Source organism: Flavobacterium sp. LAR06, from assembly GCF_041946075.1.
Classification (GTDB): Bacteria; Bacteroidota; Bacteroidia; order Flavobacteriales; family Flavobacteriaceae; genus Flavobacterium.
In genome coordinates, this window is sequence record NZ_JAUTYT010000002.1 from 288,358 (window position 1) to 403,700 (window position 115,343).

General features: G+C 33.3%; 105 protein-coding genes and 1 tRNA gene (2 of these 106 only partly in view). 51 read left to right on the top strand and 55 right to left on the bottom strand.

Features of this window, described 5'->3' with window-relative positions:
- The 14 genes from Q7C23_RS04375 to Q7C23_RS04440 all read right to left on the bottom strand — a co-directional run.
- A protein-coding gene (locus Q7C23_RS04375) for a hypothetical protein (RefSeq protein WP_375031357.1) crosses the window boundary here: on the bottom strand, nucleotides 1–116 show its 5' end (the start). The gene continues 559 nt to the left of window position 1, outside the view; 116 of the gene's 675 nt are visible here — the first part of the coding sequence; it begins with the start codon at nucleotides 114–116; its stop codon lies off the left edge, out of view.
- A 40-nt stretch (nucleotides 117–156) separates the two neighbouring features.
- Complete coding sequence (locus tag Q7C23_RS04380; RefSeq protein WP_375031358.1) at nucleotides 157–408, bottom strand: hypothetical protein; 252 nt, start codon at nucleotides 406–408, stop codon at nucleotides 157–159.
- 117 nt (nucleotides 409–525) lie between these two features.
- Nucleotides 526–882, bottom strand: a complete 357-nt coding sequence (locus Q7C23_RS04385; RefSeq protein ID WP_375031359.1) for a type II toxin-antitoxin system HigA family antitoxin — start codon at nucleotides 880–882, stop codon at nucleotides 526–528.
- Between the two features lie 5 nt (nucleotides 883–887).
- The gene (locus Q7C23_RS04390; protein WP_375031360.1) at nucleotides 888–1,181 is read right to left on the bottom strand and encodes a type II toxin-antitoxin system HigB family toxin; all 294 of its coding nucleotides are present in this window, start codon (nucleotides 1,179–1,181) and stop codon (nucleotides 888–890) included.
- Between the two features lie 600 nt (nucleotides 1,182–1,781).
- Nucleotides 1,782–2,102: a hypothetical protein gene (locus Q7C23_RS04395; protein WP_375031361.1), complete on the bottom strand. Its 321-nt coding sequence runs from the start codon at nucleotides 2,100–2,102 to the stop codon at nucleotides 1,782–1,784.
- Between the two features lie 324 nt (nucleotides 2,103–2,426).
- Nucleotides 2,427–2,711 (bottom strand): hypothetical protein, encoded by a 285-nt coding sequence (locus Q7C23_RS04400; RefSeq protein ID WP_375031363.1) that lies wholly within the window; start codon nucleotides 2,709–2,711, stop codon nucleotides 2,427–2,429.
- Nucleotides 2,712–3,077: 366 nt separating this feature from the next.
- Nucleotides 3,078–3,713 (bottom strand): hypothetical protein, encoded by a 636-nt coding sequence (locus Q7C23_RS04405; protein WP_375031364.1) that lies wholly within the window; start codon nucleotides 3,711–3,713, stop codon nucleotides 3,078–3,080.
- A 582-nt stretch (nucleotides 3,714–4,295) separates the two neighbouring features.
- Nucleotides 4,296–4,676, bottom strand: a complete 381-nt coding sequence (locus Q7C23_RS04410; protein ID WP_375031365.1) for a hypothetical protein — start codon at nucleotides 4,674–4,676, stop codon at nucleotides 4,296–4,298.
- 426 nt (nucleotides 4,677–5,102) lie between these two features.
- Nucleotides 5,103–7,541, bottom strand: a complete 2,439-nt coding sequence (locus Q7C23_RS04415) for a DUF4982 domain-containing protein (protein ID WP_375031366.1) — start codon at nucleotides 7,539–7,541, stop codon at nucleotides 5,103–5,105.
- Nucleotides 7,542–7,626: 85 nt separating this feature from the next.
- Entirely contained in the window at nucleotides 7,627–8,658 is a 1,032-nt protein-coding gene (locus Q7C23_RS04420; RefSeq protein WP_375031367.1) for an arabinogalactan endo-beta-1,4-galactanase, read from the bottom strand.
- 3 nt (nucleotides 8,659–8,661) lie between these two features.
- Nucleotides 8,662–9,759, bottom strand: coding sequence for an arabinogalactan endo-beta-1,4-galactanase (locus Q7C23_RS04425; protein WP_375031368.1), 1,098 nt, complete (start codon nucleotides 9,757–9,759; stop codon nucleotides 8,662–8,664).
- A gap of 109 nt (nucleotides 9,760–9,868) precedes the next feature.
- The gene (locus Q7C23_RS04430) at nucleotides 9,869–10,936 is read right to left on the bottom strand and encodes a SusE domain-containing protein (RefSeq protein WP_375031369.1); all 1,068 of its coding nucleotides are present in this window, start codon (nucleotides 10,934–10,936) and stop codon (nucleotides 9,869–9,871) included.
- A gap of 31 nt (nucleotides 10,937–10,967) precedes the next feature.
- Nucleotides 10,968–12,575 (bottom strand): RagB/SusD family nutrient uptake outer membrane protein, encoded by a 1,608-nt coding sequence (locus Q7C23_RS04435; RefSeq protein WP_375031370.1) that lies wholly within the window; start codon nucleotides 12,573–12,575, stop codon nucleotides 10,968–10,970.
- 10 nt (nucleotides 12,576–12,585) lie between these two features.
- The gene (locus Q7C23_RS04440) at nucleotides 12,586–15,528 is read right to left on the bottom strand and encodes a SusC/RagA family TonB-linked outer membrane protein (protein ID WP_375031371.1); all 2,943 of its coding nucleotides are present in this window, start codon (nucleotides 15,526–15,528) and stop codon (nucleotides 12,586–12,588) included.
- 705 nt (nucleotides 15,529–16,233) lie between these two features.
- Between Q7C23_RS04440 and Q7C23_RS04445 the strand changes: the two genes are divergently transcribed.
- The 3 genes from Q7C23_RS04445 to Q7C23_RS04455 all read left to right on the top strand — a co-directional run bounded on the left by Q7C23_RS04445 (nucleotide 16,234) and on the right by Q7C23_RS04455 (nucleotide 23,695).
- Nucleotides 16,234–20,304: a two-component regulator propeller domain-containing protein gene (locus Q7C23_RS04445; RefSeq protein ID WP_375031372.1), complete on the top strand. Its 4,071-nt coding sequence runs from the start codon at nucleotides 16,234–16,236 to the stop codon at nucleotides 20,302–20,304.
- A gap of 276 nt (nucleotides 20,305–20,580) precedes the next feature.
- On the top strand, nucleotides 20,581–21,933 hold the full coding sequence (locus Q7C23_RS04450) for a TlpA family protein disulfide reductase (protein ID WP_375031373.1): 1,353 nt from the start codon (nucleotides 20,581–20,583) through the stop codon (nucleotides 21,931–21,933).
- Nucleotides 21,934–22,600: 667 nt separating this feature from the next.
- The gene (locus tag Q7C23_RS04455) at nucleotides 22,601–23,695 is read left to right on the top strand and encodes an exopolyphosphatase (RefSeq protein WP_375031374.1); all 1,095 of its coding nucleotides are present in this window, start codon (nucleotides 22,601–22,603) and stop codon (nucleotides 23,693–23,695) included.
- Between the two features lie 141 nt (nucleotides 23,696–23,836).
- Here Q7C23_RS04455 and Q7C23_RS04460 read toward each other — a convergent pair whose 3' ends face one another.
- The 5 genes from Q7C23_RS04460 to Q7C23_RS04480 all read right to left on the bottom strand — a co-directional run bounded on the left by Q7C23_RS04460 (nucleotide 23,837) and on the right by Q7C23_RS04480 (nucleotide 27,686).
- On the bottom strand, nucleotides 23,837–24,862 hold the full coding sequence (locus tag Q7C23_RS04460) for a saccharopine dehydrogenase family protein (RefSeq protein WP_375031375.1): 1,026 nt from the start codon (nucleotides 24,860–24,862) through the stop codon (nucleotides 23,837–23,839).
- Nucleotides 24,863–25,077: 215 nt separating this feature from the next.
- Nucleotides 25,078–25,383, bottom strand: a complete 306-nt coding sequence (locus Q7C23_RS04465; RefSeq protein ID WP_375031376.1) for a hypothetical protein — start codon at nucleotides 25,381–25,383, stop codon at nucleotides 25,078–25,080.
- 187 nt (nucleotides 25,384–25,570) lie between these two features.
- Nucleotides 25,571–26,101: a hypothetical protein gene (locus Q7C23_RS04470; RefSeq protein ID WP_375031377.1), complete on the bottom strand. Its 531-nt coding sequence runs from the start codon at nucleotides 26,099–26,101 to the stop codon at nucleotides 25,571–25,573.
- Between the two features lies 1 nt (nucleotide 26,102).
- Nucleotides 26,103–26,720, bottom strand: coding sequence for a cysteine hydrolase family protein (locus Q7C23_RS04475; RefSeq protein WP_375031378.1), 618 nt, complete (start codon nucleotides 26,718–26,720; stop codon nucleotides 26,103–26,105).
- 252 nt (nucleotides 26,721–26,972) lie between these two features.
- Nucleotides 26,973–27,686, bottom strand: a complete 714-nt coding sequence (locus tag Q7C23_RS04480; protein WP_375031379.1) for a Two component regulator three Y domain protein — start codon at nucleotides 27,684–27,686, stop codon at nucleotides 26,973–26,975.
- 180 nt (nucleotides 27,687–27,866) lie between these two features.
- Between Q7C23_RS04480 and Q7C23_RS04485 the strand changes: the two genes are divergently transcribed.
- Both Q7C23_RS04485 and Q7C23_RS04490 read left to right on the top strand, forming a co-directional pair.
- Nucleotides 27,867–28,355, top strand: coding sequence for a DUF1761 domain-containing protein (locus Q7C23_RS04485; protein ID WP_375031380.1), 489 nt, complete (start codon nucleotides 27,867–27,869; stop codon nucleotides 28,353–28,355).
- A 116-nt stretch (nucleotides 28,356–28,471) separates the two neighbouring features.
- The gene (locus Q7C23_RS04490) at nucleotides 28,472–29,617 is read left to right on the top strand and encodes a peptidogalycan biosysnthesis protein (RefSeq protein ID WP_375031381.1); all 1,146 of its coding nucleotides are present in this window, start codon (nucleotides 28,472–28,474) and stop codon (nucleotides 29,615–29,617) included.
- A 14-nt stretch (nucleotides 29,618–29,631) separates the two neighbouring features.
- Here Q7C23_RS04490 and Q7C23_RS04495 read toward each other — a convergent pair whose 3' ends face one another.
- The gene (locus tag Q7C23_RS04495; protein WP_375031382.1) at nucleotides 29,632–30,501 is read right to left on the bottom strand and encodes a diacylglycerol/lipid kinase family protein; all 870 of its coding nucleotides are present in this window, start codon (nucleotides 30,499–30,501) and stop codon (nucleotides 29,632–29,634) included.
- 62 nt (nucleotides 30,502–30,563) lie between these two features.
- Between Q7C23_RS04495 and Q7C23_RS04500 the strand changes: the two genes are divergently transcribed.
- Nucleotides 30,564–31,526 (top strand): App1 family protein, encoded by a 963-nt coding sequence (locus tag Q7C23_RS04500; protein ID WP_375031383.1) that lies wholly within the window; start codon nucleotides 30,564–30,566, stop codon nucleotides 31,524–31,526.
- Between the two features lie 73 nt (nucleotides 31,527–31,599).
- On the opposite strand, the gene Q7C23_RS04505 is transcribed toward Q7C23_RS04500, so the two are convergent.
- The gene (locus tag Q7C23_RS04505) at nucleotides 31,600–33,513 is read right to left on the bottom strand and encodes an ABC-F family ATP-binding cassette domain-containing protein (protein WP_375031384.1); all 1,914 of its coding nucleotides are present in this window, start codon (nucleotides 33,511–33,513) and stop codon (nucleotides 31,600–31,602) included.
- A gap of 66 nt (nucleotides 33,514–33,579) precedes the next feature.
- On the opposite strand from Q7C23_RS04505, the gene Q7C23_RS04510 reads away from it, so the two are divergent.
- The gene (locus Q7C23_RS04510) at nucleotides 33,580–33,963 is read left to right on the top strand and encodes a DUF983 domain-containing protein (RefSeq protein WP_375031385.1); all 384 of its coding nucleotides are present in this window, start codon (nucleotides 33,580–33,582) and stop codon (nucleotides 33,961–33,963) included.
- 2 nt (nucleotides 33,964–33,965) lie between these two features.
- On the opposite strand, the gene Q7C23_RS04515 is transcribed toward Q7C23_RS04510, so the two are convergent.
- From Q7C23_RS04515 to topA, 8 genes are all read right to left on the bottom strand, one after another.
- On the bottom strand, nucleotides 33,966–35,015 hold the full coding sequence (locus Q7C23_RS04515) for an NAD(P)/FAD-dependent oxidoreductase (protein ID WP_375031386.1): 1,050 nt from the start codon (nucleotides 35,013–35,015) through the stop codon (nucleotides 33,966–33,968).
- A gap of 76 nt (nucleotides 35,016–35,091) precedes the next feature.
- Complete coding sequence (gene gldN / locus Q7C23_RS04520) at nucleotides 35,092–36,075, bottom strand: gliding motility protein GldN (protein WP_375031474.1); 984 nt, start codon at nucleotides 36,073–36,075, stop codon at nucleotides 35,092–35,094.
- 259 nt (nucleotides 36,076–36,334) lie between these two features.
- The gene (gldN, locus tag Q7C23_RS04525; protein ID WP_072975221.1) at nucleotides 36,335–37,324 is read right to left on the bottom strand and encodes a gliding motility protein GldN; all 990 of its coding nucleotides are present in this window, start codon (nucleotides 37,322–37,324) and stop codon (nucleotides 36,335–36,337) included.
- 44 nt (nucleotides 37,325–37,368) lie between these two features.
- Nucleotides 37,369–38,907 carry a gliding motility protein GldM gene (gene gldM, locus Q7C23_RS04530; protein WP_375031387.1) on the bottom strand — a complete coding sequence of 513 codons (1,539 nt, stop codon included), beginning with the start codon at nucleotides 38,905–38,907 and terminating at the stop codon, nucleotides 37,369–37,371.
- 52 nt (nucleotides 38,908–38,959) lie between these two features.
- Nucleotides 38,960–39,607, bottom strand: coding sequence for a gliding motility protein GldL (gene gldL, locus Q7C23_RS04535; RefSeq protein ID WP_072975224.1), 648 nt, complete (start codon nucleotides 39,605–39,607; stop codon nucleotides 38,960–38,962).
- A 61-nt stretch (nucleotides 39,608–39,668) separates the two neighbouring features.
- Nucleotides 39,669–41,066 (bottom strand): gliding motility lipoprotein GldK, encoded by a 1,398-nt coding sequence (gene gldK, locus Q7C23_RS04540; protein ID WP_072975225.1) that lies wholly within the window; start codon nucleotides 41,064–41,066, stop codon nucleotides 39,669–39,671.
- 263 nt (nucleotides 41,067–41,329) lie between these two features.
- Nucleotides 41,330–42,481, bottom strand: a complete 1,152-nt coding sequence (locus tag Q7C23_RS04545) for a formimidoylglutamase (protein WP_375031388.1) — start codon at nucleotides 42,479–42,481, stop codon at nucleotides 41,330–41,332.
- 3 nt (nucleotides 42,482–42,484) lie between these two features.
- A complete protein-coding gene (gene topA / locus Q7C23_RS04550; protein WP_375031389.1) occupies nucleotides 42,485–45,001 on the bottom strand; it encodes a type I DNA topoisomerase in 2,517 nt (838 codons plus the stop codon).
- A 535-nt stretch (nucleotides 45,002–45,536) separates the two neighbouring features.
- On the opposite strand from topA, the gene miaB reads away from it, so the two are divergent.
- The 9 genes from miaB to Q7C23_RS04595 all read left to right on the top strand — a co-directional run bounded on the left by miaB (nucleotide 45,537) and on the right by Q7C23_RS04595 (nucleotide 55,674).
- A complete protein-coding gene (miaB, locus tag Q7C23_RS04555) occupies nucleotides 45,537–46,982 on the top strand; it encodes a tRNA (N6-isopentenyl adenosine(37)-C2)-methylthiotransferase MiaB (RefSeq protein ID WP_375031390.1) in 1,446 nt (481 codons plus the stop codon).
- A 104-nt stretch (nucleotides 46,983–47,086) separates the two neighbouring features.
- Nucleotides 47,087–48,040 carry a hypothetical protein gene (locus tag Q7C23_RS04560; protein WP_375031391.1) on the top strand — a complete coding sequence of 318 codons (954 nt, stop codon included), beginning with the start codon at nucleotides 47,087–47,089 and terminating at the stop codon, nucleotides 48,038–48,040.
- Between the two features lie 28 nt (nucleotides 48,041–48,068).
- A complete protein-coding gene (locus tag Q7C23_RS04565) occupies nucleotides 48,069–49,328 on the top strand; it encodes a sigma-54 interaction domain-containing protein (RefSeq protein ID WP_375031392.1) in 1,260 nt (419 codons plus the stop codon).
- Nucleotides 49,329–49,430: 102 nt separating this feature from the next.
- Nucleotides 49,431–49,934: an LptE family protein gene (locus Q7C23_RS04570; RefSeq protein ID WP_375031393.1), complete on the top strand. Its 504-nt coding sequence runs from the start codon at nucleotides 49,431–49,433 to the stop codon at nucleotides 49,932–49,934.
- Between the two features lie 94 nt (nucleotides 49,935–50,028).
- On the top strand, nucleotides 50,029–51,780 hold the full coding sequence (locus tag Q7C23_RS04575) for a hypothetical protein (protein WP_375031394.1): 1,752 nt from the start codon (nucleotides 50,029–50,031) through the stop codon (nucleotides 51,778–51,780).
- 3 nt (nucleotides 51,781–51,783) lie between these two features.
- Nucleotides 51,784–52,122, top strand: a complete 339-nt coding sequence (gene secG / locus Q7C23_RS04580; protein WP_026985706.1) for a preprotein translocase subunit SecG — start codon at nucleotides 51,784–51,786, stop codon at nucleotides 52,120–52,122.
- Between the two features lie 142 nt (nucleotides 52,123–52,264).
- Nucleotides 52,265–52,540 (top strand): co-chaperone GroES, encoded by a 276-nt coding sequence (gene groES, locus Q7C23_RS04585; protein ID WP_012023920.1) that lies wholly within the window; start codon nucleotides 52,265–52,267, stop codon nucleotides 52,538–52,540.
- 69 nt (nucleotides 52,541–52,609) lie between these two features.
- The gene (groL, locus tag Q7C23_RS04590; protein WP_375031395.1) at nucleotides 52,610–54,238 is read left to right on the top strand and encodes a chaperonin GroEL; all 1,629 of its coding nucleotides are present in this window, start codon (nucleotides 52,610–52,612) and stop codon (nucleotides 54,236–54,238) included.
- Between the two features lie 233 nt (nucleotides 54,239–54,471).
- Complete coding sequence (locus Q7C23_RS04595; protein ID WP_375031396.1) at nucleotides 54,472–55,674, top strand: ectonucleotide pyrophosphatase/phosphodiesterase; 1,203 nt, start codon at nucleotides 54,472–54,474, stop codon at nucleotides 55,672–55,674.
- Nucleotides 55,675–55,761: 87 nt separating this feature from the next.
- Here Q7C23_RS04595 and Q7C23_RS04600 read toward each other — a convergent pair whose 3' ends face one another.
- The 3 genes from Q7C23_RS04600 to Q7C23_RS04610 all read right to left on the bottom strand — a co-directional run bounded on the left by Q7C23_RS04600 (nucleotide 55,762) and on the right by Q7C23_RS04610 (nucleotide 59,338).
- Nucleotides 55,762–56,601: an SDR family NAD(P)-dependent oxidoreductase gene (locus Q7C23_RS04600; RefSeq protein WP_375031397.1), complete on the bottom strand. Its 840-nt coding sequence runs from the start codon at nucleotides 56,599–56,601 to the stop codon at nucleotides 55,762–55,764.
- Between the two features lie 90 nt (nucleotides 56,602–56,691).
- Entirely contained in the window at nucleotides 56,692–57,600 is a 909-nt protein-coding gene (locus tag Q7C23_RS04605) for a helix-turn-helix domain-containing protein (protein ID WP_375031398.1), read from the bottom strand.
- A 208-nt stretch (nucleotides 57,601–57,808) separates the two neighbouring features.
- Complete coding sequence (locus tag Q7C23_RS04610; RefSeq protein ID WP_375031399.1) at nucleotides 57,809–59,338, bottom strand: SulP family inorganic anion transporter; 1,530 nt, start codon at nucleotides 59,336–59,338, stop codon at nucleotides 57,809–57,811.
- A 277-nt stretch (nucleotides 59,339–59,615) separates the two neighbouring features.
- Here Q7C23_RS04610 and Q7C23_RS04615 point away from each other — a divergent pair, with 277 nt between their 5' ends.
- From Q7C23_RS04615 to Q7C23_RS04625, 3 genes are all read left to right on the top strand, one after another.
- Complete coding sequence (locus tag Q7C23_RS04615) at nucleotides 59,616–61,430, top strand: hypothetical protein (RefSeq protein WP_375031400.1); 1,815 nt, start codon at nucleotides 59,616–59,618, stop codon at nucleotides 61,428–61,430.
- 311 nt (nucleotides 61,431–61,741) lie between these two features.
- On the top strand, nucleotides 61,742–62,305 hold the full coding sequence (locus Q7C23_RS04620) for a HEPN domain-containing protein (RefSeq protein ID WP_375031475.1): 564 nt from the start codon (nucleotides 61,742–61,744) through the stop codon (nucleotides 62,303–62,305).
- 154 nt (nucleotides 62,306–62,459) lie between these two features.
- Nucleotides 62,460–62,816, top strand: coding sequence for a hypothetical protein (locus tag Q7C23_RS04625; RefSeq protein ID WP_375031401.1), 357 nt, complete (start codon nucleotides 62,460–62,462; stop codon nucleotides 62,814–62,816).
- A 4-nt stretch (nucleotides 62,817–62,820) separates the two neighbouring features.
- Here Q7C23_RS04625 and Q7C23_RS04630 read toward each other — a convergent pair whose 3' ends face one another.
- The 3 genes from Q7C23_RS04630 to Q7C23_RS04640 all read right to left on the bottom strand — a co-directional run bounded on the left by Q7C23_RS04630 (nucleotide 62,821) and on the right by Q7C23_RS04640 (nucleotide 64,612).
- On the bottom strand, nucleotides 62,821–63,339 hold the full coding sequence (locus tag Q7C23_RS04630) for a hypothetical protein (protein ID WP_375031402.1): 519 nt from the start codon (nucleotides 63,337–63,339) through the stop codon (nucleotides 62,821–62,823).
- Nucleotides 63,340–63,369: 30 nt separating this feature from the next.
- Nucleotides 63,370–63,978, bottom strand: a complete 609-nt coding sequence (locus tag Q7C23_RS04635) for a YkgJ family cysteine cluster protein (protein ID WP_375031403.1) — start codon at nucleotides 63,976–63,978, stop codon at nucleotides 63,370–63,372.
- 448 nt (nucleotides 63,979–64,426) lie between these two features.
- Nucleotides 64,427–64,612 carry a hypothetical protein gene (locus tag Q7C23_RS04640; RefSeq protein ID WP_375031404.1) on the bottom strand — a complete coding sequence of 62 codons (186 nt, stop codon included), beginning with the start codon at nucleotides 64,610–64,612 and terminating at the stop codon, nucleotides 64,427–64,429.
- A gap of 164 nt (nucleotides 64,613–64,776) precedes the next feature.
- Here Q7C23_RS04640 and Q7C23_RS04645 point away from each other — a divergent pair, with 164 nt between their 5' ends.
- From Q7C23_RS04645 to Q7C23_RS04655, 3 genes are all read left to right on the top strand, one after another.
- Nucleotides 64,777–65,121 (top strand): hypothetical protein, encoded by a 345-nt coding sequence (locus Q7C23_RS04645; protein ID WP_375031406.1) that lies wholly within the window; start codon nucleotides 64,777–64,779, stop codon nucleotides 65,119–65,121.
- A 278-nt stretch (nucleotides 65,122–65,399) separates the two neighbouring features.
- On the top strand, nucleotides 65,400–65,777 hold the full coding sequence (locus Q7C23_RS04650) for a nuclear transport factor 2 family protein (RefSeq protein ID WP_375031407.1): 378 nt from the start codon (nucleotides 65,400–65,402) through the stop codon (nucleotides 65,775–65,777).
- A gap of 168 nt (nucleotides 65,778–65,945) precedes the next feature.
- The gene (locus Q7C23_RS04655; protein WP_375031408.1) at nucleotides 65,946–67,178 is read left to right on the top strand and encodes a TMEM143 family protein; all 1,233 of its coding nucleotides are present in this window, start codon (nucleotides 65,946–65,948) and stop codon (nucleotides 67,176–67,178) included.
- A 106-nt stretch (nucleotides 67,179–67,284) separates the two neighbouring features.
- Here the strand turns inward: Q7C23_RS04655 and Q7C23_RS04660 are convergent, their stop codons facing one another.
- Nucleotides 67,285–67,839 (bottom strand): DUF4494 domain-containing protein, encoded by a 555-nt coding sequence (locus Q7C23_RS04660; RefSeq protein ID WP_375031409.1) that lies wholly within the window; start codon nucleotides 67,837–67,839, stop codon nucleotides 67,285–67,287.
- Nucleotides 67,840–68,150: 311 nt separating this feature from the next.
- Here Q7C23_RS04660 and Q7C23_RS04665 point away from each other — a divergent pair, with 311 nt between their 5' ends.
- From Q7C23_RS04665 to Q7C23_RS04730, 14 genes are all read left to right on the top strand, one after another.
- Nucleotides 68,151–68,852 carry a hypothetical protein gene (locus tag Q7C23_RS04665; protein WP_375031410.1) on the top strand — a complete coding sequence of 234 codons (702 nt, stop codon included), beginning with the start codon at nucleotides 68,151–68,153 and terminating at the stop codon, nucleotides 68,850–68,852.
- 137 nt (nucleotides 68,853–68,989) lie between these two features.
- A complete protein-coding gene (locus Q7C23_RS04670; protein WP_375031411.1) occupies nucleotides 68,990–69,532 on the top strand; it encodes a DUF2199 domain-containing protein in 543 nt (180 codons plus the stop codon).
- Nucleotides 69,533–69,577: 45 nt separating this feature from the next.
- Nucleotides 69,578–70,042 carry a DUF962 domain-containing protein gene (locus Q7C23_RS04675; protein ID WP_375031412.1) on the top strand — a complete coding sequence of 155 codons (465 nt, stop codon included), beginning with the start codon at nucleotides 69,578–69,580 and terminating at the stop codon, nucleotides 70,040–70,042.
- Nucleotides 70,043–70,166: 124 nt separating this feature from the next.
- Nucleotides 70,167–71,048, top strand: a complete 882-nt coding sequence (locus Q7C23_RS04680) for a hypothetical protein (protein WP_375031413.1) — start codon at nucleotides 70,167–70,169, stop codon at nucleotides 71,046–71,048.
- Nucleotides 71,049–71,190: 142 nt separating this feature from the next.
- The gene (locus Q7C23_RS04685; protein ID WP_375031414.1) at nucleotides 71,191–71,937 is read left to right on the top strand and encodes a hypothetical protein; all 747 of its coding nucleotides are present in this window, start codon (nucleotides 71,191–71,193) and stop codon (nucleotides 71,935–71,937) included.
- 112 nt (nucleotides 71,938–72,049) lie between these two features.
- Complete coding sequence (locus Q7C23_RS04690; RefSeq protein WP_375031415.1) at nucleotides 72,050–72,730, top strand: metal-dependent hydrolase; 681 nt, start codon at nucleotides 72,050–72,052, stop codon at nucleotides 72,728–72,730.
- Between the two features lie 159 nt (nucleotides 72,731–72,889).
- Complete coding sequence (locus Q7C23_RS04695; protein ID WP_375031416.1) at nucleotides 72,890–73,798, top strand: alpha/beta fold hydrolase; 909 nt, start codon at nucleotides 72,890–72,892, stop codon at nucleotides 73,796–73,798.
- A 271-nt stretch (nucleotides 73,799–74,069) separates the two neighbouring features.
- Nucleotides 74,070–77,315 carry a VIT domain-containing protein gene (locus Q7C23_RS04700; protein WP_375031417.1) on the top strand — a complete coding sequence of 1,082 codons (3,246 nt, stop codon included), beginning with the start codon at nucleotides 74,070–74,072 and terminating at the stop codon, nucleotides 77,313–77,315.
- 340 nt (nucleotides 77,316–77,655) lie between these two features.
- Entirely contained in the window at nucleotides 77,656–77,847 is a 192-nt protein-coding gene (locus Q7C23_RS04705; protein WP_026985683.1) for a hypothetical protein, read from the top strand.
- A gap of 86 nt (nucleotides 77,848–77,933) precedes the next feature.
- Nucleotides 77,934–78,533 (top strand): hypothetical protein, encoded by a 600-nt coding sequence (locus Q7C23_RS04710; RefSeq protein ID WP_375031418.1) that lies wholly within the window; start codon nucleotides 77,934–77,936, stop codon nucleotides 78,531–78,533.
- Nucleotides 78,534–78,628: 95 nt separating this feature from the next.
- Nucleotides 78,629–79,087, top strand: coding sequence for an SRPBCC domain-containing protein (locus tag Q7C23_RS04715; protein WP_375031419.1), 459 nt, complete (start codon nucleotides 78,629–78,631; stop codon nucleotides 79,085–79,087).
- Nucleotides 79,088–79,236: 149 nt separating this feature from the next.
- On the top strand, nucleotides 79,237–80,379 hold the full coding sequence (locus Q7C23_RS04720; RefSeq protein WP_375031420.1) for an IPT/TIG domain-containing protein: 1,143 nt from the start codon (nucleotides 79,237–79,239) through the stop codon (nucleotides 80,377–80,379).
- Nucleotides 80,380–80,736: 357 nt separating this feature from the next.
- A complete protein-coding gene (locus Q7C23_RS04725; RefSeq protein ID WP_375031421.1) occupies nucleotides 80,737–81,477 on the top strand; it encodes a hypothetical protein in 741 nt (246 codons plus the stop codon).
- 306 nt (nucleotides 81,478–81,783) lie between these two features.
- Nucleotides 81,784–82,524: a hypothetical protein gene (locus Q7C23_RS04730; RefSeq protein ID WP_375031421.1), complete on the top strand. Its 741-nt coding sequence runs from the start codon at nucleotides 81,784–81,786 to the stop codon at nucleotides 82,522–82,524.
- A 490-nt stretch (nucleotides 82,525–83,014) separates the two neighbouring features.
- Here the strand turns inward: Q7C23_RS04730 and Q7C23_RS04735 are convergent, their stop codons facing one another.
- Nucleotides 83,015–83,722 (bottom strand): hypothetical protein, encoded by a 708-nt coding sequence (locus Q7C23_RS04735; protein WP_375031422.1) that lies wholly within the window; start codon nucleotides 83,720–83,722, stop codon nucleotides 83,015–83,017.
- Between the two features lie 413 nt (nucleotides 83,723–84,135).
- Between Q7C23_RS04735 and Q7C23_RS04740 the strand changes: the two genes are divergently transcribed.
- The 4 genes from Q7C23_RS04740 (at nucleotide 84,136) to Q7C23_RS04755 (ending at nucleotide 87,803) form a co-directional block, all read left to right on the top strand.
- Nucleotides 84,136–84,861 carry a hypothetical protein gene (locus Q7C23_RS04740; protein WP_375031423.1) on the top strand — a complete coding sequence of 242 codons (726 nt, stop codon included), beginning with the start codon at nucleotides 84,136–84,138 and terminating at the stop codon, nucleotides 84,859–84,861.
- 358 nt (nucleotides 84,862–85,219) lie between these two features.
- Nucleotides 85,220–86,086, top strand: a complete 867-nt coding sequence (locus Q7C23_RS04745; RefSeq protein ID WP_375031424.1) for a type II restriction endonuclease — start codon at nucleotides 85,220–85,222, stop codon at nucleotides 86,084–86,086.
- Between the two features lie 10 nt (nucleotides 86,087–86,096).
- A complete protein-coding gene (locus Q7C23_RS04750; RefSeq protein WP_375031425.1) occupies nucleotides 86,097–87,152 on the top strand; it encodes a DNA adenine methylase in 1,056 nt (351 codons plus the stop codon).
- Nucleotides 87,153–87,362: 210 nt separating this feature from the next.
- The gene (locus tag Q7C23_RS04755) at nucleotides 87,363–87,803 is read left to right on the top strand and encodes a hypothetical protein (RefSeq protein ID WP_375031426.1); all 441 of its coding nucleotides are present in this window, start codon (nucleotides 87,363–87,365) and stop codon (nucleotides 87,801–87,803) included.
- Between the two features lie 374 nt (nucleotides 87,804–88,177).
- On the opposite strand, the gene Q7C23_RS04760 is transcribed toward Q7C23_RS04755, so the two are convergent.
- The gene (locus tag Q7C23_RS04760; protein ID WP_375031427.1) at nucleotides 88,178–89,422 is read right to left on the bottom strand and encodes a relaxase/mobilization nuclease domain-containing protein; all 1,245 of its coding nucleotides are present in this window, start codon (nucleotides 89,420–89,422) and stop codon (nucleotides 88,178–88,180) included.
- The gene (mobC, locus tag Q7C23_RS04765; RefSeq protein ID WP_375031428.1) at nucleotides 89,407–89,802 is read right to left on the bottom strand and encodes a plasmid mobilization relaxosome protein MobC; all 396 of its coding nucleotides are present in this window, start codon (nucleotides 89,800–89,802) and stop codon (nucleotides 89,407–89,409) included. Before mobC ends, Q7C23_RS04760 begins: the two co-directional genes overlap by 16 nt.
- A gap of 447 nt (nucleotides 89,803–90,249) precedes the next feature.
- Here mobC and Q7C23_RS04770 point away from each other — a divergent pair, with 447 nt between their 5' ends.
- Genes Q7C23_RS04770 through Q7C23_RS04780 form a run of 3 tightly spaced genes read left to right on the top strand, consistent with a single transcriptional unit; the run spans nucleotide 90,250 to nucleotide 91,789 of the window.
- On the top strand, nucleotides 90,250–90,711 hold the full coding sequence (locus Q7C23_RS04770; protein WP_375031429.1) for a hypothetical protein: 462 nt from the start codon (nucleotides 90,250–90,252) through the stop codon (nucleotides 90,709–90,711).
- 41 nt (nucleotides 90,712–90,752) lie between these two features.
- On the top strand, nucleotides 90,753–91,010 hold the full coding sequence (locus Q7C23_RS04775) for a hypothetical protein (protein ID WP_375031430.1): 258 nt from the start codon (nucleotides 90,753–90,755) through the stop codon (nucleotides 91,008–91,010).
- Between the two features lie 53 nt (nucleotides 91,011–91,063).
- The gene (locus Q7C23_RS04780) at nucleotides 91,064–91,789 is read left to right on the top strand and encodes a hypothetical protein (protein WP_375031431.1); all 726 of its coding nucleotides are present in this window, start codon (nucleotides 91,064–91,066) and stop codon (nucleotides 91,787–91,789) included.
- Nucleotides 91,790–91,989: 200 nt separating this feature from the next.
- Here the strand turns inward: Q7C23_RS04780 and Q7C23_RS04785 are convergent, their stop codons facing one another.
- A complete protein-coding gene (locus Q7C23_RS04785) occupies nucleotides 91,990–92,400 on the bottom strand; it encodes a helix-turn-helix domain-containing protein (protein WP_375031432.1) in 411 nt (136 codons plus the stop codon).
- A 173-nt stretch (nucleotides 92,401–92,573) separates the two neighbouring features.
- Here Q7C23_RS04785 and Q7C23_RS04790 point away from each other — a divergent pair, with 173 nt between their 5' ends.
- The 5 genes from Q7C23_RS04790 (at nucleotide 92,574) to Q7C23_RS04810 (ending at nucleotide 96,143) form a co-directional block, all read left to right on the top strand.
- Nucleotides 92,574–93,428 (top strand): hypothetical protein, encoded by an 855-nt coding sequence (locus Q7C23_RS04790; RefSeq protein ID WP_375031433.1) that lies wholly within the window; start codon nucleotides 92,574–92,576, stop codon nucleotides 93,426–93,428.
- Nucleotides 93,429–93,440: 12 nt separating this feature from the next.
- On the top strand, nucleotides 93,441–93,779 hold the full coding sequence (locus Q7C23_RS04795; RefSeq protein WP_375031434.1) for a hypothetical protein: 339 nt from the start codon (nucleotides 93,441–93,443) through the stop codon (nucleotides 93,777–93,779).
- Between the two features lie 27 nt (nucleotides 93,780–93,806).
- A complete protein-coding gene (locus tag Q7C23_RS04800) occupies nucleotides 93,807–94,121 on the top strand; it encodes a hypothetical protein (RefSeq protein WP_375031435.1) in 315 nt (104 codons plus the stop codon).
- Nucleotides 94,122–94,411: 290 nt separating this feature from the next.
- The gene (locus Q7C23_RS04805; RefSeq protein ID WP_375031436.1) at nucleotides 94,412–94,684 is read left to right on the top strand and encodes a hypothetical protein; all 273 of its coding nucleotides are present in this window, start codon (nucleotides 94,412–94,414) and stop codon (nucleotides 94,682–94,684) included.
- On the top strand, nucleotides 94,581–96,143 hold the full coding sequence (locus Q7C23_RS04810) for a recombinase family protein (RefSeq protein WP_375031476.1): 1,563 nt from the start codon (nucleotides 94,581–94,583) through the stop codon (nucleotides 96,141–96,143). Before Q7C23_RS04805 ends, Q7C23_RS04810 begins: the two co-directional genes overlap by 104 nt.
- Here the strand turns inward: Q7C23_RS04810 and Q7C23_RS04815 are convergent.
- The 15 genes from Q7C23_RS04815 to mraZ form a co-directional block, all read right to left on the bottom strand.
- A tRNA-Arg gene (locus Q7C23_RS04815) sits at nucleotides 96,097–96,170 on the bottom strand. The two genes, Q7C23_RS04810 and Q7C23_RS04815, sit on opposite strands and share 47 nt — an antisense overlap.
- A 24-nt stretch (nucleotides 96,171–96,194) precedes the next feature.
- Nucleotides 96,195–96,644, bottom strand: a complete 450-nt coding sequence (locus tag Q7C23_RS04820) for a GatB/YqeY domain-containing protein (protein WP_074659845.1) — start codon at nucleotides 96,642–96,644, stop codon at nucleotides 96,195–96,197.
- 203 nt (nucleotides 96,645–96,847) lie between these two features.
- Nucleotides 96,848–98,845 carry a cell division protein FtsZ gene (gene ftsZ, locus Q7C23_RS04825; protein WP_375031437.1) on the bottom strand — a complete coding sequence of 666 codons (1,998 nt, stop codon included), beginning with the start codon at nucleotides 98,843–98,845 and terminating at the stop codon, nucleotides 96,848–96,850.
- Between the two features lie 84 nt (nucleotides 98,846–98,929).
- A complete protein-coding gene (gene ftsA / locus Q7C23_RS04830) occupies nucleotides 98,930–100,354 on the bottom strand; it encodes a cell division protein FtsA (protein ID WP_375031438.1) in 1,425 nt (474 codons plus the stop codon).
- A 6-nt stretch (nucleotides 100,355–100,360) separates the two neighbouring features.
- Nucleotides 100,361–101,083: a cell division protein FtsQ/DivIB gene (locus tag Q7C23_RS04835; protein WP_375031439.1), complete on the bottom strand. Its 723-nt coding sequence runs from the start codon at nucleotides 101,081–101,083 to the stop codon at nucleotides 100,361–100,363.
- Nucleotides 101,070–102,419: a UDP-N-acetylmuramate--L-alanine ligase gene (gene murC, locus Q7C23_RS04840; RefSeq protein ID WP_375031440.1), complete on the bottom strand. Its 1,350-nt coding sequence runs from the start codon at nucleotides 102,417–102,419 to the stop codon at nucleotides 101,070–101,072. Before murC ends, Q7C23_RS04835 begins: the two co-directional genes overlap by 14 nt.
- A 221-nt stretch (nucleotides 102,420–102,640) precedes the next feature.
- Entirely contained in the window at nucleotides 102,641–103,726 is a 1,086-nt protein-coding gene (gene murG, locus Q7C23_RS04845; protein WP_375031441.1) for an undecaprenyldiphospho-muramoylpentapeptide beta-N-acetylglucosaminyltransferase, read from the bottom strand.
- Nucleotides 103,727–103,768: 42 nt separating this feature from the next.
- Nucleotides 103,769–105,082 carry an FtsW/RodA/SpoVE family cell cycle protein gene (locus Q7C23_RS04850; protein ID WP_375031442.1) on the bottom strand — a complete coding sequence of 438 codons (1,314 nt, stop codon included), beginning with the start codon at nucleotides 105,080–105,082 and terminating at the stop codon, nucleotides 103,769–103,771.
- Nucleotides 105,083–105,162: 80 nt separating this feature from the next.
- On the bottom strand, nucleotides 105,163–106,494 hold the full coding sequence (gene murD / locus Q7C23_RS04855) for a UDP-N-acetylmuramoyl-L-alanine--D-glutamate ligase (RefSeq protein ID WP_375031443.1): 1,332 nt from the start codon (nucleotides 106,492–106,494) through the stop codon (nucleotides 105,163–105,165).
- Nucleotides 106,495–107,727: a phospho-N-acetylmuramoyl-pentapeptide-transferase gene (mraY, locus tag Q7C23_RS04860; protein WP_375031444.1), complete on the bottom strand. Its 1,233-nt coding sequence runs from the start codon at nucleotides 107,725–107,727 to the stop codon at nucleotides 106,495–106,497.
- A gap of 100 nt (nucleotides 107,728–107,827) precedes the next feature.
- Nucleotides 107,828–109,291: a UDP-N-acetylmuramoyl-L-alanyl-D-glutamate--2,6-diaminopimelate ligase gene (locus Q7C23_RS04865; RefSeq protein WP_375031445.1), complete on the bottom strand. Its 1,464-nt coding sequence runs from the start codon at nucleotides 109,289–109,291 to the stop codon at nucleotides 107,828–107,830.
- Complete coding sequence (locus tag Q7C23_RS04870; RefSeq protein ID WP_375031446.1) at nucleotides 109,288–111,294, bottom strand: penicillin-binding protein; 2,007 nt, start codon at nucleotides 111,292–111,294, stop codon at nucleotides 109,288–109,290. Before Q7C23_RS04870 ends, Q7C23_RS04865 begins: the two co-directional genes overlap by 4 nt.
- Complete coding sequence (locus Q7C23_RS04875) at nucleotides 111,285–111,632, bottom strand: FtsL-like putative cell division protein (protein WP_375031447.1); 348 nt, start codon at nucleotides 111,630–111,632, stop codon at nucleotides 111,285–111,287. Before Q7C23_RS04875 ends, Q7C23_RS04870 begins: the two co-directional genes overlap by 10 nt.
- A 15-nt stretch (nucleotides 111,633–111,647) precedes the next feature.
- The gene (gene rsmH / locus Q7C23_RS04880) at nucleotides 111,648–112,556 is read right to left on the bottom strand and encodes a 16S rRNA (cytosine(1402)-N(4))-methyltransferase RsmH (RefSeq protein WP_194658082.1); all 909 of its coding nucleotides are present in this window, start codon (nucleotides 112,554–112,556) and stop codon (nucleotides 111,648–111,650) included.
- The gene (gene mraZ, locus Q7C23_RS04885) at nucleotides 112,531–113,004 is read right to left on the bottom strand and encodes a division/cell wall cluster transcriptional repressor MraZ (RefSeq protein ID WP_375031448.1); all 474 of its coding nucleotides are present in this window, start codon (nucleotides 113,002–113,004) and stop codon (nucleotides 112,531–112,533) included. Before mraZ ends, rsmH begins: the two co-directional genes overlap by 26 nt.
- 378 nt (nucleotides 113,005–113,382) lie before the next feature.
- On the opposite strand from mraZ, the gene Q7C23_RS04890 reads away from it, so the two are divergent.
- The 3 genes from Q7C23_RS04890 to Q7C23_RS04900 form a co-directional block, all read left to right on the top strand.
- Complete coding sequence (locus Q7C23_RS04890) at nucleotides 113,383–114,147, top strand: alpha/beta fold hydrolase (protein ID WP_026985665.1); 765 nt, start codon at nucleotides 113,383–113,385, stop codon at nucleotides 114,145–114,147.
- Nucleotides 114,148–114,189: 42 nt separating this feature from the next.
- Nucleotides 114,190–114,810 carry a ribosome biogenesis GTP-binding protein YihA/YsxC gene (gene yihA, locus Q7C23_RS04895; RefSeq protein WP_026985664.1) on the top strand — a complete coding sequence of 207 codons (621 nt, stop codon included), beginning with the start codon at nucleotides 114,190–114,192 and terminating at the stop codon, nucleotides 114,808–114,810.
- Between the two features lie 124 nt (nucleotides 114,811–114,934).
- Nucleotides 114,935–115,343, top strand: the 5' portion of a protein-coding gene (locus Q7C23_RS04900; protein WP_375031449.1) for a hypothetical protein. 182 nt of this gene lie beyond the right edge of the window; only the first 409 of its 591 coding nucleotides appear in the window; the start codon lies at nucleotides 114,935–114,937; its stop codon lies off the right edge, out of view.

Here is a 115,343-nt window from a genome sequence, read left to right on the forward strand (position 1 = left end):
ATGCTTTTACTTGGAACAAAATTCATTTCGTTCATTAAATTCATTTCTTTTTCAATTAGATTTTTTTTGCAACCTAAAAAAATAAGAAGCAATAATATGACACAGATAATTTTCATATAAAATTTATTTAAAACGAAGTTATTTAATTTCATGTAATTAAAATGCATAAGTATAAATAATTACTGCTGCTTCTTCTACTGTTGTTTCTTCAGCTAATAAAGGCAGTGTTTGTGGTTGTAATAATCCCAGCATAAATTTACCTATGAGCAAAGCAGTATGACCGCCTGGCCTAAAAGCAGCATCAAATCCAGCACTTTTTCCCTTTTGCCCTCTAACGTTATAGTGATAACCTATACCGTCCATACCGAAACTGGTACCTTGTGAAGTATATTTGTCAGATGGCCACATAAATCTTAATCTATTATCTTTAGGTCTAAAATTTAAATTATTTTTTTTAAAGATAAAAATGTTCGAAATTTAAAATCTCATATCACGAACTCTGAAACACTACTGCAATCGTTACTACTAGTATGTTTGAATTAGAACATCAGTTGGAATATTTAGAACTTCGTGTAATTTTCTAATCATTTCAAGAGATAGTTTTCTTTTACGATTTAGGATTTCGCTTGCGCGACTTTTTAGACCTATAATGTTTGCCAAATCATTTTGATTATAGCCCATCTGTTCCATTCTGAATTTTATTGCTTCTATTGGATCTGGCAAGCCAATAGGAAAGAATTCATTTTCATATTGGTCGATTAGAATACCAAGCACTTCAAGTTCATCGCCTTCAGGTGTTCCATTTTTAGCATCAAAAATTATTTCAAGTCTTTCAAGAGCTTGATTATAATCTGTTTCTGTTTTTATAGGTTTAATTTCCATAGCTCTTAAATTTCGTTAGCGTTAATTTTATCATATTCCGAATGCGTTCCAATAAAACGAATCCAAACCATTTGATAATCATAATTTATTTTCACAATCAATCTGTAATTGTTCCCTTTTATATTGAAAACAACACGATTGTCATTCAAAATACTCGCACTTGGGTATTCTTGCTTTATTTCGTTTGGGTTTTTCCATTCAGCTTTACTTGCTTCCTGAAACCAAGACTTCAATTGTTGTTCACAATCGGCATGTAACTCCCAAAAATCTCTCAATATCTTTTTTGCAATTACTCTCAAGTCTCTAAGTTTTGGACAAAGATAACAAAAAAGTTCCCAATATGGGAATTATTTCTGCCATTTTATCTGAACAAAATTTGTCCCAATGATTACTAACTTAGTTAGATGTGTAATAAAACCACACAAAATCATGCAAATTTGGGTAGATATGTGTGATAAATTTCACACATTATTTTAAATTTTTTTTTCACTACAAATTTTCAAAAGGGCTTTTAATTTGATTGATGATTTTTGGCATTTATATAAATGGCTATGCACACAAAGAGCAGAGAAAAAATTAAGATGCGCATGCTAAAATATTGTAATAATCCAAGATAATCTGGTTAGATATTTAAATGCTTCCCGCTACTAAGACACAAAGCTTCAGAGAAATCTGGAGCTTTTTTGTTTTAAGTTAAATCTTAAAAAGTCGGGAGACTTTTATTAGGTTTACAATTTCTAAGAAGAACAAAAAATGCTCAAAGAGTCAGAGAACAAGTTGCATCCTTGTTTGTTTATTAAATGGTTACTTTTACAAAGATATGATTCAGAGACATTTGCGAAGCGCGAGTTAGGAAACACTTTGCGTAGCGGGGGATTACCCAATTGAAAGATTACCCATTAATTTTCTAATTCACTTATTCTCTGTCTTGCTAGATCTCTTAATGAAATTTCGACATATGGCATTTCAAAGATAAAATTAGAGTATTTACTTTTAATAACATTCGAATCTGCAACTATAGAATATTTAGAATCAGATTCCATTGCTTTCAGAGCACTTAAATTAATAACTCTATTAATTATAAAACGTCTAGTAGAAATAGCTTTTCCATATGTAACATAAGCTTTGTTATAATCATAATCTAAATATAAATTATCAAAAGCTCTTGATATTTTATAATCTTTAGAATTTAGGGAATCTATAATTCCTGCTATAGCCATTCCTTGAATAGTATTAGGCAAATCAAACTTTTCAAAAGAATTATTCTTTTTTGTATAAAAAATATTTTCTTCAATTCTTTTTGTCTTACAAGAAATACATATTATAACAATGCTAAAAAAAAAATATTTTTTTCATAATCTAGTTAATTTAAAGTTTTATTGGTTTTTCCTCTGCTCTCCCAAGTCTTCTTTATTCACGCTGCGAATTCTAATGATAAAAAACACTTTATAAAGTAGCTACTGAAGAAGTCTCTTTTTTTAATCTAGCTTTAAAAAATATTTTATATTCTCAATTACAAGCTAAAAAATAAATACTCAATAACCTTAGAGCATTTCTTCTTTATGAATCTCTTCTATTAAAATTTGACTCAAATTTTCGAAATCGGCTGTACCTACAAAAAAAGTTTTTGTCTTATCTTTTGATTTTAAAAGTATGGCATCTCCAAAATTCACATTGTACAACCATCCATGGTTTGTAATTCTAATTCCTAAACCTGTTAACCAATTAACTTTAATCTTTTGAATACTTGCAATATCAATATCTCTGATAGGCATTTCTTTTTTAAAAAAACCAAATCCAAAATATGCTGAAATTTTACTTTCATTCAATGTGATGGTCAGTTTGTGAAAAATGATAAAAATGATAATCAAAAATAAAGCAGGAAAGTACAGATTCGTTTTATCAGTAAGAGGATAAATTACTAGTGAAAAAGTAATTACAAAGATTATTAAAATAGAATACGAGAATTGAACATTTTTGTATTTAAGACCTGGCATGAATAAATTTCTTAAAGAAGTTACTATTTATCTCTTTTATGTAAAGTAGTGGTATTTTGATTTTCATCATCAGCGCTAGCATTTGAAAACGAAAAAGGTAAAATTTTTAATGTATCTAAAATCATTAGATTCAAAAATTTCATTTAGTTACATCTAATATAACAATTAAACATTTTAAGAATAAGATTTTTCGTGTTTTTAATTGGGCTTCTCATCTCTTTGCTCTCCCGATTTAATTTGTATAAAGTCCTCATATTTGGTAAAATACTCCAGTCCTAAAACTAAGAGCAGCGAGCTTGCATTATATACTTTCTGCATTATGATTGCTAAACCTAAATAACCAAAACCAAATAGCGCGAAGAAACAGTAAAAAGTCAATAAGCAGATGATACAGCAGAATTTAAGAAAATGAAGTTTTGACTTTATGATAAATATGGTAATAGTAAATAAACCAAACAATGTTAAAATGATCGATATTGTTCCCAGGTCATGAAAGGGAGTTGCAATTAAGAAAATAAATAATAGGTTGACAGCCCCTATAAATTTTAAAACTTTAGCCCATTGTCTTAAAGGTATTTTTTTTGACATATTGATGAAAAAAATGCCATAACCAATCGAGTGGAATGCCATTCCAATAATTGCCCAAATCCTGCCCGGGTTTTGTGAACCGTTTATCGCTTTTGCTGCGAATAAATTGCTTACAAAATTTTTTGACCAGTCAAAGCCCACAGAATTTTTGTCAAGCAATGAGCCGCCTGGATAAAGTAAGGCTGCGATTACTAGCAAAATCACGGAAATGACCAAACATATCAAAACTGAGTATTTCTTAACCATTTGCTTAATTGTTAAACTTTCCATTTGTCGACTAAATGATGTGTTTTTTGTATCAAGTTATTTTGCAATTACCGCTAACTTATTTATATATGTGATAAAACCTGCTCCCCTGCTCCCTGAAATGTTCCTCGATAACGCTTCGCAATCCTGAAAGCCTTATGAACTAACTTTACGCCATTTCAAACAAATATAAATAAAAATAGAAACCTTATAAAGTCTCTGGCTTTTAAACTAAATTTCTTAGATCCAGTTCCTACAATAAAAAAAAACAAATTAATGATAAGAACTACTCGTAAAAAATCGTGAGCCATTTATCAAATTTGGAATTTCTTAGAAACAAAAAATACGGAAAAGTTCGTATTAGTCATGAGAAATACTTCGTAGAGTGAGAATTTTACCTTTCAACATACAAGCCACATGAAAGGATTTCTACAGTAGTGAGATACTTTTCAAAATGCTAGAAATGAATAGAGGCAAGCTGTCGCTCACCTCTATTTTATTCAATTTCTTTTAATAAACATTCCTTTCAAGCAGTTAAATTTTAATTACATAAAAAAACTCACTTAAACTATCATCTTATTTTTAATTACTACAAGAAACAAAGTTAACTACTCCTGATGAATTTACCGAAACAGTGCTTGCCGATGTTCCACTAACTAATCGATAATAAGTTGACGTAGCCCCCGTCCATTTTGATGAACTACTTTCTGTAGAATCAATATACAATTGTGTCCCTTCTTCAATAATAGAAGAATCCGCATATAAGGTCCTTCCCATGTTTATACCTCCAAAACAAGCATCATTGCCTCCTTTGTCATACAATGCAAAAGCATAGGTTACAACATACTGACTGTCCTTCGAAAAGGAAAATAACGATATTTTTGGCAAAGGTTCACAGTTAGGTGTTTTACCAAAAGAAAATCCAAAAGCGAATAAAGCGATAATTAAAGCTGTTTTTTTCATTTGTTATTTTTTTAAATTAGGCATTCTAAATATAAGAAAATTTATACATAAAAACACATGTATTATATTTTTATCAATTAAAACTGTAAAAACAAGATAAAAACAAAACAAAAATTGATTTTTACAGAGATATACTCAAGAATTATTTGAGATAAAAACTCTTACTAAATCAATTTAGTACTACAAAAAAGCCTCATTAAATTCTCTCAAAAACTTCAATAAAAACTTAATAATTAAGGCTGTGATTTTTAAAACTAATTTTCTTAGAATTTTGTTTCCAAAATATAAAAAGACAATATATGAAGTAACATAAAAGTCAGAAGACTTTTATCAGATTTACAATTTTTAAAAAATAAAGAAATGCCCAAAAGTCTTTTAAACATTTGAGCATTTCTTCATAAAATACTGTTTCAATCAATCCAATTATTACAACTCCGACTTCAAATCTATTTTACCTTTCTGAAGTCCTTTACCCGTTACTTCCAATTGGATGGAGCCTGCAGTTTTGACTGCTTTAACCAGAACCACCAATTTACCGCTGAAAAGCTTCATTTTGTTTTCATGAAATATTTCCAGCGAAGTTGCATCGCCGTTACAAGCGGCTCTGTACGTTGCTGCTCCGGTTACCTTAAATTGTAATTCATTCACTGCTGTTGGACATGGAATTCCATTTTTATCTACAACTGAAACCGTTACGAAAGAGATATCCTCGCCATCGGCCTTGATAATTTTTCTATCAGCTTCAAGAACAATTTTATAGGGATTTCCCGCAGTTTTAACTTCACTTTCGGCAGCTATTTTCCCGTTTGAATCAAATGCTACTACTTTTACCGTTCCTGGCTCATATTTCACATCCATCCACATTAAGCGATAACGGTTTTGTGGAGTAGAATTGTTTTTTTTCTGAATGCCCATACTTTTTCCGTTTATGAAAAGTTCTGCACTGGCATAATTGGTGTAAACAAAAACGGGCGTAATCTCTCCTTCTCTTCCTTTCCAGTTCCAATGTGGTAATATATGAAGTGTTTTATCCTCCTTATTCCATCTGCTTCTATAAAGATAAAAACGGTCTTTTGGAAGTCCTGCTAAATCTGAAATTCCAAAATAGGAACTTCTTGACGGCCATTTTTCATCATAAGGTGTCGGCTCTCCTAAATAATCAAAACCAGTCCATACAAATTCGCCAATAACCCACGGTTTGTCATCCTGAAGCACAAAATCTTCATCAGGGACATTTGACCAGCTGCAAGCTTCAAGATCATAAGATGAACTTTGAAAATCATCGTATTGTTTTTCTTTTTGCTGTACAACAGGAAATTTATAAATTCCTCTTGAACTTACTGTTGACGCTGTTTCTGAACCTAATATAAATCCTTGCGGAAATGATTTATAAGCTTCTTCATAAAGATGCACTCTGTAATTCAGCCCAGGTACATCTAATAAAGATCCAAAACCTGAGGCCATGGTCTGTTTTACCTGATCCATTCCTACTGTTACCGGACGCGTAGGATCTTCTCTATGAAAAACATCCTGTAAAAATTTAGCTCTGGTCAAACCTTCAGCTCCATATTGATCCGGAACTTCGTTTCCTGAACTCCACATAACAATACAAGGATGATTTCGTGTGGCTCTCACTAAATTTACAATGTCTTTTTCTGCATATTCTTCAAAAAAGCGATGGTAACCATTTTGTACTTTTGGCTTTGCCCATTCATCAAAACTTTCAGCAAGAAACATAAATCCCATTTCATCAGCCAATTCAAGCTGTTCAAAAGAAGGCATATTATGAGAACTTCTGATTGCATTACATCCCATATCTTTTAGAATGGTGAGTTGCCTTCTAAGCGCTGCTTTGTTTATTGCAGCACCAAGCGGTCCAAGGTCATGATGAAGACAAACGCCTTTAAATTTTGTCACTTTTCCGTTAAGGCTAAAACCAACATGAGGTTCATACTTAATTGATCTGATACCAAATTTTATGTTTTGTTCGTCTTTTAGGGTTCCGTCAGCTGCGTATAATTTGGTTACTGCTGTATACAAATAGGGCGTTTCAGGACTCCATAAATGAGGTTTCGCAACAGCAATAGTTTGATGAAATTTTCCATCTTTTATTTCTGTATTTTTCTGTGTTGCTACAATAGTATTATCTGCATCTTTTATTTCGGTTATCATTGATACATTACTACTGTTAACCTCAGCTTTAAGATCAACAACAGCGGTATTTTCTTTGATTTCCGGAGTTGTAATAAACGTTCCCCATTGTACAAAGTTTTCTTCTTCTTTTACTACAATACTCACTTTTCTGTATAAACCAGCTCCGGGATACCATCTTGATGAAAACGGCATATTAGTCAATTTTACAGCCAATACATTTTCTGAACCAGCAAGGAGATCATTGGTAATATCGATATAAAAATAGCTGTATCCATAACCCCATTCTCCAACTTTTTTTCCGTTTAAATAAACCTGAGGTTCGCTCATTGCACCCTCAAAAATAAGAATTGCCTTCTTTCCCTTTTTAAACTCGGGAATAGAAAATGTGTTACGATACCAGCCTATACCAATATGCGGAAGCGCACCGGTACGACCTGTTTTTTCGGTAGGAACTTTTTCTCCGTTTTGTTCAATTGCCGCCACTTGTTTATCCCATTCTTTATCAAACGGTCCGTAAATAGCCCAATCGTGCGGTACACTCACTTTTTCCCATTTGGAAGCATCGAAATTTACTGAAGATGCTTCTTCTTTCACTTCTTTAGAAAAACGCCAGTTATCTTTTAAAGTAACAGTAGTGGATTGTGACCTCATTTTTCCAGATGAAAAAACTAGTAGAAATAAGAATACTATTGATTTAAAAATTAATTTCATTTTCGTTTTGTTCTCTTACCATTAAGAAATTAAGCTCTAAAGTTTAAATGACTTAATTTCTTAATGGTAAAATTTAATTGTTTATTTAATTTTTGAAAGCATCCAATGCCGGTGACGGTTTTCCATCAGGAAGCCAAGCATTTAACTGATAATGGCTCCAACTTTTTTCGCCTTGTGGTTCCCAATAAATGACACCTAAACCTTTGTTATCAGGTACACTTTTTACGGCTTTTATAGTGGCTTCAAGCATTTCTTTGGTGTTTTGTTCTAATGTATAATCACCACCAACTTCGACTACCATCACTTCTTTGTTATAGCGGGTGGCCATGTCTTTCAGATTATTTTCTAAATCTAAAATGGTGCTTTGATAATCGGTTTTGATCCAGTACGGATAATACGACAAACCAATTACATCATATTTCACTTTATTTTCAGTGGCTTTATCAAAAAACCATCTGAATTTTTCGCTTTTATTTCCTTCGTCTAAATGAACAATTACTTTAATTTTGGGGTCGATGGCTTTTGTTGCTTCGTATCCTTTATCAAGTAATTTTGCCAACTGCCTAAAATTGTCAGTATGTCCTTCCGGCCAAAGCATGCCGCTTGGAATTTCATTTCCAACCTGAACCCATTCGGGCGTTACTCCTGCTTTTTTCAATAGTTGTAAAACATCATAAGTATGTTGGTAAACATCGGTTAACAATTCCGGAAAAGAATGTTTTGCCCATGCTGCAGGTTTGTTTTGTTTCCCGGGATCTGCCCAGGAATCACTGTAATGAAAATCGATCATGATTCGCATTCCCATTTTTTGCGCGCGAACCGCCATGACAACTGTTTCTTGGGGACTGCAGTGTCCGCTGGCTTTATCATCATTGGGATTTACCCAAACGCGCAAACGAATGGTGTTTATTCCGCGGTCTTTTAATAATTGCAGACAATCTTTTTCAGAACCGTCTGCATCATAAAATTTATAGCCTGTTGCTTCCATTTGTAGCAGCCAGCCTACATCTGCTCCTTTTGAAAAAGAATATTTTTCGCTTGCCATTTTTGATTTACAGGAAGTAAATAAAGCAGCAGTCATCATCAAAAAAGATATAATTTTAAGTGATTTTTTCATGTCTTAGTCTTTACTGAAGGCTTGCATTACCGATAAGGCATTGTTATCAAAACTATATAAAGCCTGATTTTCGAAGGTAGAACCACTTGCAGATTGTGGTCCTTTAAAAGCAACCCATTCTCCGCCCCAATACGCAAATCCTTGTCCAAATTCTGATGTTTTTACGATGTTTTTAAGATCCATAACAAAAGTTCTTTGTCCTGTTGGCGTTGCCGGATATCCAGGCACCAATTGATCATTTGTTCCTACAATATTATTCGTCTGATCATTGTACAATAGGGTAAAAGGATAAGCGGTTTCTGCTATCAGCACTTTTTTACTGAATTTCTTTCCTAAAGCATCAATGGTATTTTTTACTACTGTTAAATCTTTACCGTGCCAGACAGGATAGTATGATAGTCCAATATAATCATAATCAATGCTTTTCATTTTGGTAAAAAACCAATCAGTTGCACCGCCGTCTACACCTGCATAATGAATCATTATTTTCGTGCTTGGTGCTTTACTGCGAACTGTTGCGCTTGCAGCACTTAATAAAGCGATACATTGTTGTTCGTTACTGATTAAATTTCCTTGTGGCCATAATAAACCGCTATTGATTTCATTACCAATCTGAATAATATCAGGCTTGATTTCTGTAATTATTGTAGCGGTATAATCAGCAACTGTTGTTTTTAAATCAGCAAAAGACAATTTTTTCCATTCTTCGGGAATCGTCTGTGTTCCCGGATCGGCCCAATTATCCGAATAGTGAACGGTAAGCCACACTCTTAAACCGGCTTGTCTTGCTTTTTGAGCCAATTGTTTTACTTCACTTAAACCAGAACGCCCATTTACTGGATTTTTCCATAAACGAATTCGCACTGTATTACAACCTGCATTTTTTAGTGTTGTAAGCATTGGTTCGGCTTTGCCATTGCTGTAAAATTTAGTTCCCAAAGATTCTATTTGAGGAAGAAAAGAAACATCTGATGCCCTGATAAAAGTATCAGTTGCATCTGGCGGATTCACCGTTTCTGTGTCTGCAGCATCATTACTGGAGCACGAAAATTGAACCGCAGTGATCGCAAGTAACCCAAGAATTTTTATATATTTTCTCATGGTATGAGTTATAATTAGTAGAGTTTTGACTTTAAAAGTAAGTTCATTTTAATGTAAAGAAGAAGCCTCAAAATAAGCTTATGAGGCTTCTCTTCTTTTTTAATTCAACTTATGGAGTTGCTATAAACATGTAACGTCCATCTATATCATTGAACCAGATTTCATATTTTCCAGCCTCAACGATAATATCTCCGCCATTATCTCCCCAGCTTACATCCCAGGCATTATTAGCTCTAAATTTCATTTTTCCGGCTTTTAAAGTTTGAGTAACTTTCCAGATGTGAGCATCAAAATCAGATTTCACTAAAGGAACATCCATACTCCAACCTGCGTCATCTCCTGTCAATACAGAACCAGTCATGGTAATTGTTGCATAGGTTGTCATTGGTCCTGTATAAGGCTCTATTTTGTAGCTTAGTTCTTCAAGATTAATTTCAAAACTATAATAACCTGAAGCTGTCGTTGGGAAAACACCCGGATCAGGATCGCTTTCTGTTGCTCTGTATTGTACTTTGGCACCATTTGTTCCGTAAGCAGGAGCCCAGAAACCAATTTGCTCAATTAATTTAAAACCATCTTTATTAAAATATCCGGTATAATAAAACTTAGCGTTTTCCTTTGTATCTCTGTAAATTGGCATGTTATTGCTTGTTACGCTCCATCCTGCAGCAGTTCCAGGTCCTACTAAGAACAAATCAATTTTAGGGAATACACCTCTGTAAGGAGTTAATGCAATCGTAATTGGCGTAGAAAGTTTTGGCTCTGAAAGTGTTGTTCCAACTGTTGATTTAATTCTAACATCGATTGTTCCTTCAACATCAGGTGTAAGACCAAGCTCAAGTGCTTTTGCATTAAGCTCTGCCACTGTAATAGATGCATGTGTACTTGTAGAAGTTGTAATATCTATCGGCGCTGCAAATTCAGTATTACTTGCTGCAAACTGTACGGTATAGGTAACAATTGTAGGTGTTCCGTAACTCACTTTTTCCCAAGTAAAAGTCAGGGCAGTATTGTTTGGTGTGTCTTTATTTAAAATAGTCGATGAACCATTATCAGGTGTAATGATTGCAAAAGCCGCTTCCTGAGGCTCTAAGATCATCAAATCTGTTTCGTTTTCACAAGACCAAAGTCCTGTAACTAAAGCAATAGCTATAAAAATTTTATATATGTGTTTCATTTTTTGTATCGTTTATGTTTAAAAAAAAGTTTTAGTAACCCGTGTTTTGAGTCAAATTTCTATTGGCTCCCAATGATCCTTCCGGAATAGGGAAAACGCTCATATAAGAAGGAATAGAGATTCCTTTTGAAGAGTTTCCTTTCCACGCCCAATTGTAAGATCCTCCGGTATATTTTCCAAAACGAATTAAATCTTGTCTTCGGTGTGCTTCCCAGTGTAATTCGCGTGCTCTTTCATCAATTAAAAAATCAAGCGTTAATTCGCTTAAAGCAATGTTTCCAACAGTCGAATTACTATTCGCTCTTTGTCTTAAAGCATTTACATAATTTAATGCCTGAGTAGTTGTTCCGTTCCCGCCTCTTAAAGTCGCTTCTGCATACATTAAGTACACATCGGCTAATCTGAATAATGGAAAATCAGTATCAGCATATGTAGAACTTATTCCGTTAACTCCTGTAGAAGTTTTATTAGAAAATTTAGATAGAATATAGCCTTGGGTTTTTACTCCAATATCCTCAATATCAATAGATCTTTGTTTTGCAGGATCGCCCTGAACGCCTTTTCCTATCGTATTTCTGGTATCCTGACTGAATTTTGTTCCGTCAAATTTTTGAGCAAATTCTTTTCTGATTCTAAGTGCTCCTGTCCAGCCGCCAATTCCAAAATCGGCACCGTTGTTTTCCCAGGCACCAATTTGTCCGTTTGTTAAAACAGTTGTTGCTCCCCAGTTTTGAGAAACTGCTCCATCTGACTGGATTCCGAAAATGATTTCTTCAGAAGTATTGTTATCTGCTTTAAAGTTGTCCAGGTATTTTGGTTTTAAAGTATAACCGCCTGCAATGACTTCATTACACATCGTAATACAATCATCAAAACGATCCGCCTGAATGTATACCTGAGCATTCAAATACATTTTTGCCAAAATCATACGTGCCATAGATTGATCTAAACGTCCGTATTCATTTGTTCTCGCTGCTTTTAAATCTGGTAAAACAGCTTTAAGTTCCGCTTCGACAAAATCAAATAATTGTTTTCTGTTAAATTCAGGTCCATTAAAGTTTATAGGATCATTTTCAGTATACATTGGTGCTTTTCCAAATAAATCCATCATGTTATAATAAGCATATGCTCTTAAAACGCGAACTTCCTGGCGGTAAAGTGCTATATCAGCCAAAGTTGCAGTATTCGTAATGCCTCTTGAACTTAGTTTTTCCGGTGTACTCTGACGTAAAAACTCGTTTGCATAAGAAACAGAAACCATCGTTCTGCTAAACATTCCTAAAATAACAGGGTTTGCGGCTGTCCAGATATTACGTTGCAATTCTGCCGTTCCTCCGTCATTTTCATAACTCCAAACCAATTCGTCCGTAGTTAATTCCTGCAAGTACAATAAACATCTTGTAAACTGGCTTGTTCCTGCATCTACACCTTCAAGCGATGAATTATCAGGACCCAATACTCCCGTTAAAGTTAGATTTCCGTATACTCCTGCAAATGCTTTTTTGTATCCGTCAGGTGTAGAAAATAATACATCAGAAGAGAGAACGTCGTCATCTTCAGAGACTACGTTTAAGTCATCAGTACAAGAATGAAAAACGGTAGTCAATGCTAAAATTGTTATTAAAATATATTTTTTCATCTTTTCGCTATTAAAATTTAAGATTAAGACCAAATAAGATTGATCGTTGTCTTGGATAAATCGTTTTGTCTACACCGTTATTTGTAATTTCAGGGTCTAAACCACTGTATTTTGTAATTACAAAAACGTTCTGAACTCCAGTTGATACTCTTAATGACGCTTTGCTGTTTACCCAGTTATTCAAAGTGTATCCTAATGTAATATTGTCCATTTTTAAGAAAGAGGCATTCTCTATATAAAGATCTGACAAGACAACATTTGAGGTAGTCTGAAAATTAGTTTCTGTTACCTGAGATGGAATATTACTTAAAACTCCTCCGTTTTCCATAGCATCATATTGCGCCCTGCTGGCGTCTACGGCATTAAAAATTCGGTTACCAACACTTGCTCTTAAATTGAACGAAAAATCGAATTTCTTATAATTCATGTTAGATGCAAATCCTAAAGTAAAATCCGGATCAGGATTATTATAAATGTATTTATCTGAATCGTTTTTGATGTTATCGCCATTTAAATCTGCAAAAGCGCCTTCAATTGGTTTTCCTTCGTTATTGTATAATTGTTTGTATACATAATAAGAATAAGGAGTGTAACCCTCTCTGAAAATTTGTCCCGGAGTTCCTGTTCCTGCAATATTGTCTCCTAAAAAGATATCGGTTCCGTTAACCAGATTTTTAATTCTTCTTTCGAATTTGGCCATATTAAAATTCATGTTCCAGTTAAAATTTTCTGTTTTAACTGCATTCGCATTAATCGTAAACTCGACACCTTTTGTGGTAAAGCTACCTACGTTTTGATACACACGATTAGAGAAATTACTACCATCAGATATTGCTGCGTTTACTAATAAATCTTTAGATTCTTTATAATAAACATCAAGTCCGGCAGATAAGCGATTGTCTAAAAAGCCAAAATCAAGACCTGCGTTATAGGATGTTGTTTCTTCCCATTTCAAATTGTTTGTTCTTTTTGAAGGAAGTGCAACCGGAACCGGGCTTTCGCCGAAGTAGTATTCAGAATTTCCTCCGCCAACCTGGTATTTTTGCAGGTATCCGTTTGGCTCAGGAATGTCCTGTTGTCCTGTTATACCCCAGCTTAATCTTAATTTTAAGTCAGATAATGTACTGCTGTCTTTAAAGAAATCTTCTTTGATTTTCCATGCAAAGGCTGCTGATGGAAAATTCCCCCAACGATTGGCTTCTTCAAATCTTGATGAACCATCTCGTCTGTAAGACATCGTTAATAAGTACTTATCTCTAAAATTTAGATTTGTTCTGGCAAAGAATCCTATTAAAACAACATCTGTATCCAGAGTGGTTTCAGGAAAAGTTGATGGCAAATCCGGGTTTAAGACATTACCTGTTTCAAATCTTGAACTTTGAAATTTTTGATACGAATAACCACCAGTAGCTTCAAAATTCAATGCATTAAAAGTCTTGTTATAAACTAAATAAGTATCTAATAATTTATTTTTTCTGGTTGCTTCTGTATATTCATTTGTCCCGTAAGGAACGTTGTTGTTTGATGGAGCAGAACCGGCATCAGCACCAACCAATCTTGTTCTTTCTCCATTCGATTCATCATAACCAACATTTACAACAGCTCTTAAAGCAGGTAAAAAATGAAATTTATAATCTATTTCAAAATTCCCAAAAATTCTGTCATTCGTTCCTCTATCATTGGTATTCAATAATTGCGAAACAGGATTTCTTGCTGCAGTTGATACTAATGGATAATTTCCGTTGGCATCAATTCCGGTAGTATATTCAAAATAACCTCCATAAGGTGCGCCTTCCACTTTTATTGGCTGAGTTGGATCAAAACCAATAGCAGCTCCTTCAACAGCATCTGTAAATCTGTTTTTTTCGTCTGTATAATTGGCCGAAAGCCTTAATTTTAAATGATTGTCAAGAAACGCCGGATTCATTACTAAACCAACCGTGTTTCTTTTGAAAGTGTTTGTCAAACGCAATCCTTGCTGATCTGTATTTCCTAGTGTTAAGCTCGTTGGAATGAGATCGAATAAACTTCCTCTAACAGCTAAACTTTGATCTACCGTTCCGGTGTTTCTGTAAATTGCTTTTTGCCAATCCGTATTTGCAGTTCCCAGTTTACTTAGATCATCGCTTCTTCTGTCTGCAATAACACTTCTAAATTCATCTGCACTAAAAACGTCAACTGTTTTAGTTAATGTACCAGCTGCATATTGAACATTATAATCTACAGATAATCTTTTGCTTCCTTTTTTAGTCGTTATAATAATAACACCATTTGAAGCTCGCGAACCATAAATCGCAGAAGCCGATGCATCTTTTAAAACCGTAATAGATTCTACAGTTGCAGGATTTAATGAGGCTAAAAAGGAAGAAGATCCTGTATTGGTAGTATTATCAAGCGGTAATCCGTCGATAACAATAAGAGGATCATTACTTGCAAAAAGCGAACTTCCTCCTCGAATTCTAATTTGAGAACTAGAACCCGGAGCACCAGTTGAATTTACTGTTAAACCCGCTACTCTACCATTCAGTAGATTTTCTGTTGTAATATTATTTCCTTTGTTAAAGTCTTTGGTCGTAAGTGCAGTAACAGATCCTGTTGCATCTTTCTTTTTAACACTTCCGTAACCGACCTGAACCACTACTTCTTTTAGTAGATTGGTATCTTCTTCAAGATAAACTGTTATGTTTTTTTGTGTACTAACGGGAATCGTTTGAGTGGAATAACCGGTATAAGAAAACGTAATTTGACTATTTGCTTTTACTCCGGATAATTGAAATTTTCCATCGAAGTCAGTAGAAGCACTAATGTTTGCCCCTACTACTTTTATGTTTACTCCTGGTATGGGCTGTCCGGACGCTTTTTCCAGGACAACTCCCCCAATTGTGTTCTGGGCAAAAACACAAAAAGGAAGTAAGAGTAATAAAAGTAAAAATTTGGTTTTAATTATTTTCATACTTTTTAAATTGGGTTGGTTTAAGTTAGTGTTTATTACTATAAGTGTTGGTTACAAAATGATCGAAAGAATATTAGTCTGCTCTTTCTTTTACAATGAGAAAAGGTTTCCCCTATGTCAATTTTAATTGAAATGTTGGTCATGTTTAAATTGTTTTTGGTTAAGATAATTGGTTAGTTTGTTTTCATTGACTTACGCTGAACAAAAAAATAATACACTATTACTCAAACGTTATCGCTTATCAATGCACTCTGCAAATTAAGTACAGAGCGACTTATTAAGACAGGGAAAAAATCATTTATAAAAGGGGACAATTTCGTAAAAGTGTACACACGACACTTTATAAAAGCATATTCCTTAATTTTTTAGATTAAAAAAAATCAAAACATGAATTATTTACCTTTAAAATAATCGATTTAATAATCAGGCAGCCTGTCGTTTTTAATCGGTTTATTCCCAAAAAAAACAATCTTACAAAGTCTCAAATCTTAATTTTTAAACAAGAAAATTCAAAAAATAACGAAATCAGAAACAGTCGTTAATCTAAAAAAAACAGTAGTGTTTTTGAACATTAGATGATAATTGTGTTAATTTCGCAAAGTATCAGATTTCAAATATATTCACTTAAAAATTGATTCAGCTTTTAGATCGCATCCCTTTTATTTTTCGTATATCAGAGAACAGTATGCTTTTAAAAAAAATTCTATGAATAAGTTAATGTTCTTTCTTGTTATTAGTCTTTTGCACATAAATGCATCAGGACAGAATTACCCGATAAGACATCTTGATATTTCATCAGGACTTTCGAACAATTCTGTTGCCTCTATCTATCAGGATCAAAACGGTTATATGTGGTTTGGAACTTTTGATGGACTGAACAGATATGATGGAAATGATTTTAAGATTTACCGCCATATTCATACTGATCCCAATTCTATTCAGGGAAATGCCATTAGTTGTATCGAAGGTGACTTTGAAAATAATTTGTGGGTAGGAACAACCGCGGGACCAGTGGTTTTTAATGCCGAACGCTCTTCTTTTAGTCCGTTGCAATATTATGATACAAACAAAAAAATCAGACCCTTAAACGTTACTGCCTACGAAATAATTGCGGTACATTCTCTACACATCATTCTCGTTGCTACAAAAGAGGCGATCGTAGTTTATAAAGAAGGTGAGAAAATTGGAACAGCAATACCTTTCAACGGAAAATTAAATTACATCGCAAGATCAATAGCTTATAATGCGAAAAAACAAATCTTCTATGTTTTTATAACCGGAACGGGTCTTTGCCAATATGATATTACGTCAAAAAAACTAACACTTCTCAACAATACCATTACAGGTGCCAATTGCATTAAGTTGACAAATGATGGACTCTGGATTGGATCGGACGAAGGCGCCTACTTATACAATCACAATCTAAATACTTATTCTAAAAATTACTTTTCGGAAAAAACGGTTGTACGTGATTTTTTTCAGCAAGAAAACAGACTCTGGATTGCCACTGATGGAGCTGGTCTTTACACCATTACAAAAAATCAGAATGTTCCTGTTCTTTATCGTGCTAACGGCCCTGTTTCATTGCTTAACAGTAAATCTTTGTATGATATCTTCCAAAGCAAAAACGGCGAAATGTGGTTCGGAACCCTGCGTGGCGGCGTAAGCATGATGGGGAAAAACCCGCTCTATTTTAATCATTTTAAAAGCAAAGATCCGCTGACTAATAAAGAAGATGAAGATCCTGCCGCCAACTTCATGCTTTCTTTCTGCGAAGATGAAAAGAAAAACATCTGGATTGGCACTGATGGCGCCGGAATGAGGTACTGGAACAGAAAACAAAATACCTACGACGTATACTCCACAACATCCTCTGCTGGCAGAAAAATTCAGAGCAATTTTGTTACAAACATCGTCAGGGATTCTGATAATGCCATCTGGGTAGCGATGTGGAAAGGCGGAGTCTGCCGTATTGATCCTAACTCAAAAGCAATTCAGAATTTCTCCATTTACAATCAAATCACTAAAAAAGCAGAACAGGAATCCTGGCTGCTATTTATAGATTCAAAGAAAACATTGTGGCTTGCCGTTACTAACGGTGGAGCATTATATCAATTTGATAGAAAGCAAAATAAATTCATCTCCTACAGTAATACTTTACGAGATGTTACTTGTCTTTACGAAACCAAAGACGGCAAAATCTGGGGCGGAACATTCAATTCTTTTTTTGAAATAGAACCCAAAACAAAAAAAGTAAAAAACTATCATTCCGATTATACGATCAGATGCATAACGGAAGATCAAAATAAAAATCTTTGGATTGGTACTGTTGAGGGTGGTCTGCTTTTATTCAACCCAAAAACTGGTACTTTCAAAAAATATACTACACAAAATGGTCTTTCGAGCAATACCATACTTCGGCTTTTAGAAGACAAAAAAGGGGATTTATGGATGAGTACCTATCATGGAATTTCAAGATTGAATCCTAAGAATAATACTTTTAGAAATTTCGGTGTTTCTGATGGACTTCAGGGCAATCAATTTAGCTGGAATGCAGGTACCAAACTTTCTACTGGAGAATTTATTTTTGGCGGTATAAACGGATTCAATGTTTTTGATCCTGACAATATAAAAGACAAAAAAAATACGGGCAAATTTTTATTAAATGATTTGCTGGTAAACAATCAACCCTTAAAACTGGACAGTCCATATATCACAGAAAAAAAACTTGAGATGATAAGCGCTGCCGAACTTCCTTATGAAAAATCGGCATTGAGTTTTGATTTTGTTTATCTTGATTATGTCAATTCCGAAAAAATTAATACCGCGTATTTTCTGGAAGGATGGGACAAAGACTGGAACTATACCTCAAAAAATAACAGGGCAAATTATTCCAGGCTGACTGAAGGAACCTATGTTTTTAAAGTAAAAACAACCGATATTTTTGGAAATTGGACCAATGAGGTAACGCTGTCAACGGTAAAAATTCTTCCACCCTGGTACAGAACATGGTGGGCCTATACTTTTTATCTCATCGCTGCTGCCGCTGCCATTTATGCCTATGTAGGATATCATAAAAACAAGGAAAGGCTTCGCTACGAAATAAAATTGGCCCGTATGGAGCATAAAAAAGACAAGGAACATGCTGAAAAACAGTTTTCTATGTTTACTTATATGGCTCATGAATTGCGCACTCCCCTTTCTTTGATTATAAATCCGCTAAAAAGTGCTATTGAGAGAAAAAACCGTTCTGAAGATGATCTTGACCTGAATCTTGCCTATAAAAATGCCAAGAGATTGTTGAGCCTCACCGATCAGTTACTGTTGTTTAGAAAAGCAGAAACGGATCTTGATGAACTCAAAATTTCTAAGATTAATTTAAACAGTTTATGCCGTGAAATCTATGACAGCTTTACACAAATGGCAGCGGTTAAAAGTTTAAACTATCAGTTTATTGAAGAACAAACTCCAGCTGAAATATATGGCGATTATGAAAAAATAGAGATTACGCTGTTTAACTTAATCTCCAATGCGTTCAAATTCACTCCTAATAGAGGATCTATAATTATTCAGCTAGTCGAGAATACTGCTGATGTTTCTATTATTATATCGGATACCGGCAGCGGAATTCATGAGAATGATATTGCTACTATTTTTGAAGAATTCAAGCAAGGTCAGTCTAAAGCCAGCAATGGTTTTGGAATTGGTCTTTATGTTGCCAAATATTTTGTAACTAAACATCATGGCGAAATATCATGCAAAAGCGAATTAGGAAAAGGTACTTCGTTCACTATTGTACTCCCTAAAGGAAAAAGTCATTTTGCAGAAATGAGCATCAATGAAAATTATCCGGAAATGTCGCCTCTTGTAGGTGAACTTTTGGAAGGAATGCCTGCTGATAATCAAAACACATCTACGAGCAGAAATCAAGCATCAGCTCCTGAAAATATTCCCGTAGAATTAATCAGTACAAAAAAAGTATTGCTGATTGTGGAAGATAATCCCGAAATGAATCATTATCTGGTTCAGCTTTTCTCCAAAAACTATATTGTTTATTCGGCAGCAAACGGACTTGAAGGTCTGAAACTTGTCGAAAAACATATGCCTGATATTGTCCTAAGCGATATCTCTATGGAAGGTATGAACGGTATGGATTTATGCAAAAAAATCAAACAAAGTGATGATTTAAGCCATATTCCGGTAATACTTCTTACGGCTACAACGAGCAATGATATTCATTTAAAAAGCATTACTGAAGGTGCAGACGATTATGTTACCAAACCTTTTGACAGTGATATACTTCTGGCACGTGTAGATGCTGTTCTTCGAAACAGAGGGCAATTGCGCAAGTATTTCCTAGACAGTATTACACTTCGTGAAAATGTAAATAAGGTTCCTACTGAATATAAAGAGTTCCTGGATAAATGTATTGAAATTGTCGAGGCAAATCTCGAAAATAGCGAGTTTAACCTTAAGAGTTTCTCTGCTGCAATGGGTATGAGTCATTCCAGTCTTTATAAAAAGATTAAAGCAATTTCCGGACAAACCGTAAATGTTTTTATCAGATCGATCAGAATCCGCAGAGCCGCCGTAATTATGCTTACTGAAAATATTAATATCGCGCAGGTCGGCCCTCAGGTTGGTATAGAAGATCAACGCTATTTCCGTCAACAGTTCGTAAAATTGTTTGGAATGAAACCTTCAGAATACATTAAAAAGTATAGAAATTCTTTTAATAAGGAATTGAATATTATTCAGAAGAAAGATATTACGTAATTAGAGCTTTTCCCGATAGTAAGACAAAGCTTCTGAGAAATCTGAAGCTTTTTTTGTTTGTTCCATTTTTTTTATAGCTACTGTCTCCTACATTCAGGAGCGGGACGATTGTGACAACAAGTACTTTATTCAATATCACTGGTTATTCAGCAACCCAAATATTTAATAATTAAACTATTAGTCCCAATAAATGCGATATTATAAATTCATTCTTTAAAAATTATCATTATTTTTAAAGAATATTTGGTTTACCTCCAATTCTTTAAACACTAAAAAATGAAAAAAATCTTTTTTTTATTCGTAATTGTAGTTTTGTATTCTTTCACAACTTCTGAAGAGATAACAACTGTTTCAGGTAAAATCATAAATACCGAAAATAGAACAATTAGAATTAAAGGGGAATTACTTGATAAAGAAATCAAGTTAAAACCAGACGGCAGTTTTTCAGAAAATCTAGTATTAGAATGTGATTGCATTTATAGAATTGAAACCTCTAAAAATAGTATCCCCTTATATTTAGCTAAAGATTCCAAAGTAATGCTATATGCTGATGATACAAACCTAACTTCAACTTTAAAATTTACTGGCAAAGGAAGTACTGAAAATCAATACCTTGCTAAAAAACAACTGATAACTTCAGTAATTACGAACGAAGACCTTTATAAACTTAACGAAAATGAGTTTCTGAAAAAACTCCAGGAAATAAAAAGTTCCGTTAATACTCTGTACCTCAAAACAAAATTTACTGATACTAATTTCAAAATAAATGAAGCCAAAAGTATTCATTATCTGGAGCACAAACATTTACTTTTTTATAAAAAATACCATTATTTTTATGCAAGGTTAAGTGACTTTAAAGTTTCTGAAACATACCCACAGGTCGATGAAACAATCGATCTGGATAATAATTCGGATTTTTTATTTTCAAATGATTATCAAGAAATTGTGTTAAGTAAATTCTATGAAAATATTGAAGGAGATGGTGATGCTATGTTCATTACGGCTAAAAATGCAATTCCAAAGATTAAAGCTCTAAAAAGTCAAAGCATAAAAAATCGTTTAATCGAAAACTCAGCAAATGATATTAATATTGAAAATCTGAGTTATGATAAAACATATCAGGAATTTTTATCAATTACAAACAATCCGGTTATTAAACAAACACTTACCATCAATTATAATGCAACAAATGCATTACAACCTGGGAATCCGTCTCCAAAATTTGATTATGAAAATCAAAAAGGAGGAAAAACTACTTTAGAAAATCTGAAAGGAAAATATATTTACATTGATCTTTGGGCCACATGGTGTGGCCCTTGTCGTCAGGAAATTCCGTTTCTTCAGAAAGTCGAGGAACAATATAAAGGCAAAAATATTGAGTTTGTCAGTATTTCGATAGATGCCACAAAAGATCAGGCTAAATGGAACAAATTTGTTCTAGAAAAACAATTAGGCGGGATTCAATTATTAGCAGATAATGAATGGGAATCAAAATTCGTAAAAGATTATGGTGTTCAGGGCGTTCCAACATTTATCCTTATTGATCCTAACGGCAAAATCATTAATGCACGCGCACCAAAACCCTCTGACTCTAAACTTATTGAGCTATTAAACAGTTTAAAAATATAGCCCTAATTAAGATATTTAATAACTTTATTAAAATCATCCATAAAACTGGTTAGGTATTCAATATTTCCCATTACTAACAAAAACGCCAATTGAAAAAGCCTATGAATTCGTTGAAATACGAAATTTAAAACAAAACCCGCTTCAATAGATAAAGTACTAAAAAACTTCTTTTTTTCTTTATCTCAATTTCTATTACATAAAAAAACATCTGTTTTTTACACATCCTAAAAAGAAAGAATCTTTCATCAAATACTCCACTTTTACAAGTCAAAAATCATTCACAAAATCTAAAAAGTAAAGCGTTTTTTCGGCAGATTTTTAATTTAATCCAAATAACAAAACATACGAAATCAACAATATTTTACTATTTTTCGAAGTGAACTTTAAAAAATAACAAGCAATACCCATCTATAACTAATAAAACATCTAACGTTTACCATTCTCTATCAGTAGATTAGAAGTGTAAAATCCTTATGTTCTATTTTAAAAAAAATCCATATTAATTTAATGCTATGTTTTCTTCAGAACTAGTCTGTTTTACTAAATGATTTTATAAATTTGCGATCTTATTTTTAATACTTATTTCACAGTATTTAGACCTGATAATCAAACTATTCTTTCAGACTTTACTCAAAAATAAATAATAACATAACTACAATTAAATCCAATGCTTAAAAAAAACAAATCCCAAATTCTATTTTTTATTCTTTTCAATTTATTTTTTTCAATTACTTCATTTGCTCAAAAAAATCTTTATGCCGGAATTGAAATTGGACGAAGAGCTATAAAAGTTTCAGTTCTTGATGTTAACAATATCAGAAAAGCTGATTATGATATTTTGTATTTTTCGAATGACAGATTTAGTTTTGCTGACCATATTACTGCGAACGGCGAACTTACTCAGGATGATATTACCCAAGCTGGTGTTACAGTTATTAGCCAATTGAGTAAAATAAGAAAAGAGTTTAAGCTTCTTGAAGAAAACATTTTTATAGTTGCTGCTCCGGTTTTTGCATCTGCCCGTAACATTGATGTTTTAAAAAATAAAATCACTTCTTTAACTAATAAAAAGCTTGACATACTTAATGTTAATGAAGAACCTAAAACGTTGGTTAAAGGTGCTATTCCACCTGTAGATTATGCTAATGCTTTCCTTCTTGATATTGGTGCGCAAACTACCAAAGGAGGATACATCGATGAACTTGAAGATGACAAATTAGAATTTATACCTCTTGAACTGGATTTTGGTACAATGACACTTACTGATGCTGTGCAAAAAACAGTTTCCAATCAAAATCAAGTGAATGATATGTCAGTATATCAGGAAAAATCTTTTGACTTTAACTCAATTCTGCGTAAGAAGATCAAAGACCTACTTGATAAAAATCCTCTTTTATTAAAAAAAGAAAAAATCTATTTATCAGGTGGAGCTGTATGGGCCTTTGCAACATTGTATTATAATGAAAACATTAAAGAGCATTATGTTGCTTTAAGTATGGAAGACGTTCTTAATTATGATGCAATCCTGAAAAATAATTTCATCAAGTTTACTACCCTTTCTAAAACCAATAAGGAAGCCGCCAGAGTTTTAAGTACTTATGACCAAAAATACCTTATTTCTGCAAATAACATATTGGTGAGCCTCCTTGAAAGCATTCCAAATTTAGAGACAAAAAAAATATACTTTGTAAAAGACGGACAAACAATCTGGCTTATCTCACACATTGCAGATCGTTCTAAAAAAGTAAATACTAATTTTTAAAGTGCTTAGAATAGTTCTCCAGAACTTCTTACTAAAAAAAAATACCACTTGAAGTGGTATTTTTTTTATTTACAATCCTTTTCTTTTAAGAAAATACACGGTTAAAATCCTGATTTCTTATTAATAAGGAGCAATCTTATTTTAATTAATGTGTGTTTCTTTGATGTCCGAAATTACGATATCATCAGTATCCAAAGCGCGTAAAAAGGCTGCTGCGTCAAAAGCTTCCCCTAATGTTGTAACTCCTTGCTTTTTTATTTTCCCTTTTAAAATTCTTTTTATAGCCTCGACAAGTAAAGGAGCTGTAACGGCATAAATATCTATTCCTTCAGCTGTAATTGATCTTTTCTTGTTTCCTTTTGTTGCTACTACTTCCATACAAAAACGTTGAGACGATCTGTTTTTTTTATCTACAGGTTTAGGCTCTGGCGTTTCATCACTTCGTATATCAGCCAAAGAATTTTGACTCAAGTAAGTGTTGATTGTATTCACCTTGATATGTCGCGAAATCGTAATTATTTCTGAAAGCGGTACAGTCACAACTTCTTGTGTTAATATTGGATCCGGGAATTCCCAAATTTTTGATTTAACCTCCAGAACAGGCTGTAAACGATTTTCGGCAAACATAAATCTTTGATAATGATTTCGCTCTCCTGTCAATCGTGTTCCTTTTGTTGGGTGCCAGGAATCTAAACCTATATAAAGTGAAATCTCATCTGCCTTATCCCAAACTTGCGTAACCGTTGTACTTAATAAATCGCCCAACCCTCCATAAAATGCAGCGGCAGGAATTATGGTTATGTTAGCCGATTTTGCCTTTTCAGAGAATTTTTCAAATATGTCCAATACCGCTTTCTGCTCCGCACTAACATCAAGATAATGTTTTCCCAATCTTAATGCAGATTGAATGATTGGTTCTGCAGTATCTAAAAAAGGACCTGCACAGTTTACGATGATTTCTGCATCGGCGAAAGCCTCATCCAGAGTTTCAGGCTGATTAATATCTGCTACTTTAGTTATTAAATCCGGATAATCATTACTTAAAACATTCAATTTATCGGCATCTCTCCCACTAAGAATAGGCTTGTAACCTTGTTGATAGAGCTGAGCAATTAAAAATTTTCCTGTGTGACCGTAAGCGCCATATACTGCAATTTTATTTTCCATAAAATGATTTTAATATTTAAAGATCGTTATTTTGATATTACTTTTAGCTAAATAATTAAATAGTTACAGCTTTCAGTTTCTTCAAGAAATTTAGTACTAAAATAGATGCATTTTTCGGATTAGTCAAATATCCTGTTTTCCATACATTTAGATCATAACAAAAAAGACCGTTCTTGAGAACGGTCTTTTTACTATTTTCAGCATTTATAAAAAGCTTAAACTCTAAACAAAGCGTATTTATTGTAGTTGAACAATACCTGATCATAAGGCACAAAAAGCGATTTTATTTTCTCTGAAGAAGCATTAAATGTGATTCCGTTATGTTTTCTGAACAAATAGATTTCTTTCAAACAGTTCGACAAACTTTGGTGTATTTCTGATGTAAAAGTCGGTAATTGTTTATCTCCTACCAATAAATCTATTTGATAATTAGAACTACTTTTAGACAAGTTATTTCCAATAATTCTTATTGTAAAAGTGGTCGCTTTTCCGTGTTGTTCACCTTGATACTGTACTACCATAATTTTAGTATTAAAAGTTTTAAAATTAATTTTCTCATCACTTCAACCTACTTTCAGTTGAATCGAATATTAAAGTTATGAAAAAATATAAGTTGTTTTACAAACTGATCTTAAATTATCAATTTGGGACAAAGTTATATAAAATTCTATTTTCAGAAATTCTTTATTCTCCTGTTTTAACAGAAATTTAATCCCACTTTCCAGCTAACACTTTATTATGGATATCTGCCGCAAATAAAGGCGTTTCTTCATTATTATGTGCTTCTACATTTTGCAGCATCTGGCTCTTTACCATTTCCAGATTTTCAATATTAGCCGCTTTTAATACTGCTAAAAATTCAGGTGTTGAAGTGACTAAAACCTTATTTACAAACTCGCAGCTATTTGCTGTTACGGGAATAATTTTAATTTCCCAGGTTATTCCTAATTTAGTTATTCCCATATCAGAAATCGAATCTGAAACCGAATTAACTTTGCAATGATTCCTATCTCCAACTTCTTCTATATAATGTTGTACAAGAAGATTGCCGGCAATACGCTCGACATTTATCGACATCCTTTTTCCATCTTGCGAAACCGAAATTCCTCCCGCAATATGACTAACCGAACAAGATTGATATTCCTGATCTTTTAATGTAAAAAGCCAATCGGTAATATCTATTTTTTCTGCCGCACAATGAATTATTGCCTTTGCAGTACATTCAGCCAATATTTCCATCTTATGATTCTAAAGTTTTAATAAATTCGTCTGCCGATAAAAGAGAATGTCCGTAATTCGGAAAATTTGTTTCTACGGTCGCTCTAATTTCTTCCTGATTAAAAGCACCGATTCCATCCTTAATTAAAGTTACATGATAACCAAGTTCTACTCCATATCTGGCGGTCGAGTCAACACAGGTATTGGCACGCATTCCGGCAATTATAATATGATCAATATCGTGCATTTTTAAAAGAAAATCGAGATCCGTATTGGCAAAACCACTAGCCGTCCAGTGATTTTGAGCTATCAAATCACCTTCTACAGCCAAGAGTTCCGGATGAAACTCAGCTCCCCAGGTCCCTTTTTCAAAAACCGTAAAATTTTTAGTTCCGTTATGCGAGGGTGAAAAGAATTTCCAATTTAAATAATCTCCTTTTTGAGTATGCCTGTGAGGCGCATAAACCACCTGAATTTTATGTTTTCTGGCAGCAGTCAAAACCTTTTTTATGTTTGCTACTACATTTCCGCTTTCCACGGTTTCTTTTACAAAAGGCCATAGTTTTCCGTTTTCCGAAAGAAAATCATTAAACGGATCAATCAATATCAAGGCTGTTCTTTTATTTTGATAAGTACTCATGATTTGAAATTTAGAAGTTACTTCATTTCTTCCTCAAAATTCAAACCTTAAACTAATAATCTGATTCACAGATAAATAACTAAAATAAAACTATTGATATACCGCTAATAACCTGATACCCTTCGAAATATCAAAAAAAACACTAAAATTTCAGGGCACAAAAAAAACCGTAATGTCTTACGGTTTTCAGCAATTAACTAAATATATTTAATCAACTTGTTTAACGAGAGTAATTTTCATTCATAAGCACGATTAATTTTGGGTAACAATGGTAGTTTCTTTTTCAGTATTAATTTCTAATAAATGTGGGGTCCCATCCTCATCAAACATAGTCATGTTAAGCGGATCTAATAAGGCCAGGTTTTTTGAAACAGTTCCTTTAAATTTATTATAAGAAAGATTCATTTCAGATAAATTATGTAATTTTTCAAGTCCTTTCGGAATTTCGCCTTCAAAGCTATTATCAAACAAACTTAAATTTTGTAAAGCATGAAAATTTATTATTTCGCTGCTCAAGGTTCCGGATAACTTATTACTATTTAAAAGTAAAACTTTCAAAGTCGAAATTTGATAGATCGAACCGGGTAAATCACCCTGGATTTCATTATTAAATAACGAAAGTACTTCAAGTTGCTTTAATTTGCCAATCTCTGTGGGCAATTTTCCCTGCAAATTATTTTTATGCAAATCGATAGTTACTAAATTTATCAGATCAAAGAACTCAGCAGGTAACTCTCCTGTCAAATTATTATCATCTAAATAAAGTCCAATTACTTTTCCATTTTCAGCCTGCACACCGTACCACGTTGACACAGAAAGCGATAAATCCCATTTAATTTTCCAATTTGCTCCATTTGTCGCATGGTAAAATTTAATTAAGGCATCTTTTTCTTTATCTGAGACAGTATCTGCATAAATATTCAATGAAAAAATAAAAGCTATAAAAAATAAGGTTAAGCTTTTCATAACAAAATTTGGGATTTGTTTACGGTTTAAAATTATGCAATTTCTAGATATAAAGCAGTAAATGTCGATAAAGTGTTAATAAGTATATATTTAACACTAATTATACTACTAGATAAAAATCAACGAAGTGAATTGTTTTTTTGATTAAATTTGACCAACTAATTCTAAAAACCTCATATTATGGAAATTAACTTTATTGCATTGTTACTTGCTGGAATTGTCACACTTCTTACTGGTTTTATTTGGTACAATCCAAAAGTCTTTGGAACCATCTGGATGAAAGAAAATAATCTAACTGAAGAAGATCTTAAGACCGGAAATATGCTTAAAATCTTCGGATTTACGTATATTTTCTCTTTAATGATCACCGTAATTTTGATGGGATTAACCATTCATCAATCGGGAGCAGTGGGTATGGTAGGCGGACCACCTTTGCTAGAAAGTGCAAAACCTTCATTTGCCGCTTTTATGGCAGATTACGGAACAGCATATCGCACTTTTAAACATGGAGCACTTCATGGTTTCATGTCAGGATTGTTTTTTGCTTTACCGATAATTGGTATTAATGGTTTGTTTGAAAGAAAATCATGGAAATATATTTTTGTTCATGCCGGATATTGGATGTTGACTCTGACTTTGATGGGAGGAATTATCTGTGCTTTTGCATAAAATCTACATACAAAACCCGTTTGCTATTCAATTTCAAACGGGTTTTCTTAATAATAACTTAAACCAGATCAGTTATTATAAATATTATCTAATTTTGAAAAAATTAGCTTCCACTTTTGACTACAACTTATTCTTTCGAAATATACAATAGCGCATCATTACTGCCTCAGGAATGGAATTCGCTGACATCTGATAACATTTTTTTGACGCGGGAATATCTTACGGTTCTTGAAAATTCCTGTCCGGTAAATATGATTTGCCATTTCATAGGAATTTTTGAAGAAAAGAAACTTGTTGGAATTGCCATAACCCAATTTTTGTTTGCAGAAAAACTAGAGTCTTTTGGGGATCGCGATCAATGTTTAAAAACTTCAATTCGTAATTTTGCATTTAAGAACTTCGCTTCACATGTTTTATTTGTTGGTAATAATATGCTAACAGGTCAGAATGCTTTTGCTTTTGATAAAAACATAAAGCTAGCAAAAGCAATTACAACACTTCATAAAGCAATTAATCAGCTTAAAAAAGAGTTGAAAGCGAAAGGTAAAAAAGTGCATATTACCAGTATAAAAGATTTTACTGAAACAGAGATTAAACCGCTGCAAGCCGAATTCAAAAACAATTATACGTTTTCGACACAGCCTAATATGATTTTCGAAATCAATGAAAACTGGAAAACGGAACAACATTATATTGATGCTTTATCCAAAAAATACCGCGATCAATACAAGCGCGCCCGCAAAAAAGCAGATGGAATTGTAAAACAGAAAATGTCCTTAAATGATATTTTAAAATACGAAGACATCATTTATGATCTGTATTTTCATGTTGCAAAAAATGCTCCTTTTAATACCTTCTTTTTAGCGAGAAATCATTTCAGTTTTTTTAAGGAAATCATGAAAGATGATTTTTTACTGTATGGTTATTTTCTAGATGGAAAACTAATTGGCTTCAACACCTTAATAAAAAACGGAGCTATAATGGATACGTATTTCCTGGGTTATGACGAAAGTATTCAGCGGGACAAGATGTTGTATTTAAACATGCTTTATGACATGATTGCTTATTCTATTAATAAGGGTTTTGAAGCAATTGTTTTTGCCAGGACTGCTCTTGAAATTAAAAGTTCTGTTGGTGCAAAACCACAAAAAATGTATGGTTTAATTACGCACAGCAATACTTTAATCAATCATAATATTGCCCGGTTTTTTAATTATCTGGAACCTAAAACTGACTGGCAGGAACGTAATCCGTTTAAATAGTAAACTTTCGAAGTTTACGGAATGGCAATTTTCATCTGCTTGTGCAGAATATGAATTTCTAAGTCCGTTTGCGCTCCGCAATATTCGCCATCAATCTGAAAACTTACCGGATAATCTGTCTTTATAGTGGCTTTCTCTGTTGAGATAATTACAACATCATCTGAGTCAATTGGCATGTTACCGGTTATAATTTTTCCAATTAAAAGCAAATCAAGATTTTTTAAAATTATCAATTCAAATTTTCCATCATTCATCGCACCATTCGGATTGATAACCACACCCGTTCCGTACTTCTGAGAATTAGCAATTACAATCATTCTTGCCGTATGCTCAACAATTTCATTATTTGCGGAAATCGTGGCCAAAAAAGGTTCGTTAGAATCTTTTAGCGTTGTAAATGCCTGCAGCGCATAGCCCCATATTCCGCGTAAATCGCCCTCTTCATAATTCTTTACTAAATCAGCATTAAGACCAATATCGCTTAAATGAATACTTTTTTTACCGTTGATACAAATCATATCCATTTCGATATAACGATTCAAGAAAGCAATTTTGAGATTCTCTTCAATAGTTACAGGTAAATTTAAATCGACAGATAAACCGTTTGCAGAACCGGCCGGCAGAATTCCGATAATTACATCAAATTCTTCCATAGCCTCGGCAACCATTTTTATGGTTCCGTCTCCTCCTGCAACCACAATTCTTTCTGGCTGATATTGATTATAAAGTGCTTGTATGTTTTTCTGATCACTTTTACCCGTAGTTTCATACACTTCAAGATCAAAATGATTTGTCGTTGCAAACTCCTGAACAGCATCTATTAAATTCGACTTATCAAGGTCACCGGATATAGGGTTTACAACAAATATGATATTCTTTTTCAAAGTTTTATTTTTAAAGTCAATTAAAATAATTAATTTACAACATATATAAATATACGTAATTAATGAAACCTATACTACAATTATATCGCGGTTATGCCAATGAAGAAGAATTGATTGTGATGGGGCATGTTTTCAAAAGAACGTACAATTATGATTTCCAGAAGAAAAACTTCAAAAACGCCACTTCGATAATTAATCAGTTTAGAATAAAAACAATCAAAAATTTTGATGTTTATCTTAAACTCGGTGATCAGGAAATCCACTCCAAAACGCTGGACGACGGTTATTTTAAGTTTTGTATTCCGCTTGAAAAGGAATTTAATTTTGGATGGATAGAATACGAAGTCAGCATAAAATACAAATCGGAAATAATAACGACAGTAGGCAGTTTTATAAGACCTCACACTGGAAATCTGGGAATTATTTCTGATATTGATGACACCTTTTTGATTTCACACACTAGAAATGTGTTCAAAAAAATGTACATTCTTTTATTTAAAAATGTAAACGACCGAAAAGTTTTTAAAGATGTTGTGCCACATTATCAGGCCTTAAGTTCAGCTGGGAGAAATAACAAAGAAGAGGAAAATGCTTTTTTCTACATCTCTAGCAGCGAATGGAATTTGTACCGGTTTATTGTCAAGTTTACCAAAATACATCAGTTGCCAAGAGCTGTTATATTATTAAAAGATATTAAACGCGGCATTACTGATTTCTTCATGAGTGGAAGAGGTAATCACAATCATAAATTTGATAAAATAAAACATGTTTTGGAATTTTATCCAAATCTAAAATATGTTTTATTGGGAGATGATTCACAGCATGATCCTTTTTTATACGAACAAATCTGCAAAATATTTCCTGTTACCGTAAAAGCGGTTTACATAAGGCAAACAGGTAAATTTCAAAAAAAAACTACGAAAGCTATTCTGAAAAACTTAGAAAATTTGGAGGTTTCGGTTTGCTATTTTAAGGATAGCAGTCAGGCGATTATGCACTCGAAATCGATTGGAATTATAAAATAGTTTGTTTCAGGTTTCAAGTTACGATAGGAACCTGAAACTTGAAACCTGAAACAAAAAAAAAAAAAACTAAAAATTAAGCATTAAAATTATCAATCTCTTCCTGAACGATTTCCCAGTCTAAAAGTAATTGATCCAAGTCTGCTTTCTTTTTATTGTATGCGGTAAAAAATGAAGCGTCTTCGATATGTTTATCATAATTAGAAGCTAACATTTTATCGTCGTGCTGAATGTCTTTTTCCAGTTGTTTGATTTGACTTTCAACTTTGCTTAAACGGTTTTGAAGCGCTTTTCCTTTTTTCTGATCTTCATACGATGCTTTGTTTGTCTCTTTTGGAGCAGCAGCTTTGGCAACATCTTTTTTCTCAACTTCACGCATGTTTTCAAGATTACGCTGTTCTAAGAAATAGTTGATATCACCTAAATATTCTTTGATTTTTTGATCTTTGAATTCGTAGACGATATTCGACATTCCCTGAAGGAAATCCCTGTCGTGAGAAACCAATAATAAAGTACCTCCAAATTTTTGAAGTGCCGCTTTCAACACATTCTTAGATTTAATGTCTAAGTGATTCGTAGGCTCATCCATCAGCAAAACGTTGATTGGCTGTAGTAATAATTTACAAAGTGCCAAACGGTTACGTTCACCTCCAGAAAGTACTTTTACCTTTTTCTCGACATCGTCACCACGGAACAAAAATGACCCTAACATGTCACGAACTTTAGATCGGTTCGTGTCCATTGCAGCATCTTCCATGGTTTGAAGCAAAGTAATTTCACCATCAAGATATTCAGCCTGATTTTGAGCAAAATATCCTAATTGAACATTGTGGCCCAATTTGATGTTACCCTGATATTCAAATTCATTTACGATGGCTTTAATAAAAGTTGATTTTCCCTGACCATTCTGACCCACAAAAGCAATTTTACTTCCGCGTTCTACCAATAAATCAATATCTTTTAAAATAACTTTATCACCGTAAGCCTTCGTTACATGTTCAGCCTCTACTACTACTCTTCCTGGTTCTTTTGAAACTGGAAAAGAAATATTCATTACCGAATTGTCGTCTTCGTCAACTTCAATTCGTTCTACTTTATCTAATTTTTTAATCAACGATTGCGCCATAGAAGCTTTAGAAGCTTTTGCACGGAATTTCTCGATTAATTTTTCTGTTTCTTCAATTTTCTTGGCCTGATTCTTTTGAGTCGCCAATTGCTTTTCACGAATTTCGTGACGCAATTCTAAATATTGAGAATACGGCTTATTGAAATCGTATGCTTTTCCTAACGAAATTTCAATGGTACGATTCGTAACATTATCAAGGAACATTTTATCGTGCGATACAATTACCACAACACCAGGATAATTACGAAGGAAACTTTCTAACCAAATGATACTTTCGATATCTAAGTGGTTGGTCGGCTCATCCAGAAGCAATACATCATTGGATTGCAATAATAGTTTAGCTAATTCGATACGCATTCTCCAACCTCCTGAAAATGTTTCGGTTTGGTTATTGAAAACTTCTCTCTTGAAACCAAGTCCTAAAAGAATTTTCTCTGTATCTCCAACATAATTATAACCTCCAAGAAGGTCAAAACGATGTGTATAATCAGATAAATCTTCAATGATCTGACTATATTCTTCACTTTCATAATCGGTTCTGGTAACCAATTGATGATTGATTTCTTCTAATTTTTTTTCTACAATCTTGATTTCAGTAAAAGCTTCATAAGCTTCTTCTAATACAGTTCTTCCTTGTTCAAAATCGATATCCTGACGTAAAAATCCCATTCGGATATCTTTCTCCTGAGAGATAACTCCAGAGTCAGGAGCAAAATCTCCCGCTAACATTTTAAGCATTGTAGACTTACCTGCTCCGTTTTTACCAACAAGTCCAACGCGGTCACCGGCGCCTAAACGAAAAGTAACTTCTTCAAATAAATATGTTCCACCAAAAGAAACTGAAAGATTGTGTATATTAAGCATAATTTGTGACTATTGTTACAAGCAGTAAAGGTTTAAAAAATGTACCTTTGTTTAAATTTTTTGCAAATGTTAAAAAAAGGATCCAAACTAAATAGTATTTTAACAGGAAGTTGTCCAAAATGTCAAAATGAGAGCATGTATTCGGACAAAAATCCCCTTCATTTGACTAAAGTTCTCAAAATGAACGAAAATTGCAGTCATTGCGGTTTAAAATATCAAATCGAGCCTTCGTTTTTTTATGGTGCCATGTATGTAAGTTACGGACTAAATGTTGCCGTTGGAATTGCAGCCTTTATTGTTTCATTTGTTTTCTTTGGAGCTTCAATTGAGCAATCTTTTTTAGCGATCGTTATATCCTTGATTGTACTATTCCCTTTTGTCTTACGCCTTTCAAGAAATTTGTATATCAACATGTTTGTTTCGTACGATCCAAAAGCCGGAAAAAAATAATCCTACTTTCTTTTTATATAAAATCGCTGAATGTCTATTGTGGGATCTAATGGCTTGCTGTTTTCAATATAATCAAATAAGTCTTTTGCCATTGCCGGCCCAAGCATTACACCACGGGTACCTAAACCATTTAATAAATGCAACGGGCTATATTTATCGTGTGTCCCAATTATAGGCCTCCTATCACGAACTGTTGGCCTTACTCCCCCAAAATGAGAAACAATTTCGAAATCGCAATTGATAATTTCCTGAATACGTTCAACTAATTCCGCTTTTCCTTCTTCTGTCGGTAAATCCGTTTTGTCTTTCCAATTGTATGTTGCGCCCACTTTAAACAAATGATTCCCTAAGGGCAAAATAAAGACGCTGGTGTTCACAATTACATCTAAATCTAGTTCTGGTGCTTTTATAATAAAGAGTTCCCCTTTGGTGCCGTCTAAAGGCAAATCCTGAAAAAATGGATTTGAATGCAAACCAAAACCTTCGGCAAAAATTATATGTTTAGCTTTGATGTCTTTGTATTCGACAAAATCATCATTAACAACCAAAGTATCGTATTGAAATGATTCTTGTAATAATAAATTATCTTCTATTAAATAGGCCTGATACTTATCCAGTAAAAGTGAAGTATCGACATAACCCGTATGTAAAACTTCACCATAATCAAACGGAGAATCTATTCCAAAATACTTTTTGAATATTAATTTAGTCGAAAGAAACGGAGCTAACAATGGTTTATCTGAAGCCGCAAACCAGTTATTCTGCTCTTCAATAGAGAAAAACTTTCTAAGAATAGGAAGTTTAAAATTTACTTTAGTTTGTAGTTTAGCTTCAATAGTATTGTAGAAATCTTCCATTAAAACCAATTGTTCTTCAGCTTTCCAGACTTCACTAAAGCGTTTTAAGATAACTGGATTATATAATCCGCCAGCGACTCTTGATGATATTTGAGATTTATCATCAATCACTACAATAGATTTGTTGTTTTTAAGGGCAATTTCAGCAAAAGAAATCCCGGCTAATCCAGATCCGACAATTAAATAATCTAACATGTAGTAATAAGTAAAAAATAAAAAAACTCTTACTACAAAGGTACTAAGAGTTTTTGTTATAATGTAATTTAGTCACTTAGTAGTTCCACATATCCTGTTCGAAATTACGAATCTTCTCTTTTACTCTCTCAGATTCTAATAACTGACTTTGTGCATCATCTTTAATATAATCTTTTATCTCCCGATCTCCATATACATTTTCCTCTCTATAAATAATTGAATTAAAACGTCTGGAATTTAGGATCTGATCAAATGAAATATTGGCTGCCGAATTTTCAATAAACGCTTTTGCCTCATGTAAAACATCCCTGGCATTAGGAAAGAAAACCCAAAATAACTCGATATAATCTTTCTCATCACTATTCATTGTATAAACGTCGGGAGTAACAGGACAAATACCAATTAAACGATACTTCAATTCACTTTGACGTTTGTCAAAATACCAGTATCCTTTAATTTTGTATTGTGTAACATCCTGAGCTGTTAAGTCCTGCTTCAGTATATACTCAGAAGGAACTGTTCTTGTAGCTCCAACTGTCTCATCAACATAAGTTACCACTTTTTTTTTACCAGTACCCGTAACTATTTTTTTCTTCACAACGTGCGTTTTGTAGTCATCAGGGTATTGGTTAATTAATTCTCTACCGGCATCTGTGGTATCAATACGCGATAATGATCCTTGTATGTCTTTTATAGATTTTTTAGTATTGAAATAACTGTCTGTATAAACTTCCGTTATTCTTCCACTCCTAATCGCTTTAGTCAAAACATCGTAAAGAGAACGCCTATCTGAACCAATATTAGCTGTATCTACAGGAAAATATAATGGAAAATTGATTTTCTCATTTAAGTCAATAATCTCCCATGTAGTTTTTCCCATCAAAACATCTCTGTCATTGACATACCCATAAGACAATGGTTTGTCATTATCAGATATTAACCGGGCAGGCGGCTTTTTACCTATTTGATCAGCTGTTTTTGCATTCAGCAAATTAGATTGCGGGCTCGCGGTAACGCATACCATAAAAACAACAGGCAACAAAAAAGTTTTCATCTTCATCATCATATAAATTATTTATAATTGACTCAACGAAGTTTTTACTATTTTATTGTATTTTTCCTACAAAAAATAAATTTAAGAACAGGTGAATAGCATTCAAGAGTAAAGCCTGGCAAGAAATTAATTAATTTCTAATTAAACTCAAACGATAGACCAAACCTCCTATCCTCATACAAATAGTCCAAAGCAAAATCGATAAAATAAAAAAACTCTTACTACAAAGGTAGTAAGAGTTTTTATTATATTGTAATATAGACACTTAGTAGTTCCACATATCTTGTTCGAAATTACGAATCTTCTCTTTTACTCTTTCAGATTCTAACAATTGGTTTTGTGCATTATCTTTCATGTATTCTTTGATCTCGCGATCTCCGTACAAGTTTTCTTCTTTATAGATTACTGCATTAAAACGTCTTGAATTTAAGATCTGATCGAATGAAATTGGCAATGCTGAATTATTGTCGTTAAAAGCTTTAGCTTCATGTAATGCTTCTCTTGCATTAGGGAAGAAAACCCAAAATAACTCAATATAATCCTTCTCATCACTGTTCATCGTATAAACATCAGGAGTAACTGGACAAATTCCAAGTAAACGATATTTCAATTCACTTTGACGTTTGTCAAAATACCAGTATCCTTTAATTTTATATTGTGTAACGTCCTGAGCAGTTAAATCTTGTTTAAGAATATACTCAGAAGGAACTGTTCTTGTAGCTCCTACTGTCTCATCAACATAAGTTACTACTTTCTTTTTACCAGTACCAGTAACCACTTTTTTCTTCACAACGTGAGTTTTGTAGTCATCTGGATATTGGTTGATAAGTTCTCTACCAGCATCAGTTGTATCAATACGAGATAATGATCCTTCGATGTCTTTCATAGATTTTTTAGTATTGAAATAACTGTCAGTGTAAATTTCAGTTACTTTACCACTTTTGATGGCTTTCGTCAAAACATCATAAAGAGAACGTCTATCTGAACCAATATTAGCTGTATCTACTGGAAAATATAATGGAAAGTTGATTTTTTCATTCAAATCAATGATCTCCCAAGTTGTTTTTCCCATCAAGACATCTCTATCATCTACATAACCATAAGCCAATGGCTTATCGTTGTCTGAGATAAGTTGTGCAGGAGTCTTAAGTCCTATCTGATCTGGTGTTTTTGCATTAAGCAAATTCGATTGCGCATTAGAAGCGAAACCGCCTGCGATAGAAACTATAGCTATTAAAAAATTTCTTACTTTCATCATGATATCATTATAAGATATTGAACGTAGTTTTACCTACTTTATTATTGTATTTCGTAAATTACCGGAGCAGTACGTGGCAATAAATAACTACCAGCTCCAACAAGTTTAGTTTTAATTTCAGAAATAGTAACCTGATCTCCTCTTCCAGCTTTAGAAAGAACTGATTTACATTGTGCATTTAATCTGTTACCGTTAACAACAACTGTAGGTTGTCCAGCAATTTTCAGGTTAAATCCAACAACATCTAAACCAACTTCAAAATCAAAATCAAGTAATTTAGCACCAATAGTAGCAATCTCTAAGTTAGATTTAGGTCCTTTAACAACACCCATTTCTCCTCTGATTGTACCTGTTGGTCCAGGAATACCTTTAATTCTGAATGATTTTTTATCTGTAACTTTATCACCGTTTGGTAAAGTTCCTGTAACTGAAATTGTAGTTTCAGTACCTGAACCTGGGCTCATGTTATATTTACCAGGTTTTCCAGCTGAAGCCAGACCTGGAGCACTTGCAACAATTTTGTTAGCATCTACACCAGCGAATGAAACAGAGATTGGGTTAACAACACCTCTATAAACAACATTCATTTTATCAGCAGAAATAGTAGCTGAATTTGGTTTTGGTACTACAACGTATGTTCCTTTAAATTTCAAAGGAATGTTTTTTCCATCCTCTAAGAACGTAAATTGTCCATTGATATCCTGTTCTCCAACACCACCAGCAGTTAATGAAATAACAGCTTGTCCGTTAACGATTTGTCCAGGCCCCTGGAAAGAAGTTGGTTTAGTGTTTTCGTCATAACGACCTAAAACTACCTTACCTGTAACTTTCTCACCTTGGAAATAAGCATTTTTGTCTAAAACAACGATCGCTTGATAATTGCTGTAAGAAGCTGTAGCTACAGCTGCTTTTCCTAAAGCATAATTATAAACATCCGTTTCTGCCTTTTGAACGTCATTTTGCCAAGCTGAAAGTTTAGCTAATGAAGCAACTGCAGGGAAACCTTTGAAGTGGTAAGCTAAATACTTATCTTTTAAACCTTCTTTATTTTTTACATCAGAAACATCAAATTTCTTATCAACTTCAGCAACAATAGCAGCGTATTTTTTATCCGCTAAAGCAGCTTTCATAGCAGCTTTGTATGCCTCAATATGAGCGATAATATCATTTCCTTTTGCAGTATATCCTTCTCCTGTAAACCAGTTGTCGATATTATCACCTTTGTCCATAGACTCGTAAGGTAATTTACCAGTTTCTTTATCAGATTCAAATCCTTTTAAAACATCACCTTTTAAAGATCCGATGTATGCGTAAAATTCTTTCGAAGCTGTTTCAACTTTGTGAGCTGTAACTGCAGCGGCTGTAAATTCTCCTTTTGCTTCAGCAGCTTTTTGATCCAAAGCACTTAATAAACCAGCATTTGATTGTTCAGAAGAAGTGTTAGCGCTTTCAAATTTTTCATTCATTAATCCAAAAGCAGATAAAACTTCTTTGGACATATTCATTGCTAACATTGCGATGAAAACCAGATACATCAGGTTAATCATCTTCTGTCTAGGGGTTAATTTTCCTCCTGCCATTTTTTTCTAATTAGTTCTTATTAATAAATTTAATATAATAGTTAAAAACTAATTATCCTTTGTTACTCATTGCAGAAAGCATACCACCATAAACACTGTTTAAAGAAGCAATGTTTGCAGTCATTGATTGCATTTGTTCTTTTAATTTAGAAGCATTTTCAGCAATTTCGCTGTTTGCTTGTGCATTTCTTGAAGCACTTTCTAATTGTACTTTGTATAAGCTGTTTAATGATTCCATTTGTGCAGCAGCCATAGACATTTCTTCAGCATATTTCTTTTGTCCTGCAATAGAATCTACTGTTGGAGAAATAGCTTTTGCAGCTCCTTCGAAATTTTTGATTGAATTTCCTAAGCTTGACATTAATTCACCGTCAATTTTAGCTTCTTTCAACATAGCATCTAATTTTTGAGACAACAATCCTTGGGCGTCAGTTGGAGTCTCTACTTTGTCAGCTTTTTTTCTAGCCTGACCATTAGCTAATTCAGGGTAAACAAGAGTCCAGTCTAATTCTTCATCTACTGGTTCGAAAGCAGAAAGAGCAAAGATTAACGCCTCAGTTACTAATCCAATTGAAAGCATCAACGTTCCTGTTAACGGTCCGATTTCAAAGTGTGTAATTTTGAATAATGCTCCAATGATTACTACTGCCGCTCCCATACCATAAGCGAAATTCATTGCTTTTTTACTTAATAATGCCATAATACTTTTTTTTAGGTTTTAATAAAATAGATTTGATTTGGTTATTGAATTTAATTGTAATTTACTTTTTCTTTTTGCCTCCTGTTACCTGAGTTCCCATGTAATCTTGTACAGTTCTGAAACCAATATAACTTCTTGCAGAGTCAGCATATTCGTGATCACGTGTACTTACCTGTAGGAAGTAAGCAACATCTTTCCAGGAACCACCACGAACTACTTTTCTTTGATTGTTTCCATCGATAACGTTTGGATTCATCGTTGAAACATATTCATATGCATTTGGATTGTAAGCTGAATCTGTCCACTCTGAAACGTTTCCTGCCATGTTGTACAATCCATAACCGTTTACATCGTAAGATTTAGCTTCTACTGTATACAAAGCCTCATCAGCAGCATAATCTCCTCTGCTTGGTTTGAAGTTTGCTAAGAAACATCCTCTGTCACTCTTAGTATAAGGACCTCCCCAAGGGTAAGTTGCGGACTCCAGACCTCCTCTTGCAGCATACTCCCATTCTGCTTCTGTAGGTAATCTGAAAGCATTCACTAAGTCACGTCCTTTTTTCTTAGATTTAATGTAACTGTTTTTGTTTAAAGTTCTCCATGCACAGAAAGCTTTAGCTTGTTTCCATGTCACACCCACTACAGGATAATCTCCGTAAGCTTTGTGCCAGAAATAATCATTGTGCATTGGCTCATTGTATGAATATGCGAAATCCTTAATCCAAACTGTTGTATCAGGATAAACACTAACTTGTTCTGTTTTAACGAAGTCTTTTCTTTTTCCAACTTTAGCTTTTGCAGCAGCTTGAATATCCATCCAAGAATAACGGAATTTCAATTTATTTACATCAATTGTTCTCAAACCATTGTATGATTCTTCAATTGGCAAATACATAGAATCCATTACTTCAGTGTAATACTCATCTGGATAAGCTTTTGTATCTTTAATTAACTTAACTTTTTTGTTTAATTTTCTACCAGCATACGGATCATCTTTCGTTCCTACACTATAGTAGTTATCATACATGTATTTATCATATGCCGTCATTTTATCTGGCTCAGAATCATTAAATGCATAATCAGCGATACTACCGCCTTTACTACCTTTATCACCAGTAGCTTTTTGTCCTGTTTCATCAGCCAAAATAGCCAAACGAACTCTCATTGTAGAGTCTTTTACCCACTCCACAAACTGACGATACTCGCTATTTGTGATCTCAGTTTCATCCATATAAAATGAACGAACCGTTACCGTTTTAGTTGGAGCGTCTTCTACATTAGCTAAATCAGCATCTGATTTACCCATAATAAAGGATCCACCCGGAACTAATGTCATTCCATAAGGTTTCTCAGGATGCCATTTCCCTCCTGTAACACCAACTAACTCACCTTTGTCACCTGACTTACCACAGCCGATTACTAGTGATAACATTGCTGCAAATGCAAAAAACTTCTTCATATAAATTTGGGATTATCTATTCATTATTATAAGTCCGTAAACGTATTTATTATTTATCTAAAAAACAATACTAGTTGCGAAATTTATTTTACCGTTCAAAAATAATGTTAAATAAAATAAAAAAAAAATATTTTATCGACAAACTAGCATAAAAAATCGACGTAAAACGTTAAATTTTATATTATATAATTATTTTCCTACTAAATTATCTTAAATTATTTTTGATAATTTTAAAAATTTAAGATTTTTATTAAAATTATCCTTTACAAAGCATTTTTTCTTTGTGCTTTCCACCATCTTTCTGGCAATTCTTGGTTACAAGCGCACAAATATTCGTCGTATGAACACGGTAATAACGTATTTCTTTTCAATTTATTGTTTCCATTCGACACAAAGGGAATTTCGATCCACCAACGGTCTGTTTTGTCACTTTTGTAAAAAATCAGCTCTTCGTCTTCCAGCGGCACAATGTATTTCAAATAGTTCGTTCTGCTGCCAAATGGGTATTCTTTAGAGCGGTAATGATAACCCTCTATAAAGTACCAGACAATCTGAGCCATCATAGTCGATTCGTGTACCGTACTATTGTGATTAAAGATTCCAAATGATGAAACTTTATCACTAATTCCTGCATATCTGGCTAAAGAACAAATCTCTTTTCCGTTGAAACCATTAGGCTCAAAAGTAACAGTATTTCCTGAAGCTGAAGACTTTACCGAATTCAAATCAATACTTACCAAATCGGCATCCCTAAAAACAGGTTCAGCCAAAGCGATCTTGTTTGAAATCTCACCTAAACGATAGGCGTCAAAGAACAATTTCTCAATCAAATCAATTTCTTCCTGCGAGTTGTAATAAGTCTGATATCCTATATTACAATAGTTAAACAGGTTATTTGGCTCATCTATAATGATTTTAGTCAGATATGAATTAGCTGAAACTGTTTCATTTTCTTTACCAAAATCAAATCGATTATCAACAGCAACCATGTTTACCATTTGCTCTAAATCATCGTATGCACGATACAAAGCATAGGTTAAATCCTGCGAACCCCCCAGGACTATAGGAATCACTTTATTCTTGATTAAAGCAGCAGTCACCTTTTTTAATGCGAAGTAAGTATCCTCTACAGAATCTCCTGCAAGAATATCGCCCAAATCAGCAATAGAAGCATCCCAATTACCAGGAAACATACTATAAAGCTTTTTACGAACAGCAGTCAGGTTAACTTCATTAACCATATTGATATTCCTGCGATCTTCTAAAACACCTACTATAGCTATCTGCACCATGCTAATATCAGGGAATTGATCCTGAGTATGCAAGACAATCTTACTACCCAATTCTTGTGAAGACAACGAACTAATGAATTGTAAAATTCCGTCGTTAACTGGTTCTAGAAAATCAAATTCCATTTATTATTTCTTTTTAGCAGCTGGTTTTTTAGCTGGAGCTTTCTTTGCTGTTGTTGCTTTTTTTGCTGGTGTTTTCTTTGCCGGAGTCTTTTTGGCGATCATTTCCTGAACTTCAGCCAATGTTAATTTCGTTGCATCAACATCTTTACTTAATTCAATTTTAATCTTTCCTTTTGTTATAACAGAACGACCCCAACGTGCTTTTTCAACTAGAATCCCTTCGTCTTCCCAATTGTGAAGCACTTTATCAATGTTTTTCTGTAATTTATCTTCAATCAATTCCTCAACATCTGCTTGCGATAAATTATCAAAATTGTATTTTTTACTCACATTTACAAAAAGACCATTCCATTTGATGAACGGACCAAAACGCCCCACTCCTTTTTGAACTGCTTCTCCTTTGTAAACTGCAATTGGTGCATCAGCTAAAGCTTTTTCATCAATTAATTCCTGAGCCCTTTCTTTTGTAACTGCTAATGGATCTTCTCCTCTTGGCAGCGAAATAAAAACACTTCCATGACGCACATAAGGTCCGTAACGTCCATTGCTTACTTCAACTTCTTCTCCTTTATATTCTCCTAAGTTTTTAGGTAATAAAAATAAATTCAAAGCTTCTTCTAAAGTAATATTCCCAATATTTTGATCGGCCATTAAACTGGCAAACTTCTTATCTTCATCATCTGCTTCTCCAATTTGAGCCATAGGGCCAAATTTTCCTAAACGAACAGAAACCTGTCTTCCATCTGCATCTTTACCCAGAATTCTTTCACCACTTTCTCTTTCTGCATTTGCTTCAACATCTTTAACATTTGGATGAAACTTATCATAGAATTCCTGCATCATGGTTGCCCAGTCAATATTCCCTTCTGCGATTTCGTCAAAATCCTGCTCCACTTTTGCAGTGAAATTATAATCAAGGATATTTCCGAAATTCTTAACAAGGAAATCAGTAACGATTGTTCCGATATCTGTAGGAACTAATTTTCCTTTATCAGAACCTGTATTTTCTTTCAGCAACTTCTCTCCTACTTTATCAGCCTGTAAAGTAAGTTGTGTATAATTACGTTCCTGACCTTCAAGCGTTCCTTTTTCAACATAATTTCTATTGATGATAGTCGAAATAGTTGGTGCGTACGTAGACGGACGACCAATTCCTAATTCTTCTAATTTTTTTACCAAAGAAGCTTCTGTATAACGTGCCGGCGGTCTTGAATATCTTTCTGTAGCTGTAATGTAATTGTTAACTAGCTTTTCGTTTACTTTTAAGGCTGGCAACATTCCTTCTTGCTCTTCCTCGTCATCATCATGCCCTTCTAAGTATACTTTTAAGAAACCTTCAAAAAGTAAAACTTCTCCTGAAGCTGTAAAAATTTCACTGTGATTATTCGCTTCAATTTTTACGTTTGTTCTTTCCAATTGAGCATCGCTCATTTGAGATGCTAAAGTTCTTTTCCAGATCAAATCATACAAACGAGCCTGATCGCGATCAATGTTTACCGTGTGACGCGACATATCAGTCGGACGAATGGCTTCGTGCGCTTCTTGTGCTCCTTTGCTTTTGTTAGCAAAAGTTCTCGGTTTCGAAAATTCTTTTCCGTATGATTTTATGATTTCAGCTTCAGCAGCATCCATTGCGTCTTTAGAAAGATTCACACTATCCGTTCTCATATAGGTAATAAGTCCGGCCTCGTATAAACGTTGTGCAAGCTGCATGGTGATTCCTACTGGCAAATACAATTTTCTGGCAGCTTCCTGTTGAAGTGTAGAAGTTGTAAAAGGTGCTGTTGGAGATTTTTTGGTAGGTTTAGTTTCTAAATCAGCTACCTTATATTTAGATCCGATGTTTTGTTTTAAGAAATCTTCGGCCTCTTTTTTAGTATTGAAATTTTTTGGCAATTTCGCTTTGAAAGCTTTTCCAGCCTCATTCACGAATTCCGCTACAATTGAATAACTTGCAACGGCATTAAAATTCTGAATTTCGCGCTCTCTTTCTACAATCAAACGAACAGAAACAGATTGTACACGACCGGCAGAAAGTCCGCCTTTGATTTTTCTCCATAAAACCGGAGACAATTCGTAACCTACTAAACGGTCTAAAACACGACGTGCCTGTTGTGCGTTTACTAAATTATAATCTATTTCTCTTGGATTCTCGATTGCTTTAAGAATCGCTGATTTGGTAATTTCGTGAAAAACAATTCTTTTGGTTTTTTTAGTATCTAGTTTTAATTCTTCCGCCAAGTGCCATGAAATAGCTTCTCCTTCGCGGTCCTCATCACTTGCTAACCAAACCATTTCGGCATTTTTAGATAGTGTCTTTAGTTTACTTACCAGGGCTTTTTTATCGGGAGAAACTTCGTATTTAGGTTTAAATCCATTCTCTACATCTACTCCTATTTCCTTTGATGGTAAGTCGGCTATATGTCCATAACTTGACTCCACCTGAAAATCACTTCCTAGAAATTTCTCTATCGTTTTCGCCTTTGCAGGTGATTCCACTATTACTAAATTCTTTGCCATTGATCTATTTTTCTGCAACAAAAGTAGAAGTTTTTTTTAAATATCAACCTTGATAATGCATTTTTGAGGTATTTTGATATTATGTTTCTAAAAATTGCAGATTTATCTGTAATCTCACCTATTATATATATAGGTATAATTTTAAATGGATGATGTATCAAGAATGTGCTTTTGTTTAGAATTTTAGATTTTAGAGTTAAGATTTTAGATTATTTAATGCACATGTATTTCGTGCGATAATTTTAACCGCAAAGGTCGCAAGGGTTTACACAAAGGTCGCCACAGACAGCTTTGCGAACTTAATAAATCAATTGCAAACACAAACAAAAAAATACTTTGCGCACTTTGCGGTAAAATGAACGCTACAACATAGGTGGGCTTAAAGATGTACACAAAGTTAACCACGCCATAATCTGTTACTTTTAAGCGTACTGCAAATCAATCTAAAATCTTAACTCTAAAATCTAAAATCTTTTCTCTGCCATCTTGTCATATTTATACCTTTTGCGTTATCTTTGCACTTTGAAATTATACAATGGAAAAGATTATTGAAGAAAGCAAACAGGGCGAAAGTCTTGTTTTGGAGAATAAACCTGAGAATACAAAAAAACTTTTTATAGAAAGTTACGGTTGTGCGATGAATTTTTCGGACAGTGAGGTCGTAGCTTCCATTTTATCGATTAACGGATACAATACTACTCAAACTCTTGAAGAAGCCGACCTAGTTTTGGTTAACACCTGCTCAATTCGGGATAAAGCAGAGCAAACTATTCGTAAGCGGCTGGAGAAATATAATGCGGTAAAACGTATTAATCCAAAAATGAAAGTGGGCGTTTTAGGCTGTATGGCCGAACGTTTGAAAAGTCAGTTTCTGGAGGAAGAAAAAATAGTCGATCTTGTTGTTGGCCCTGATGCTTACAAAGATTTGCCGAATTTATTGGCAGAAGTTGAAGAAGGCCGCGACGCCATTAATGTAATTTTATCGAAAGAGGAAACCTACGGAGATATTTCGCCGGTTCGTTTGATGAGCAACGGAATTACTGCTTTGGTTTCGATCACCCGTGGTTGCGATAATATGTGTACGTTTTGCGTTGTACCTTTTACACGTGGACGTGAGCGTAGCCGTGAACCGCAAAGTATTATGACTGAAATTCAGGATTTATGGGATAAAGGCTTTAAAGAAATCACACTTTTGGGACAAAACGTTGACAGTTACCTTTGGTACGGTGGCGGTTTGAAAAAAGATTTTGTAAACGCTTCAGAAATACAAAAAGCCACAGCAGTAGACTTTGATCAATTGCTTGAAATGGTTGCGGTTGGTTTCCCAAAAATGCGTATCCGATTTTCGACTTCTAATCCACAGGATATGCACGAAAGTGTTTTACATGTTATTGCGAAATATCCAAATATCTGTAAACACATTCACTTACCAGTTCAGTCTGGAAGCAACAGAATTTTAAAAGAAATGAATCGTCTGCACAGTCGTGAAGAATACATGACTTTGATTGACAAAATCAGAACTATTATTCCGAATGCTTCGATTTCGCAAGATATGATTGCCGGTTTCCCAACAGAAACTGAGGAAGATCACCAGGATACCATGAGTTTGATGGAATATGTGAAATATAATTTCGGTTATATGTATTCGTATTCTGAGCGCCCTGGAACTTTGGCAGGAAGAAAAATGGAAGATGATGTTCCGGAAGAAACCAAAGCGCGAAGATTACAGGAAATTGTCGACTTACAACAAAAACACGCCTGGTTTAGAAGCGAGGAATACGTCGGGCAGGTTGTAGAAGTTTTGGTAGAGAAAGTTTCTAAAAAATCAAAAGAAGAATTCTCAGGAAGAAACTCACAAAGTATTACGGTTGTTTTCCCAAAAGAAAACTATAAAATTGGAGATTTCATAAATGTAAAAATTACAAGCTGTACTAGTGGAACTTTAAAAGGTGAAGCCGTTGGATATTCTGAAATGAATTAAAAAAAACATTGTTTCAAATCTTAGTTTTTTGTTGCATGTTGATTCTGTATCTTCAAACTAAAATATATAATTTCAGCAATAATTTTAACCATATTATTTCAACTATGAAAAACTTTATTATCATATTTTGCTCATTATTTATACTTTCTTGTTCAAACGACAATTCTTCTTCTGAAGAAAATTCAAACGGAAATATTTTAAAGAGCTACAAAGAAGGTGGTGCTAATGGAAATGTACATTATTTTGAAAATGCCGGAAGTCGATATGAAAAAATAGTTTTATCAACAGGAGAAACATTGCTGAAATTCGAATACGACTCAAATAACAAAATGACAAAAATAACCCTAAGTCCGGAATGGGTTCCCGTTACAACTTCTTTCACATATAATAGTAGTGGACAAATAATTAAAATGGAAAAAGATAATCGAGCTACTGGTGTCACAGGAAAACTTACGGTTTGGTTATTTTCGTATACTAAAAACGTTATTACAGGTGAAGTAGTTTCTGATGAAGATCCAAACTTTAATCATAGAAAAGTTAAGTATACATTTAATGACGATGGTTTACTCATTTCTCGACATAATTATATTGATTTTCCTGCTAAGGACAACAGACCAATAATTACAAACTCATACTTAACATTGAAATACGACCAAAACAGAAATGTAATTCTATTAAAAAAAACCAACAACGGAACTCATGATTTACCAGACAGTCAGCCAAATATAGGAACATATTCAATTACTTATGAATATGACGATAAAATAAATCCTATGCATGAGGTCTACATGAATCATTATATAAATTATATTTTAAGCAATGATTATCCTTTTAATTTAGAAATAGGTACGTATCAGGACAGAGTTACAGGAACTGGAACAAATAATTTAATAAAAACTATTTTTCCAATAGCAGAAGGTGGCGGTATTCCTGTAGATAATGTATACAAAAACACATTTACTTATCAACTAAACAATCTCCCTAGTAAAATGTCAAGAATTTCTACTGCCGATAACAAAGAATATGGAAGTTTAATTTATACTTATTCATCCAAATAAAATCGAAAATTCAAAAAATAGCTAGTTTATGGAAACAGTTCAAGCAATAAAACAACGATTTGAGATTATTGGGAATGACCCAAAATTAAATCGTGCTATTGAAAAAGCCATTCAGGTTGCTCCTACTGATATTTCGGTAATGGTAACTGGAGAAAGTGGTGTTGGTAAAGAAAATATTCCGAGAATAATCCATTCGCTTTCACACAGAAAGCATGGTAAATATATTGCTGTAAACTGTGGAGCTATTCCGGAGGGAACAATTGACAGTGAGCTTTTTGGTCACGAAAAAGGTGCTTTTACAGGAGCGACAAGCACGCGTGAAGGTTATTTTGAAGTAGCTGACGGCGGAACCATTTTTCTGGATGAAGTTGGTGAATTACCATTAACTACTCAGGTTCGTTTGCTTCGTGTTTTGGAAAATGGAGAATTTATAAAAGTAGGTTCGTCTCAGGTTCAAAAAACGAATGTTCGAATTGTTGCGGCAACGAATGTCAATTTATTCAATGCAATCGAAAAAGGAAAATTCCGTGAGGATTTGTATTATCGTTTGACTACTGTTGAAATTACTTTGCCTCCGCTGCGAGAAAGGAATGAAGACATTCATTTGTTGTTCCGAAAATTTGTGGCCGATTTTGCGCACAAATACAAAATGCCTCCGTTGAAATTGGATGATGACGCGGTGCAGCTTTTGCAAAAATTCAGATGGAACGGAAATATTCGTCAATTGAGAAATGTGGCCGAACAAATTTCAGTATTAGAAACGAATCGTGATATTACTCTTGCCACTTTACAATCGTACTTACCGACAGAAGGAACTAATTTACCTTCTGTAATTAGCGATAAGAAAAAAGATAGCGACTTTAGCACCGAAAGAGACATTTTATACAAAGTCCTTTTTGATATGAAAAGTGATTTAAATGATTTGAAAAAACTGACTTTAGAACTAATGAAAAACGGTTCTTCAAAAGTGCAGGATATCAATCCGAATTTGATTCAGAAAATATACGGATCTCAGGAAAATGACAGTGAAATTGATTTTGAAGAAGAACCAAGAACGGCTGTTATGACACCTGCAACACGCGAAGATAATTATCGCATACAAGATGACAATAATTATTTAGACGCCGAAACTATTGAAGAAGAGGAAATTCTGCGTTTAGAACAAAAAGAAATCGAAATGATTAAAAAATCATTAGAGAAAAATAAAGGAAAACGAAAAGCGGCGGCTGATGAATTGGGCATTTCGGAGAGAACTTTATACCGAAAAATTAAACAATTCGATTTGTAGTTTTTTGCCACAAAGGCACCAAGACATAAAATGTTTTTAAACGAAAATGAATATCTTTGACCGAGCGTCAGTAATCTGGCGAAGCAATTCTTAAAACACAAAATGAAAAACTTAAAATATATTTTAATTCTTGTAATCGCTACAACTTTCAGTGGCTGCAACGTTTACAACTTTACAGGAACAGGAACAATCGATGCCAAAACGTTTCAGGTTAACTTTTTTCAGAACAACGCTGATTTAATTGAGCCTGGAATTGACAGACAATTTACACTGGCTTTGCAGGATTTGATTATGAATCAAACCAACTTAAACCTGGTAAGTAACAGCGGTGATTTAACGTACGAAGGTGAAATTGTAGATTACAGAATTACACCAATGACGGCAACTGCAGATCAACAGGCAGCACAAAACCGTTTGACGATTCGTGTAAATGTCAGGTTTACGAACAAAAAGAAAGAAACAGATGACTTCGAAAAAGGCTTTGAATTTTATTATGACTTTGCCGGAACATCACTACCAACAGGTTCTGTTTTAAATACAGCGATTACCACTATTTTTGAAAGAATCACCCAGGATATTTTCAATGAGTCATTGGCAAAATGGTAATTTTTTGTTTAATTGGTCAATCGTTTAGTCGTTAAATCGAGTAAACAAATTTCCGATTAAACAGTTAAACAAATAAACGATTAAACAATAAATAATGAATGTAACTGATTATACATACTTAATGAACAAACCCGATGCTATTACAGAAAAGCAATCGGAAGCATTAAGCAATGTTTTGAATGAATTTCCGTATTTTCAAAGTGCGCGCGCATTGCGATTAAAAGGACTTTACAATCAAAATAGTTTTAAGTATAATTACGCCTTAAAAGTTACAGCAGCTCATACAACGGATCGCACGGTTTTATTTGATTTTATTACTTCAGAAACTTTCACTTCTATTCAGGGCGAATATTACGATCAAAAACTTAAAGATCTTTTGAATATCACTGTTTTTGACAGCGAGATTGTCTTAGCAGAAGAGAAGAAGAAACTGGCAGAAGTTCGCATTGATCCAATTGAAAAATCTATTCTGGATTCTATTAAGGAGGCAACAGGGGTTACTTATGAGGAGCCTGTAAAAATTATAGAAAAACCTACTTTAGATTCTTTTACAGAAGCAACAAACATCAATATTGAAGAACCTGTAAAAGATGAAGAAAAACCAGTTACTATAATTATCGAAGAACCGACATTAGATTCTTTTACTGAAGCAGCAAGCATTACTCTTGAAGAGCCTGTAAAAGTTCAGGAAACAATAGATTCTATTATTGAAGAGCCAACGACAGATTCTTTTGCAGAAGCATCAAACAGTACTACTGAAGAGTCTGTAAAAATTGAAGAAAGATTATTTGATAGCATTATACCAACTTTAGATTCTTTTCAGGAAGTAACAACTGTGACTTTTGAAGAACCTATAATCGTAGAAGAAAAAATAATTGAACCAATTACGGAGCAAGCTATTTTAGATACTTTTAAAGAAATAACCGCCGTTACTTTTGAGGAACCTTTAATAGTGGAAGAAAAAATAATTGAAGCAATTATCGAACAACCTACTTTAGATTCTTTTGAGGAAGTAACAACTACTACTTTTGAAGAAGTTGAAGAAAACCCGATTGAACTAGTTATCGAAAAGCCGACTATAGATTCATTTGAGGCAGTAACTCCAACTGTTGAAGATACTCCTATTATTGAAACAACTCCAATTGTGGAATCGACACCTAATATAAAGGAACCAACTCCAACTTTCTTTGATGAAATTGTGGAGGAAGAAATTCCAAGTGTAAGAGTGGAGCCAATTGAAGAATCAACATACAATGCACTACAAGAAGCCACAGCAGTTGTTTTTGAAGAAGCGCCTGTAGTTGAAGAACCAAAAGCAATTGAAGAGCTAAAAGAAATAGAAGTTTCAGAAACCGTAAAAGCGGCAGAGGAAAATCTGGAGATCGGAAAACCTTTGGATTTTTCTGTTAGTGAAAAACACTCTTTTCAGGAATGGCTTCAATTAGCCAAAACAGAACCTATTGATCGTAGCAAAGAGGCGCAGGAAGAATCAGAATCAATTGAAAAAGCTGAAAATACGGTTAAAAATGTAGCCAAACCCGAAACAATTGACGAAGAGAAAAAGAAAAAAGCAGAAATAATTGATAAATTTATTGAAACAAATCCAAAAATTTCTCCAATAAGACAGACTGCAATAACGCCAGCGGTACAATTAGACAGTGATAAAGAAGAGAATTCTTACCTAATGACCGAAACTTTGGCCAGAGTATATTTGGAACAAAAAAAATATACAAAAGCCATACAAGCATATGAAATATTAATTTTGAAATATCCAGAAAAAATTAGTTTCTTTGCAGACCGTATTTCGGATATTAAGATTTTACAACAAAATAACAATAATAATTAAGCAATGAGCACATTTTCAATTTTTTTAGTTTTAATCACAATAGTTTGTTTTCTATTGATCGTAGTAATCATGGTTCAAAACCCTAAAGGAGGCGGATTATCGTCTACTATCAGCGGAACTCAAATGTTAGGTGGAGTACAAAAAACAACTGACTTTTTAGATAAAAGTACCTGGACACTAGCGACTATTTTGATTGCTTTAATCTTGCTTTCAAGCTTAAGCTTTACAGGATCATTAAGTGATACTGATTCTAAACTTATTGAAAAAACAGAAGCTCCTGCCACTACACCAGCTGCACCAGTTCAACAAACTCCTGCTCCGGCAACGCCAGCAGCGAAATAATAGTTTCAAAATAAAATATAAAATGCCAGCCTGTCAAAGCTGGCATTTTTTTTAGGAAAAAATGTCAGTTTTAGGAGCATGGCACAATTTCTGAAAGTTTATTGAACATTAAAAAACGTATAACTTATAACATTATAAAATCATGGCCTTAAACATTAAACCGCTTTCAGATCGCGTACTTATTGAGCCTGTTGCAGCTGAAACAAAAACTGCGTCAGGTATTTTTATTCCAGATACTGCCAAAGAAAAACCACAAAAAGGAACTGTTGTGGCAGTAGGAAACGGCTCTAAAGATCATACAATGACCGTAAAAGTTGGTGATACTGTACTTTATGGTAAATATGCCGGAACAGAATTAAAATTAGAAGGAACTGATTATTTGATTATGCGCGAAGATGATATCTTAGCAATTATCTAAAAAACATAAGTCTTAAGAATAAGTATCAGGAAAACCTGAAACAAATAAAACTTTAAACTAAAATAAAAAATGGCAAAAGATATAAAATTTGATATTGAAGCACGTGACGGATTAAAACGTGGTGTTGATGCATTAGCAAATGCTGTAAAAGTAACTCTTGGACCAAAAGGTCGTAACGTAATTATCGGAAAATCATTTGGTGGACCAACCGTTACTAAAGATGGTGTTTCTGTTGCAAAAGAAATCGAATTAAAAGACCCATTAGAAAACATGGGCGCGCAAATGGTTAAAGAAGTAGCTTCTAAAACCAATGATTTAGCGGGTGACGGAACTACAACTGCTACAGTTTTAGCTCAGGCAATCGTTAAAGAAGGTTTGAAAAACGTTGCTGCAGGTGCAAATCCAATGGATTTGAAACGTGGTATTGACAAAGCGGTTGAAGCTATTGTTGCTGACTTAGCTAAACAAGCTAAAGTGGTTGGAAGCGATTCTGATAAAATCAAACAAATTGCTTCTATCTCTGCAAATAACGACGAAGTGATTGGTGAGCTAATCGCTACAGCTTTTGCTAAAGTTGGAAAAGAAGGTGTTATCACTGTTGAAGAAGCTAAAGGAACTGACACTTTCGTAGATGTTGTTGAAGGTATGCAGTTTGACAGAGGATATCTTTCTCCTTACTTCGTAACAAATCCAGAGAAAATGGAAGTTGAATTAGACTCTCCATACATCTTATTATACGATAAAAAAGTTTCTTCTTTAAAAGAATTACTTCCAGTTCTAGAGCCAGTTGCTCAATCAGGAAAACCATTATTGATTATTGCTGAAGATGTTGACGGAGAAGCTCTTTCTACTTTGGTAGTAAACAAATTAAGAGGTGCTCTTAAAATTGCTGCTGTAAAAGCTCCTGGTTTTGGAGACAGAAGAAAAGCAATGTTAGAAGATATCGCAATCTTAACTGGTGGAACTGTAATCTCTGAAGAAAGAGGATATACTCTTGAAAATACAACTATCGAAATGTTAGGAACTGCAAAAAGAGTTTCTATCGATAAAGACAACACTACAATTGTAAGTGGTGCCGGTGAAGCAGATATCATCAAAAACAGAGTAAACCAAATTAAAGGTCAGATGGAAACAACTACATCTGATTACGATAAAGAAAAATTGCAAGAGCGTTTGGCTAAATTAGCTGGTGGTGTTGCTGTTCTTTATGTTGGTGCTGCTTCTGAAGTGGAAATGAAAGAGAAAAAAGACAGAGTTGATGACGCGTTACACGCAACTCGAGCTGCTGTTGAAGAAGGAATTGTTGCTGGTGGTGGTGTTGCTTTATTAAGAGCAAAAGCGGCTTTAGCTGGAATCACAGCTGACAACGCTGACGAAGCAACTGGAATTCAGATTGTTTCTCGCGCAGTTGAATCTCCATTAAGAACTATTGTTGAAAATGCAGGTCTTGAAGGTTCTGTAGTGGTAGCAAAAGTTGGTGAAGGTTCTGGTGATTTTGGATACAACGCAAAAACTGACGAATACGTAGACATGCTAAAAGCTGGAATTATCGATCCTAAGAAAGTAACTCGTGTAGCATTAGAAAATGCTGCTTCTGTTGCCGGAATGATCCTAACTACAGAATGTGCATTAATTGATATTAAAGAAGAAAGCGCTGGCGGAATGCCAATGGGTGGCGGTATGCCAGGAATGATGTAATCGTTCTAACTTCTAAACTATAAAACGCCAGATATAAATCTGGCGTTTTTTTTTATTTTTTTTCGCCACGAATTCACGAATTAATTATTTAATATCTGTTTTTTAAAAATTCGTGAATTCGTGGCGATCTTCATTTTAGATTATTATTTAACAACAGATACAATTGTTTAACATTCTGCTTTTGTTGTTAAGAGCAGTTATAGGTAATTTTGCAACTTCAATAAATTTTAATAATGAAAAAGCATTTTACCCCTCTTCTATTCTCAATTTTCTTTTTATTCACTTTCGTTTTACAAGCACAAAATTCTAAAGACGCTTATGTCGTTTTGGTTTCTATGGATGGATTTCGTTGGGACTATGCCAAACATTTCAAACTTCAAAACCTCAACAGAATTGCCAAAGAAGGCGTTCATGCCAAATCAATGAAACCTTCTTATCCGAGTAAAACATTCCCGAATCATTATGCAATCGTGAGCGGACTTTATCCGGATCATCATGGAATTATTAATAATGTTTTTTATGATAGTGCTTTAAACGAATCTTTTTCATTGTCTACAAAAGCCAAAAATGACTCAAGATTTTATGGTGGAAATCCGATTTGGAATGTAGCGGAACAACAAGGTGTAAAAACCGCTTCGTTCTTCTGGCCTGGATCTGATACAGATAAAAAAAGACCGGGTATTTACAAAAATTATGATGATAAGATTCCGTATGGTAACAGAATTGATACGGTTATAAAATGGTTAGAGCTTCCTGAGAAACAACGCCCGCATTTGATTACGTTATACTTTGATGAACCGGATCATACGGGACATAATTTCGGTCCGCTTTCTCCTGAAAACGAAAAAATGATCTACAAAATGGATTCGGTTATGGGACAATTATCATCCAAACTAGATCAATTGGCTATCGGAAAACAAATCAATTTAATCATTGTCTCAGATCACGGAATGACCGATATCAGCAATGATAAAAAAGTAGCTATTTTAGATTATTTAAAACCGGAATGGTTAGGTTACAAAGCTGTAATTAACCCAATTATGAGTTTACAGGCAAAACCCGGCTTTCAGGATTCTATTGCAAAGGCATTAAAGAAAGTACCACATATCAAATTTTGGCGATCTAGCGAAGTACCAAAAAGATTGCATTATGGAACCAACCCGCGTGTGCATGATTTTGTGATTGAAGCGAAAAAAGGCTATAGTTTAGTGAGTAAAGAAAGTACGCACATAAAAGGTGGAACACACGGTTACGACAATAAAGAAAAAGACATGCACGCTATTTTCTACGCAAAAGGTCCAGCGTTCAAAGTAAATAAAGAAGTTGGCACCTTTCAGAATGTTTCTGTTTACCCTTTAATAGCGCATATTTTAGGATTAAAAATCGATGAAGTTGACGGTAAGTTCAGTGAAGTAAGCAACATGCTTAGAAATTAGATAATTTGTCAATTAGAAAATTAGATAATGCTATAGATTGCATATAATCATTATCTAATTTTCTAATTGACACATTGCCACATTAAATTAAAAACCAGTCGAAACCGAAACGGCTTTCCATTGCTCTAATTGACTCTGAACGCTTGCAATCTTTTGATTGGCCATATCATAAGCATCTTGTCCTAAAAATAAATGCAAGGCAGGATTTTCTTCATGACTCATTTTTATTAATGCTTCAGCTAATTTTTCAGGATCTCCCGGTTGATTTTCATTAATACTGCCTTTATGTGCATCTTCAGAGGCTCTAACTTCTTTATAGGCAGCAATTGGATGCTGAGGCAATAACAAAGAGCTATCTTTTAAGAAATCAGTTCTAAAATAACCCGGATAAACCAACGTTACATTCACTCCAAATTCTTTTACTTCAGCAGCTAAGGATTCAGTTAAACCAGCAACTGCAAATTTTGTAGAGCAATAAATTCCCCAACCCGGAAACTCTCCATAATAACCTCCAACAGAAGAAATATTAAAAATATGTCCCGATTTGTTCGCACGCATATAAGGCATTGTATTTCTGATTACATTTAGTAATCCAAAAACATTTACTTCATAATTTTTTCTGGATTCTACATCTGTCAATTCTTCCAACGCTCCCAGCAAACCATAACCTGCATTGTTTACTAAAACGTCGATTGTTTTAAAATGACTTACTGTTGCTTCAATTGCTTTTTTGACACTTCCTTCATCTACTAAATCCATTTCTAAAGGCAGAAAATTCTCTGACACATTTCCTAATACTTTAACTAACGATGCTTCACTTCTTGATGTTGCGGCTACTTTGTAACCTTTTGTCAATAATTTTTTAGCCAATTCTAATCCAAGTCCTTTTGAGGCACCTGTGATAAACCAAACTTTGTTATTTTCCATGATTTTAATTTTTTACGTTTAATTATGGTACAAAGGTATCAGCAAAGTCCTTATTCAGAATTAAAGCAATCAAATCAGAAGTTACGAAAATCAAACAATTTCTGTTATGCGATAGGCTTTTGGCGAAAGCTGAACATTTTTCTTAAAGAAGTTGATAAAATGAGACAATTCTTCAAAGCCTAAACACCACGCAATTTCATTAATATTCCAATTGGTTTGTTTGAGTAAAATCATGGCTTCCTGAACAATTCGTTCAGAAATAATTTGAGAAGTTGTTTTTCCGGTAGTTTCTTTCAACGCTTTATTCAAATGATTTACATGCACATTTAACTGGCTTGCAAATTCTGAAGGCGAGCGGAAATTAATTTGTTGCGATATGGATTCAATAGGAAATTGTCTTTCTAACAATTCTAAAAACAAAGAAGAAACCCGAATCGTGGCATTCGATTTACTGTATAACGAGGTAGTTACCGTTTGTGTTTTTAAAGCCAAATGAATAATTTCGAAAACCAGATTGCGGAGAACATCATATTTAAAAGCGTAATCCGAATTGATTTCTTCTAACATTTTCACATATACTGCCTTTAAAGATTCTGCCAGTTCTTTTGAAACCGGAACAATCGGATTTCCACCGGGTTGAAATAAAGGATACTCTTTTAAATTTCCAAACTGATTAAAAAAAGCATCGGTGAAAATGCAGAAAAAACCGGTTTGATTTTCATCTATATGTTCCCAACTGTACGGAATTTGTGGATTCGCAAAAAACAAAGCCTGATCTTCAATCGAAACAACCTTATCAGCATAATGCACTTTGTTTCTTCCGATGATTAAGCTTATTTTATAAAAGTCTTTTCGCGTATAAGGCAATGGATTACAGGTAGTACCAATATAATCATCCAACTTAAAAACATTAAAATGTCCGATTTCTTTCTTAAGATTCTCGGGCATTCCGTTTATTTTAATCGTATAAAAATCTTCTAGTGTCTCTGTCAGTTTCATTTGGCAAAGTTACGAAAATCAAATTATATCAATTAGAAAATTTATCAATTAAGAAAAGTACGATTATATCACTAGAAAACTCTAGTTTATATTTTCAACCTTTCTTATTGTAATCTTAGATATTGGCTGTTCACCATTTTTAGTACTGATCATTTCCATAAAAGCGATAAAATCTCCCTTTTTATAAAATTGTCCCACACCATAAATCTTAAGAGACCACTTTATACGTAGGATCTTCAATAACATTGACACTTATAACCGCTTCGGCATTTTTGAGTAATGTTCTGCAGTCTTCGCTTAGATGTTTGAGTTCGACAACTTTATTGAGCTGACTGTATTTCTTTGTCAAGTTGTTCAATGCTTCAATAGCCGACATATCGGCGATACGGCTTTCTTTGAAGTCTATAATAATATGATTCGGGTCGTTTTGGATATCGAACTTTTCCATAAAGGCAGCAATCGAACCAAAAAACAAGGGGCCGTAAATTTCATAATGTTTGACTCCGGCTTCATCGATAAAATGACGTGCACGGATTCTTTTGGCGCTTTCCCACGCAAAAACCAAGGCTGAAATTATTACCCCGATTAATACTGCCAAAGCCAAATTATGAAGCAAAATAGTCACAACCGCAACCAGGATTCCGACGAAAATATCATGTTTTGGCATTTTGTTGATGACTTTAAAACTCGCCCATTCGAAAGTCGTAATCGCAACCATCATCATAACGCCGACTAAAGCAGCCATTGGTAATTTTCCGATTACAGGCGCTCCAAAAAGAATGATTACTAAAATAGTCAACGCAGCAATAATTCCCGAAAGTCTGGCTCTTGAACCGGCACCGAGATTTACCAAAGTCTGTGCGATCATGGGACAGCCTCCCATTCCGAAGAAGAAACCGTTTAAGATATTCGAACTTCCTTGTGCAATACATTCCCTGTTGCTGTTTCCACGAGTTCCGGTGATTTCGTCAACCAAATTTAGCGTAAGCAAACCTTCAGTCAAACCAACCGCAGCGACAATAACAGAATAAGGAAAAATCACTTTAAAAGTCTCAAAAGACAAAGGAATCTCCGGAATATGAAAAGGTGGAAAACCGCCCTGAACAGAAGCGATATCCTGAACTGTTTTGGTATCAATATTAAAGATAAGCACAAGGGCAAAAACTACCATAATCGCTACCAAAGAAGCCGGAACTGTTTTGATAATTTTAGGAAAAAACAATACAATACTAATTGTCAATGTGACCAAACCCAGCATTATATACAAAGGCGTTCCCTGCAACCAGGCAACTTTTCCATCATACATGGTTTTAAACTGTTCTAATTGCGACATGAAAATAACCACCGCCAAACCGTTTACAAAACCAAACATAACAGGCTGTGGCACTAACCGAATAAATTTCCCAAGTTTAAAAAGCCCGATACAAATTTGCACAACGCCACCCAATGCGACGGCCGCAAAAACATATTCTAGGCCGTGCGATTTCATCAAGGCGATCAAAACAATCACGGTCGCTCCAGCCCCACCCGAAATCATTCCCGGTCTTCCTCCAAAAATTGCCGTTACCAAACCCGCAATAAAAGCAGCATACAAACCCACCAACGGCGGAAAACCAGCCAAAATAGCAAATGACAACGATTCTGGAATCATGGTCATGGCAACAGTTAAACCAGCTAAAATTTCGTTTTTGTAATTGACTTTTTCGGTAAAGTCGAAGAGATGGAAAGCTTTTTTCATAAGTCGCAAATTTAGGAAATTTGGGAATTAGAAAATGGGATAATTTCTTTTACAAAGAAATTTAAAAATCCACTTAAACATTTTGTTCAGAATAAATCATAAAATATATTTTAAAAAACAAAATATTCATATTTTATACACGACTATAAATTAGATAATTAAACTTAAAAATATTTGATTATTGAAATAAAAACCCGTATAAACACCTAATCACAATACTTAAACAAATGTTAATATTACTTAAGTAAAATTTATTAACCAAAAACCTAAATTAATTATGAAAAGAACAGTACTGTTTTTATTATTAACATCACTAATTCTATCATCTTGTGGTGTACAAAATAAAGGAACTATACCAGGAGCTTCTGCATCTACAAATGGAACTGAAAACAAAGATTATCTTACTACAACACAAACTGTAGTTTATGATTTTAAAACCAAAGAATATACAAAATCAATGGTACATCCGAGAGTCCGTGAGCCACTTGTCTTCAAAATAGAAAATATTAACCGTTTAGCTTACGACGTTTCTATTAAATCTAAAGACGTAGCAATTGTTGACGAAAATTTCAAAGAAGAGATAGATAATACTTTAAAAAAGAAAGAAAGTGAAACCACTACAAGTGAACCTATTACTCCAAAAATAATTACTGAAACTAAGTTGGCTAGTACAGCATTAATTTCAACTGCAAAAACAACAAATTCTCCAAGCATTATTCAAGAAATTACAACTTTAAAAACTGCTATTCAAACAAATACTACCGAATTAATTAAATTACAAACAGCAAATCAACAAAAAATTGATTCAATTAAAAATTCTACATTATCATTAGAAAATTTAAAAGATGACGCGAAAGCAATTGATCCTAAAAATAATAAAATAATAATTGAGCAAGAAATAATTTCAATACAAAATAGACTAAAAATTAATCAACTAAAAATAGACGCTTTACAAGGCGAAAATATTGCTAAAACTAATGAAATTATATCCAAAACATACGCAACTGATGCGGTAGAAAGAACTTTTAGTGAATTTAGTAAAATATACACTGAAGTACTCGATGGAGCACAAAGTATTCGAATCATTGAAGAAAATTATCATACCTTTTATCAACTTGCGCTAAATCCTTTATTAAAATGTGAAGGATATGAAAAACTCAGTAATGATCCTAAATTTATATTATATCAATTACCACAATATCGTTCTCAAATTAATGATTTTAATAAAACCATTACTAATTTTAATAATTTCTATAATCAAGCAATAAATAATTGGAGAATATTTGATGATATAGAAGCGCCTGAAGCCAAAGAGAATATTCGAATCAAATATCAATCATACAAAGAAGAAATTGACAAAATAAAAGCATCTATAGATGCTTTAGACTTGCCTTCAAAACTACGCAAGGTAGAAGCTATTCACGCAGTACTAAAAGAAAAAGAAGCTTACCAAATATCATCCTCTCCAATACAACCTTTAGAAGACTATGTAACATTTGATGTTACTATTAAAAATCGTGACCAATCAAAATTAGCAGAATATGATGACAATAGAGAATTTACTTATCTTGAATATACAAGAGGAGGAGTTCGCTTTGATTTCAGTACAGGTATTGTATTCAATTTTATTGGAAATAATGATAAATATGGATTAGTAGATGTAAATGTAGATACTAATGGTGACGGTAAAGAAGATACGGCAATGAAAAAAATAGTAGTAACCGAAAATAACCAATTTACTCCTGCGTTAGCCGGAATGTTTCATACCAGTTTTAGAAGCTGTGGTATTTGGGCTTTTGGCTTAACATTAGGTGCTTCCGTAAATGTAGAAACGTTTGAATTAAATTCTTTATTCCCAGGAGTTAGTTTGTTAATAGGAAAAAAACAAAAATTTATTATTTCTGCTGGTCCGGCTTTTAGGCAAGTAGATGAATTAAAAGCTAATTACAGAGAAGATGGAATTTACAGCCCTAGTGATTTTACGGATGAGACATTATTAACTGCAAAACAATTTAAAGTTGGTTTTTTCTGTGGCATTACCTATAATTTAACACAAAAGCAAAGAGAAAAATTTAAAATAGGAACTGAATAAGAGTTAATTGTATAAATAAATTATTAAAAACTTTGCGCAAACGTCAACTGGCTTTTGCGCATTTTTTGCATCCTAGATGTTTTCTACAAAAACCCGTATAAGTACTTGGTGATTGGGGTTTATTTTTTGATATACTTGTTTGAAAATAGCACTTTATGATACTATGGATTTCCGTAATGATGTAGATTCGTAAATGTGGATATTTGTTTTAATCAAGTTTATAATATTTTACAACGACATCAAATAAATAATTATGAATATAGATGATAGAGATAATATAATGTTGATTTTTGATAAAAAATTAAGGAAGAATAACAAATCTTCTAAAAATTTACAAGCAATTAGATGACAATAAAGGACGCGGAAGAAGGCCAACTCATAATCTTGATATTTTAAGAACTTCAGTTGTTTTCACTCATTCTACGTTAGAAGATTATTTACGAAACATTTTAACAATAAAACTGCCTACGTCAGATGCAATAACATTAAACAGTATTCCTCTAATTGGAACTTCTGAAAATGGTCGGAAAACAAAATTTGATTTAGGCGACTTAGTTGCTCATAAAGAATTAAAAGTTGAAAAAGTTATAGAAATTTCAGTTAAAGAATACCTTAGCTGTGTTAGTTTCAATGACACTAATGACATATCAGCACACTTAAAAAAAATCTCTATTAATTTGACTCCTGAAATCACAGAATTATTACCGACATTAAATGAATTTATTAAACGTAGACATAACATTGTTCACAATGCAGACAGAGAACTTGAAATCAGAAGAGGTAATCACACAATAAAATCAATCAATTATAATAAAGTTCTTAAATGGCAAAAAACTTTAGATCTATTTGTTAATAAAATAAATATTCAGCTTTAAAATGACTGTATTAATTTAAAACAAGACCCCAGCTCCGCAAAGAGTTCAGGCAACGCTGCGAATGTCTCCGACTTCGTGCCCGCAAAGTGATTAATCATTATTCTATGTAAAACCCATAACGTCTCGCTCGTTTTATCACCGTAATTCTAAAAAAATGAAAAAAATCCTAATTACCTTTACTTTACTTTTCAGTTTAACAAGTTTTGCACAAACTATCAATGGAGTTGCAATTAAAGATTTAGATGTACAATATTTACAAATTATTGGAACTTCAAAATTTATGTCATCAAAACTTAATATTAGAATAGACATTGGACAAAGAACAAAACTCATGTCAAGCAACAGTGAAACAGCAGGCATAAAAGATGCAAATGGAGAAGTATTAATCTTTAATTCAATTATTGATGCTTTAAATTTTATGTCGGCAAACGGCTATGAGTTTGTAACTTCAAACATTCTAGTGGAAGAAGATCAAAATGTTTATTATTATTTGATGAAAAAAAAGATATAAAAAACTACCTTTTCCTAAACAAAACCTCAAACGCTCCCGTAGACCACAAAGCCCACAAAATCAAAACAGGCTGAAAAAACAACCGAATCAATCGGGCCTGATCCGTGTTCATGCCCAGAGCGTCTGTTCCGTTTAAATATTGAGCAATGTTTCCAGGAAAAACCAACACATAAAATACAGCAAGGCCAATACCTATTTGTGTTTTATAGCGGGTTAGAAAAATCAGCGTCAAACCTATTGCCAATTCGACGATTCCGGAAAGTATTACCACGAGGTCTTTATCCATCGGAACCCAGTTCGGTACCTGCGCCTGAAAATCGATTCGCTGAAAAGTAAAATGCCCCATTGCAGCGGTTATCATAAAGAGTCCTAAAAGTATTCTAAAGAAATTTTGAGTTTTAGTAGTTGCTATATTTTCCATATCATGATAATTGGTTGTAATGTTTTCAATTACTCTCAAATTTACAATAATAAAAAAACAACTCTTTGCAAGATTTGGCACCGAACATTGTGTAATATCCATTTGAGAAATGTCATTTAATTCAACATTATCCTAAGCAATATTCTCCAACCCTCCCGGAAATGGTCTGTAAGCATAAAAATGCAAAACCTCTTCAATCGCTATTTTTAAAGCTTCATTTATCGGCAACAAATTAATACCCATTCTAAGATCGATTTGGGCTAACCTCATGTAATAATCGGCAAAAATGGGAATGTTTGTCCCTTTGTTGATTGCTACTTCGGCTTTAATAAAGTTTTCCTCTTGTTCTTCTTTTATTATTTTGCAGGTCGCTAATCGTAGTTTTCCAAATTTATCTGTGGTAGCGCCATAACCAAAAAGGCGGCAAATTAAACCACGATAACGGTAATTACTACAGCTTCCTTTATGGTATTCTAAAACCGAAAGCGAGCGGTACAAAAAACAATTTTTAGTCGAAATACTGTTTAATTCTTTTAGAGTTTCTTCGGCCTTGCCATTCAAAAACAAATGAAAGGCCCATGGTAAAAATTCTAAAGGTGAAGCGTCTATATTGGGCGTAGAACAGCATTTGCCACAACCAGCGTTGCAATGCAAATTTGTTTCAGACTGAAAAGCCGTAATTTCAATTTCAAGACGATCAAACAATACCTCAACCTGCCTAACCTTCTCTTCTATTGACATTTGTTTTTTTGTAAGATAGACTAATACAAATACCTCCAGCTACAATTGTAGTTTAATTGTGAAATTTAAATTTTAGATTTTGTCGCTTTGCTTCAATTCTGGCATTAGAGGCGATTTTTTTCATTTCTTTATAAATCGTAGTACCAATGTTAAATTTACTACCTGCTATCAAAAACACGTATAAATACGTGGTGCTCAGTCTTTAATATTTCTTAAACTTGCTGTCAATATGGTGGAGCATATTTATCATGGTTTTTCAGTAGGTAGAAAACCTTGAATGTTTAATACTTTTTTTGGGGGAAAAGTGAGATTATAATCGATAACGATTATGGATCTCACTTTTATTTTTATTTTGAACTTAAACCATTGCCAAATAGTTTTATTTAAAAAGCGCAAACGTCCCTGACATTTGCGCTTTTATTATGCTTCTACATGATCATCTGAGATCTTACTTTTTGTTTTGATTAGTTTCCGCTAATTGTGCCTCCAGATGTGCAATCATTTTTTTTAGACCTTCAATGGTTTCCTTTCTGGCTTTGGCTAGTTCTTTATAATTAAGAGCCTCTTCAGGATTTACTTTACCAATTTTATTATACGGTGCCACTGTTTCGTTTAAAATATCCTCCTTTAGCATATTTCCATTACCCGTTAAGAACCAATCACCATTAACATCTGTGTATATTCGAAGAATTTTTTCTAATTTATCAACACCAATTGTTTTATCGTTTTTTAATTGGCTGGCAAAAGAACCGTTAGAAAAACCGATCTCTCTTTCAAAAACACTGACCCTAATGCCTTTTGAATCCTAATGTATATCAATACTTTGCCAGTACAGGAGGTGTGCCAGCCAAAATATTTCACAGTCAGATTCAGTTAATTGATGAACAAACTTCTGCTGTTATTGGTACAAATGACATTTACCAATATACTACTACTACACCATATTATTGGAGCCCACAAATGGTGACAACCATTGTTAAGCTTAATGCTGGACAAAGAGTTAGTATTTCCTACGCGAATGATTTTAAAAGTGTTTCAGGTATCAGTGCAAATACTAATATAGCAGAAGATTCGACGGTACATCCAGGATCTCTTGCTTTACAAGTTATTTTATTTCAGAATAACAAATCAATTGAACATTAAAAATACAACGGTTTTATATCGAGAATAAGTAATTCAAAAAATAGCACACAAAGCAAAAAGCTTCAACACAAAAATGTTGAAGCTTTTTTATATCCAAACTACAAGCAAGCTAAATAGCAACTTTAAATTTTCGCTTTCATCTTCCTATCTTAATACAAACCACCTTATAATCAATAAATTAGTTTTTCTGTCGTCAATTAAATCTATGTTAAAAGTGTACTTACATTTTAATATTATTGTAAACTTTGTATTACTGTTTAACCTAAATAAAGATGATTATGGGATCGCAAATTATTGAACTGGAAAAAAAATATTGGCAGGGAATGGAAAATCACGATTATGAAACGGTAAAAAATCTCACTCATTTTCCTTGTATAATAGCTGGCAAAACCGGTTTACAAAGTGTAGATGAAGCCACGTTTAAAAAGATGTTTGAATCAGCAAATGGCAGTAAAATAAAAGTATTGAATATTTCTGATGTAGAAACGCAATTACTTGCCGAAAATACTGCGGTAACAGCATACCAAATAGAATTAGAAATGGCAGACGACAAACAAAAATCTCTCCTCAAATGTGCCTGCACCTCAACCTGGATTAAAGAAAATAACAATTGGGTTTGTGCACTTCATACCGAAACAGAATTGTCTCAGCAGTAGAGTGTAATTAAATTTAATTGGCTATTCCCTCAAATATATATCTGTTAGAGGTTTAAGATTAAGATACATTTATCGTGTATCTTAATCTTAAACCTTTATCTCTATGAACCTATGAACCTTTAAAAAAGATGTATCTTTGAACCTTAGTACTTCAAGAACCTACAAAACATGACACGAGAACATTATATTCCCTTTAATAAGGAATTCTTACTCGAACAACAACTTACTGCTTTTGCCCAAGATCCTAAAAAGGTTGATGATTTTAAAAAATTGTTTGATATAATCGAACATTATTTTCATTATGAAGCTTTTAACCTCAACCGAAATCTAAAACAAAATTATGCTTTGTTCGATCCGGATTTGAGCAACAAAGAGCGTAAAAGTTTTATAGGAAAAAGTGATTTTTCGATTTTTAAGAAAACACTATTGACCGTTCTGGAACTAGGAAATTATACACGAATTGATCAGGAAACTTTAGATGTTGCTTTTAAGGAATCAGATTTGATTGGCCTGAATCTTTCTATCGATTTTAATGCTTTTAAGGATTATGAAATGTATGTGCGCGGGCAACATACAGCCAAAGAAAAGGTTAAGAAATATTTCTTCTGGAAGAAAGAAGTCGAAATCGAGTACTACGATCGCGTGCTGATTTACCTGCATTACAACGACACGAATTTCCTGAAAGAAAAGAAAGTCAAATTGGGTAAAATGCCTGTTGAACCGGGTTCGGTAGTTTTGAAAATCTTTAAGCGTGTTCCTAAAAACGACCTCGAAACGATTTTCCCAAATGCGATTCCGAGAATGTCAACTACAGACAAATTACTGCTTTGGGTTCCCGGTCTTTTTGGTGGCATTTCATTGTTAAGTGCAAAAGTAATTCCGGCCCTGATCAATATGTATGGTGCTTATGAAACAGGTGAAACTATCGACTTACTGAACAGTAAAACTTCCCTAAATCAGGGTTTAATTGCATTAGGAATTTTAGCTGCTTATTGCTTCCGTCAATACAATAATTTTGTAAACAAGAAAATCAGATATTCCAAAATACTTTCAGATAGTTTGTATTTTAAGAATCTAGGGAATAATAGTGGTGCTTTTTATTCTCTTTTAAATTCTTCAGAAGAAGAAATGCTTAAGGAAACTATCTTAGCTTATTCTTTTTTATACAAAAGCGAAAAACCTTTAACGACCGAAGAATTAGACAATCAAATTGAATCCTGGTTTGAAACAACATTAAAAACATCTCTTGATTTTGATGTAAAAGAAGCTTTAGATAAATTGAAGAATATTGGCCTTGGCATAGAAAGTAACGGGAAATGGGAGGTTGTTTCTTTAGAGAAAGCGCTCGTTACGATTGATGCTTTGTGGGATGGGGTTTTTGATTATAATTATCAAATGTAAATTATTAATTGTTAATTGTCTGACAAACTTAACTAAATAATTATAGCTTTTAAATAAAAAAAGAGGACCTAAAAAAGTCCTCTTTATAAATTATAATCTTGATGGATTACTCACTATCAGCTTCAACCAAATCCTCAACATTTTCGCCCATATCTCCTACGGCTACTAATTCTGGTTTTGATCCTTTAAGCGCATTGAATCTTTCGATTTGCTCCAGGTCCCCTTCTTCTCCACTGAAATATGGAAAAACATCCATAATTGGCGATTCTGAAATGGCCGGGATAGTATAATCACCCATTGTACCTTTCATAACCGAAACAGTATTATCATAGGCTTCTTTTACGTCATTTGCCTGAACTAACAAATACATATTGGTTTTGCGTTCTTTTCCGCTTTCTTCATCAAAAGCAATTAAAGAGACTTTTGATTTAAACCAACGATCCGCATTTTCAAACGGATGAATCTCAGCATAGTTCGCTACTTTTATGTTTGTGATTTTAAATTCTTCACTAACATAAGCCGCCATTTCTTCATTAATTCTGCTTTCGGCTTCTGTATAGGATATTGCATCTACCAAATAAGGTTCTGTCGTAACCTTTTGTCCACCAATATCATCTGTTTTTCTATATTTTACTTTGCATTCGTACCAAACTGCGCTCATTTCTATTTAATTTAAGGATGTCAAAGATAGATTTTAACGCAAATAAAATCGATTAATTGCGAAATAGATATTCACAATTTGAGTTAAATTTTGGTATTGAATTACTCGCGTTTTTTAAGTTACTATTTATCAAACAGTAAGGCATAAAGGAATCATAAAATTGCGAATTAACTTATAAATATTTAATAAATTTGTGATAGCTAAATCCTATAAATGAGAATATTAGATTCTGATTAATTTTCTAAAAAAGAGTAACCAAAAACAAATTTATCGGATGACCCAAACTGCTAATAACCTTAAATACCACTACGATGAGACTATCAACATTTTTAACCGAACAAGGTTATGATTTAATTGAAGGGCCAGTTAGAAATCATAAACCACTACAATTATGGCTGAAAAAACCTTTTGATGAGGCTCAGCTTTACTACGACAATATCGGCCACGCTTTTAAGAGCGATATTGTATTGACCGAAATTGAAAATGCAGCCCTAAATGTCGATTATACCAAAAAAGATGAGTACGGATTTAATATCGGAATTACACTTTTGGGGGAAATTTTAAAAACGCTTGGACTTGGAACAATCGGAATTACATCAAAAATACAATCTGGAAAATCGGTAACGATTAGTTATAGCAATTCGATTACCAAAGAATATACGATTGGGAATCTTGAAGAGTATTTTTACGGTGCTGATTTTCTGCATCCGAATCCTTCCCTTCTAAAAAACATCAATCAAAATTATCTTTTGTTGACAACAGGAACCGTTTTTGCTCAAAACCTTGTGGTCGATATTGAAACTGATTTTACCTTAAATGCCGATTTTGTTGCCAGCCTTAATGACGTCGCCGATGGTAAACTTGATTTCTCGACAAGCAATCTGAATAAACTAAAAATGACATCGAACATCGGTATTTCTTTTCCGATTGCAGTAAAAGCAAGCCGAATCGATTATGACAGAAGCCGATTTAAAAAATTAATTCAGGTTACGGATACTAATAATATATTTTAATGCATTAATTAATCTGATGTAAAAAATGCGCAAAAGGTCTAAATAGTTTTGTGCATTTTCTTTAAGCTTAATTCCTGTTTCGTTGCGAATAATTATCTTCATTATAATTATCTTCGAAAGCTCAATAACCCTTTAATATGACTAAATCTTTTTCTGAAACCAACCTTAATGGTTACACTTGCGCTTGTTGTAATGAAGCCTTTGATGAAATGCCTTTATGTTTTGGTGCTGAATTTCCTGCTTATTATTTTTCAATTCCAATTGAAGAAAGAGAACAACGAATTGAATATGGTGGCAGCTGGTGTTATGTCGATGAAGAGCATTTCTTTCACCGCGGAAGATTGACCATACCTATAATCGATTATCATGAAAATTTAGTTTTTAATGTCTGGACTACAATAAGTGAAGCTAATTTTTGTGTGCGAATGAATTTATGGGAAGATTCAAATCGAGTTCATCAGCAACCCTATTTCGGCTGGATGCAGACCGATGTTCCAACGTACGGCAAAACAATATCATTAAAATCAATTGCAATTGAACAAGAATTGGGATTGGTTCCTGAAATAAAAATGATCGAAGAAAATCATCCTTTGACTATTGATCAGGAAAACGGAATAACCTTTGAAAAAGCCGTTTCTATCGTCAATGAAATTATGAAAATACAGCACGGTAAAAACTAAAAGAAATTTTATTAGATTTACGCAACTAACCTTAAAACCAAAAAAATGAGAACATTAGAGCAATGGTTTGCAGAATATGCTGTAAGTCATCAAAACCCGAAAAATAAAGCTATTCACTATGTTTGCGTGCCTGCTATTTACTTTTCGATAGTGGGTTTATTGATGAGTATTCCGAGTGGAATAATTGCCAATACTTTAAAACTAAACGCTCCCATTATCGAAAATTGGGCCGCTGTTATTTTAATTTTTGTACTCGTTTTTTATATTCGATTATCAGTTGCAATGGCTATTAAAATTGCTATTTTCTCTGCTATTTGTTTGGTGGTAAATTATTATATCAGTCAATTTGTACCGTTATGGATGTTCTCTATTGGCGTGTTTGTCATCGCGTGGATTGGGCAATTTTACGGACATAATATTGAAGGGAAGAAACCTTCGTTTCTAAAAGATCTTCAGTTTTTAATGATTGGCCCTGCCTGGGTTGTAGAGAATTTGTTTTCGAGAAAATAAGTTTTTGAATACTGAGGTATGGCACGCGGATGAAGCGGGTTAGGGCGGATTTTTTCTAACTTTTATTTTTACAAATTGAGCATAAATAACTAGTCTAATTTATAGCATATTATAACATTAAAAAATGAGAATACTTTTAATCTTTATTTTTCCATTACTAGTTCTTACCACCGGAGATACCATTAATTGGAAAAGAAACATGTCACTTAATGAAAGTGACTTCTACTCGTTAAACAATTTTGAACTGAAAGGCAAAGTAAAATCCGTTAAGAATTATACCAGCATTTTTAAAAACGAGGAAAAAAATTTAGACAAAATAGATCCCTTAAACATTAATAAAAACTTAAAAGTTGGTCTGCATGATCAACTTTTCTTTGATACCAGGAAACTTCTAACTTCTAAGATTAATTATATAGTTGGTACCAATCAAATATTTTCAGAACACCATTTCGTATATGACAAAAATCTAAATATCATTAACATAGAAGAAAAAAAAGGTTTTGGCATACGTTATAAATATGACAGCCAAAACAGAAGAATTGAAAAGAAATTATATGCAACGGATAAGGAAGTAGTCGAAATAACGTCATTTTTATATGACGTTGAGCATCCTTTGTCTGTGTTAAAAGACATGAAACCACTGGCTAGAGATCACTATGTCAATTTTGTACATTATAACGAAGACAATCAGCAAGTTGATACAAAGCAATATTTACTGGAAACAACTGCAAGATATGTGGGAGAAGAAAGTATAAAATACAATAAAGACGGATATTTTTTAGAAACTTTAGTTCATGGCTCAAAGGCTGACAATCATTATATAGTGAAGTACAAATATACTTATGACGATAAGAACACTATAACAAGCTATATTCATGATGATTATGAAATTTGCAAAAATATTTATCTCTTTGACAAACAAGGAAATTGGATTTTAAAGATTAAAGGATCGGATATAAATAATTATGTCTATGTCTCTAAAAGAGAAATTACTTACTATCCATAAATCACTTTTCTTCAGAAACTAACTCAAAATTTTTCGAGCCAAATTCTTCGTTAGAATGAGAATACAACATGTACACGTTCACTTTCAAATAGTCACAAAATAATCTCTAACTTTATCTTCCTAAAAACCAAATCGATTGGTCATGAAGATAAACAACAAAGAAGTTAAAATCGAAAGCTTTGATATTTTTACCTATCGGAGAATACGTCGTGCTATTGGGTATTTAGGCATCAGTCTTCCGATCCTTTTAGTAGGTTTGTCTTATATCTCTTTTTTTAAAACGCCGCTGCAACCTTCAATCAGTAATTATTACTACACCAATCTCAGGGAAATTTTTACCGGAACTTTGGCTGCTGTGGGATTATTTTTAATCCGGTACAAAGGTCATGGTAATGCTTCTATTTGGAAAAACGACAACCTATTAACCAATATTGCCGGAATTATGGCGATTGGTGTAGCATTTTTTCCTATGAATCCGGAAGATTTTAGTTTTAAAATTTATACTTTGATTCCGTATGCTGAGAAGTGGCTGGGCTGGCTTCATTATGGTTTTGCGGCGCTGCTCTTTCTTATTATGGCTTTATTGGCCATCAACGTTTTTACAATTGGTCAGGAGAATGAAACCAGAGACCCAAAAAGCATGTTAAACGAAAATAATATTTACAGATTTTGCGGTTATTCGATTATTGTTTTTGTGATTCTGGTTCCCATTTCTGAAACTTTTAAACTGTTCCGATATTCTACTTTAATTCTAGAAGCTCTTGCCCTATTTGCTTTTGGAAGCGCCTGGCTGATTAAAGGTCGTGCTTTAGGCGACAGTGGTAAAATTGGTAAAAAACTATACCAGGAAAATAATCCTGTGGATACTGAAAAGGTTTTTGAAGAATAGTTGCTTGGTTGTTTAGGGAACCGAAAGTAAATTTCAATGGTACGTTTTTTGGATAAGAGAAGACAACTATTTCGATTATAAGTCATTATTAATTTATAAATCTATTTTTATCATGAAAGTAACGTATTACGGACATTCGTGTTTCTCTGTTTATTCCAATGGAAAACATATTCTTTTTGATCCTTTTATTACACCAAACGAACTGGCAAAAGATGTTGACGTCGACGCCATAAAAGCAGATTATATTTTTATTTCACACGCACATTACGACCATATTCAGGACGTTGAAAGAATCGCCAAAAATACCGGAGCCAAGGTTCTTGGTAATTTTGAAATTTATGGCTGGCTTTTAAAAAACGGAATCGAAAACGCGCATCCTATCAATCCGGGCGGGAAATTTGACTTTGATTTCGGGAGAGTAAAATGCGTGATTGCACAACATCCGAGTAGTTTTATGGATGGAAGTTATGGCGGAATTGCCTGTGGTTTTGTACTTACAACTTCAGACGGAAATTTCTATTATAGCGGCGACACAGCCCTGACTTTAGACATGCAGATCATTCCGAAATTTACTAAACTTGATTTTGCTGTCTTCCCAATTGGCGACGGTCTCACCATGGGAGTTGAAGAAGCTATTGAAGCTTCAAGATTGGTTGGAGTCAATAAAATTCTGGGCGTACATTACGATACTTTTGGTTTCATTGTAATGGATCATGAAAAAGCGATGACAGATTTTACAAATGCCAATCTACAGCTTTATTTGCCAAAAATAGGCAGTACAATAGAGATCTAATTTTTCTAAATATCGCTAAAGTACCTTTCCCTTAGCGAAATAAAATAAAAACCAAAACTATTAAATCGCTCCATATCTCAAAAAACACAGGATTATAAATATTTTAACCAAGGCATTAAAATTGTTTCTGGATTAGTTGTAAACCAAAATTCAAAGACAATGAAAACATTAAAAATCTCATTTGTTTTTTTGATGCTTATAACAAATTTATATACTATGAATGCACAAAAAATTAGCGCGCTGAATTCAACCACCGAGTTTGCCGATGTTCCAGGACGTAAAATTGCCTATCGCTCTATCGGGCAGGGAATGCCAATTATTTTAGTAAACCGTTTTAGAGGTACACTTGATACCTGGGATCCTTTGTTTTTGGACCAACTTGCCGAGAATTATCGTGTCATCACTTTTGATTACAGCGGAATTGGTTATTCAACCGGAACTTTACCAACCGATTTAAAAGAGGTTGCCCAAGATGTAAAGGATCTGGCTGATTTTCTAAAAATAAAAAAAACAATCATCATGGGTTGGTCTTACGGAGGATTGGTAACTCAGGTAGCCACACTCCTATTTGATGATCTTATTACCCAAACGGTTTTATTAGGAACAGGGCCTCCGGGCGAAAGAGTCGTTCCATTAGGACAAGCATTTCTGGATGCTGCCCTAAAACCTGTAAACGATTTTGATGATGAAATTGTGTTATTTTTTGAACCTTCGTCAGAAGCTAGTAAAATAGAAGCCAAAGCATCGCACGACAGAATTGCCAAACGAATTGATGTTTCAAAAATTCCGTCCACTATGGATGTTTTTCAGCTTTATTTTCAGGGAAGTGCCGGTTTAGCCGAAGATAAAGATGATTTTAAAGGAAAACTGAAAACAACCAAAACACCGATTTTAATCATTTGCGGAGATAATGACATTAGTTTTGCAGTCGAAAACTGGTATCCTTTAACGCAGCAATTGCCAACAGCACAACTTATTGTTTTTCCGCAAACCGGACATGCACCGCATCATCAGCATGTGAATTTGGTGGTAAATTATATTCATGCTTTTCTGGAAAATTCGAAATAAAATCGGAATACTATAAACTAGGGAAATGATATTTCTTTTGAAAACGAGTCCCCTAGCTCAGACAGAAGCGGCATCCTTTTGTTGTGGGGTTCAAAACAAAAGATATAGCGGATGGCTGGAAACAGCTCCTTAAAAAACTACTAAAAATTAAAAAAAACTTCTTTATAAGACTTTTTATAAAGAAGTTTTTTTATTTGTCCCAACCTTTTTATAAAAATAGTACTCTATAGTAATAGAGAAGTTTCTTCTGGAAAACTTAAAACTATATTTTATGAAAAACATACTTCTAATTTCGCTGTTATTCTTCGGATTTTTTACTCAGGCTCAAAGTCCGCAATTGAATGTAAAAGGTAAAGATTCTTCTTTAGTCCGACTAAACCAACTTAAAGTTGCCGTAAAAATCGTAGGCAATATTGCGTATACGACAACTGAAATGCATTTTTATAACGGAACCAATCGCCAGATGGAAGCCGAGTTGCTATTTCCGTTGCCGGAAGGAGTTTCGGTTTCAAGATATGCGATTGACATTAACGGGAAAATGCGTGAGGCAGTTCCCGTTAACAAGAACAAAGGCAAACAGGTTTTTGAAGCCGTTGAGCATCGTCGTGTTGATCCGGGATTACTCGAAAAAGTAGAAGGAAATAATTTTAGAACCCGCATTTATCCTCTAATGCCGGGCAAGGAACGTATTGTAATTATTGGATACGAACAGGAATTAAGCAGTTTTGATGCAACACATTTATCGTATCAAATGTTGAGCAGTACTTCCGGGAAACTGGATGTTTTTGAGTTGAATGTCGCGGTTTTGGGGGCAACTGCGGCACCAACCATTGCTAATGATGAAGGAATTCTGGCATTGGAAAATCAGAATCAGTCTTATGTGACTTCAGTTAAAAAAGTGAATTATCAGCTTAAGGATAAATTAGTTATTACGATTCCGATTCGTGCTGAAATTCCGAGTGTCGTGGCTCAGAGTGTTAACGATCAGCATTATTTTTATGCCAATACTATTTTGGATAATCCTAAAATTCTAAAGAAAAACCCAGCTACTATTGGTTTGATTTGGGATGTTTCGCTAAGCTGCAAAAACCGAAACGCCAAGAAAGAACTGCAATTGCTTGCCGCCTATTTTAATCAATTAAAAAACGTATCGGTGACTTTGTATTTTGCTGGTTACAATTTTGAAAAAAAGAGCACTTATGCAATTCAAAATGGCGATTGGTCTGCCTTGAAATCAGTTTTAGAAAATGTGGTTTATGATGGCGGTACCCGATTCTCAAAAATCAAATTGCCGGTTCATGACGAATATTTATTCTTTACAGACGGATTATCTTCTTTGAGTGCAAACGTATTAACAACGACCAAAAAACCGATTTATACGATTAGTTCGCTTGGTTCCTCAGATTATGCTTTTCTGAATTATAATGCGATAAAAACAAGTGGAAATTTTATCAACTTAAATGAGTTAAAAATTGAAGAGGCTTATGATAAATTGATGTACCAAAGCTTGAAATTTCTTGGAATCAAAGAAAATTATCTGGTAACTGATTTATATCCAATGGCCGGAACACCGGTTTCAGGAAGTTTTAGCGTTGCCGGAATTTCACTGAAAAGTAAAAATGATGTCGTATTGCTTTTTGGGTATGATGAAAAACCTGTTTTAGAAAAAACAATTCATATTGATGCGACAATTCCGGTTTCGGGCGAAATTAGTATCGAAAAATTATGGGCGCAAAAGAAAATAGCCAACCTTGAAATTCAGTACAAGACAAACGCCGATGAAATTGAAGCGCTCGGAAAACGATACGGAATTGTAACGCAAAACACTTCGCTTATTGTTCTGGAGAGTCTGCACGATTATATTCAATATGACATTATTCCGCCTGCCGAATTAAGAGCAGAGTTTGATAACGTCATGAAGCAGCAAATGGCGAGCGCTCAGGCAAAGAAATTTAGCAATTGGGAGAATGTAGCCAGCTATTACGAACAGCTTAAAACATGGTGGGATAAGAATACTAAATACAATATTCCGAAACCAGTGCCTGTGCCAAAGAATCCAAAAACCGGAGCTAATGTAAATGGGAACGTGAGAGGAATTGTCTTAGATCAAAGTGGCATTCCACTGCCTGGTGTTAATGTTACTATAAAAGGCACTCAACTAAGTACAGCGACAGATTTTGATGGGAAATTTAGTCTTAATGCAGCTTCCGGACAAATTCTTGTCTTTTCTTATATCGGAATGAATACTCAGCAAGTTACAGCCGGAAGAACCCGAAATTATAGAATAACCATGACAGATAATTCAGGGGCTCAATTAGAATCAGTTGTCGTTACTGCAATGGGAATAAGCCGAAGCCAACGAGATGATGTTGAAGAGGACGAAGAAGCAGATAAAAAAGAAAAAAGAAGATACACTACTTCTTCTGCCATGATGGTTCGCTCTGAAAGTATTACACTTCCAGCTCCAAACGCTCAAAAAGCATTGGCTGGACAAGTTGCGGGAGTTGCTGTTGGTACCGGTACCGCAATTGCTGCTGATAATGCTATTCAGAATCAAAATGTGGTAGATTCCAATCTGGATGTTACCGTTGGTTATTCCAGTTTTAATCAGACAAAAACAAACATCTGGAATCCGGACAGAATTTATTTGAAAGCATTAGCCAATGCTCCGGCAGAAAAAAGATACAGTGTATATCTTGAATTGCGCGCCGACCAAATCAACAATCCGAATTTCTATTTTGATGTGGCGAACTACTTTTATGACAATGGCGACAAAGAAAAAGCCCTGTTAGTATTGAGCAACATTGCCGATTTAGGTTTAGAAAACCATCAGTTATACAAATCACTGACTTATGTATTACGCCAGTGGGGAACGTATGAAGATGCCTTGTTTACTGCCAGCCAGGTTGCAAAATGGAGAGAACAGGAACCACAGGCACATCGTGATTTGGCGTTGACTCTTGAAGACAATAAACAATATCAGGCGGCTTTTGATGAATTGATCAAAGCCTTAGAAGTTAATTATTTCGGCGAAATGAGCGGTCAATATTCTGGTGTTGAAGACATTATTCTAATGGATTTGAACAGAATGATTCAGGAACACAGCAGCATTAAAACAGACAAACTGGACAAAAAATATTTAAACAAAATGCCGGTTGCCATTCGCATTATCCTAAACTGGAATCAGATGGATACGGATATCGATCTTCACATCATAGAACCAACCAACGAAGAATGTTATTACGGACACAGAGATACTGAAATAGGTGCTCGTTTCTCTAAAGATTTCACAGAAGGTTATGGTCCGGAACAATATTTATTGAAAAATGCTGTTAAAGGAAAATACATCATCAAATCAAATTATTTCGGCGAAAGAACCCTTACCGAAAACGGCCCAACAACCGTTATGGTTGAAGTGTATACTTCTAAAAACGGTATTACAGAACGAAAATTACAAACGATTCAACTAGGTAAAATCAAAGAAAATCAAAATCTGGCAGAAGTTGTGATTGATTAATTATATAATTCATTTTACTAAAAAAGGTTTTAATTGACATAGGAAAGTATGTTTATTAAGGCCTTTTTTCTTGTTTCTATTTTTGTTTTGGAGCAGAAAAATTTTGTTTTCAAAACACGTTTTGTCCCGCTATCCCTTTCAATCTTTTGTCCCGAACACCGGGACAAAAGGATTTCCAGTCCGTCCTATCGGGGCTAAATTAGAAGTTTTTGTTTTTTCGAGAAATGTATATCCAAAAAAAATATAAATAATTTCTTATTCTTTCCTATCTTCGTTATTAATTATTTTTTGAAAATGTAATAAAAAGGATAATTCACACACTTATAAAACACTGAAAATCATGGAAAATAAAAAAGTAGTCAACTTTATCTTTTGGATTTGTGCAATCATCTTAGGCGTAACATTATTTAAGCAATTCGATTTTGAAACTTTTAAATTTGAGAAGCCAGCACTAGCAGTTATTTACTTCTTGTGTTTTGCGTTTTCAGTTTTTATTTTGGTGAAGAATTCTAAAAAGGGATCTGAGAAATAGGAAAAACTAGTTCTGATAAATATAAGCGCATTGGATCAGGAACTTCAAATTAACAAAAACCAGTAGGGAATTTTTTGAACTAAAATATGAAAAAGCTTGTATGCCTATTACTATTTATATCTTTTTTTAGCAAGCTATCCTATGCTCAAGACAAAAAAGAAGCTATAAATGACTTTTTACAAACAATCGTTCCCGATTTTAATCAAAAAATATTTCTCATTCAAGAGATGACCAGTACGAATCATGTAATTGATATTTTTAAAGGAAAAATGTCTAAAGATTCACTAACCAATGAATATAAAAGAGACGACAGAGAAGAAATAAAACCGCCTCTTTATAATGAAGAAGATTGGGCAGAAATGAAAGAAAAATATTCTCACAAAATCGAAAAACACAATTCATGGGTTGCTAATGATTTTAATTATAAAAATGTTGAGTTCTTCTCTTCTCATTTATTTATAGAATTTATTATCAATCATTTCGAAAAACATCTTCCAATCACAAATGTTTTTTCTTTTTCAGAACCTATCTATTATAGGGCTAATAAGTATTTAGTTTTTAAAGTTGGTCAGGGAACCACTGAATCAATTAATGGTTTAACCGACAATTATTTAATAATCATGAAAAATGAAAATGGAAAATGGATCGTAATTAGTAAATCTTACCAACTTGACATGTTTTATTAGACTTTACAAAATTTTATGTTTTAACTTTAAACTTATAAAAGAAAAATAACACATAACAGCAATTTAAAGATTAATCCAACCAAATAGTAAACATTATGAAAAAGTTACAATTCAAAGTAAGCATCAATGCACCTGTGACCAAGATATATGATTTTATGCTTGGCATTAACAATAAATCAACATATGAACAATGGACTGCCTTGTTTAACCCCACCTCTACCTATGAAGGAAGTTGGGACAAGGGAAGTAAAATGCTGTTTATTGGTGTAGATGAGAAGGGAGAAAAAGGCGGTATGGTTTCCAGGATAGCTATAAATATTCCCAACCAATTTGTCTCTATTCAACATTATGGGCTTTTAAAAGCGGATAAGGAAATAACAGAAGGGCCAGATGTAGAAAAATGGGCAAACGGATTTGAAAACTATACCTTCGAAGAAAACAATGGCATTACAACTGTTACTGTTGACTTAGACACAGTAGAAGAATTTTTAGATTACATGAACGACCACTATCCAAAGGCTCTTGACAAGCTGAAAGAAATTTGTGAAAAATAACCATTAAAAAAGCCTGAGAATCTGGATTCTCAGGCTTTCCTTTTTATAGTGATATTGAAGCGGAATTTAGCAACGTTGAACCAACCCTTTTGCAAGAATATTTTATATCTTCAAAAAAAAAATCAGCAATTAAAAATCAAACATTCAGAATGAAACATTTTTTTTCAATTATAGCACTATTTATTTTAATTAGCTGTTCAAGTCCTAATGCAGAAGAAGTTGAAAATCCAGCTACTCAAACCCCAACAATTCAAAGCATTTCGACTAGTTCAACTAATATAGGCGATACTATTATAATTAATGGACAAAACTTCAACCCAATTTCAACTTACACTATTACATTTAATGGTACTAATGGTCAAATTACTCAAATTACTGCATCTGCTATAAGCGTTATAGTTCCGGTTGGTACAACTTCTGGTCCACTTCAATTAACTGTAGATGGTGTAACAGTTAATGCAGGTTATATTTCTATAATTGGTCAAAATCGTCTATTCGCCTGCAAACAAAACAGAGAAATTGTTGAATTAAATTCTGTAACAGGTATAGAAACCAAAATCCTGGTATATAGTACAGGATATAATTATTTAACTGAGTTAAAATATTTTGCTCCAACAAATGAAATTATTGGACAAGGAATTATTTTAAATAGCAATGGAAGTAATACTTACAAACTTTTTAAAGTAAAACTTGCAGACAATACTATAACAGAAATGACTTATGCAGGTTATGACCAATTGATCGTAACAACAACAGGAAAATTATATGGGTACAAATTGTATCAAGGTATTATTGAATTAAATCCAAATACAGGTTCCGAAATTGGAAGCTTAATAAATACAGGAAGCGATCAACTTTACGGATTAATTTACAATGCTCAAACAAACGAAATAATGGGAGATAAAGGTCTAATTGACAATAATGGAAACAACATCCATAAACTTTGCAAGATAAATCTTTCGGACAATTCAATAACTGAAAATATTTATTACGGCTATGACGAATTAATTCCTGCAACTAATGGAAAATTATATGCCTATAGAGCAACTAAAAGAATAGTTGAACTCAATCCTGCTACTGGCACAGAAATTAAAACTTTAATAAATATTAGTGCCGAACATATAAGTCTTCTCACTTATTATCCACAAACAAATCAAATAATTGGAAAGAAAATTATATATAATAATGGGATTGCCACATATAAACTTTTAAAATTAAACCTAACAGATAACTCATTATCTGAAAATAACATTATTAAGGATGATTACGACTATTTTATTGTAACAAATTAAAACAATCATCCAGCAGCAGTAGCTGTTACACCACCTCAAAAAAGGTTTTTTTAAAATAAATCCTAAAACCAACCTTGTTTTGATTATTCATATTCTCGTTAAGCTAAAAATACTCAGGTTCAAAACTTGCAAACGACTTACAGCCACAAACCGTTAGTCGTCATTTTGAATTTGAAAATACAAACTTGAGACGAATTTTCGAACCATAAAAAAGCCTGCAAAATATAAATTTTGCAGGCTTTTTTGTTTTTATAGTGACCCTGATGGTACAAAATTCGAACCTTTTAGAAGATTTAAAAATATTAAGTGAAGTCTAAAATTATTTATATATTAGGTTACTAATAGAGATAAAAGAAAATGGGCGACAGAATATTAAAAGACATACGCTTTTACGAAAGTGACAAACAAAATATTGAAGGACAAAGTATTCCTCAAGAGTTAGGCAAGCTTTTTATTCCAACAAAAGATACAAATTTCATAGGACAACGCATTGCACGAAAATTAAATGAGTTAAAGTTTAGTTATGGGGAATTTGATCATATTTATATCAACTTAACAACAGTCTTAAAAGAAAATGAAATTATACTTTCTAATAGAAACATTGACAAACGAATAAAATATTTAGATTTTGGTATTAACTCTGAAAATTTACAATCACTTTCCGATAGCAAAAAAAATAGCTTCATTAAATCAATAACATTTCAAGCGTTGCGAAAAATAAGTAATGATTTAAATTTAGTATTAGTAAATCAAACTGAGAAGCTTATTTCTGAGTTTGACACAGAAATAAAAATTCATTTCAAATCAAAAGAAACCAATTCTTTCAAGATTGATATTTATTATCAAATTGAAGCCGAAAACGTTGGAACAACGGCTGTAATTGAATACAAAGACAAGAAAAATAATTTTTGCAGTTCATTAAATTACAAGCTTCAATTCTATGAAGATATTTATACTTTGATTGATGTCATTAGTTTTGTAGACAACACAATAACTTTAAAACCAAAAAAATCTTTTATAGCAGACATACATAATGAAAGATATAAAACACCAATAAAATTAGAATTGATAGATTTTGAGAAAATTATCCACATATAAAATGACTACACTATAATCACGGCATTCATAAAATAATACAACTTATTAATTTTTAAGTTCAATAATTTGAGATGGTTCTAATCCCGTCAAGTTAACTTGATGGGATTTTACAAATCTACAATATTTGTAAAATATAACTTATTAAACAGTTTGAAAAAGATGTAAAAAAAACCTATTTCCTTTCGAAATAGGTTTTTTGTTTTGTGACCCTGATGGTACAAAATTCGAACCTTTTAGAAGATTTAAAAATATTAAGTGAAGTCTAAAATTATTTATATATTAGGTTACTAATAGAGATAAAAGAAAATGGGCGACAGAATATTAAAAGACATACGCTTTTACGAAAGTGACAAACAAAATATTGAAGGACAAAGTATTCCTCAAGAGTTAGGCAAGCTTTTTATTCCAACAAAAGATACAAATTTCATAGGACAACGCATTGCACGAAAATTAAATGAGTTAAAGTTTAGTTATGGGGAATTTGATCATATTTATATCAACTTAACAACAGTCTTAAAAGAAAATGAAATTATACTTTCTAATAGAAACATTGACAAACGAATAAAATATTTAGATTTTGGTATTAACTCTGAAAATTTACAATCACTTTCCGATAGCAAAAAAAATAGCTTCATTAAATCAATAACATTTCAAGCGTTGCGAAAAATAAGTAATGATTTAAATTTAGTATTAGTAAATCAAACTGAGAAGCTTATTTCTGAGTTTGACACAGAAATAAAAATTCATTTCAAATCAAAAGAAACCAATTCTTTCAAGATTGATATTTATTATCAAATTGAAGCCGAAAACGTTGGAACAACGGCTGTAATTGAATACAAAGACAAGAAAAATAATTTTTGCAGTTCATTAAATTACAAGCTTCAATTCTATGAAGATATTTATACTTTGATTGATGTCATTAGTTTTGTAGACAACACAATAACTTTAAAACCAAAAAAATCTTTTATAGCAGACATACATAATGAAAGATATAAAACACCAATAAAATTAGAATTGATAGATTTTGAGAAAATTATCCACATATAAAATGACTACACTATAATCACGGCATTCATAAAATAATACAACTTATTAATTTTTAAGTTCAATAATTTGAGATGGTTCTAATCCCGTCAAGTTAACTTGATGGGATTTTACAAATCTACAATATTTGTAAAATATAACTTATTAAACAGTTTGAAAAAGATGTAAAAAAAACCTATTTCCTTTCGAAATAGGTTTTTTGTTTTGTGACCATGACGGTACAGAATTCGAACCATTTATTGAAAGACCTGGAGATTTTGAATGACATTTAATCTTCTGGTTAGAATTTAGTATCACTTTGGTTAGAGTCCAGTTACCACTCAGCATACTAACTATAGAGTACCTAATAGCTTTAATCGTAAATAATTTTTAAAATATCAAATACATTTTCAAATAGCAGGAACAGGACTCGAATCTGTGTCTAAAATCTGAAATATGTGACAAAAGATATTTAGTTTTTTGAATTTTGGATGAATTAAATTAGATTTTAAGGTTATATTTTCTTTTTAGGAAACAATATCAAATGATTTAAATTGTTTTCTAAAAAGTTTGTATGAGCATTGCTCAATTTATCAAGCTCGTCAATATGATTTAATATACTTTCTGAGTGATTTTGTAAATAAATTAGTGCTTCTGGATTTTTCTCAAGAATACTTGCTGTTTCTAAAGAAATTTTGGATGCAAAGTCGTATGATAATAAGGATAAAGATTCATATATTTCTACCAGACCAATCAACGAAATTTTATGCTTTTCTAAAGATTGTCTTCTTTCTTTATATTTTTTATGTATTATTTTTAAATTGTGGAAATATAAATTGTTAAACGCTTTTTCATATGTTTTTTCATTTAATTCTTTTTCGTCCTCTTCAATAAATACGAGAAATCTATTTTTTAATCCATTTTCCAAATTTTCTAAAATATATGTGAAAGAATTAGAATCAATGTCGTGCATAAATCTATTTCTAAAGATCATTAGCAAATCAATACTTAGATATTCTTCCTTACTAAAGACGTTAATGTCATATAATAAATCAAGTTTATTTTTAAAAGAAATACCAGCTTTGTTGCCAAAATTTTTAGTTTGGTTTTTATCATCAGTAATAGCCAAATAACTTAAAAGTAAAGTATTTATATCTCTTTCAGTACTCAAAGAGTAATCTAAAACTTGGCTTCTTACTTTTAAATTTAAATCTTCATGCATTTTTTTATTGTTTAGCAGTTTTGAATGGATAAATTTTGAACATCAATATATAGAAAACGATAGCGCAGAATCACAAAGATAATCAGAAACAAAAAAAGCCTCGGATTTTTCTGAAGCTTTTTGTTTTTAGTTGCGGGAAGCACTCAAATATCTAAGCACTTTATTGAAGATCATTACACTATTTTAGCATCCGCATCTTAATTTTTTTTCTGCTTTTTGTTTGTATAGCTGCTCACAAATTGACAAAAAGCATTAATCAATTTTAAAAGTCTTTTTAATAGTTTGTAGTGAAAAAATTATATATTTGAAATAAATTATGTGTGAAATTTATCACACATATCTACCCTACTATGGATGACTTTATGTGGTTTTGTAACACATATAAATAAGTTAACTGCCAGTTTAAGAACTTTATGATAAAAGACATCGTACTGAAAATTATAGAAGAAAAACCGAATTGTTGTGATGACTGCATCACTAAAATTGGTGACTTCAAGAGTAGGCAACAAGTTAATAAGCGTTGTAATAAACTAGTTGAAAAAGGATTTATTTTTCGAGAAAAAAACAAATGCATTATATGTGAAAACCTTAAAATAACAAACATAATTACAAGTAGTGGCGTAAATGAATTAAACACTCTGGAAGAAAAGAAAAAGGATAAAAGATCTGCAGTTCTTGAAAAAGAAAATTTTGGAAGATTTAATATAAATTTCGAGTTCAAATGGAATTCATTATTCGAAGATGAGAATTTAGAATTTTTATTCCCAATAGATTTAAATAAAGAAGCAAAAAAGAAACATTCTTCTCCATCAGTCTATAGATGGATTTTAATAAATCCTGAAGGCAAAAAATTACAAGATGTTTATATCGGAGAAGCTTCAGAGCTTACTCGTAGAATTTACAACTATTTAAAACCAGGCGAAAGTCAAAAAACAAATTCCCGCTTAAACAAATTATTTACAGAGTTACTAAATTTAGGTTACAATATCTCGTTACAAAAGCTATCTTTTAAACCATTTTATCTTGGAGAATATGAGATAAACGAAAATTCACTTGAAAATAAATTGACTCGAAGATTTGTAGAGCATATGATGGCAAGTTATTATCTAAATGCAGGATATAATTTAATAAATGCGTAAAAAGCCTCCAGTTAATAGCTACTAGAACGGATTTGGGCAATTGGCTTAATGGAAAGTTGGTTTTCTATTTGGAGTGATTTGGCAAATCCGAAGAATGGGCTTAATTTAGTCCCAAACCCGCTGGTAGTGCCAGAAGGTCAGGCTGTGAAAAAACCTCTAAAAATTTAGGAAGTATTCGGAGGGCTACCAAAGAAAAAACTCAAATACAGGATTCTCAAGAGGGTAATTTTAGTTTTTTCACAGACTGACGTTGTAGGAAACCCCAAATCAATACTTCGGTTACAACACCTAAAAGTTGTACTTAAATGTTTCTTCAAATCTACATCTAAAAACAAACTGAATTATTACATTTGTGTTTATGAACAAAGAACAAATTTTACAAGCACTTCAAGAAGAAGTAAAAGGATTTAATGAGATAATTGCTACCGAAAAAGGAGATTGGATTGTTAAAGGATTTATTGATATTTACAAAAATATTTATACGATTTCAATAGATACAAAAGTAGTTTCAAAAGTCATTGAACTACTATTAATACCAGCTTTCGAAAACTTTGCAAACAAGTATAATTTAAGATTAGAGCTTCCCGCTCAACAAAATCATTATCCAGATTTAACATTTATATGTAAAACAACTGGAGCAAAATTTGCAGTTGACATTAAAAGCACTTTTATAGATTCTGGTAATAAAATCAAAAGTATGACACTTGGTGCATTTACTGGTTATTTCAGAAATGCAGCAAGTACAAAAAATATTGCTTATCCATACGAATCATATGAAGCTCATCTTGTTTTAGGTGTTATTTACAAACAAAACAAAGAAGGGCAAAACGAAAAGAATATTTATAAATTAGATGATATTGAAAAAATTGAATCTGTTATAAAAGATTTTCAATTCTTTGTTCAGCCTAAATATAAGATTGCATCTGCATCCCCAGGAAGTGGAAATACCAAAAATATTGGAGCAACAATCAAAATAGATGAATTAATTAATGGAAAAGGGATATTTTCAGAACTCGGAGAAGATATTTATCGTGATTTTTGGAAATATTATCTAACCAAAGATATGGCCAAAGCATTAGAAATTGAGCGACCTTATACTAACTTGAAAACTTATTTAGAATACAAGCAAAGAGGAATTGATGTTCTTAAAGAACATCAAGACGAGATAAACAAACTCAATGAAGAAGAAACTGATTTAGAAGAAGATGATGACACAGAACAATAGTATAAATATTTTGCAAACCAAACTTTTTTCTGTCCCAACAGTTTCAAAATTTCCAACAACAAGGTATCAAGGAAGTAAACTGAAATATGTTGATTGGATATGGAATTGTATTAAAGATTTAAAATTCAATACAGTATTGGATGCTTTTGGTGGGACTTCGGTAGTGGCATATAAAATGAAAAAAAATGGAAAAATTGTTACTTATAACGATATTTTATTTTTTAACCATATTATAGGTAAAGCACTAATTGAAAATGATAATGAAAAGATTGATAATGAAGATTTGGATTTCATTTTAACAAAACACGAAAATACAAACTATCCAAATTTTATCGAAACAACATTTGATGATGTTTATTTTACCGATGATGAAAATAAATGGTTAGATATGGTTGTTACTAATATAAAATTGATTCCAAATGAATACAAAAAAGCTATAGCTTTTTTTGCATTATTTCAATCTTGTATTATAAAAAGACCCTACAATTTGTTCCATAGGAAAAATCTCTACATACGTTTTCAAGAAGTTAAAAGAAGCTTTGGGAACAAAGTCACTTGGGACACACCTTTTGATACACATTTCAAAAACTTCATACAAGAAGCCAATAATGCTATTTTTTCAAATTGTCAAAAAAACATTTCCATCAATAAAGATATTTCATCAATAAAAAATAATTTTGACCTTGTTTACATTGACAGTCCATATATTTCAGAAAATGGTGTTGGATTAGATTATTTAGATTTTTATCATTTTTTAGAAGGAATAATGAATTATGATGATTGGGCAGAAATGATTGACCCTAAATCAAAACACAAAAGATTAAAATTAAAAAAATCTGATTGGAGTAAGAAAGACAAAATTGAATTTGCTTTTGAATCTTTAATTGAACAATTCAGAGACAGCATACTTGTCATATCTTACCGTTCTGATGGAATTCCTTCAATTGAAAAAATCAAGGATATTTTGATACTTAACGGTAAAAAAATAACTATTCACGAAAGTAATGAAATGAAATACGTTTTAAGTAATAAAAAATCTTCTGAAATTTTAATTGTAGCTGAATAGCTGTTGACTTAAAATCATCATCTTCACGAAAAGGGGCTTCCTACAACATGCTACAAGCAATTTGGGTATTTGGCTTGATTTAAAATTGGTTTTGTATTTGGAAGATTAGCAAATCTGAATAATGGGCTTAATTTAACCCCAAACTGCTTGTAGCGTGGGAAAGTAAACGTTAACTGTAACCTTTAACCACGATTGTATATAAAATATAATATGAAAAAAACAATCTGTTTGTTGTTACTTAATTTTGTATATTTTTCAAACGCACAAAGTTTTGATATTGTCTATACAAAAGCCTATAAGTCTAATTTTTGTGGTCCGGAAACATTTAGATTTTCATTTGGGAACGATCAGATAATTAGAACTGATATTTTTTACAATACAATGGAATGGTTCCCTTCTCGACGAAAATCTACAGAATATACAAACGAAGGATTTTATTTAGAAACTTGGTCGCCAGGATTTTTTCTAGAAGAAAATGGCGTTGATGATTATTATAAAATTGATAAAAAATTCTATAGTATATATTACGATAAAAAAGGTGGAAGCCTTCTATGTTTTTTAGAATTTGGAGAAGTGAATGGAAGATTAGATATTGATAGCGGAAAATTTTATTACACACAATTAGGTTATGAAATAATGTGTAAAAAGTAATTAAAACTATAATACAACAGCTACAACGGATATGGGCTAAAGTTATTGTTGCTGACTTTGCTGGAATAAATCCAAATGTATTTTGCGAAGTAGGAATAACACACACAGTAGGAAAAACCGTAATTCCATTTACTCAGTCAATAAATGATGTTCCTTCAGATTTGAGGTATCATAGAGTTTTATTACATTATCCAAACGACCAAGGTTATAAGATCTTACTAGCGAAGCGATTAAGAACCTTGTTTCCTTACAAAGAGCTTTGGTAGAAAAAAGTACCTATAATAGCGAATATAACGGATTTGAGTAAATAGGCTAAATTGAATTAGTAAAAAAAAAGGGAAAAGTTAAGGTTGTATTTTTAAACTTTAACTTTTTTAGATTCCTCTTCGTAATTTTCTTTTTTTCTTTTGTTTAGGTTGCTTTGGAATGTAATCATTTGTATTCTCAGCCCGTAGTATAATATCAATTGGATTAGTTTTTAAATGATCTTCTGACTCCAAATTTTCAGTATTATTAGAAAGAAATATAATTGACCTCTGATTATTGTTTTCAATGTGAGACATGGTTGGCTCACACCGCTCCAAAATTCCTTTTGCGCTATATTGTTTTCCCAATCTACTTCCATTAAAAACGCATTGAGTTACATGATCAACATACGTTATTCCATACAGTTGTCCATCGTTGCTTTTTCTTAAAACTACATGAATACCTTCGCTTTTCAGTCTGTCTGCTAACTTTTCAGGAGATTTGATCATTTCATATATAAAAGTCTCTCTTATAATATTTCTCACATGGTTTTTATGTGATTCTTTTTTTATCTCATTAATCTTGAATCTTTGTTCCAGAAATTTTAATGTCGGCTTATTGTAAAAATCACTTGCCTTGATTGGCACTCCAACTGGTTTCGAATCTTTATCAAGTATCTTATAAAGCAGTCCATTGTTTTTAAAAACTCTGGATTCTTCAGTTCCTCTGTCAGCATGAACATTATACTGGTTTAAAATGGCATTGAGTTCTGGAAGGCTTGAATATTTATATTCAAATAAAACTTTGTTTAAAACTCCATTGATAGCCTTTTTGGACGCTGTTTTTCCATATTCTACTTTGCGGTTTGCAATTGGCAGTAAAGAAAATTGTTCTTTTGTTTTTCTACCTTCAGCTTTTACAAGACCAAAGGCTTCTTCTATTTCTTTTCTTGCAGGTTCTGATTTTCTAACCCCCAACAAATGAAGATCAATCCTTTTTCCGTCTCTTTCAATATTATTTGTAATCAGATGTAGATGCGGGTGTCCCGCGTCATAGTGCTGATAAACCAGAAAAGGCTGCTTACCGAATCCGATTTTTTCCATGTAAACTTTTGCAATTTCATTAAGTTTTTCTTTAGAATGGTTTTCCGAAGGATCAAAATTTAATGATATATGTACAGCGTTTCGCTTAACGTTTTCGTTAAGTGAAGCCTGTTTTATAAAACGGTTGAGTTTTAAAGTAAAATTAAGCCTGTCGAGTTCTAGAGGAAAGTTAATAGCACTTATGCATTCTGCCTTTCCTTCTTTTACTTTCATCTCATTATAGTTTAAAATTCGCTGTACTGAAGTACTGGTTTTTATAACTGCAACCATTGCTCTGAGAATTTTTGAGAGTGCATTTTGATTTCCTCCATTTTTTCCAATAGCTTCTTTTTATCTATTTCAAACCAGAATGCCTGTGTTTTAAATTCGGATATAGTCTTAAAAGAATTCATCTTTTTGGCAATCTGGTTGATATTATTTCCAATTGAATTAAGTTCACTGTTTAGAGTCATTACTTCTTCAATGTAATCATCAAAAGAAGCATTCCGATATGTGGTTACAATGGGTTTGTTAAATAAGTGTCTTCTTATATGGTCACTTAATTTTCGGCAGGTACTTGCTCTAAATCTTTTTTCCAGTTCGGCATACTCCAAGGTAGTTAATCGCAGTCCCACGATTCGTGTTCTGTTTGAATTTTCTCTTTTCATCATCTTTCATTTTCATTGTTTTCAAACTCTTCTTTCTAGTGTCTCCACCACCGAGTTCCGAGGTAATAGGTGGCAAGATAGGCGGTTGTTAAACAACCGTTCATCTTGCTGATTGCAGGAACGTGGCAATCTTTGGAGATTTTTAAAAACAGGCTTCTAATTTAGAGAAAATATTTGAATGTATCATGCGCAAAATATGGTCATGATGGCTGTAGGCTGTTACAATGGATAAATGCTTAAAAAAAGAAAAAGGAAAAAAGAAAGCAGTCTTCAATTGGACAGGCAGACAGCTGAAGTGCTATAAGTCCCGAAGGGCATTTTTTTGAGGAACGAAGAAAAATGTTATGCGCACTTCTCTGGCTGTGTCCAATACCTTGCTTTACTTTTTTTCTTTTCAAGAACTTTATTAGAATTTTAGTTTATTTTTATAATCGAACATTACAGGAACTAATGGAAGAATATAGCGATTTTGATAAACTAACTTTAATATTATCTGAAAACAAGATATCTTCATTTGTTGATGATTCAAATGGATCAAATATGAAGTCATTTCATAAAAGATTGACAAAAAAGAATATTCCAAAAATTTATGTAATTAAAGAAGGCAATTTATTTCTCTATATTGGTGTAACAACACAATCATTAACCTCTCGATTTAGATATGGATTAAATGCTAATGGAGAAAATGGTTATCATGGCTATAAGTGGAAAACAAAGGAAACAGTACAATTATATGTTTGGTGCTTAGAAACATTAAATAAAGAACAAATTGAAAATATTGAGTCAGAACTGGTCTTTATTATAAGAACAAAAACCGGAAAATGGCCTTTAAAGCAGAAAGAAATTCATTTTAATAATGAATTTGATGAAGGAAAGGCAATTGCGGAAAAAATATTTAGTCAAATCCAATAATGCATTTAGTATAACGTAATAAACATTCAAAAGATTAATAGATGAGTAGAAAAGGAAGAGAATTTGAGATTGAATATGAAAAATATTACAGAATGCTTGATTCTTCAATATATAAAGTTGAGTCTCCTAGCTTCTTAACAGATAAAATTACAGGAATCAAAAGAGAGGTTGATATATTAATTAGCTTTCAGGATGAAAAAAATATTGAAAGAAAGATTTCAATTGAATGCAGGGATCGACCAAATACAGTACAAGATGTCACTTGGATTGAACAACTGGCAACAAAAAAAATGATTTAGGGATAGATATTACCATAGCAACAACAACAAATTCATTCACTAAACCTGCAATTTTGAAAGCGAAAGCTTATGGTATCGTTGTCCAGACATCTACTAAAATAGATGAAGACTTTATAAAAAAGTTAACACAAGTTCATTATTATACTGTATCATTTTTAAAAGTAAAGGCTGTTGATTTGATGTTTTTTGATGATTCAGGTTTGATAATAGACAAAAATGCTATAAAACTTAGTGCTACGCAAGAGGAAAAAAATATTATTGAAGAATATATTAATGAGTCATTTATGTGGTCTAACGTTATAAATACAAATTACCAGAGTATATATAGCTTTACTGAGAATGGTATTGATTGTTTTATGAACAATCATAAAATTGATATTGGTACAGATCATAAAATTGCAAAAAGCATATTTAAACTCAAGACAATAACAAAAATTTATCTTGAATTGGAAATAAATGCAGTTAACATAAACATACCTTTACTTGAAGGATTAATAATTAATGACCCCGTTTCCGGTTCTTTATATGGTTCTAGAAAGGAATTTAAGAATTCGGATTTTGAAATAGAAGAAGTTAATTCAAGTAATCAAAATTTGTTCAAACTAAAAATAGATTATAAAAGTGTAATTAATGAAGATTTAAAACTTGTTTCCATTTTGTCTCCCCCTAATTTAGAAGACCTTATGCTAAAAGCAGGAACTCAGATAGAAATGATAATGGATAATTTTAAAGGGGATTATTTTTTTGGAAAAGTGATTTTTAAAGAAATATGGACATAAACAGTCTTAGATAGCATAGAACTATTTTCAATGTATAGGATAACGAAAAGTAATGAATTGCAAAAAGTTCAATTCGATACCCCATTATTTTACCGTCAAAAATAAAACTACAATAGAATTCGATATCGATTAAATTGTAAAAACAAAAAAGAGACTTCAAAGTCTCTTTTTTGGAATTAATCTTTTATAAAGCTTATTTCTTATTTGACCTTTAGTAATTTTTCCAAATATTCAATTTTGTCCTGTTCAGATTTTAATAATCTTTCATAAAGTCTTTTATTCTCTTCTACAGACTCCATTAATTTATCAAGTGGATTGAAATTACAGCTGTATGCATTTCCATTGACTACATTGCTATCATTGTAAGTATTTCCGATTATATTTAAAACAGCTTCTTCTGAAAAATTCTTAATCGCATCTACAGTAACCCCTAAAGCTTTTGCCACTTCTGCTAATTTTTCATCATCAATAGTTTCGCTGTTTTCTAAAATAGAAACAGTCTGCTGGTTTGTTCCCATAGCCTGCGCAAGCGCTTCCTGTTTCATGTCTTTCAGTTCACGGATACGGCTGATTTTGCGCCCCATGTGATTCGGTTTTGTTAATGTACTCATAACTCAAAGATAATAATTAAGAATAAAAAAGCTGGATTCATGTATGATACAAAAAATCTCATGTACGGTACGGTAAAATTTGATACCATACAGTACTGGCATTTGCTTACTTGCCTGTGTGTTAAACAAAAATACAATTTTTCACACAAGTATTAACTAAAATGAGTAAAATTATGAAAGCAATTCAAGACACCACATCCGATTTAATTTATCGAGTTATTTCTAAGAACATCGATCCGATAGGCATTTACTGTTTTGCAGAGAAGAAAAGCAGTTATACTTTTAATGAGCCTTTTCAAAAGCCTGTTAAAAAAGAAAAGCATGTTCATCTTTATCTGCTGGTCATAGCAGAAGAGTTCGAAGATAACATTGCCAATGACATTACCGATAAGATTAAGGGCAGATCAAAAGGCCTAATAACCGTCACTATTCTCTTGCACAGCGTGCGAAATATTGTGAAATTATACGGTGACCAGCAGTTATTCTTATATAATATTATTAGGAACTCGCAGGCTCTGTTTATTGATACTGAAAAGCATCCTAAAGTTGCCGTTAATTCTGGTATACGCCATGTAAAAAGCACCACATTATATGCTGGAGACCGAAGTACTGTTACTGCATCGATCTGGGATCTAATTTACAATAATGATCAATATTTTTCCTATGAAGTCAGAATGAGTTCCCTTCATCAGATCGTAGAGCAGACATGTCTTTCACTTATAAGGGTATTTCTGGGCTACACACCTAACCATTTTTCTATGGGCTACTTATTTGAACTGTGCGAATACTTTACAGGCATAACTTCTGATTACTTCCCCCGAAACAGCAGGGATGAAAAAAATATGTTCAGACTTCTGAAAAAGAATCCAAACACGCTTCGATTCAGCAGAAGAAACAGCTCTGATTATCTGTACTATCAGCTGATGGAGGACAGATGCCGTGATTTTATGAAAGAGGCAGAAGTTATGATTCAGAAGGAATTATTAAGACTTGAGGAAATTCATCAGGATGTGACTTTATCAGCATAAAAAAATGAAGTTATGGAAACCGATGAAATCAAAAAACTAAAAACTATCAGAGTATTAAGCGGAAGACTGCTTAATACTCTGAAACCAGCTGACGACAAAAGGGGAATGTATAATGCAGAGATAAGAGTTTACGATTATTATGAACTTGCCTCTGTTATCACAAACCTGATAAAGCTGTGTATTATCACTACACATCAGGACAGCGCAGAAGTTCCTCCGACGATTGAAAATCAGCATATTGATGTTGGGCTTATACTGGGAGTTGCTCTTCAGTTATTTCCAGTTGACGAATTTGAGCTTCTAAATGAGATTAACGACCTGTTTTCAGAAAATAAAGAAGAGACAGCATAGCCAACATTAAGTTTAATATTTAAAATTATGGAAACTGATAAAATAAAAACACTGGAAGAATTTAAAGATTTTGCATCCTATCATTTTAAACTGCTGAAACCTGCTGGGGACAAAGGCAGGGAATCAATACGTGAGATAAGATTTTATGGTTATGCAGATATGACATGTCTGGGAGTGAATCTTATTAGAATGTGCCTGAATGTGGTTTATTCGGATGAACTTGATAACAGAGATATTTACATAGGTTCAATTCTGGAACTTGCTCTTCAGCTGATTCCAAGTGCCGAAATAGAGGTTCTGGACGAAATATACAGAATGCTGAATGAGAGCGAAGATAAATGAACACTACACTAAATAAGTTTATTAATAATGATAGAATTTTTTATGTACATATTATGTCCATGAGAATGACAGAAAAGTGACTTATCTTTATAGTAATCTGAAAAATGATTGAGTTATGATAAGTAAATTTCACTCATGATTCTCAGTGATTTAGGTTTTATATTTGTTTTATCCCCACCATATTTTGATCAGGATAAAATGAAAAAAGTGTTATAGCTTTATAGCGATTAATGATTGTGGAACAAAAAAGACCGAGGCTCGGTCTTTTTTTAATGAAGAGGAATTGTGAAATGAGAAATGAAGATGAGAATGAAAGAGGGAAAATGACGGCAGAGCAAGCTATGAAAATGCTGAAAGATGAGAATGTTGATGTAACGCTTGAACAGGCAGGTAAAGTATTAGATTTTTTACGACTGCTTGCCAAAGTAACAGTTTTGAATTATTTAAAGAATAAGAGGGATGAAAAAGACAGCAGATTTATATGTGAGAGTGAGTACAGACGAGCAGGCGGAAAAAGGTTACTCGCAAAGAAATCAAGAGGAAATGCTAAGAAAGTACTGTGAGATTAATTGTATTGCTGTAAGGGATGTTATTTATGAAGATCATTCTGCAAAAACGTTTAATAGACCCAAATGGAAACTTTATCTAACAACAATTAAACGGTACAAAAATAAAACGGATTTGATCTTATTTACCAAATGGGACAGGTTCAGCAGAAATGCTGGCGATGCATACCAGATGATTAATACTCTGAGAAGACTTGGTGTTGAGCCACAAGCAATAGAACAGCCTTTAGATTTGTCTATTCCAGAAAACAAAATGATGCTTGCTTTTTATCTAGCAGCTCCTGAAGTAGAAAATGACAGACGGGCGTTAAATACTTTTCACGGTATGAGAAGAGCCAGAAAAGAGGGGCGATATATGGGACTGGCTCCTTCTGGTTACATAAACAAAATAACCGAGGATGGTAAGAAATATATAACTTTTGACCAGCCTGAAGCATCCATCTTAAAATGGTGTTTTGAAGAAATTGCAAAAGATATTTTTAATACGGAGCAGATTTTTCTTCAGGCAAAAAGAAAAGGACTTAAAACAAGTAAAAATAATTTCTGGAGACAAATCCGCAATCCTCTTTATTGTGGAAAAATTTTAATTCCGAAATTCAAAGACGAGGAAGCAAAATACGTAATGGGCTCACACGAGCCATTAATTTCTGAGGCGCTATTTTATCTTGTTCAAGATGTTTTAGAAGGACGAAGAAAGAATTTCAGAACTAAATCTACAATCTCCGAACCATTTCCTCTTAAAGGCTTATTTAAGTGCCCTCTATGTAATAAAATCTTAACTGCAAGCATATCTAAAGGAAGAAACAGCCATTATTCGTATTATCATTGCTATAAGGGCTGTAATTACAGAATCAGATCGTGTGAGGTTAACCGCATTTTCTATGAACAATTACAAAAGTATATTCCAAAACCTGAAACAGAAAAGATTTACATAACAGCTGTTAAAGAATATTTTAATGATTTCAATAAGGAATCAATTGCAGAAAAGAACAGAGTAATTTCTCAGCTGAAAGAATTTGAACAGAAGATTTCTTATATCAGAGATTTGCTCGCTTCAAGAAAGATTGAAGTGAAAGATTACACTGAGATGAAAACTGACTATGACAATAAAATTCATCGACTTGAAATTAAATTAGCAGATTTAGCTGGCGAGAATATTAGTCTTTCGGATTTATTAAAAACAGGAATTAAAAATTTGATGAAGCTTAATGAATGCTGTAGCGAAGCGGATTTAACTCATTTTAGAAATATTATCGGTTCAATATATCCTGAAAAATTCACAATCGAAGAAAAGCAGTTTCGAACCGCAAGAATAAATGAGGTCGTTAAGCTAGTTTACTTAATTAATGAGGAATTAGACCCAAAGAATAACGGGACAAAGAAGAAAAAATCTTCTTTGTCCCGTCAAGTGACCGCGGAGGGGTTCGAACCCCCAACCCTCAGAGCCGAAATCTGATATTCTATCCAGTTGAACTACGCGGTCAAAAATATTTAATTTGGAATTTTATTATACCAATAACTTTTTAACGATTGCAGAAATGGTTTTTCCCTCAGCAGTTCCGCCCAATTGAGCAGAGGCTAATCCCATAACTTTACCCATTGAAGCAATTCCAGAAGCTCCAGTTTCAGCAATGATTTTTGCTACAACGGCTTCTACTTCTTCTTCGCTTAATTGAGCAGGCAAAAATTTCTCGATTACAGCAACCTGAGCCAATTCTGGTTCAGCTAAATCAGGACGATTTTGCTCTGTAAAAATTCTCGCGCTTTCTTTACGGGTTTTAACTAGTCTTTGAAGTAATTTAACTTCATCGTCTTCTGTTAATTCTTCTTTTGACCCTGAAGCTGTTGCAGCCAATAACATTTCAGATTTAATAGCTCTTAATGCTTCTAATGCAACTGTATCTTTTGCTCTCATGGCGGTTTTGATCTCGTCCATGATTAATGTTTGTAAACTCATCGTTTTATTTTATTTAAATAAGCTCAAGGCTTATATATTGTTATGATTATTTGAATTATTCCCGACTTCACTTCAAATGACAATAAGATTCACTTTAAAAGTGTATTAAAGAAGTCAAATTTTAAAATTCTGTGCGAAGATAAAAAAAATAACCCGAAAATTAAATCCAATTTTCGGGTTATCCTAATATTATGAATGTAAAATTAATCTACGTTGTCGTGCAAAAATGAATTGTTTGAACGCAATTGCAAATCGTTATTACTATCAGTACCAACAGATATTCTTGAATTGGTTGTATTCGACTGATTATTTGAAAGATCGATTCCTAATCTTTTGTAAGCAGGCTCTTTTTCAAGTTCATCAATTCTCGAAACATTATTATGGAATTTATAGTTAAACTCCTTTAGTTTCTTTCTTCTTTCTTCCGCTCTTAAACGTAATGTTTCTTCGATAGTTAATTCCATTGGAGAAACATTTGAAGTCGTTGAGAAATCAGCTTCCTGAGCAAAATCAACCTTTTGTTTCAACTGAATATTCAATTCAGCAGGAATTACATCTTCTACCACTTTTTCAACTGGTTTAGAAGCCATTAAATTGTCCTCAACCTCCATATATTCTTCCAAAGAATATTTGATAACTCCGTTTTCAGCAACTTCTGTTACCGGTACAAATTGTACTGGATCATTAACTTTGATATTACGAGTTTCGTTTGATAATTCGAATAAAATTTTAGTCTCCTCAACAACAGGTTCCTTTTTCACTTCTGGCTCAGATCTGAAAAGAGGCAAATCAAAAGAGAAAGTCGTTTGCTCTTCTCTTTCAAAAGTTCTTTGCTGAACTGGTTTTACTTCCTGAACAAATTCTGCTGCCGGAGCTGAAATCGTAAAATCGATATCTGTAATTGGCGAAACAATTTCAAAAGTTACATCAAGATTTTTGATAAACTCCGACATCACTACTAATTCTTCCTGATTGATAGTTGGAGCAACTGCAACTGGAGCAACAGGAGTTGGAACTACAGGATTATGAGTATTAGCAAAAGGCTCATCTTCCATTAATTCGAAAACAACTTTTTCTTCTGATTTCGCAGTAGGTGTTTCAGGATTTAAATCAAAAGAAGTAACCGATTTATTCGTTAAATTATGAACACTTCTTTGCTCATCTTCTAACGTATGAATGATTTTTTTAGGTTCTGTATTTACAATTTCATTTTGTTGTTCAACATCAAAACCAGTCGCAATAATAGTTACCGCAATAGCCTCACCAAGAGTTTCGTCTTCACCAACTCCCATGATAATATTAGCGTTGTAACCTGCTTCTGCCTGGATATGATCGTTGATTTCTCCAATTTCATCAAGCGTGATTTCATTAGATCCAGAAACGATAAGCAACAATACGTTTTTGGCTCCTGTAATTTTGTTGTCGTTTAATAACGGAGAGTCCAAAGCTGAAACAATAGCTTCTTTCGCTCTGTTTTCACCTGTAGCAACAGAAGATCCCATGATCGCAGTTCCACTGTTTGACAAAACAGTTTTTGCATCACGTAAATCGATATTTTGAGTATAGTGGTGCGTAATTACTTCAGCAATACCTCTTGAGGCTGTTGCTAATACTTCATCCGCTTTAGAAAACCCAGCTTTAAAACCAAGATTTCCGTATACTTCTCTTAACTTATTATTATTGATAACGATTAACGAATCGACTTGTTTACGTAATTTTTCGATTCCTAAAAGAGCCTGTTCCTGACGAACTTTCCCTTCAAACTGAAACGGAATTGTTACGATACCAACCGTTAAAATCTCTCTTTCTTTTGCCAATTGCGCAATTACCGGAGCAGCTCCAGTACCTGTTCCTCCACCCATACCAGCGGTAATAAATACCATCTTAGTACCACGGTCCAGCATTTTTTCTATATCAGCGATACTCTCAATAGCAGATTGTTGTCCTACATCAGGATTTGCTCCTGCTCCAAGACCCTCTGTTAAGTTCATCCCTAACTGAATTTTATTTGGTACTGCACTATTCTGCAATGCTTGCGAGTCTGTATTACAAACGATAAAATCTACCCCTTTAATACCTTGTTTAAACATGTGGTTGATTGCGTTACTTCCGCCTCCACCTACACCTATTACCTTGATTACATTTGATTGGTTTTTTGGTAAATCAAATGAAATACTTCCAAATTCTGAGTTGCTCATCATCTTTTTGGTTTTGAAATTCTTATTAAATACATTTTTTACTTCTTGACTTGGGGCCAATAGTAATCCTTTTCGTCTATTATTATTTTATTCTGCGTTGTCTAAAAAATCCTTGATTTTATCGACATAACGATCAAAAAATGATCTTCTTATTTTTGTTTCGGTAGATTCTGCTTCAACCTTAGTGTTATTTCTAACTTCTCGAGGCTGTTCAATAGTTTCTACTCTTTCAACGTAGTTTTCTTCAACTTCGTATCGCTGCTGTACTGGCTGTTGTTGCTGCGGTGGAACATTTCTGTAAACCACCTTCGGCTGTTCGTTAACCAACTCCATTCTAACAGCACTTTGGGTGCTATTTTCGATACTGTTCATTACCAAACCAACTGCAGTTGCAAACAATGGACTGGAAATTTCTTCGCTTGAATTTCCTGCTAAGTGCTCATTTGGATATCCAATTCTGGTATCCATTCCGGTAATGTACTCTACCAATTGTTTAATGTGTTTTAGTTGAGCACCACCACCTGTAAGAACGATTCCGGCAATTAATTTTTTACGAGGGTCTTCGTGTCCATAAGCTTTGATTTCTGCAAAAACCTGCTCAACAATTTCCACCACACGGGCATGGATAATTTTAGATAAGTTTTTAAGCGAAATCTCTTTTGGCTCTCTGCCTCTTAATCCAGGAATAGAAACAATCTCGTTGTCTTTATTTTCTCCCGGCCAGGCTGATCCGAATTTTATTTTTAAAAGCTCTGCTTGTTTTTCAATAATCGAACAGCCTTCTTTAATATCATCTGTAATTACATTTCCTCCAAAAGGAATTACTGCAGTGTGACGAATGATTCCATCTTTAAAAATGGCTAAATCGGTTGTTCCACCACCAATATCAATCAATGCTACACCAGCTTCTTTTTCTTCCTGACTCAAAACTGCATCTGCAGAAGCCAGAGGTTCTAATGTCAATCCTGATAATTCGATTCCTGAACTCTGAATACATCTTCCGACATTTCTGATAGAAGAAGCCTGCCCTACTACCACATGGAAACTAGATTCCAGTCTTCCACCGTACATTCCGATTGGCTCTTTAATTTCAGATTGTCCGTCGATTTTAAATTCTTGTGGCAAAACGTGAATGATTTCTTCTCCTGGTAACATGGCTAGTTTATTAACCTGGTCAATCAAAAGCTGAATATCTTTTTCGCCAATTACTTCCTCCGGATTACTACGGCTGATGTAATCTGTATGCTGAATACTTCTGATGTGTTGTCCGGCGATACCCACGACCACATCTTTAATTTTATAACCTGAATTATTTTCTGCCTCTAAAATAGCTTGTTGAATTGATTGGATAGTTTGCGTAATGTTGTTTACAACACCTCTCGCAACACCCAAACTTTTGGATTTCCCAATACCCAAAATTTCCAACTTGCCATACTCATTCTTCTTGCCTATCATGGCAACGATTTTGGTTGTTCCAATATCTAGACCTACTGCAATGTTATCTTTTTCCATTTTCTATTATTTTGTGCAAACTACTTGTTCCGTAAACCTAAGGTCAATTTTATTGTATTTATATAACGAACTATCTAAAACTGCTTTTTGAAAAAAGGCTTTATAGTTTCTAAATTTCTTATCAACATTCATCGTTCTGCCAAAATCGATGAAGTAATCATAATTTCTATTAAACATTTTTAGGCTGCCATTAGGCATAATTTGAATCGCAATGATGTTTTTTTTCAAAAACGCATCGTCATAAATTGTGCGAAATAAAGCAGCTAAATCTTCGTTATTTTTTTCATTTATTGCCCCCGAAACAAGAGGAACCCGAGCTGTAAAATTGTCTGATAAAGGCATTTTATGTCCTTCATAGTCAATATAAAAAGAGTTATCACCATCATAAACTCTCGCTATTGGTGTCTTCTGTTTTACTCTCGCTTTTAGAACGCCATCAATACTTACAAAAACATCTGACTTCTCAATCATGTCTTGCGTATCAAGGGTTTTTTCTATCTTATTCAAATCTAGTTCATCTTTTCGGATACTGGAAGCGTCTCTTTTATTTTCTATTAACAATTTATTAACCGATTCCGGCTTTACAAACAGCGTGTTTTCTCCTACAAAAACAACTATAGATTTCTTCAGTTTTCGGTCACCGTTTCGATGCTGTGCGAACGAATACAAAAAAAGTACGAGCCCAAAAATGAGAATCAATCGAATATTTGTCCAATTAAACATTTTCATTTAGCATTTTTTTAATTGATGGAACCATTTCACCAATATCTCCAGCTCCTATTGTTACAATTATTGGCGCATCACTGGCTTTGATTTCCGCTAATAAATCATTTTTTGCAACAATTTTTTTGTTCGAACTTGTCATTTTCCCTAACAACCAATCCGATGTAATCCCTTCCATCGGTAATTCGCGTGCCGGGTAAATATCCATTAAAAACACTTCATCAAATTGCGATAAACTTTCCGCAAATCCATCAGCAAAATCTCTCGTTCTGCTAAATAAATGCGGCTGGAATATTGCCAAAACTTTACGTCCCGGATACAATTCCGTAACAGCCTGATGTACAGCATTTATTTCCGTTGGATGATGCGCATAATCATCTATATAAACTAAATTTTCAGATTTAATCTGATAAGAAAAACGTCTTCTGATTCCGTTGAATGAAGCAATGGCTTTTGCAATTAAGTCGGTCGGGGTGCCGAAAGTCTTAGCCATTGCAATAGCCATTAATCCATTCATTAAATTGTGTTTTCCTGGTAATCCAAAATGCAAATCTTTCATAATTTCTGATGGTGTCTGCACATCAAAAACATAACTTCCATTTTCTATTCGAACATTAAACGCCTTATATACAGCATCTTCATTTATAGCGCATTGCACTCCTTCCAGAGGCAATTCTTTGGTTATAAACAACTTGCTTTTATCTTCAACTTTCGAAGCAAATTCTACAAACGAAGCCTCAATAGCATCGCTGGTTCCATAAATATCTAAATGGTCAGCATCCATAGAAGTGATACAAGCAATATTTGGGTGTAAGTGTAAAAACGAACGGTCAAATTCATCAGCTTCTACAACTGTTACCGTTTTTCCGGTTCCAATTAAATTAGAATTGTAATTCTCAACTATTCCACCCACAAATGCGGTAACATCTGCTCCACTCTCATACAAAATATGTCCTAGTATACTTGAGGTTGTTGTTTTTCCGTGTGTACCGGCAACTGCAAAACTAAAAGTGCCCTTCGTAATGATTCCTAAGACTTCAGCACGCTTTCTAATTTCATAATTTCTTTCGATAAAGTAATTCCACTCAGAATGTGATTTTGGAACGGCAGGTGTAAAAATCACCAGTGTATTCTCCACAAAATAATCACTCGGAATCAAATTAATATTATCTTCAAAATGAATATCAATTCCACTTTCAATCAATTCATTAGTTAACATTGATGGCGTTTTATCGTAACCTGAAACCTGTTTCCCGATATATTTGAAATAACGAGCCAGAGCACTCATTCCGATGCCTCCAATACCAATAAAATAAACGTTTTGTATTTGATTTAAATTCATTTTATTTTCTGCTTTAAGCATTAAGCTTTAGGCTTTAAGCCTTATACTTTATGACTTTTTTATTTTTAATTACTTGCTAATTCTTTGACACTTCCGCCTATTTATTTTGTAATAAACTAACAGTTAGGTCTTTATATTTTCACAGTTTAAACATATCAAAAATGCCTAAACTAGCGTTCTGTTTTCTTTTTTGTGTTGTATAATTTTGAACAAACTTTATATTATAACAACTTTTTAATCTCCTCAACAATAACTTTTGTTGCATTCGGCATCGCCAATTTTTTTATATTGGCACTCAACTGTTTTTGCTTCCCGTCATCTTTCATTAAAGCTTCAAAAACAATACTAAACTGACTGTCTAAATCTGATTCCTTCAATAAAATAGCACCTTTTGCGTCGACAATTGCCTGTGCATTTTTTGTCTGATGATCTTCTGCTACATTTGGTGATGGAATAAAAATCACTGGTTTCCCAACAATACATAATTCCGAAACCGATGATGCTCCTGCACGAGAAATAATAACATCTGCGGCAGCGTATACAAAATCCATTCTTTCAATAAAATCAACCACTCTTACGTGTTGCTGATTGTATTTTTTATAATCTTCAAAATATAATTTTCCGCATTGCCAAATAATCTGAACATCTTGCGAAAGCATACTCTGTAATTCTTTTTCAATTAATTGATTGACTCTTCTGGCACCTAAACTTCCACCCAAAACTAAAAGCGTTTTTTTATTCGGATCCAGACCATAAAAAGTGATTGCTTCATCCTTCTTACTTTCAATATCAATTAAATCCTGACGAACCGGATTTCCTGTCAAAACAATTTTTCCTTCTGGAAAAAAACGCTCTAAATTCCCATAGGCTACACAAATTACATTCGCTTTTTTACTCAATAACTTATTTGTAATTCCCGGGAAAGAATTCTGCTCCTGAATTACTGTCGGAATTCCGGCTGAACCAGCAGCTTGTAATAAGGGTCCGCTCGCAAAACCACCGGTTCCAATTACAACATTGGGCTTAAATTGCTTAATGATTCTTCTTGATTCTAACAAACTTGTTGCCAGTTTTAATGGAAACATTAAATTCTGCAATGTCAATTTTCGCTGTAAACCTGCAATCCAAAGCCCTTTTATTTCATAACCTGCCTGAGGCACTTTTTGCATTTCCATTTTATCCTGTGCCCCTACAAAAAGAAATTCTGCATCAGGAAATTGTGTTTTTAATTCATTCGCAATCGCAATCGCAGGATAGATATGCCCTCCTGTACCACCACCGCTTAATATGAATTTATAATTTGTCATCTTTAAAAAATTTTACTCTTTAAAAACTATACTGTTCTTAATTTATTTATTTAAAACGGCATTCATCGGATTTCTCGAATTATCCTCAATTGAATACATCATTCCTTCTTCTTCATATATCTCGTCAGCTGGTAAATCCTCTTCTGACAATTCTTTATCAATCAATCTCTGAAGTGCTTCTTTCCTTCTTTCTTTCTCTTCTTTTTCTTCGGCAATCTCTTCCTCTTTCTTAGTTACACTGATGATAATTCCTAGTGAAAAACAAGTCATCCAAATCGAACTACCTCCACTACTAATCAATGGTAAGGTTTGTCCCGTTACCGGTAATAATTCAACTGCAACGGCCATATTGATCATCGCCTGAAATATCATCGGAAAACCGAGTCCGACGACGACTAATTTTCCAAATAATGTAGTCGCTTTATGAGATGCAATTACAAATCGGAATAATAACAATAAATACAAAATCAATATCGAAACTCCTCCAACTAAACCATATTCTTCCACTACAATGGCATAAATAAAATCGGAAGAAGATTGTGGTAAAAAGTTCTTCTGAACACTTTTCCCTGGGCCTAAACCTCCTAATCTTCCTGATGCAATTGCAATTTTTGCTTTTTCGATTTGATAATCATCTTCATCCGGCTTGTCTGTGGTAAAGTTCGTAATACGACTTTCCCAGGTTGATACCCTGCTAAAGAATCTTGAATCTGGAAAAGCTTTGGCTACCAAAAGGAAAAACGCCAACATTGCAACTCCTGAACCTACTATAAAACCAATATATTTTAATGGATATTTACCTATGAACGTTAACATCATAACCATAGCAAAAATCAATGCTGTGGTAGAAAAGTTTGCTGGTAAAATAAGTGCCAATGTGATAAAAACAGGCAACCAAAGCTGTATCAATGAAACCTGAAAAGGTTCGTTTTCTTCTTTCGTTTTAGACAAATAGCGCGCCACAAAAATAAACAGCACGATAGAAGCCAGTGTCGAAGTCTGAAACGTGATTCCAATAAACGGAACCTGAATCCAACGACTTGCATTTGCTCCAGCAATTACAGTTCCTTTCAATAAAGTATAAAGCAATAAGAACCATACAATTGGCAAAGCAATTTTTGAAATCGCCCTGAAATAATGATACGGTACTCTATGTACCCAATAAATAATCAGGAAACCAATACAAATGTGAGCCAGATGTTTTACCAAATAACCCAATGTATTCCCCGTTCCATGGCCAATGTAAGCCAAATTACTACTCGCACTAAAAACAGGCATAAACGAAAACAGCGCTAATAAAGCCACGAATGACCATATTACTCTATCTCCTTTTAATTTGTTTACTAGCTCTTTCATAATTTTTATTTTGTTTCAAGTTTCTTTTGTTTCAGGTTTCAGGCTCCTCCTAACGTGAAACCTGAAACTTGAAACTATTTTTACAAGTTATGGACCGCTTGTTTAAATTGTTTTCCTCTGTCTTCGTAGTTTTCGAATAAATCGAAACTTGCACAGGCTGGAGACAATAAAACAGCATCACCTTTTTCTGTTAATCTCTGTGCTGTTTTTACAGCATCGCTCATGTTATTTACTTCAACCATGATATCAACTACGTTGCCAAAAGCTTCGATAATTTTATGATTATCTATTCCTAAACAAATAATTGCTTTTACTTTCTCACGTACTAATGACATCAATTCATTATAATCGTTTCCTTTATCAACACCACCAACAATCCAAACAGTTGGAACATTCATACTGTCTAAAGCAAAGAAAGTAGCATTTACATTTGTTGCTTTCGAATCATTGATATATTGAACATTCTGAATTTTTAATACTTTTTCTAAGCGGTGTTCTACACCTTGAAAATTTGATAAACTTTCGCGAATTGTTGCATTTCTAATTTGCATCAATTTTGCTACAGAGCTTGCTGCCATTGCGTTTTTCATGTTATGTTTTCCTTCTAACGCAATGTATTCTGTTTCCATTGTAAACTCTTCTTGGTTGATCTTTATTTCCATTTTGTTGTTATTTATAGAAGCCCCTTCATCGAATTTTTTAGTCAGCGAGAAAGGAATTAATTTTGCTTTTGTTGTGTTGTTCTTTAACCATTCTGCGCTTGCCTCATCGTCTGCATCGTAAATAAGATAATCGCTTTCGGTCTGATTCATTGTTATTCGAAACTTTGAATCTATATACTTGTGATATTTATACTCGTATCGGTCTAAATGATCTGGACTAATATTCGTAATTATGGCAATATCCGGCCGGTAATCTATAATTCCATCAAGCTGAAAACTACTCAATTCCAGAACGTACGCATCAAATTTATTTTCGGCTACCTGCCAGGCAAAACTTTTTCCGATGTTACCTCCCAAACCTACATTCAAACCAGCTGATTTCAATAAATGATACGTCAGCATTGTTGTGGTGGTTTTACCATTACTTCCCGTAATTCCAACTGTAAGTGCTTCTGTAAAAGGCTTTGCAAATTCAATTTCTGAAATCACTTTTACGCCTGCTTCAATCAGCTTTTTTACGATGGGAGATTTCTCTGGAATTCCCGGACTTTTCATCACCACGTCAGCATTCAAAATCAGGTCCTCGGTATGTTGTTCCTCTTCCCAGGCAATTTTATTAATGATAAGAACTTCTTTATAACTCTCTTTTATCTTTCCAAAATCCGATACAAAAACATCGTATCCTTTTTTCTTCCCAAGAATAGCAGTTCCAACACCACTTTCTCCTCCTCCTAAAACTACTAGCCTCATCTATCTTAATTTTAAAGTAACGATTGATAATATGGCTAACATGATGGCAACAATCCAGAAACGGGTAACAATCTTACTTTCATGATACCCCTTCTTCTGATAATGGTGATGCAGTGGTGACATCAGGAAAATTCTTCTCCCTTCACCGTATCTCTTTTTAGTAAATTTGAAATAACTCACTTGCAAAACAACTGAGAAATTTTCCACTAAAAAGATTCCACACAACAAAGGAATCAATAATTCTTTTCTAACTGCAATGGCCAAGACTGCAATGATTCCACCAATAGTTAAACTTCCGGTATCTCCCATAAAAACAGATGCAGGATAAGAGTTGTACCAAAGAAATCCAATCAAGGCTCCCACAAATGCGGATATAAAAACTGTCATCTCCCCTGAATTCGGGATATACATTATATTCAGATAATTCGAGAAAATAATATTCCCCGAAACGAACGTAAATATTCCGAGTGCGAGGACTGATATTGCAGAAGTTCCTGCGGCGAGACCATCAATTCCATCTGTTAAATTAGCTCCATTTGAAACTGCTGTGATAATAAAAATTACTACCGGAATAAAAATTAACCAAGCCCATTTTTCATATCCTTCACCAGTAAAAGCCAATATTTCAGCATAATCAAATTCATTATTTTTTACAAAAGGAATTGTCGTTGCCGTTGACTTCTCTTCCATCGGAGCTGGTAAAAGCACTGTGGTGTTAGTAGAAACTTTAAATACATCTGTTCTTCCGGTATCGGTTCTAACCGTTACCGCCGGGTTAAAATACAGAACAGCTCCAACAATAATTCCTAAACCAACTTGTCCAATTACTTTAAAAATTCCCTTAAGTCCTTGTTTATCTTTCTTGAATATTTTAATATAATCATCTACAAAACCAATTGTCCCCATCCAAAGTGTGGTTACAATAAGCAATACAATATAAATATTATGTAAACGAGCAAATAACAAAACAGGCACAAGGGTTGCAAAAATGATAATCAATCCCCCCATTGTTGGCGTTCCTGCTTTTTCATTCTGCCCTTGAAGACCAAGCTCACGAACGGTTTCACCTACTTGCTGATTTCTCAAAAAGTTAATGATTCTCTTTCCGTAAATCGTTGACAAAAGCAACGAAAGCATTAATGCTAAAGCCGATCTAAAAGTGATATACTGAAAAACTCCCGTTCCCGGTATATCTAATGTTTTGTCTAAATATTCAAATAAATAGTATAGCATATATCTTGGTTTATTTGGTTAATCGTTGTTTTGTTTATTGTTTAGTTTTTGATTCAAATAATTATTCGATTAAACGAACAATCAATTAACCGGTTAAACTTTATTTTTTTAATTGATCTAAAATTTCTTTTACTGTTTCCATATCATCAAAATGATGACGAACACCCTTTATTTCCTGATAGGTTTCATGACCTTTACCGGCGATTAAAATAATATCATTTGGCTGAGCCAATTGACAAGCGGTTTTAATAGCTTGTTTTCTGTCGGTAATTCTCAATATTTTTTTATAATTATGAGCTTCCACTCCTTTTTCCATTTCATCTAAAATCACCTCAGGATCTTCGTTTCTTGGATTATCAGAAGTTAAGATTGCTTTATCACTAAGATCTGAACCAATTTTAGCCATAATTGGTCTTTTTGTTTTATCTCTGTTTCCACCACAACCCACAACTGTAATCAATTGTTCGTTTTTGGTACGGATATCATTAATTGTTTTTAATACATTATCCAATGCATCCGGTGTATGTGCATAATCAACGATTGCAGTAATATTTCCTTCTGAAACAATATATTGAAAACGACCTGAAACACTCTCTAAATCAGACAGTAAACGCAACGCTTCAAGACTATCCATTCCTAGTTCAATTGCAGTTCCGTAAATTGCCAAAACGTTGTAAGCATTAAAAGTTCCTATCAGTTTTACCCAAACTTCATTCTCATTTACTTTCAGCAATAATCCAGACAATTGACTTTCTAAAATCACCGCTTTAAAATCAGCATAGGATTTTAAGGCATAGGTAAATTTCCTGGCAACCGTATTTTGAAGCATAACAGTTCCGTTTTTATCATCGATATTTGATAAAGCGAAAGCAGTTTTTGGCAATGAATCAAAAAACGATTTTTTTACATCTCTGTATTCAGCAAAAGTTGGATGGTAATCTAAATGATCGTGTGAAAGATTTGTAAAAATTCCACCCACAAAATGCAATGCTTCTGTTCTCTTTTGATGAATTCCATGAGAACTCACTTCCATAAAACAATGTGTCACACCAGCTTCGATCATTTCATTTAAATAATAATTGATCGTAATAGAATCCGGCGTTGTATGTGTTGCTTTATATTCTGTTTCATCCACCATGATTTTTACAGTTGATAATAAACCAACTTTAAAACCTGCTTTTTCAAACAATTGAAATAATAACGAAGCAATTGTTGTTTTTCCGTTTGTACCTGTAACTCCAACTAACTTTAATTTTTCAGAAGGATTTCCGAAAAAATTAGCTGCCATAAAAGCCAATGCGGTATTTGTATCTTTTACTTTTATATAAGTAATTCCTTTTTCAATATTTTCTGGTAAAGCATCGCAAATAACAGCAATAGCGCCTAATTGTATTGCTTTTTCGATATAATCATGCCCGTCAGAAAGTGATCCGCGAATGGCTACAAAAACATCATTTGCTTCAATCTTTCTTGAATCAAAATCAATTTTGTGTACGTCGATTTCTGTCGAACCTGTTACAGATTCAATAGCTACTTTATATAATATGTCTTTCAGTATTTTCACGATAATTCTAATACTATGGTTGTGTTTTTACTAATAGTTTGTCCTGGCTGAATGGACTGTTTTTTCACTTTTCCAACACCAATAACTTTTACCTTCAAATCAAGATTTTCAAGTAAAGCAATCGCATCCATTCCTGGCATTCCTTTTAAATTTGGAATCTGATTCCTTTTTTTATTTACTTCAGTAGTATACTTTTCATAACTGGAATCCTGTTTTGGAATTCTCGAATCCAGTTGTTTGATTTTATTAGTTGATGGTGCGTCTGTAAATATCTTTTGTGCAATTCTTTTAAAAACCGGTCCTGCAACATCTGCTCCGTAATAATTATTTTTTGATGTATTTGGCTTATGAACTACCACAATACAAGAATACTTTGGATGGTCTGCTGGAAAATATCCAACAAAAGAAGAAGCATAATACATTCCTTCTCTTCCTGCCTTACTATAATTTACCATGGCTGTTCCTGTTTTTCCTGCCATTGGAAAATCTTTCGAATACAACTTAGAGCCTGTTCCTTTTTTAACGACATTCTGCAAAACTGCTTTTACTTTTTTAAGTGTTTCAGGTGAGCAAATCTTTGAATTGATTACTTCTGTATCAAACTTTTTAATGGTGTTATTCCATTCTTTAATTTCTGATACAAATTGTGGCTTTACCATTACGCCATTATTTGCCACTGCATTATATAATGTTAAAGTCTGCATTGGCGTAACCGAAACATTGTATCCAAAAGCCATCCACGGAAGTGTAGTCCCTGACCAATGTTTGTCTCCTGGCTGCGGGATATATGGCCTTCCTTCTCCTTTAAAATGCAATCCTAATGTCTTATTTAATCCGTATCCATTAATATGATTTACAAACTTAGACGGATTATTTTTGTAATTTTCATAAACCGCCTGAACCATTACTGTATTTGACGAAAGTTCGAATCCGCGGGCCAATGAAACTTTTCCATAACCCCCTTTATGCGAGTCACGAACTGCACGTCCATAGTATCTGATTTCTCCACCGTGACTATCGTAAACCGTGCTTGTATCTGCTACTTTATCTTCTAAAATCGCCATTAAATCGACTAATTTAAAAGTCGAACCTGGCTCGTGAGATTCTGCAACTGCGTAATTTGTGGTTTCATAATACGATCCGTCTTCTGCTCTTCCTAAATTCGAAATCGCTTTTACGTGGCCTGTTTCAGTTTCCATAACTACCACACAACCATGATCTGCTTCATAATCCTGAAGTTGTTTTAATAAAGCGTGATGTGCAATATCCTGGATAAAAACATCAATTGTCGAAATCACATCGTAGCCATCAATCGGGTCAACTTCGTTTACATCACGAATTGGTTTCCATTGTCCTTTTGCAATTTTTTGCTTTAGAATTTTACCGTCTTTTCCGTTCAGATAACTTTTAAAAGCCCATTCAATTCCTTTTCCAACCTCAATTCCGGTAGCCGGATCGATTCGGTCATAACCTATTGTTCTTTCAGCAATTTTTCCAATTGGATGTTTTCTAACTGTTTCTTGTTCAACGATAATCCCACCTTTGAAAGCGCCTAAATTGAATAATGGAAAACCTTTAATTTTTACATATTCCGTATAACTCAAATTGCGGGCAATCAAATAATAGCGGTTTTTGTTCGCTCTGGCTTTTCTTAACTCCTGTTCGTAATAACCTCCCGGTCTATCCAAAACAGTAGCCAATGAATCTGATAATGCTTTTACATGTTTTTCGAAAATTTCCGTTTTTGGTGCTTTTGCATCAAATCTAATTTCATAATTAGGAATTGATGTTGCCAGCAAACTTCCATCAGCCGAATAAATATTTCCTTTGTTTGCCGGAATCACAAAATTTCTAACTGTACGCTGTTTCGCCAGTCTTCTATAATAATCTCCTTCAACCCATTGAATATTGGTTAATTTAACGACAATAGCAATTGCCATCACGAAGATGAAAACTGCTACGAGGTAAATTCTGTAGGATATATGTTTATCGTCTACTGCCATATTCTTTTAAAGAAATTTTTTTCTTCTTCTTTTTTAACTTCTATTTTTACTGGAGGAACTGTCGATGGAAAAATCTGTTTTTCAAGCATTTTATCCGATATCGTTGATTCCATTTTTAATTTCATTAATTCTGAACGTCGGTCTACAAACTCAGATCGCAATTCTTTTACTTCATTGTTTAGTTTTGCAATTTCAAAAACCTTCTGTTCGTATCGCTGTGTATTGGCAATCATTAGTATGGCAAGCAAAATGATAAAAACAATGAATCGCCAGTTTTTAACTGCATCGTCATTTATAAGAAATCTTGCTTTTAATATGCCAAATACTCCACCTTTCATTTTTCTACCTTTATATTATATCTTCTCAGCAATTCTTAATTTTGCACTTCTCGCTCTATTGTTAATTTTGATCTCAGCGTCATCAGGAACAATCAGTTTTCCGATAGTTTTAAATGGAACTGAAAAGTTTCCATAAAAATCACGTTCCGGCTCTCCTTCAAACATTCCGTTTTTAATAAATCTTTTTACCAATCTATCTTCTAAAGAATGATAAGAGATCACTGAAAATCTTCCGCCCGGATTTAAAATCTCCAATGACTGCTCAATAAACTCTTTCAAAACATCCATTTCCTGATTTACCTCAATTCGGATTGCCTGATAAATCTGAGCCAATATTTTATTTTTAACTCTTTCAGGTAAATATTTTGCCAAAACTACTTTTAATTCGTCTGTCGTTTTGATTGGATATTTCTCCCTGGCTTCAACAATTGTTCTTGCCAGAGCCGGTGCATTTTTCAACTCCCCATAATCAAAAAAAACACGACGTAAATCCTGTTCTTCATATTCATTAACCACCCGATAAGCATTTAAATCATTTTTTTGACTCATCCGCATATCTAGTTCGGCATCAAATCTTGTAGAGAATCCTCTTTCCGGAACATCAAACTGATGTGATGAAACTCCTAAATCGGCCAGGATTCCATCTACTCCCTTAACACCGTGAAAACGTAAAAATCTTTTTATAAATCTAAAGTTCTCATTAATTAAGGTAAACCTTTCATCCGGCAATGCATTTGCAAGCGCATCCTCATCCTGATCAAAAGCAAATAATTTACCGTTTGGCCCTAATCTTCTCAAAATTTCTTTTGAATGCCCACCACCTCCAAACGTAACATCTACATAAATGCCGTCAGGTTTAATATTTAAACCATCAACTGTAGGATGAAGTAAAACCGGATTATGATATTCCATTGTCGTCGTCATTAATATTTCCCATTACTTCTTCGGCTAAATCTGCAAAATCCATATCTTCGCCGCTTATTGATTTTTCATATAAATCCTTATCCCAAATTTCCACAATATTAACCGCAGACGAAAAAACCACATCTTTAGCAATACCTGAAAAAGTCACCAAATCTTTTGGCACCAACAATCTCCCTAATGCATCAATTTCTACCATTTTAACTCCGGCAGTAAATCTTCGAATGAAATCATTGTTCTTTTTTACAAAACGATTCAGCTTGTTGATTTTTTGCATCATCAGATTCCACTCTTCCATCGGGTATAATTCTAAACACGGTTGAAAGACAGAGCGCTTCAAGACGAATCCGTCCTGAAGAGAAGAAGCCAATTGCTTTTTCAAAGGCGCAGGCATCATTAGCCTCCCTTTAGCATCGACTTTACACTCATATGTTCCAACAATTGTGTTCAAGAAAAATCAATTAATATGTTATAGGACAAAAATATAAAAAATATTACCACATTTTACCACAATATACCACTTTGTTAATAAGTTTAACCACTTTCCTACCACTACACCTAATTTACAACCAATCAATACCTTAGCTAATTATTACTGAATTTTCAATTACATTAATCAATCGGAAAAAATATGCATCATTTTTCTTAAAAAAATGTCTATTCCGTAAGTTTCTTAACATTTAGCAAATACACCAAAAACGCCTCTAAAATCTGATTTATAAGCACTTAGATGTTCTACGAAAATTATCTAGTTAAAAAACGGTACCAAAAATTCATTTTTATTTATTAAACCCTATATTTGTCCAAATTGAAATTGGCATTAAATTAGATGGACAAACACTACAAAAAAGAAGGCAAATACAGCTATTATGAAGCTGGAGAAGGAACTCCTATCGTTATTTTACATGGCTTAATGGGAGGCCTTAGTAACTTTGATGCTGTAGCCGAATATTTTCCAACAAAAGGATACAAAGTTGTCATCCCTGACTTGCCAATATACACGCAAAGCATTTTAAAAACGAACGTAAAAAGCTTTGCAAAATATGTAAAAGACTTTATTACTTTCAAAGGTTTTGATCAGGTAATTTTATTAGGTAATTCATTAGGAGGACACATTGCCCTTTATCACACAAAATTATATCCCGAAAAAGTAGCAGGACTTGTAATTACCGGAAGTTCTGGCCTTTACGAAAGCGCTATGGGAGACAGTTACCCAAAAAGAGGTGATTACGAATACATCAAAAAGAAAGCTGAAGATGTATTTTATGACCCTGCAATTGCCACTCCCGAACTTATTGATGAAGTTTATGCAACGGTTAATGACCGTATTAAATTAATCAAAACCCTAACAATTGCCAAGAGCGCAATTCGTCACAATATGGCTAAAGATTTACCAAAAATGACAGTGGAAACCTGTATTATATGGGGAAAAAATGACGCCGTTACGCCACCAAATGTTGCCGAAGAATTTGATAAATTATTGCCTAATTCAACTTTGTATTGGATAGACAAATGTGGACACGCTGCTATGATGGAACATCCTCAGGAATTCAACAAAATTCTTGAAGAATGGCTCGTTAAAAAGAATTTATAGCATCTAACTTTCGACTTTTAGGAGGTTTTAAAAACAAAAAACATGAAAATTACAACCGCCGAATTTATTGTCAGCAATTCTGAAGTTGCAAAATGTCCTGCGGAATTTTTGCCGGAATATGCTTTTATCGGAAGATCAAACGTTGGTAAGTCTTCGTTGATCAATATGCTTACCAATCACAAAAATTTAGCAAAAACTTCAGGAAGACCTGGAAAAACACAATTAATAAATCACTTTAAAATCAATAATAATTGGTTCTTAGTTGATTTACCTGGTTATGGTTACGCAAAAGTATCTAAAAAAACAAAATCAGTTTTCCAGCAATTTATTACCGATTATTTTGAAACCAGAGAGCAATTAGTTTGTGCTTTTGTTTTGATTGATATTCGTCATGAAGCTCAAAATATAGATATTGAATTTATGTCTTATATGGGCGAAAGCGAAATTCCGTTTTGTATTATTTTTACGAAAGCAGATAAAATCAGTAAAACAAAAATTGATTCTCATATTGCAGCATACAAAAAACAAATGTTTGCTAACAACTGGGAAGAAATGCCTCAATATTTTGTAACCTCATCAACAGAATCAACTGGAAAAGAAGATCTTTTATCTTATATCGATGAAGTAAATCAGGAAGTATTTAAAAACAACTCACAATTTTAGAAAATAAATTACAATTTTTAAAATCTCAAATTCCAACTTATAAGTTAGAATTTGAGATTTTTTATTTGCAGAAAATTCTTAACAAAGAAAATAAATTATATTTGCTTAAAACTAACTTATCACTATGAAGATTTTTTTTTACTTTCTAATCTTATTATTCCTTTCTTCTTGTAACACTACTCATTATTTCGTAATCAGTAAAAGACATACTGAGGGGATAGATTTCTCTAACGGAAAATGGTTAATCGGTGACATTTCAGCAAATCCATACGCTAAGGACAAAATAACTAATTTAGTTTTAAAAGATTTTTCAGAATATCTAGGCGAGAGAGTAAAATATTCATTGGCTGAAAAATCATTATTACTACCTCAACAAGTTCGCCTTAATCCAAGTAAATCAACAATTTTAGATTTAAAAAAAGGAGCTGATTTCGATTATTATGTAAATATTAAATGTAAAAATGCAAAAAATGACTTAAGCGATTTTGACTTTGCAGATCATTTTTACTATAAAAAACAAATGTCTTTTGCAG

Coding starts and splice junctions, on each gene's coding strand:
- Q7C23_RS04380 (WP_375031358.1), bottom strand. CDS start 408: ATGTGGCCATCTGACAAATATACTTCACAAGGTACCAGTTTCGGTATG.
- Q7C23_RS04385 (WP_375031359.1), bottom strand. CDS start 882: ATGGAAATTAAACCTATAAAAACAGAAACAGATTATAATCAAGCTCTT.
- Q7C23_RS04395 (WP_375031361.1), bottom strand. CDS start 2,102: ATGGCTATAGCAGGAATTATAGATTCCCTAAATTCTAAAGATTATAAA.
- Q7C23_RS04405 (WP_375031364.1), bottom strand. CDS start 3,713: ATGGTTAAGAAATACTCAGTTTTGATATGTTTGGTCATTTCCGTGATT.
- Q7C23_RS04410 (WP_375031365.1), bottom strand. CDS start 4,676: ATGAAAAAAACAGCTTTAATTATCGCTTTATTCGCTTTTGGATTTTCT.
- Q7C23_RS04415 (WP_375031366.1), bottom strand. CDS start 7,541: ATGAAATTAATTTTTAAATCAATAGTATTCTTATTTCTACTAGTTTTT.
- Q7C23_RS04420 (WP_375031367.1), bottom strand. CDS start 8,658: ATGAAAAAATCACTTAAAATTATATCTTTTTTGATGATGACTGCTGCT.
- Q7C23_RS04425 (WP_375031368.1), bottom strand. CDS start 9,759: ATGAGAAAATATATAAAAATTCTTGGGTTACTTGCGATCACTGCGGTT.
- Q7C23_RS04430 (WP_375031369.1), bottom strand. CDS start 10,936: ATGAAACACATATATAAAATTTTTATAGCTATTGCTTTAGTTACAGGA.
- Q7C23_RS04435 (WP_375031370.1), bottom strand. CDS start 12,575: ATGAAAAAATATATTTTAATAACAATTTTAGCATTGACTACCGTTTTT.
- Q7C23_RS04440 (WP_375031371.1), bottom strand. CDS start 15,528: ATGAAAATAATTAAAACCAAATTTTTACTTTTATTACTCTTACTTCCT.
- Q7C23_RS04445 (WP_375031372.1), top strand. CDS start 16,234: ATGAATAAGTTAATGTTCTTTCTTGTTATTAGTCTTTTGCACATAAAT.
- Q7C23_RS04450 (WP_375031373.1), top strand. CDS start 20,581: ATGAAAAAAATCTTTTTTTTATTCGTAATTGTAGTTTTGTATTCTTTC.
- Q7C23_RS04455 (WP_375031374.1), top strand. CDS start 22,601: ATGCTTAAAAAAAACAAATCCCAAATTCTATTTTTTATTCTTTTCAAT.
- Q7C23_RS04460 (WP_375031375.1), bottom strand. CDS start 24,862: ATGGAAAATAAAATTGCAGTATATGGCGCTTACGGTCACACAGGAAAA.
- Q7C23_RS04465 (WP_375031376.1), bottom strand. CDS start 25,383: ATGGTAGTACAGTATCAAGGTGAACAACACGGAAAAGCGACCACTTTT.
- Q7C23_RS04470 (WP_375031377.1), bottom strand. CDS start 26,101: ATGGAAATATTGGCTGAATGTACTGCAAAGGCAATAATTCATTGTGCG.
- Q7C23_RS04475 (WP_375031378.1), bottom strand. CDS start 26,720: ATGAGTACTTATCAAAATAAAAGAACAGCCTTGATATTGATTGATCCG.
- Q7C23_RS04480 (WP_375031379.1), bottom strand. CDS start 27,686: ATGAAAAGCTTAACCTTATTTTTTATAGCTTTTATTTTTTCATTGAAT.
- Q7C23_RS04485 (WP_375031380.1), top strand. CDS start 27,867: ATGGAAATTAACTTTATTGCATTGTTACTTGCTGGAATTGTCACACTT.
- Q7C23_RS04500 (WP_375031383.1), top strand. CDS start 30,564: ATGAAACCTATACTACAATTATATCGCGGTTATGCCAATGAAGAAGAA.
- Q7C23_RS04505 (WP_375031384.1), bottom strand. CDS start 33,513: ATGCTTAATATACACAATCTTTCAGTTTCTTTTGGTGGAACATATTTA.
- Q7C23_RS04510 (WP_375031385.1), top strand. CDS start 33,580: ATGTTAAAAAAAGGATCCAAACTAAATAGTATTTTAACAGGAAGTTGT.
- Q7C23_RS04515 (WP_375031386.1), bottom strand. CDS start 35,015: ATGTTAGATTATTTAATTGTCGGATCTGGATTAGCCGGGATTTCTTTT.
- gldN (WP_375031474.1), bottom strand. CDS start 36,075: ATGAAGATGAAAACTTTTTTGTTGCCTGTTGTTTTTATGGTATGCGTT.
- gldN (WP_072975221.1), bottom strand. CDS start 37,324: ATGAAAGTAAGAAATTTTTTAATAGCTATAGTTTCTATCGCAGGCGGT.
- gldM (WP_375031387.1), bottom strand. CDS start 38,907: ATGGCAGGAGGAAAATTAACCCCTAGACAGAAGATGATTAACCTGATG.
- gldL (WP_072975224.1), bottom strand. CDS start 39,607: ATGGCATTATTAAGTAAAAAAGCAATGAATTTCGCTTATGGTATGGGA.
- gldK (WP_072975225.1), bottom strand. CDS start 41,066: ATGAAGAAGTTTTTTGCATTTGCAGCAATGTTATCACTAGTAATCGGC.
- Q7C23_RS04545 (WP_375031388.1), bottom strand. CDS start 42,481: ATGGAATTTGATTTTCTAGAACCAGTTAACGACGGAATTTTACAATTC.
- topA (WP_375031389.1), bottom strand. CDS start 45,001: ATGGCAAAGAATTTAGTAATAGTGGAATCACCTGCAAAGGCGAAAACG.
- miaB (WP_375031390.1), top strand. CDS start 45,537: ATGGAAAAGATTATTGAAGAAAGCAAACAGGGCGAAAGTCTTGTTTTG.
- Q7C23_RS04560 (WP_375031391.1), top strand. CDS start 47,087: ATGAAAAACTTTATTATCATATTTTGCTCATTATTTATACTTTCTTGT.
- Q7C23_RS04565 (WP_375031392.1), top strand. CDS start 48,069: ATGGAAACAGTTCAAGCAATAAAACAACGATTTGAGATTATTGGGAAT.
- Q7C23_RS04570 (WP_375031393.1), top strand. CDS start 49,431: ATGAAAAACTTAAAATATATTTTAATTCTTGTAATCGCTACAACTTTC.
- Q7C23_RS04575 (WP_375031394.1), top strand. CDS start 50,029: ATGAATGTAACTGATTATACATACTTAATGAACAAACCCGATGCTATT.
- secG (WP_026985706.1), top strand. CDS start 51,784: ATGAGCACATTTTCAATTTTTTTAGTTTTAATCACAATAGTTTGTTTT.
- groES (WP_012023920.1), top strand. CDS start 52,265: ATGGCCTTAAACATTAAACCGCTTTCAGATCGCGTACTTATTGAGCCT.
- groL (WP_375031395.1), top strand. CDS start 52,610: ATGGCAAAAGATATAAAATTTGATATTGAAGCACGTGACGGATTAAAA.
- Q7C23_RS04595 (WP_375031396.1), top strand. CDS start 54,472: ATGAAAAAGCATTTTACCCCTCTTCTATTCTCAATTTTCTTTTTATTC.
- Q7C23_RS04600 (WP_375031397.1), bottom strand. CDS start 56,601: ATGGAAAATAACAAAGTTTGGTTTATCACAGGTGCCTCAAAAGGACTT.
- Q7C23_RS04605 (WP_375031398.1), bottom strand. CDS start 57,600: ATGAAACTGACAGAGACACTAGAAGATTTTTATACGATTAAAATAAAC.
- Q7C23_RS04610 (WP_375031399.1), bottom strand. CDS start 59,338: ATGAAAAAAGCTTTCCATCTCTTCGACTTTACCGAAAAAGTCAATTAC.
- Q7C23_RS04615 (WP_375031400.1), top strand. CDS start 59,616: ATGAAAAGAACAGTACTGTTTTTATTATTAACATCACTAATTCTATCA.
- Q7C23_RS04625 (WP_375031401.1), top strand. CDS start 62,460: ATGAAAAAAATCCTAATTACCTTTACTTTACTTTTCAGTTTAACAAGT.
- Q7C23_RS04630 (WP_375031402.1), bottom strand. CDS start 63,339: ATGGATATTACACAATGTTCGGTGCCAAATCTTGCAAAGAGTTGTTTT.
- Q7C23_RS04635 (WP_375031403.1), bottom strand. CDS start 63,978: ATGTCAATAGAAGAGAAGGTTAGGCAGGTTGAGGTATTGTTTGATCGT.
- Q7C23_RS04640 (WP_375031404.1), bottom strand. CDS start 64,612: ATGCTAAAGGAGGATATTTTAAACGAAACAGTGGCACCGTATAATAAA.
- Q7C23_RS04650 (WP_375031407.1), top strand. CDS start 65,400: ATGGGATCGCAAATTATTGAACTGGAAAAAAAATATTGGCAGGGAATG.
- Q7C23_RS04655 (WP_375031408.1), top strand. CDS start 65,946: ATGACACGAGAACATTATATTCCCTTTAATAAGGAATTCTTACTCGAA.
- Q7C23_RS04660 (WP_375031409.1), bottom strand. CDS start 67,839: ATGAGCGCAGTTTGGTACGAATGCAAAGTAAAATATAGAAAAACAGAT.
- Q7C23_RS04665 (WP_375031410.1), top strand. CDS start 68,151: ATGAGACTATCAACATTTTTAACCGAACAAGGTTATGATTTAATTGAA.
- Q7C23_RS04670 (WP_375031411.1), top strand. CDS start 68,990: ATGACTAAATCTTTTTCTGAAACCAACCTTAATGGTTACACTTGCGCT.
- Q7C23_RS04675 (WP_375031412.1), top strand. CDS start 69,578: ATGAGAACATTAGAGCAATGGTTTGCAGAATATGCTGTAAGTCATCAA.
- Q7C23_RS04680 (WP_375031413.1), top strand. CDS start 70,167: ATGAGAATACTTTTAATCTTTATTTTTCCATTACTAGTTCTTACCACC.
- Q7C23_RS04685 (WP_375031414.1), top strand. CDS start 71,191: ATGAAGATAAACAACAAAGAAGTTAAAATCGAAAGCTTTGATATTTTT.
- Q7C23_RS04690 (WP_375031415.1), top strand. CDS start 72,050: ATGAAAGTAACGTATTACGGACATTCGTGTTTCTCTGTTTATTCCAAT.
- Q7C23_RS04695 (WP_375031416.1), top strand. CDS start 72,890: ATGAAAACATTAAAAATCTCATTTGTTTTTTTGATGCTTATAACAAAT.
- Q7C23_RS04700 (WP_375031417.1), top strand. CDS start 74,070: ATGAAAAACATACTTCTAATTTCGCTGTTATTCTTCGGATTTTTTACT.
- Q7C23_RS04705 (WP_026985683.1), top strand. CDS start 77,656: ATGGAAAATAAAAAAGTAGTCAACTTTATCTTTTGGATTTGTGCAATC.
- Q7C23_RS04710 (WP_375031418.1), top strand. CDS start 77,934: ATGAAAAAGCTTGTATGCCTATTACTATTTATATCTTTTTTTAGCAAG.
- Q7C23_RS04715 (WP_375031419.1), top strand. CDS start 78,629: ATGAAAAAGTTACAATTCAAAGTAAGCATCAATGCACCTGTGACCAAG.
- Q7C23_RS04720 (WP_375031420.1), top strand. CDS start 79,237: ATGAAACATTTTTTTTCAATTATAGCACTATTTATTTTAATTAGCTGT.
- Q7C23_RS04725 (WP_375031421.1), top strand. CDS start 80,737: ATGGGCGACAGAATATTAAAAGACATACGCTTTTACGAAAGTGACAAA.
- Q7C23_RS04730 (WP_375031421.1), top strand. CDS start 81,784: ATGGGCGACAGAATATTAAAAGACATACGCTTTTACGAAAGTGACAAA.
- Q7C23_RS04735 (WP_375031422.1), bottom strand. CDS start 83,722: ATGCATGAAGATTTAAATTTAAAAGTAAGAAGCCAAGTTTTAGATTAC.
- Q7C23_RS04740 (WP_375031423.1), top strand. CDS start 84,136: ATGATAAAAGACATCGTACTGAAAATTATAGAAGAAAAACCGAATTGT.
- Q7C23_RS04745 (WP_375031424.1), top strand. CDS start 85,220: ATGAACAAAGAACAAATTTTACAAGCACTTCAAGAAGAAGTAAAAGGA.
- Q7C23_RS04755 (WP_375031426.1), top strand. CDS start 87,363: ATGAAAAAAACAATCTGTTTGTTGTTACTTAATTTTGTATATTTTTCA.
- Q7C23_RS04760 (WP_375031427.1), bottom strand. CDS start 89,422: ATGGTTGCAGTTATAAAAACCAGTACTTCAGTACAGCGAATTTTAAAC.
- mobC (WP_375031428.1), bottom strand. CDS start 89,802: ATGATGAAAAGAGAAAATTCAAACAGAACACGAATCGTGGGACTGCGA.
- Q7C23_RS04770 (WP_375031429.1), top strand. CDS start 90,250: ATGGAAGAATATAGCGATTTTGATAAACTAACTTTAATATTATCTGAA.
- Q7C23_RS04775 (WP_375031430.1), top strand. CDS start 90,753: ATGAGTAGAAAAGGAAGAGAATTTGAGATTGAATATGAAAAATATTAC.
- Q7C23_RS04785 (WP_375031432.1), bottom strand. CDS start 92,400: ATGAGTACATTAACAAAACCGAATCACATGGGGCGCAAAATCAGCCGT.
- Q7C23_RS04790 (WP_375031433.1), top strand. CDS start 92,574: ATGAAAGCAATTCAAGACACCACATCCGATTTAATTTATCGAGTTATT.
- Q7C23_RS04795 (WP_375031434.1), top strand. CDS start 93,441: ATGGAAACCGATGAAATCAAAAAACTAAAAACTATCAGAGTATTAAGC.
- Q7C23_RS04800 (WP_375031435.1), top strand. CDS start 93,807: ATGGAAACTGATAAAATAAAAACACTGGAAGAATTTAAAGATTTTGCA.
- Q7C23_RS04805 (WP_375031436.1), top strand. CDS start 94,412: ATGAGAAATGAAGATGAGAATGAAAGAGGGAAAATGACGGCAGAGCAA.
- Q7C23_RS04810 (WP_375031476.1), top strand. CDS start 94,581: ATGAAAAAGACAGCAGATTTATATGTGAGAGTGAGTACAGACGAGCAG.
- Q7C23_RS04820 (WP_074659845.1), bottom strand. CDS start 96,644: ATGAGTTTACAAACATTAATCATGGACGAGATCAAAACCGCCATGAGA.
- ftsZ (WP_375031437.1), bottom strand. CDS start 98,845: ATGATGAGCAACTCAGAATTTGGAAGTATTTCATTTGATTTACCAAAA.
- ftsA (WP_375031438.1), bottom strand. CDS start 100,354: ATGGAAAAAGATAACATTGCAGTAGGTCTAGATATTGGAACAACCAAA.
- Q7C23_RS04835 (WP_375031439.1), bottom strand. CDS start 101,083: ATGAAAATGTTTAATTGGACAAATATTCGATTGATTCTCATTTTTGGG.
- murC (WP_375031440.1), bottom strand. CDS start 102,419: ATGAATTTAAATCAAATACAAAACGTTTATTTTATTGGTATTGGAGGC.
- murG (WP_375031441.1), bottom strand. CDS start 103,726: ATGACAAATTATAAATTCATATTAAGCGGTGGTGGTACAGGAGGGCAT.
- Q7C23_RS04850 (WP_375031442.1), bottom strand. CDS start 105,082: ATGAAAGAGCTAGTAAACAAATTAAAAGGAGATAGAGTAATATGGTCA.
- murD (WP_375031443.1), bottom strand. CDS start 106,494: ATGAGGCTAGTAGTTTTAGGAGGAGGAGAAAGTGGTGTTGGAACTGCT.
- mraY (WP_375031444.1), bottom strand. CDS start 107,727: ATGCTATACTATTTATTTGAATATTTAGACAAAACATTAGATATACCG.
- Q7C23_RS04870 (WP_375031446.1), bottom strand. CDS start 111,294: ATGGCAGTAGACGATAAACATATATCCTACAGAATTTACCTCGTAGCA.
- Q7C23_RS04875 (WP_375031447.1), bottom strand. CDS start 111,632: ATGAAAGGTGGAGTATTTGGCATATTAAAAGCAAGATTTCTTATAAAT.
- rsmH (WP_194658082.1), bottom strand. CDS start 112,556: ATGACGACGACAATGGAATATCATAATCCGGTTTTACTTCATCCTACA.
- Q7C23_RS04890 (WP_026985665.1), top strand. CDS start 113,383: ATGGACAAACACTACAAAAAAGAAGGCAAATACAGCTATTATGAAGCT.
- yihA (WP_026985664.1), top strand. CDS start 114,190: ATGAAAATTACAACCGCCGAATTTATTGTCAGCAATTCTGAAGTTGCA.